101 protein-coding genes and 1 pseudogene (2 of these 102 cut by a window edge) are annotated in these 115,343 nt (G+C 67.9%); 68 read left to right on the top strand and 34 right to left on the bottom strand.

Going from position 1 to position 115,343, the window contains the following annotated elements; genetic code table 11:
- Together FNH13_RS01315 and FNH13_RS01310 are read right to left on the bottom strand one after the other, a co-directional pair.
- Positions 1–1,429: the 5' portion of a DUF6049 family protein gene (locus FNH13_RS01315; RefSeq protein ID WP_143781788.1), read on the bottom strand. Its footprint begins 1,400 nt before the window's first position; 1,429 of the gene's 2,829 nt are visible here — the first part of the coding sequence; it begins with the start codon at positions 1,427–1,429; its stop codon lies beyond the left edge, outside the window.
- Positions 1,426–1,908, bottom strand: a complete 483-nt coding sequence (locus FNH13_RS01310; RefSeq protein WP_143781787.1) for an NUDIX domain-containing protein — start codon at positions 1,906–1,908, stop codon at positions 1,426–1,428. The genes FNH13_RS01315 and FNH13_RS01310 overlap by 4 nt, the downstream gene beginning before the upstream one ends.
- 63 nt (positions 1,909–1,971) lie before the next feature.
- Between FNH13_RS01310 and FNH13_RS01305 the strand changes: the two genes are divergently transcribed.
- The 4 genes from FNH13_RS01305 (at position 1,972) to FNH13_RS01290 (ending at position 7,377) form a co-directional block, all read left to right on the top strand.
- Positions 1,972–3,441, top strand: a complete 1,470-nt coding sequence (locus FNH13_RS01305; protein ID WP_228266522.1) for a CCA tRNA nucleotidyltransferase — start codon at positions 1,972–1,974, stop codon at positions 3,439–3,441.
- Between the two features lie 98 nt (positions 3,442–3,539).
- The gene (locus FNH13_RS01300; protein WP_143781785.1) at positions 3,540–4,211 is read left to right on the top strand and encodes a YdeI/OmpD-associated family protein; all 672 of its coding nucleotides are present in this window, start codon (positions 3,540–3,542) and stop codon (positions 4,209–4,211) included.
- 171 nt (positions 4,212–4,382) lie between these two features.
- Entirely contained in the window at positions 4,383–5,441 is a 1,059-nt protein-coding gene (locus FNH13_RS01295) for a quinone oxidoreductase family protein (protein ID WP_456093880.1), read from the top strand.
- 268 nt (positions 5,442–5,709) lie between these two features.
- A complete protein-coding gene (locus FNH13_RS01290; protein ID WP_143781784.1) occupies positions 5,710–7,377 on the top strand; it encodes a S1C family serine protease in 1,668 nt (555 codons plus the stop codon).
- Positions 7,378–7,389: 12 nt separating this feature from the next.
- On the opposite strand, the gene FNH13_RS01285 is transcribed toward FNH13_RS01290, so the two are convergent.
- Complete coding sequence (locus tag FNH13_RS01285; protein WP_143781783.1) at positions 7,390–8,721, bottom strand: glycosyltransferase 87 family protein; 1,332 nt, start codon at positions 8,719–8,721, stop codon at positions 7,390–7,392.
- Positions 8,722–8,731: 10 nt separating this feature from the next.
- Entirely contained in the window at positions 8,732–11,044 is a 2,313-nt protein-coding gene (locus FNH13_RS01280) for a transglycosylase domain-containing protein (RefSeq protein WP_143781782.1), read from the bottom strand.
- Positions 11,045–11,218: 174 nt separating this feature from the next.
- On the opposite strand from FNH13_RS01280, the gene FNH13_RS01275 reads away from it, so the two are divergent.
- The 3 genes from FNH13_RS01275 to FNH13_RS01265 all read left to right on the top strand — a co-directional run bounded on the left by FNH13_RS01275 (position 11,219) and on the right by FNH13_RS01265 (position 15,421).
- Positions 11,219–11,782, top strand: a complete 564-nt coding sequence (locus tag FNH13_RS01275) for a PadR family transcriptional regulator (RefSeq protein WP_228266521.1) — start codon at positions 11,219–11,221, stop codon at positions 11,780–11,782.
- A gap of 2 nt (positions 11,783–11,784) precedes the next feature.
- Complete coding sequence (locus tag FNH13_RS01270; RefSeq protein WP_143781781.1) at positions 11,785–12,864, top strand: inositol-3-phosphate synthase; 1,080 nt, start codon at positions 11,785–11,787, stop codon at positions 12,862–12,864.
- Between the two features lie 412 nt (positions 12,865–13,276).
- The gene (locus FNH13_RS01265; RefSeq protein ID WP_143781780.1) at positions 13,277–15,421 is read left to right on the top strand and encodes a cell wall-binding repeat-containing protein; all 2,145 of its coding nucleotides are present in this window, start codon (positions 13,277–13,279) and stop codon (positions 15,419–15,421) included.
- A 13-nt stretch (positions 15,422–15,434) separates the two neighbouring features.
- On the opposite strand, the gene FNH13_RS01260 is transcribed toward FNH13_RS01265, so the two are convergent.
- The 7 genes from FNH13_RS01260 to FNH13_RS01230 form a co-directional block, all read right to left on the bottom strand.
- A complete protein-coding gene (locus FNH13_RS01260) occupies positions 15,435–15,893 on the bottom strand; it encodes a hypothetical protein (protein WP_143781779.1) in 459 nt (152 codons plus the stop codon).
- 123 nt (positions 15,894–16,016) lie between these two features.
- Complete coding sequence (locus tag FNH13_RS01255) at positions 16,017–16,244, bottom strand: hypothetical protein (RefSeq protein WP_143781778.1); 228 nt, start codon at positions 16,242–16,244, stop codon at positions 16,017–16,019.
- Positions 16,232–16,771 (bottom strand): twin-arginine translocation signal domain-containing protein, encoded by a 540-nt coding sequence (locus FNH13_RS01250; RefSeq protein WP_143781777.1) that lies wholly within the window; start codon positions 16,769–16,771, stop codon positions 16,232–16,234. The genes FNH13_RS01255 and FNH13_RS01250 overlap by 13 nt, the downstream gene beginning before the upstream one ends.
- Positions 16,768–17,337, bottom strand: a complete 570-nt coding sequence (locus tag FNH13_RS01245) for a hypothetical protein (RefSeq protein ID WP_143781776.1) — start codon at positions 17,335–17,337, stop codon at positions 16,768–16,770. Before FNH13_RS01245 ends, FNH13_RS01250 begins: the two co-directional genes overlap by 4 nt.
- Positions 17,334–17,981: a MauE/DoxX family redox-associated membrane protein gene (locus tag FNH13_RS01240; protein ID WP_143781775.1), complete on the bottom strand. Its 648-nt coding sequence runs from the start codon at positions 17,979–17,981 to the stop codon at positions 17,334–17,336. Before FNH13_RS01240 ends, FNH13_RS01245 begins: the two co-directional genes overlap by 4 nt.
- Positions 17,978–18,661: a hypothetical protein gene (locus FNH13_RS01235; RefSeq protein ID WP_143781774.1), complete on the bottom strand. Its 684-nt coding sequence runs from the start codon at positions 18,659–18,661 to the stop codon at positions 17,978–17,980. The genes FNH13_RS01240 and FNH13_RS01235 overlap by 4 nt, the downstream gene beginning before the upstream one ends.
- Positions 18,662–18,675: 14 nt before the next feature.
- Entirely contained in the window at positions 18,676–20,199 is a 1,524-nt protein-coding gene (locus FNH13_RS01230) for a cell wall-binding repeat-containing protein (RefSeq protein ID WP_143781773.1), read from the bottom strand.
- Between the two features lie 267 nt (positions 20,200–20,466).
- Between FNH13_RS01230 and FNH13_RS01225 the strand changes: the two genes are divergently transcribed.
- Both FNH13_RS01225 and FNH13_RS01220 read left to right on the top strand, forming a co-directional pair.
- Positions 20,467–22,728 carry an acyltransferase family protein gene (locus tag FNH13_RS01225; protein WP_143781772.1) on the top strand — a complete coding sequence of 754 codons (2,262 nt, stop codon included), beginning with the start codon at positions 20,467–20,469 and terminating at the stop codon, positions 22,726–22,728.
- A complete protein-coding gene (locus tag FNH13_RS01220; protein WP_143781771.1) occupies positions 22,725–24,983 on the top strand; it encodes an acyltransferase family protein in 2,259 nt (752 codons plus the stop codon). Before FNH13_RS01225 ends, FNH13_RS01220 begins: the two co-directional genes overlap by 4 nt.
- A gap of 247 nt (positions 24,984–25,230) precedes the next feature.
- On the opposite strand, the gene FNH13_RS01215 is transcribed toward FNH13_RS01220, so the two are convergent.
- Positions 25,231–27,189 carry a glycosyltransferase family A protein gene (locus FNH13_RS01215; RefSeq protein ID WP_143781770.1) on the bottom strand — a complete coding sequence of 653 codons (1,959 nt, stop codon included), beginning with the start codon at positions 27,187–27,189 and terminating at the stop codon, positions 25,231–25,233.
- 92 nt (positions 27,190–27,281) lie between these two features.
- Here FNH13_RS01215 and FNH13_RS01210 point away from each other — a divergent pair, with 92 nt between their 5' ends.
- Both FNH13_RS01210 and FNH13_RS01205 read left to right on the top strand, forming a co-directional pair.
- Positions 27,282–27,671 carry a hypothetical protein gene (locus FNH13_RS01210; protein WP_143781769.1) on the top strand — a complete coding sequence of 130 codons (390 nt, stop codon included), beginning with the start codon at positions 27,282–27,284 and terminating at the stop codon, positions 27,669–27,671.
- Positions 27,668–30,586, top strand: coding sequence for a glycosyltransferase (locus tag FNH13_RS01205; protein ID WP_143781768.1), 2,919 nt, complete (start codon positions 27,668–27,670; stop codon positions 30,584–30,586). The genes FNH13_RS01210 and FNH13_RS01205 overlap by 4 nt, the downstream gene beginning before the upstream one ends.
- Before the next feature lie 48 nt (positions 30,587–30,634).
- Here FNH13_RS01205 and FNH13_RS01200 read toward each other — a convergent pair whose 3' ends face one another.
- Positions 30,635–31,969, bottom strand: coding sequence for a hypothetical protein (locus tag FNH13_RS01200; protein WP_143781767.1), 1,335 nt, complete (start codon positions 31,967–31,969; stop codon positions 30,635–30,637).
- Entirely contained in the window at positions 31,966–33,648 is a 1,683-nt protein-coding gene (locus FNH13_RS18900) for a hypothetical protein (protein WP_165699970.1), read from the bottom strand. Before FNH13_RS18900 ends, FNH13_RS01200 begins: the two co-directional genes overlap by 4 nt.
- A gap of 120 nt (positions 33,649–33,768) precedes the next feature.
- Here FNH13_RS18900 and FNH13_RS18895 point away from each other — a divergent pair, with 120 nt between their 5' ends.
- A complete protein-coding gene (locus FNH13_RS18895; RefSeq protein ID WP_165699969.1) occupies positions 33,769–34,959 on the top strand; it encodes an ATP-grasp fold amidoligase family protein in 1,191 nt (396 codons plus the stop codon).
- Between the two features lie 33 nt (positions 34,960–34,992).
- Complete coding sequence (locus FNH13_RS01185) at positions 34,993–36,138, top strand: ATP-grasp fold amidoligase family protein (protein ID WP_143781764.1); 1,146 nt, start codon at positions 34,993–34,995, stop codon at positions 36,136–36,138.
- 68 nt (positions 36,139–36,206) lie between these two features.
- Here FNH13_RS01185 and FNH13_RS01180 read toward each other — a convergent pair whose 3' ends face one another.
- Together FNH13_RS01180 and FNH13_RS19400 are read right to left on the bottom strand one after the other, a co-directional pair.
- Positions 36,207–36,803, bottom strand: coding sequence for a hypothetical protein (locus FNH13_RS01180; protein ID WP_143781763.1), 597 nt, complete (start codon positions 36,801–36,803; stop codon positions 36,207–36,209).
- Positions 36,803–39,040, bottom strand: coding sequence for a glycosyltransferase (locus tag FNH13_RS19400; RefSeq protein WP_228266520.1), 2,238 nt, complete (start codon positions 39,038–39,040; stop codon positions 36,803–36,805). The genes FNH13_RS01180 and FNH13_RS19400 overlap by 1 nt, the downstream gene beginning before the upstream one ends.
- 240 nt (positions 39,041–39,280) lie before the next feature.
- On the opposite strand from FNH13_RS19400, the gene FNH13_RS01170 reads away from it, so the two are divergent.
- Genes FNH13_RS01170 through FNH13_RS01155 form a run of 4 tightly spaced genes read left to right on the top strand, consistent with a single transcriptional unit; the run spans position 39,281 to position 43,503 of the window.
- Complete coding sequence (locus tag FNH13_RS01170) at positions 39,281–40,543, top strand: nucleotide sugar dehydrogenase (RefSeq protein ID WP_143781762.1); 1,263 nt, start codon at positions 39,281–39,283, stop codon at positions 40,541–40,543.
- Complete coding sequence (locus FNH13_RS01165) at positions 40,540–41,454, top strand: ABC transporter permease (protein ID WP_143781761.1); 915 nt, start codon at positions 40,540–40,542, stop codon at positions 41,452–41,454. The genes FNH13_RS01170 and FNH13_RS01165 overlap by 4 nt, the downstream gene beginning before the upstream one ends.
- Complete coding sequence (locus tag FNH13_RS01160) at positions 41,441–42,376, top strand: ABC transporter ATP-binding protein (RefSeq protein ID WP_143781760.1); 936 nt, start codon at positions 41,441–41,443, stop codon at positions 42,374–42,376. The genes FNH13_RS01165 and FNH13_RS01160 overlap by 14 nt, the downstream gene beginning before the upstream one ends.
- Positions 42,373–43,503, top strand: a complete 1,131-nt coding sequence (locus FNH13_RS01155; RefSeq protein ID WP_143781759.1) for a glycosyltransferase — start codon at positions 42,373–42,375, stop codon at positions 43,501–43,503. The genes FNH13_RS01160 and FNH13_RS01155 overlap by 4 nt, the downstream gene beginning before the upstream one ends.
- A gap of 35 nt (positions 43,504–43,538) precedes the next feature.
- Here the strand turns inward: FNH13_RS01155 and FNH13_RS01150 are convergent, their stop codons facing one another.
- On the bottom strand, positions 43,539–44,843 hold the full coding sequence (locus FNH13_RS01150) for a UDP-glucose dehydrogenase family protein (protein WP_143781758.1): 1,305 nt from the start codon (positions 44,841–44,843) through the stop codon (positions 43,539–43,541).
- Positions 44,844–44,987: 144 nt separating this feature from the next.
- Here FNH13_RS01150 and FNH13_RS01145 point away from each other — a divergent pair, with 144 nt between their 5' ends.
- The 11 genes from FNH13_RS01145 to mnhG all read left to right on the top strand — a co-directional run bounded on the left by FNH13_RS01145 (position 44,988) and on the right by mnhG (position 54,275).
- Complete coding sequence (locus FNH13_RS01145) at positions 44,988–45,890, top strand: alpha/beta fold hydrolase (RefSeq protein WP_143781757.1); 903 nt, start codon at positions 44,988–44,990, stop codon at positions 45,888–45,890.
- A gap of 193 nt (positions 45,891–46,083) precedes the next feature.
- Positions 46,084–46,371: a 30S ribosomal protein S6 gene (gene rpsF, locus FNH13_RS01140; protein WP_143781756.1), complete on the top strand. Its 288-nt coding sequence runs from the start codon at positions 46,084–46,086 to the stop codon at positions 46,369–46,371.
- 28 nt (positions 46,372–46,399) lie between these two features.
- Positions 46,400–47,017, top strand: a complete 618-nt coding sequence (locus tag FNH13_RS01135) for a single-stranded DNA-binding protein (RefSeq protein ID WP_143781755.1) — start codon at positions 46,400–46,402, stop codon at positions 47,015–47,017.
- Positions 47,018–47,123: 106 nt separating this feature from the next.
- The gene (rpsR, locus tag FNH13_RS01130; protein ID WP_109472877.1) at positions 47,124–47,360 is read left to right on the top strand and encodes a 30S ribosomal protein S18; all 237 of its coding nucleotides are present in this window, start codon (positions 47,124–47,126) and stop codon (positions 47,358–47,360) included.
- Positions 47,361–47,383: 23 nt separating this feature from the next.
- Positions 47,384–47,830 carry a 50S ribosomal protein L9 gene (gene rplI / locus FNH13_RS01125; RefSeq protein ID WP_143781754.1) on the top strand — a complete coding sequence of 149 codons (447 nt, stop codon included), beginning with the start codon at positions 47,384–47,386 and terminating at the stop codon, positions 47,828–47,830.
- 309 nt (positions 47,831–48,139) lie between these two features.
- The gene (locus FNH13_RS01120; RefSeq protein ID WP_143781753.1) at positions 48,140–51,016 is read left to right on the top strand and encodes a Na+/H+ antiporter subunit A; all 2,877 of its coding nucleotides are present in this window, start codon (positions 48,140–48,142) and stop codon (positions 51,014–51,016) included.
- Positions 51,013–51,462 (top strand): Na(+)/H(+) antiporter subunit C, encoded by a 450-nt coding sequence (locus FNH13_RS01115; RefSeq protein WP_143781752.1) that lies wholly within the window; start codon positions 51,013–51,015, stop codon positions 51,460–51,462. Before FNH13_RS01120 ends, FNH13_RS01115 begins: the two co-directional genes overlap by 4 nt.
- On the top strand, positions 51,459–53,012 hold the full coding sequence (locus FNH13_RS01110; protein ID WP_143781751.1) for a Na+/H+ antiporter subunit D: 1,554 nt from the start codon (positions 51,459–51,461) through the stop codon (positions 53,010–53,012). The genes FNH13_RS01115 and FNH13_RS01110 overlap by 4 nt, the downstream gene beginning before the upstream one ends.
- Positions 53,009–53,557: a Na+/H+ antiporter subunit E gene (locus FNH13_RS01105; RefSeq protein WP_143781750.1), complete on the top strand. Its 549-nt coding sequence runs from the start codon at positions 53,009–53,011 to the stop codon at positions 53,555–53,557. Before FNH13_RS01110 ends, FNH13_RS01105 begins: the two co-directional genes overlap by 4 nt.
- On the top strand, positions 53,557–53,874 hold the full coding sequence (locus FNH13_RS01100) for a monovalent cation/H+ antiporter complex subunit F (RefSeq protein ID WP_143781749.1): 318 nt from the start codon (positions 53,557–53,559) through the stop codon (positions 53,872–53,874). Before FNH13_RS01105 ends, FNH13_RS01100 begins: the two co-directional genes overlap by 1 nt.
- Positions 53,871–54,275: a monovalent cation/H(+) antiporter subunit G gene (gene mnhG / locus FNH13_RS01095; protein ID WP_143781748.1), complete on the top strand. Its 405-nt coding sequence runs from the start codon at positions 53,871–53,873 to the stop codon at positions 54,273–54,275. The genes FNH13_RS01100 and mnhG overlap by 4 nt, the downstream gene beginning before the upstream one ends.
- Here mnhG and FNH13_RS01090 read toward each other — a convergent pair.
- Positions 54,272–55,591 (bottom strand): MATE family efflux transporter, encoded by a 1,320-nt coding sequence (locus FNH13_RS01090; protein WP_228266519.1) that lies wholly within the window; start codon positions 55,589–55,591, stop codon positions 54,272–54,274. The two genes, mnhG and FNH13_RS01090, sit on opposite strands and share 4 nt — an antisense overlap.
- A gap of 334 nt (positions 55,592–55,925) precedes the next feature.
- Between FNH13_RS01090 and dnaB the strand changes: the two genes are divergently transcribed.
- From dnaB to FNH13_RS01010, 17 genes are all read left to right on the top strand, one after another.
- A complete protein-coding gene (gene dnaB / locus FNH13_RS01085) occupies positions 55,926–57,302 on the top strand; it encodes a replicative DNA helicase (RefSeq protein ID WP_143781747.1) in 1,377 nt (458 codons plus the stop codon).
- 158 nt (positions 57,303–57,460) lie between these two features.
- Positions 57,461–58,270 carry a GIY-YIG nuclease family protein gene (locus FNH13_RS01080; protein WP_143781746.1) on the top strand — a complete coding sequence of 270 codons (810 nt, stop codon included), beginning with the start codon at positions 57,461–57,463 and terminating at the stop codon, positions 58,268–58,270.
- A 148-nt stretch (positions 58,271–58,418) separates the two neighbouring features.
- Entirely contained in the window at positions 58,419–60,398 is a 1,980-nt protein-coding gene (locus FNH13_RS01075) for a type I restriction-modification system subunit M (RefSeq protein ID WP_228266518.1), read from the top strand.
- Complete coding sequence (locus tag FNH13_RS01070; RefSeq protein WP_143781744.1) at positions 60,395–61,642, top strand: restriction endonuclease subunit S; 1,248 nt, start codon at positions 60,395–60,397, stop codon at positions 61,640–61,642. Before FNH13_RS01075 ends, FNH13_RS01070 begins: the two co-directional genes overlap by 4 nt.
- Positions 61,643–61,645: 3 nt before the next feature.
- On the top strand, positions 61,646–64,744 hold the full coding sequence (locus FNH13_RS01065; RefSeq protein ID WP_143781743.1) for a type I restriction endonuclease subunit R: 3,099 nt from the start codon (positions 61,646–61,648) through the stop codon (positions 64,742–64,744).
- Between the two features lie 781 nt (positions 64,745–65,525).
- Positions 65,526–66,275, top strand: coding sequence for a TnsA-like heteromeric transposase endonuclease subunit (locus FNH13_RS01060; protein WP_143781742.1), 750 nt, complete (start codon positions 65,526–65,528; stop codon positions 66,273–66,275).
- Between the two features lie 122 nt (positions 66,276–66,397).
- Positions 66,398–68,464 carry a transposase family protein gene (locus FNH13_RS01055; RefSeq protein WP_143781741.1) on the top strand — a complete coding sequence of 689 codons (2,067 nt, stop codon included), beginning with the start codon at positions 66,398–66,400 and terminating at the stop codon, positions 68,462–68,464.
- Positions 68,464–69,540, top strand: coding sequence for a TniB family NTP-binding protein (locus FNH13_RS01050; protein ID WP_143781740.1), 1,077 nt, complete (start codon positions 68,464–68,466; stop codon positions 69,538–69,540). Before FNH13_RS01055 ends, FNH13_RS01050 begins: the two co-directional genes overlap by 1 nt.
- Positions 69,530–70,996, top strand: a complete 1,467-nt coding sequence (locus tag FNH13_RS01045; RefSeq protein ID WP_143781739.1) for a TniQ family protein — start codon at positions 69,530–69,532, stop codon at positions 70,994–70,996. The genes FNH13_RS01050 and FNH13_RS01045 overlap by 11 nt, the downstream gene beginning before the upstream one ends.
- Positions 70,993–71,202, top strand: a complete 210-nt coding sequence (locus FNH13_RS18890; RefSeq protein WP_165699967.1) for a hypothetical protein — start codon at positions 70,993–70,995, stop codon at positions 71,200–71,202. The genes FNH13_RS01045 and FNH13_RS18890 overlap by 4 nt, the downstream gene beginning before the upstream one ends.
- Positions 71,199–72,836 (top strand): TniQ family protein, encoded by a 1,638-nt coding sequence (locus tag FNH13_RS01040; RefSeq protein WP_165699966.1) that lies wholly within the window; start codon positions 71,199–71,201, stop codon positions 72,834–72,836. Before FNH13_RS18890 ends, FNH13_RS01040 begins: the two co-directional genes overlap by 4 nt.
- Positions 72,837–73,287: 451 nt before the next feature.
- Positions 73,288–75,387, top strand: coding sequence for a DUF262 and DUF1524 domain-containing protein (locus FNH13_RS01035; RefSeq protein WP_143781737.1), 2,100 nt, complete (start codon positions 73,288–73,290; stop codon positions 75,385–75,387).
- 62 nt (positions 75,388–75,449) lie between these two features.
- Positions 75,450–75,827, top strand: coding sequence for a TIR domain-containing protein (locus FNH13_RS01030; protein ID WP_143781736.1), 378 nt, complete (start codon positions 75,450–75,452; stop codon positions 75,825–75,827).
- A gap of 2 nt (positions 75,828–75,829) precedes the next feature.
- A complete protein-coding gene (locus tag FNH13_RS01025) occupies positions 75,830–76,813 on the top strand; it encodes a caspase family protein (RefSeq protein ID WP_143781735.1) in 984 nt (327 codons plus the stop codon).
- Positions 76,810–77,280 carry a DNA-processing protein DprA gene (locus tag FNH13_RS01020; RefSeq protein WP_143781734.1) on the top strand — a complete coding sequence of 157 codons (471 nt, stop codon included), beginning with the start codon at positions 76,810–76,812 and terminating at the stop codon, positions 77,278–77,280. Before FNH13_RS01025 ends, FNH13_RS01020 begins: the two co-directional genes overlap by 4 nt.
- Positions 77,281–77,806: 526 nt before the next feature.
- Positions 77,807–78,496: a hypothetical protein gene (locus FNH13_RS01015; protein WP_143781733.1), complete on the top strand. Its 690-nt coding sequence runs from the start codon at positions 77,807–77,809 to the stop codon at positions 78,494–78,496.
- Positions 78,497–78,604: 108 nt separating this feature from the next.
- Positions 78,605–79,117 carry a DinB family protein gene (locus FNH13_RS01010; protein ID WP_143781732.1) on the top strand — a complete coding sequence of 171 codons (513 nt, stop codon included), beginning with the start codon at positions 78,605–78,607 and terminating at the stop codon, positions 79,115–79,117.
- 237 nt (positions 79,118–79,354) lie between these two features.
- Here the strand turns inward: FNH13_RS01010 and FNH13_RS01005 are convergent, their stop codons facing one another.
- Positions 79,355–80,125, bottom strand: coding sequence for an N-acetyltransferase (locus tag FNH13_RS01005; protein ID WP_143781731.1), 771 nt, complete (start codon positions 80,123–80,125; stop codon positions 79,355–79,357).
- Between the two features lie 118 nt (positions 80,126–80,243).
- On the opposite strand from FNH13_RS01005, the gene FNH13_RS01000 reads away from it, so the two are divergent.
- Entirely contained in the window at positions 80,244–81,239 is a 996-nt protein-coding gene (locus FNH13_RS01000; RefSeq protein WP_143781730.1) for a hypothetical protein, read from the top strand.
- A 409-nt stretch (positions 81,240–81,648) separates the two neighbouring features.
- Here FNH13_RS01000 and FNH13_RS00995 read toward each other — a convergent pair whose 3' ends face one another.
- A complete protein-coding gene (locus tag FNH13_RS00995; protein ID WP_143781729.1) occupies positions 81,649–83,136 on the bottom strand; it encodes a LuxR family transcriptional regulator in 1,488 nt (495 codons plus the stop codon).
- 52 nt (positions 83,137–83,188) lie between these two features.
- Here FNH13_RS00995 and FNH13_RS00990 point away from each other — a divergent pair, with 52 nt between their 5' ends.
- From FNH13_RS00990 to FNH13_RS00980, 3 genes are read left to right on the top strand one after another with little or no spacing between them, the layout of a single operon-like run.
- Positions 83,189–84,160 (top strand): ABC transporter ATP-binding protein, encoded by a 972-nt coding sequence (locus tag FNH13_RS00990; protein WP_228266517.1) that lies wholly within the window; start codon positions 83,189–83,191, stop codon positions 84,158–84,160.
- The gene (locus FNH13_RS00985) at positions 84,160–84,933 is read left to right on the top strand and encodes an ABC transporter permease (RefSeq protein ID WP_143781728.1); all 774 of its coding nucleotides are present in this window, start codon (positions 84,160–84,162) and stop codon (positions 84,931–84,933) included. Before FNH13_RS00990 ends, FNH13_RS00985 begins: the two co-directional genes overlap by 1 nt.
- Complete coding sequence (locus FNH13_RS00980; RefSeq protein ID WP_143781727.1) at positions 84,926–85,768, top strand: ABC transporter permease; 843 nt, start codon at positions 84,926–84,928, stop codon at positions 85,766–85,768. Before FNH13_RS00985 ends, FNH13_RS00980 begins: the two co-directional genes overlap by 8 nt.
- A 201-nt stretch (positions 85,769–85,969) precedes the next feature.
- Here FNH13_RS00980 and FNH13_RS00975 read toward each other — a convergent pair whose 3' ends face one another.
- Together FNH13_RS00975 and FNH13_RS00970 are read right to left on the bottom strand one after the other, a co-directional pair.
- Positions 85,970–87,175 carry an MFS transporter gene (locus tag FNH13_RS00975; RefSeq protein ID WP_143781726.1) on the bottom strand — a complete coding sequence of 402 codons (1,206 nt, stop codon included), beginning with the start codon at positions 87,173–87,175 and terminating at the stop codon, positions 85,970–85,972.
- 62 nt (positions 87,176–87,237) lie between these two features.
- Positions 87,238–87,567 (bottom strand): hypothetical protein, encoded by a 330-nt coding sequence (locus tag FNH13_RS00970; RefSeq protein WP_143781725.1) that lies wholly within the window; start codon positions 87,565–87,567, stop codon positions 87,238–87,240.
- Between the two features lie 1,202 nt (positions 87,568–88,769).
- On the opposite strand from FNH13_RS00970, the gene FNH13_RS00965 reads away from it, so the two are divergent.
- Positions 88,770–89,723: an alpha/beta fold hydrolase gene (locus FNH13_RS00965; RefSeq protein ID WP_143784877.1), complete on the top strand. Its 954-nt coding sequence runs from the start codon at positions 88,770–88,772 to the stop codon at positions 89,721–89,723.
- Positions 89,724–90,154: 431 nt separating this feature from the next.
- On the opposite strand, the gene FNH13_RS00960 is transcribed toward FNH13_RS00965, so the two are convergent.
- Positions 90,155–91,437 (bottom strand): IS3 family transposase gene (locus FNH13_RS00960; RefSeq protein WP_143781724.1). Its coding sequence is split into 2 segments (ribosomal slippage): positions 90,155–91,164 and positions 91,164–91,437, totalling 1,284 coding nucleotides; the frame shifts between segments, so codons are not numbered across the junction.
- A gap of 491 nt (positions 91,438–91,928) precedes the next feature.
- Here FNH13_RS00960 and FNH13_RS00955 point away from each other — a divergent pair.
- Complete coding sequence (locus FNH13_RS00955) at positions 91,929–92,270, top strand: histone-like nucleoid-structuring protein Lsr2 (RefSeq protein WP_143781723.1); 342 nt, start codon at positions 91,929–91,931, stop codon at positions 92,268–92,270.
- A 236-nt stretch (positions 92,271–92,506) separates the two neighbouring features.
- On the opposite strand, the gene pyrE is transcribed toward FNH13_RS00955, so the two are convergent.
- Together pyrE and FNH13_RS00945 are read right to left on the bottom strand one after the other, a co-directional pair.
- A complete protein-coding gene (gene pyrE, locus FNH13_RS00950) occupies positions 92,507–93,043 on the bottom strand; it encodes an orotate phosphoribosyltransferase (RefSeq protein ID WP_143781722.1) in 537 nt (178 codons plus the stop codon).
- A gap of 66 nt (positions 93,044–93,109) precedes the next feature.
- A complete protein-coding gene (locus tag FNH13_RS00945) occupies positions 93,110–93,658 on the bottom strand; it encodes a GNAT family N-acetyltransferase (protein ID WP_122263788.1) in 549 nt (182 codons plus the stop codon).
- Between the two features lie 176 nt (positions 93,659–93,834).
- On the opposite strand from FNH13_RS00945, the gene FNH13_RS00940 reads away from it, so the two are divergent.
- The gene (locus FNH13_RS00940; protein WP_122263789.1) at positions 93,835–94,227 is read left to right on the top strand and encodes a VOC family protein; all 393 of its coding nucleotides are present in this window, start codon (positions 93,835–93,837) and stop codon (positions 94,225–94,227) included.
- Between the two features lie 410 nt (positions 94,228–94,637).
- Positions 94,638–95,084 carry a DinB family protein gene (locus FNH13_RS00935; RefSeq protein WP_143781721.1) on the top strand — a complete coding sequence of 149 codons (447 nt, stop codon included), beginning with the start codon at positions 94,638–94,640 and terminating at the stop codon, positions 95,082–95,084.
- Between the two features lie 96 nt (positions 95,085–95,180).
- Here FNH13_RS00935 and FNH13_RS00930 read toward each other — a convergent pair whose 3' ends face one another.
- A complete protein-coding gene (locus FNH13_RS00930) occupies positions 95,181–95,663 on the bottom strand; it encodes an AAA family ATPase (protein WP_143781720.1) in 483 nt (160 codons plus the stop codon).
- A gap of 145 nt (positions 95,664–95,808) precedes the next feature.
- Here FNH13_RS00930 and FNH13_RS00925 point away from each other — a divergent pair, with 145 nt between their 5' ends.
- Entirely contained in the window at positions 95,809–96,642 is an 834-nt protein-coding gene (locus FNH13_RS00925; RefSeq protein WP_143781719.1) for a nucleotidyltransferase domain-containing protein, read from the top strand.
- A 102-nt stretch (positions 96,643–96,744) separates the two neighbouring features.
- On the top strand, positions 96,745–97,395 hold the full coding sequence (locus FNH13_RS00920; protein ID WP_143781718.1) for a GNAT family N-acetyltransferase: 651 nt from the start codon (positions 96,745–96,747) through the stop codon (positions 97,393–97,395).
- Between the two features lie 189 nt (positions 97,396–97,584).
- On the opposite strand, the gene FNH13_RS00915 is transcribed toward FNH13_RS00920, so the two are convergent.
- The 3 genes from FNH13_RS00915 to FNH13_RS00905 all read right to left on the bottom strand — a co-directional run bounded on the left by FNH13_RS00915 (position 97,585) and on the right by FNH13_RS00905 (position 100,063).
- Positions 97,585–98,148 carry a hypothetical protein gene (locus FNH13_RS00915; RefSeq protein ID WP_143781717.1) on the bottom strand — a complete coding sequence of 188 codons (564 nt, stop codon included), beginning with the start codon at positions 98,146–98,148 and terminating at the stop codon, positions 97,585–97,587.
- Positions 98,149–98,662: 514 nt separating this feature from the next.
- The gene (locus tag FNH13_RS00910) at positions 98,663–99,352 is read right to left on the bottom strand and encodes a GNAT family N-acetyltransferase (protein ID WP_058890679.1); all 690 of its coding nucleotides are present in this window, start codon (positions 99,350–99,352) and stop codon (positions 98,663–98,665) included.
- 192 nt (positions 99,353–99,544) lie between these two features.
- Positions 99,545–100,063 carry a GNAT family N-acetyltransferase gene (locus tag FNH13_RS00905; protein ID WP_143781716.1) on the bottom strand — a complete coding sequence of 173 codons (519 nt, stop codon included), beginning with the start codon at positions 100,061–100,063 and terminating at the stop codon, positions 99,545–99,547.
- 114 nt (positions 100,064–100,177) lie between these two features.
- On the opposite strand from FNH13_RS00905, the gene FNH13_RS00900 reads away from it, so the two are divergent.
- The 4 genes from FNH13_RS00900 (at position 100,178) to FNH13_RS00885 (ending at position 102,227) form a co-directional block, all read left to right on the top strand.
- Complete coding sequence (locus FNH13_RS00900; protein WP_165699965.1) at positions 100,178–100,663, top strand: GNAT family N-acetyltransferase; 486 nt, start codon at positions 100,178–100,180, stop codon at positions 100,661–100,663.
- Between the two features lie 87 nt (positions 100,664–100,750).
- Positions 100,751–101,293: an SET domain-containing protein gene (locus FNH13_RS00895; protein WP_143781714.1), complete on the top strand. Its 543-nt coding sequence runs from the start codon at positions 100,751–100,753 to the stop codon at positions 101,291–101,293.
- Between the two features lie 160 nt (positions 101,294–101,453).
- Positions 101,454–101,663: a hypothetical protein gene (locus FNH13_RS00890; protein WP_143781713.1), complete on the top strand. Its 210-nt coding sequence runs from the start codon at positions 101,454–101,456 to the stop codon at positions 101,661–101,663.
- A gap of 153 nt (positions 101,664–101,816) precedes the next feature.
- Positions 101,817–102,227, top strand: a complete 411-nt coding sequence (locus tag FNH13_RS00885) for a GNAT family N-acetyltransferase (protein ID WP_202878840.1) — start codon at positions 101,817–101,819, stop codon at positions 102,225–102,227.
- Positions 102,228–102,372: 145 nt separating this feature from the next.
- Here the strand turns inward: FNH13_RS00885 and FNH13_RS00880 are convergent, their stop codons facing one another.
- Both FNH13_RS00880 and FNH13_RS00875 read right to left on the bottom strand, forming a co-directional pair.
- Positions 102,373–102,747 (bottom strand): hypothetical protein, encoded by a 375-nt coding sequence (locus tag FNH13_RS00880; protein WP_143781712.1) that lies wholly within the window; start codon positions 102,745–102,747, stop codon positions 102,373–102,375.
- A gap of 655 nt (positions 102,748–103,402) precedes the next feature.
- Complete coding sequence (locus FNH13_RS00875; protein ID WP_143781711.1) at positions 103,403–104,473, bottom strand: GNAT family N-acetyltransferase; 1,071 nt, start codon at positions 104,471–104,473, stop codon at positions 103,403–103,405.
- 498 nt (positions 104,474–104,971) lie between these two features.
- Here FNH13_RS00875 and FNH13_RS00870 point away from each other — a divergent pair, with 498 nt between their 5' ends.
- Positions 104,972–105,409, top strand: coding sequence for an NUDIX hydrolase (locus FNH13_RS00870; RefSeq protein ID WP_143781710.1), 438 nt, complete (start codon positions 104,972–104,974; stop codon positions 105,407–105,409).
- A 75-nt stretch (positions 105,410–105,484) separates the two neighbouring features.
- Here FNH13_RS00870 and FNH13_RS19900 read toward each other — a convergent pair.
- A pseudogene (locus FNH13_RS19900) lies at positions 105,485–105,568 on the bottom strand (mycothiol transferase); the annotation flags it as partial.
- A gap of 58 nt (positions 105,569–105,626) precedes the next feature.
- On the opposite strand from FNH13_RS19900, the gene FNH13_RS00865 reads away from it, so the two are divergent.
- The 3 genes from FNH13_RS00865 (at position 105,627) to FNH13_RS00855 (ending at position 108,038) form a co-directional block, all read left to right on the top strand.
- Positions 105,627–106,373: a class I SAM-dependent methyltransferase gene (locus tag FNH13_RS00865; RefSeq protein ID WP_321169208.1), complete on the top strand. Its 747-nt coding sequence runs from the start codon at positions 105,627–105,629 to the stop codon at positions 106,371–106,373.
- The gene (locus FNH13_RS00860) at positions 106,348–107,235 is read left to right on the top strand and encodes a phosphotransferase enzyme family protein (RefSeq protein ID WP_143781708.1); all 888 of its coding nucleotides are present in this window, start codon (positions 106,348–106,350) and stop codon (positions 107,233–107,235) included. The genes FNH13_RS00865 and FNH13_RS00860 overlap by 26 nt, the downstream gene beginning before the upstream one ends.
- 401 nt (positions 107,236–107,636) lie before the next feature.
- Positions 107,637–108,038 (top strand): hypothetical protein, encoded by a 402-nt coding sequence (locus FNH13_RS00855; RefSeq protein WP_143781707.1) that lies wholly within the window; start codon positions 107,637–107,639, stop codon positions 108,036–108,038.
- A 256-nt stretch (positions 108,039–108,294) separates the two neighbouring features.
- Here FNH13_RS00855 and FNH13_RS00850 read toward each other — a convergent pair whose 3' ends face one another.
- Together FNH13_RS00850 and FNH13_RS18880 are read right to left on the bottom strand one after the other, a co-directional pair.
- Positions 108,295–109,431, bottom strand: coding sequence for an amidohydrolase family protein (locus FNH13_RS00850; RefSeq protein ID WP_165699962.1), 1,137 nt, complete (start codon positions 109,429–109,431; stop codon positions 108,295–108,297).
- Positions 109,432–109,636: 205 nt separating this feature from the next.
- Positions 109,637–110,275, bottom strand: coding sequence for a hypothetical protein (locus FNH13_RS18880; protein ID WP_165699961.1), 639 nt, complete (start codon positions 110,273–110,275; stop codon positions 109,637–109,639).
- Between the two features lie 344 nt (positions 110,276–110,619).
- Here FNH13_RS18880 and FNH13_RS00845 point away from each other — a divergent pair, with 344 nt between their 5' ends.
- The 5 genes from FNH13_RS00845 to FNH13_RS00820 form a co-directional block, all read left to right on the top strand.
- Positions 110,620–111,567, top strand: coding sequence for a phosphotransferase family protein (locus FNH13_RS00845; protein ID WP_143781705.1), 948 nt, complete (start codon positions 110,620–110,622; stop codon positions 111,565–111,567).
- Positions 111,568–111,707: 140 nt separating this feature from the next.
- Positions 111,708–112,268: a nucleotidyltransferase domain-containing protein gene (locus FNH13_RS00840; RefSeq protein ID WP_202878839.1), complete on the top strand. Its 561-nt coding sequence runs from the start codon at positions 111,708–111,710 to the stop codon at positions 112,266–112,268.
- Positions 112,269–112,814: 546 nt separating this feature from the next.
- Positions 112,815–113,183 carry a hypothetical protein gene (locus tag FNH13_RS00835; protein ID WP_114905512.1) on the top strand — a complete coding sequence of 123 codons (369 nt, stop codon included), beginning with the start codon at positions 112,815–112,817 and terminating at the stop codon, positions 113,181–113,183.
- A 472-nt stretch (positions 113,184–113,655) separates the two neighbouring features.
- The gene (locus FNH13_RS00830) at positions 113,656–114,405 is read left to right on the top strand and encodes a class I SAM-dependent methyltransferase (RefSeq protein WP_165699959.1); all 750 of its coding nucleotides are present in this window, start codon (positions 113,656–113,658) and stop codon (positions 114,403–114,405) included.
- A gap of 379 nt (positions 114,406–114,784) precedes the next feature.
- Positions 114,785–115,343, top strand: partial view of a serine hydrolase domain-containing protein gene (locus tag FNH13_RS00820; RefSeq protein WP_143781703.1) — the start only. Its footprint extends 863 nt past the window's final position; the window shows 559 of its 1,422 coding nt (coding positions 1–559); it begins with the start codon at positions 114,785–114,787; its stop codon lies off the right edge, out of view.

Genomic DNA, 115,343 nt, shown 5'->3' with positions numbered 1-115,343 from the left:
GCTCCGGGACCTGGGCGATGAGGGCACTCAGGGCCAGGACGGCGGCCTCGGTCGTCGGGGGTGTCGGCGGCTCCACCGGCTCAGGGTCGCCGGTCGGTTCCCCACCCGAGGGATCCGCACCGCCGGTCGACGTGGCTGCGGCGTCGTCGGGTCCTGACGTGACTGCACCGGTCGGTTGTGCGGGGTCCTGCTCACCGGCGGGGTCTCCGGTTGTCCCCTCGCCCGCACCCTCGCCACCGCTCTCGAGGGCGTCCCCCTCGCTGTCGGTTGACTCAGGGTCGGTTGATGCAGGGTCGGTTGACTCAGGGTCGGTCGATGCAGAGTCGCTTAAGGCAGGGTCGGTTGATGTGCTGTCGGTTGATCCGGTGCCCGGCGCGGCCGGCGTGGGCTCAGAGCCGGTGCTTTCCGGTGGGTCCCCGGTCGCCTGGCCGGCAGGGGGGCTCACCGTGGCCGAGTCCTCCGACGGCTCGGACGTGGGGTCGGTGGGTGTGTCCTCCGGCTCGGTGGGTTCCTCCGTCTCCTCGCCCGGCAGTTGGACGGCTTCGGTGAGCGAGGCCACCGGGTCCAACGGTGTGAACACGGCAGGGTCGACGATGAAGGTGGCTGCCGTGTCGGATAGTCCGGCCAGCATCGCGACATTGGCAGAGTCGGGGCCGATGGCGGCCGACCACGCCTGGGCCCGCACCGTGTCGTCGGGGTCGACCAGGGCGGCCCCACCGGGCAGGGTCAACGGAGCGACCCAGGCGATGTCGATCGGGTTGAACTGGTCCGCGCCCACCGCCTGCCACGGCAGATAGGTGCGCAGTTCGGTGCCGGGCAGCACCTCACCGACCACCTCTGCGTCGTCCCCCGCGGCCTCGTCCCCGTCCCCCGCGGCCTCGTCCCCGTCACCCGCCGCGGAGCCCTCGGCCCCGACGGATCCCAGGACGGGCTCGGTCACCTCGATCCGCAGCGGCAGGGTGGCGAAGTCGAAACCCGGGTCGGCGGCACCGGCCGGCACCCGGGCGAAGAAGCGCACGACGGCTCCCGGCTCCAAGGCCGCGGAGATGCGGTCTTCGGCGAGCAGCACCGGGGTGTCCAGGCTGCCCTGTGTCGACCACTGACTGACGGCCTCGCGGGTGTCCAGACCACGCAGCGCCGTGCTGACCCGCACGCTGTGCACCCGTGCGGGGTCGGTGCCCACATTGCTCAGGGTTCCGGACACCACCACGTCGGTGCCGGGGCCGGCGATGGAGGGCGTCACCGCGTCCAGCCGGACCCGCAGCAGGGCCTCGTCCGTCGGCGCCGTCCGGGTCGAGGCTGCCCTCTCGTCGACCGACGCGTGGGTCGGACCAGCCGGGACAAAACACAGGGCGAGCACCACGGCATACGCCTGGATGAGAGACAGGAGCCCGCGCCTGGCAGGTGGCGCGGGATGAGCGAGCCTCACGCCGTCCCGGCCAGCCTGGCCCAGGCGACCTCGGCGATGCGGCGCTCGTTGGGGAAGGTCAGCACCCGGTGCGCCTCGGTCAGGGGGCACCAGATGGCGTCGAAGGCCTCCTGATCGGGGTCGCCCTCCACGGACAGCTCGCCGCCGGTGGCCTCGAGCAGATAGTGGTGCACCCGCTTGTGGATCCGGTGCTGCGGGGTGGAGAACCAGTAGTCCACCGTCCCCAGGGTCACCAGCACCCGACCCACGATGCCCGTCTCCTCAGCCACCTCCCGCTCGGCGGCCTCCTCGAGGGTCTCCCCGGGCTCCATGTGCCCCTTGGGCAGGCACCACTCGACCCGCCCGGCCCGGTTGCGGCGGGCGATGATGGCGATCCGCGCGGCACCCTCGTGGATGTCGATGATGACCCCGCCCGCCGACGTCTCCTGCACCGACGGCAGATGGTGCTGCCATCGTCGAGGAGGGGGGGCGGTGGTCATCTTGCTCACTCTAACGAGCCGGAGTCCGGTTGCGTGGTCTCACGGGCCGTAGGCTTGTCCCTCGTGTCCCCCACTGTCACCGAAGCCGAGCTGCTGGCCCAAGCGCTGCGCCAGCTGGAGCCCGTGCTGCCCCTGCTGACCGAGCTCGGTGGACGCTTCCAGGACGCCGGGCACGAGCTGGCTCTGGTGGGAGGTCCGGTCCGCGATGCCTTCCTGGGCCGTTCCTCGCCCGACCTGGACTTCACCACCTCTGCCGCCCCGGAGCAGATCGAGGCGGTCCTGGCCGGCTGGGCCGAGCAGACCTGGGACATCGGGCGGGAGTTCGGCACCATCGGTGCCCGCCACGGGGGCTGGACGGTGGAGATCACCACCTACCGCGCCGACGCCTACGACCCTGACTCCCGCAAGCCGGTCGTCGCGTTCGGCGACAACCTGCGCGATGACCTGGTGCGTCGGGACTTCACGGTCAACGCGATGGCCCTGCGCCTGCCCGAGCTGGTCTTCTTCGACCCGCACGAGGGTCTGGCAGACCTGGCCGCGGGGACCCTGACCACGCCGCACACGGCCGAGATCTCCTTCTCCGACGACCCGCTGCGGATGATGCGCGCGGCGCGGTTCAGCTCCCAGCTGGGGCTGCGGGTCACCGATGAGGTGCGCACCGCCATGACCGGTATGGCGGACCGCCTGTCGATCGTCTCCGCCGAGCGGGTGCGTGATGAGCTGAGCCGGTTGCTGCTCGGGGCGGACCCCCGGGCGGGACTGGAGCTGATGGTGCAGACCGGCCTCGCGGACAAGGTGGTGCCCGAGCTGCCGGCGCTCCAGCTGGAGATCGACGAGCACCACCGGCACAAGGACGTCTATCAGCACTCCCTCACCGTGCTGGAGCAGGCCATCGCGCTGGAGGACGAGCCGGGCGCCGAGGGTCCCGACACCGTCGTCGGCCCCGACCTGGTGCTGCGTCTGGCGGCGCTGCTGCACGACATCGGCAAGCCCGCCACCCGCCGGTTTGAGAAGGGCGGGGGCGTCAGTTTCCACCACCACGAGGTGGTCGGCGCCAAGCTCACGCGCGCCCGGCTGCGGTCGCTGCGCTATGACAAGGACACCGTCAAGGCGGTCACCCGGCTGGTCGAGCTGCACCTGCGCTTCCACGGCTATGGCACCGGCGAGTGGACCGACTCGGCCGTGCGGCGCTATGTCACCGACGCCGGTCCGCTCCTGGGGCACCTGCACAAGCTGACTCGGTCGGACTCGACGACCCGCAACCGGCGCAAGGCCGAGCGGCTCGCGCGCACCTATGACGATCTGGAGGATCGGATCGCTCGGCTGCGGGCCGAGGAGGAGCTGTCCGCCGTGCGTCCCGAGCTCAACGGCAACGAGATCGCCGAGGTACTGGGGATCTCCCCGGGGCCGGTGCTGGGCCGCGCCTACAAGCACCTGCTCGCGGTGCGCCTGGACCAGGGCCCGATCGGCCGCGAGGCCGCCGAAGCCGAGTTGCGGAGCTGGTGGGCGGAGCAACCCGAGGCCCAGGGCTGACTGGCGGTGCGGGCTGGACCGTCGGCGGTGATCGGCATACTGATGTCGACGGCGACTGGTGAGGTGGTGGCCACGACGCGGCGGTGGAAGGGACAGCGATGGTCGAGCACGGACGGATGGGCGGCACACCGGAGCGACCGGCACGCTTCTTCACCTCTGCCGCGGAGTTTGGCGCCTGGCTCGCCGAGCATCACGACTCCGAGACCGAGCTCTGGATGGGGCTGCACAAGAAGCACGTGCCCGACCAGGGTCTGACCTGGAAGGACGCGGTCCCAGAAGCGCTGTGCTGGGGCTGGATCGACTCCCTCGCCCAACGCATCGACGACGACTCCCGTCGGCAGCGATGGACGCCCCGCAAGCCCGGCAGCAACTGGAGTGCCGTCAACATCGCCCTGGTCGAGGAGCTGACCGCGCAGGGCCGGATGCAGCCGCCAGGCCTGGCGGTCTTCGAGGCCCGGCGCGAGGACTGCTCCGCCGTCTACTCCTACGAGAACCCGGACCGGGAGTTGCCCCCGGACTACGCCGCCCAGCTCGCCGCGTCCCCGGCCGCGACTGCCTTCTGGGAGCTGGCGACGGCGACCTACCGCAGGCTGGCCGTCACCTGGGTGCTCACCGCCAAGCAGGAGGTCACTCGGGATCGGCGGATGGGCCAACTCGTCAGCGACTGCGCCGACGGGCGACTCGTGCCCCCGCAGCGCTACGGCACAACCCCGAAGTGGGTCGAGCGGGCCGCGGCTGCTGCCGCGGCTGCCGCTGCTGCGCGACACTGATCCACAGCTGGCGCCGCTCACGGCTCTTCGAACCCTGCTCACCCGATCATTGGGGTGCAGAAGCGGTCACGGGTGACCGTTCGTGCACCCCAATCCGTGCGGAGGGCGAGCGGCGAGCGGAGGGCGGCGAGCGGGGTCCGTGGGCGATGCAGGCGGGAGGGGGTGCTGACGATGAGACCCGACCCCTCGGCATACTGGACGGCAGCCCATGACCCGCAGCGGGTTGACGGGCTACCCGACTACACGCAGGAGGCAGACGTGCGCGCAATGGTGGTCACGGAGCAGGGCGGTCCCGAGGTCTTGCAGGTCCAGGAGCGGGAGACGCCCGAGCCGGGCGATGGACAGGTCCGGGTCGACGTCGCGGCCGCCGGGGTGAACTTCGTCGACATCTATCAGCGGTCGGGCACCTACCCGATGGACACCCCGTTCGTCGCCGGGTCGGAGGGGGCCGGCACCGTCAGCGCGGTGGGTCCGGGTGTCACGGACGTCGCGGTGGGTGACCTGGTGGCCTGGGCGATGGTGCCCGGCACCGGCTATATGGAGCAGGCCGTCCTGGCCGCCGACCGGGTGATCCCGGTGCCGGACGGGGTGGGCGCCGAGCAGGCCGCGGCCGTGATGCTGCAGGGCATGACCGCGCACTACCTCGTCGAGTCGACCTTCCCTGCACAGGAGGGGCAGACCGCGCTGGTGCACGCGGCCGCGGGCGGCGTGGGTCTGCTGCTGTGCCAGATGCTGTCGGCCAAGGGAGTGCGGGTCATCGGCACCACGTCGACCCCCGAGAAGGCCGAGCTCGCGCGGGGGGCCGGCGCCGACGAGATCATCTTCTATCGCGAGCAGGACGTGGTGACCGAGGTGCGCCGGCTCACCGACGGGGCTGGCGTCGACGTCGTATATGACGGGGTGGGCAAGTCCACCTTCGACGCCGGGCTGGACGTGCTCAAGCCCCGCGGCATGATGGTGCTCTTCGGCGGATCCAGCGGGCCGGTGCCGCCGTTGGACCCGCAGGTGCTCAACGCCAAGGGGTCCCTCTTCCTGACTCGTCCGTCCCTGGCGCACTATGTCGCCGATCCTGCCGAGCTGCGGGAGCGGGCCGGTGCCGTCCTCGGGCAGGTCGCTGCCGGGACGCTGGACGTGCGGATCGGTGGGCGCTATCCGCTCGAGGATGCCGCCGCGGCCCAGACCGATCTCGAGTCCGGCACGACGACGGGCAAGTTGGTCCTGCTGCCCTGACCCGACAGCACGACCTGCCCTGACCCGCAGCTCGGCCGTGCTGACCCGACAGCACGACCTGCCCTGACCCGCAGCTCGGCCGTGCCGACGCGACAGTTCGGCCGTGCCGACCCGCCGCTCCTGTGGCCCGGTGCTCGACAGCCGTGGTCCCTGTCACGCACACTAGTCACGCAGACCGGGGGAACCGGTTGCGGACCCTCGGCGTCACACCGCAGCCATCAGGCGGGAGCCACAGGGGGCGCCGGCCCAGGACAGCAGGAGCATCATCGTGACGATCCGCCCGCGCACCGCCAGCCTCGCGCTCGCCCTGCCGCTTGCCCTCATCGTGTCCGCCTGCGGGGGAGGAGCCCCGGACACGTCACAGATCGTGCTGCAGCAGGGGCAGGAGCTTTCGAGCACCGCCGGCCCCGGTGACGACCAGGCAGACGTGACGGCTGACCCGACTGACTCCGGCGACTCCACGGCAGAGGCCGCGGAGGGCGTGGTGACCAGCTTCAGCGACGCCAAGCCCGCGGTCGTGCAGATCATGGCGCAGGGCACGCTGCGCGACCCCGAGGTGGGACTGACCACGACGGTCGGCTCCGGCAGCGGCTTCCTGATCTCTCCCGACGGGCTGGCGGTGACCAACAACCACGTGGTGACCGGGGCCAGCACCCTGGAGGTCTTTATCGGCGGCGACACCAGCGAGAAGCACACTGCCACCGTCCTCGGTGCCTCCGAGTGCAGCGACCTGGCGCTCATCCAGGTCGACGTGGATGAGCCGGGCGCCTACCTGGCCTGGGCCGACGAGCCGCCCGAGCCGGGCCTCGATGTCTACGCGGCCGGCTTTCCCCTCGGGGACCCGGAGTACACCCTGACCAAGGGCATCGTCTCCAAGGCGCAGGCCAATGGCGACGTCACGGGCTCCTCGTCGATCGACCACACTATCGAGCACGACGCCACGATCCAGCCCGGCAACTCCGGCGGTCCGCTGATCACCCTGGACGGGGAGGTGCTGGCGGTGAACTACGCCGGTGGTGCGCTGCAGGAGGGCGCGTCCAAGCAGTTCTGGGCCATCGCTGCGAGCCTGGCCGAGCCGATGGTGGCCGAGCTGGCCGAGGGGGACGCCGAGTCGCTGGGCATCAACGGCCGCCCGATCTTTGACGACAAGCTCGCGCTGAGCGGGATCTGGGTCAGCGGTGTCAAGCCCGGCAGCCCCGCCTCCGCGGCTGGTCTGCTGCCCGGCGACATCGTGCTCAGCCTCAACGCCATCCCCATGGCCACCGACGGCACCTACCGCGACTACTGCGACGTGTTGCGCACCAGCGGAGACAACGCGATGACGGTGGAGGTCCTGCGCTGGGACACGGCGGAGGTGCTGCGCGGCGAGATCAACGGATCGCAGGGACTGGAGCCGATCCTCTCCCTCGCCGAGGAGGCCGGTGGTGACGTCCCGCAGGGTGACGCCCCCGGTGACGGCGGTATGCCGGTCCCCACCTACTACGACTACGTCACCGTCACCGACGACACCGGCAGCCTGTCGATCGACGTGCCGACGGAGTGGAACGACGTGCAGACCGACCCGATGTATGCCCCGGAGGGCCTCGCCTTCATCGGTGCCTCCGACGACATGCAGGCCTTCCGGGACGGCTGGACCCACCCCGGCCTGGTCTTCTACCTGCGGCCCTACCAGGGCGATGAGTGGGACACGCTGCACTACTACACCTATGAGGATGTCTGCGCAGCACAGGAGACCGGGGAGTTCTCCGACGTGATGTACTCCGGCGTCTACCAGATCTGGAGCCAGTGTGAGGGCACGGACGGGCTGGTGATCAATCTGGTGCTGTCCAACAACGACCAGACCTACACCGCGGTGATGACCACCTATGTGGCCACCGAGGCCGACCTCGAGGCCTTCGACCGGGCCTTCGCCAGCTTCACCGTCTATAACAACTGAGCGCGATGACCCTCAGCTCGCACCAGCGGGCACCGGGTCCGCGCTGGTTGAGGTCGCACGTTCTTCAGCGGTGCGGTGCCGGGCGGGGCTCGACCAGATCTGCCACACGAGCCAGGCCCAGCCGGCGACGCGCAGCAGGATAAACAGGGAGTAGGTCGAGCCCGGCAGCCCCTTGCCCGGGTCCGAGCCGAAGCCGATGTGCAGCCAGGTCATCTCGAAGTGGAGGATCTCGGTCGCGGCCCAGATGAGGTGGTCCCGCCACCGGACGGCGGACAGCGCCAGCAGCGGCAGCAGCCACAGCCCGGACTGGACCGAGACGGACTTGGCGGTGATCACGACGATCAGCAGCATCACGGCCGCGACCTGCACAGCGTCCGGGCGGCTGACCGCGCGGAAGGCCAACCAGGCACCGACGCCCACCGCCAGGACCCAGCCGGCCACGGCGATGGCAGTGGCCACGGGTGCCGAGATCCCCATCCCGTGCAGCTGCGGGATGAGCGCCGGTGCGCCATAGCCCGGACCGACGGTCCACCAGTTGCGGGCGGCCTCCAGGACGCCGTCACCGATCAGCAACAGCGCAGGGACGAACAGCGCCAGTGCGGCCAGGGGCGCCGCGACCAACGCGGTGGCTGCTTGCCGCTCCCGTCCCTGCCGCCATCCCACGAGCACCAGGGCCACCAGGATCAGCAGCGGATAGGGACGCACCAGAAAGGCCAGTCCCAGCAGCGCCCCGGCCGCTGCCGGATGATGACGGCTCCACGCCCACAGGGCCCACATGACCAGGACGATCCCCACCAGGTCGGTCGAGATCAGCGCCAGCACCACCAGCACCGGTGAGGCCGCCAGGTGGGCGATGTGCCACGGGTCCTGCTGCAGCAGCGCGATGCCCGCCAGGACCGCGGTGGCCAGCAGCACCAGGGCCAGCGCGGCCCAGGTGGCAAAGACCCACTGCTGTGCACCGACGCCGGTGCCAGCCTCCGGGGAGATGCGCGCGATGAGCCACATCACCAGACCGGACAGCAACGGTTGGTCGCTGCCAGCCACGGAGGCATAGGGCAACTCCCGGTCGGCCAGGGCCGTCGTGACGTGCATGACCGGCAGGTCCGAGTAGCAGGCCCGCCAGAACTGGTCGGGGTTGGCCCACCCCTTGGCCAGGCAGTGCCCCTTCTGGAAGACACCGAGCGCCAGGGCCACGCCGGCCAGGGCGATCAGTGCGGCCGCGACGGCGGCGAGACCCCGGGCACCGACTCGGGCGTAGCGTCCGACGGGCCCGCCGATCACGCTGGCCGCGGTGGCGACCACGGGGTCGTGGCGCGAGGGCACGACATACGGCGGTCTGCGCATGGTCGGCAGGTTAGCCGCTCGCCCCCGGGTCCTCGGTGTCGCCGGGTGGGTCCGGCTGCCCGGGGGGCTCCGTGGGCGGCTCTGGCTCCGTGGGGCGCGTCGGGGGGTCGGTGGGTTCCGGCGGCTGCGTGGGCTCCGGAGGCTCGGTCGTCGTGGGCGCCTCCGTCGTCGTCGGTTCCTCCGTGGTGGTGGGCTCCTCGGTGGTCGTCGTCGGCTCCTCGGTGGTCGTGGTGGGCTCCTCCGTCGTCGTGGTGGGGTCCTCGGTGGTCGTCGGAGCCTCCGTCGTCGGCTGCTGGTCGTCGGTGGTCGGGGCGATCGTCTGCTCCACCTCGTCACCCAGACCCACCCGCTCGGGGAACTCCTCGACCGGCTCACCCTCCAGGGCGCCGCGCATGAAGTCACCCCAGATCAGGGCCGGGTAGGTGCCGCCGGTGACCTGGTCATAGTCACCGATGTCCTGCATCGCCAGGGTCCCGTCGCCGCGATACATCCCGACGGTGCCGGTCAGCTGCGGGACGAACCCGTTGAACCAGGCGGACTTGTTGTTCTCGCTGGTGCCGGACTTGGCGGCGGCCGGGCGGCCGAGGTCGCCCGCGGTGCGCCCCGATCCCTCCGTGATCACGTGGGTCATCGCCTCCGTGACGTCGGCGGTCACGTCCGGGTCCAGGACGTCCTGGGTGTCGATGTCCCGCTCGTAGTCGTAGACGCCGTTGGCGCTGGTCACGGCGGTCACCAGATAGGGCTCGGCCGCCGTGCCCTCGGCGGCGATGGTGGCGTAGGCGCTCGACATCTCCAGCACCGTGGGTGCGGCGGGACCCAGCACGTTGGACAGCTCGTTGTCCAGGCCCGGGGTGTCCTCGGGCAGGCCGAGGTCCACGGCCACCTCGCGGGTTCGCTCGGGGCCGATCTCCTGGTTGAGCTGGACATAGATGGTGTTCACCGAGTTGGCGGTCGCCTGGCGCAGGTCGATCATCCCGAACTGGGCGTCGCGGAAGTTGTTGACCTCGTAGGGCTCGTCCTGGCCCTCGATCTCAAACTCCATCGGGCTGGGGCCGGCAAACTCGGACTCGGTGCTGATCCCGTCCTGGACAGCGGCGATCAGGGTGAAGACCTTGAACAGCGAGCCGGCCTGCAGGTGGGCGTCGGTGACCGTGTTGAGCTGCTGCTGGCTGTAGTCGGCCCCGCCATACATCGCGGTGATGGCTCCGTCACCGGGACGCACCGCCACCAGCCCGACGTGCAGGTCGTCCGGCTCCTGGGGCAGGTTGTCCGCCACCGCCGCCTCCGCGGCGTCCTGGTGCTTCTCCTCAATCGTGGTGATGATGCGCAGACCGCCACGGTCGAGGTCCTCCTCGGCGATGCCGACATCATGAATCAGCTCGGCGCGCACCTCGGTGGCGATATAGCCCTCGGTGCCGGTCGTCGCGCTCGTCGGTTGGGGGTCGTTGACCTCGGGGAACTCGACGTCGGCGGCCTCCTCCGCAGAGAGCCAGCCCTCCTCGACCATCCCGTTGATGATGTAGTCGACGCGGGCCTCGGCGCGCTCCTGGTTGCCCTCCTGGTATGCCGGGTCGAACAGTGAGGGCGCATTCGTCACCCCGGTGAGGAAGGCCCCCTCGGCGACGGTCAACTCGCTGACGTCCTTGCCGAAGTAGGCCTGCGAGGCGGTCTGGATGCCGTAGGCGCCGCGGCCGAAGTAGATGGTGTTGAGGTAGTTCTCCAGGATCTGGTCCTTGGAGAGCTCGCGGTCGATCTTGACGGCAATCAGCACCTCGTTGAACTTGCGCGTCAGGGTCTGCTCGTGGGACAGGAAGTAGTTCTTCACGTACTGCTGGGTGATCGTCGAGCCGCCCTCGGTGCTGTCGGAGGTCAGGTTGCGCCACAGGGCACGACCGGTGCCGGTGATCGAGACACCCTGGTTCTCATAGAACGAGCGGTCCTCCGCGGCCAGCATCGCCTTCTGCACGTGGTCCGGGACCTCGCTGAGGGGCACGGACTCCCGGTCGTAGCCGCCGGTGAACCTGGCCAGCTCGGTCTCGCCGTCGGCGTAGTAGAGGATGGAGCTCTCGGACGTCGCGAACTCGTTGGGCTCGGGGATGTCGGTTTGGCTGTAGGCGATCATCAGCGCGGCGCCGGCCAGCAGGATGCCCGCGACGCCGAGACCGAGGAGCCACAGGAGCACTTTCTTCAGTCGTGGTCGGCGCCGGGTGGAGGAGCGGCGGGCACCGGTGCGCTGCGCGGTGCGGTGCTCGGCCCGGGTCCGTGGCGTGCCGCGGTTGTTCGCGGGCCGGTTGTTCGCGGGCCGGTTGTTTGCGTTGGCCACAGCTGGCCTCCTCCTGTGTGGTCGATCCCATAGTGCTCTGTCTGGCGGGGCGATGCGGCGTGGCACGCGCAGGAGCACCCTGAATCGTGCCGTACGATATATCGGGTCGATATATCGACGGTCATCGCGATCGCTGCACGCAGGTGCGGCGCTGTGGAGCAGAGGAGGGGTGGCATGACTCGGCGTTCAGAGATGTTGGAGCTTGCCATCCTGGGGCTGTTGCACGACTCCCCGATGCACGGTTACGAGCTGCGCAAGCAGGTCCACCGTGTGCTGGGCACAGTCCGCGCCATGTCCTATGGCACGTTGTATCCGCGGCTGCGGCTGCTGGTGGAGCGAGGCCTCATCGTCGAGGCAGACACTCCGGCACTGGGCCGCAGGGCCCGCATCACGTATGCCGTAACGTCTGCTGGTCAAGAACGGTTCCAGTCATTGTTGACCGGGGCCGGACCCAACGCGTGGGAGGACGACGCCTTCGACGTGCACTTCGCCTTCTTCGGACGCGCGGACCGCGCCGTCCGACTGCGAACCCTGGAGGGCCGCCGGGCCCGCCTGGAGGAGCGACTGGCGATGTATCGCGCCAACGGGCCTGCCGACGGCGCCTCCCTGGACGGCTATGCCGCCGAGCTTCACCGCCACAGCCTGGAATCGGCCGAACGCGATGTGCGTTGGCTGACGGGGCTGATCGAAACCGAGCGCAGCGCGGGTCGCCGCGGTGTCGCGCAACACGAGGAGTAACTATGGGATCAGTTCGAGTCGCCATCGTGGGCGTTGGCAACTGCGCCAGTTCGCTGGTGCAGGGTGTCGAGTACTACCGCGGTGCTGACGCGTCGGCCAGCGTGCCAGGCCTGATGCACGTGCAGTTCGGGCCTTACCACGTCAGCGACGTGGAGTTTGTCGCCGCGTTTGACGTCGACGCCAAGAAGGTCGGCTTCGACCTGGCCGAGGCGATCGGTGCCAGCGAGAACAACACCATCAAGATCGCCGACGTGCCGCCGACCGGCGTCCTGGTCCAGCGCGGCCCGACCCTGGACGGCATCGGTCGCTACTACAGCGAGACCATCGAGCAGTCCGACGCCGAGCCGGTCAACGTGGTGCAGGCCCTCAAGGACGCCGAGGTCGACGTCCTGGTGTCCTACCTGCCGGTGGGCTCGGAGGAGGCGGACAAGTTCTACGCTCAGTGCGCGATCGACGCCGGCGTCGCCTTCGTCAACGCGCTGCCCGTCTTCATCGCCTCCGACCCTGAGTGGGCTGCCAAGTTCGAGGACGCGGGTGTGCCGATCATCGGCGACGACATCAAGTCGCAGGTCGGTGCCACCATCACCCACCGGGTGATGGCTCGTCTCTTCGAGGAGCGCGGCGTGGTGCTGGACCGCACCTACCAGCTCAACGTCGGCGGCAACATGGACTTCAAGAACATGCTTGAGCGCGACCGTCTCGAGTCCAAGAAGGTCTCCAAGACGCAGGCCGTCACCTCTAACGTGAGCCACGACATGGGCTCGCGCAATGTGCACATCGGTCCGTCCGACTATGTGCAGTGGCTTGATGACCGCAAGTGGGCCTATGTGCGCCTGGAGGGCCGTGCCTTTGGTGACGTCCCCCTCAACCTGGAGTACAAGCTGGAGGTCTGGGACTCGCCCAACTCCGCAGGCATCATCATTGACGCCGTCCGTGCCGCCAAGATCGCCAAGGACCGGGGCGTCGGGGGTCCGATCATCTCCGCCTCGGCCTACCTGATGAAGTCCCCGCCGCAGCAGATGCCCGACGACCAGGGCCGCGCCCAGGTTGAGGCCTTCATCCGCGGCGAGGTCGAGCGCTGACCTTGTAGTTCTCTTCGCAGCAGAGCCCGTCCCACACAGAGCCCGTCCCACACAGAGTGGGGCGGGCTCTGTCGCGTCTACGAGCAGCACCTCTCCCCTCGAGAATGACACACTTGTCATTCCCTGGGAAAGACACGCTTGTCATTCTCGTGAACAACACCCATGTCATTTCTCGACCGATGAGAATAACAGCGTTGTTGTTTAAGAAATCGTTATGCGATTGGCTTTCCCCCACCGAAAGTTCTGTGTAGTCTCCTAACGCCCCTTGAGTCACACCGTCACCATTGATCACAGTCTGCCGAGGCCCCGAGGCACTGTGTGAAGGGATCAGAGAATGCGCAATTGCCCTCAGCGCCACACCCTCGCGGCCGGCGTCAGCACGCTGGCCCTCCTCGTGTCTGCGCCTGTCGCCATGGCTGATCCCGTCACGGACCCCGGCGTGGACCCCGCAGTGGACCTGCATGAGGAGGACCACGGCCACGCGGCTGGGGAGCGCCTCACGCTGCAGGGCCTGGGTGACCCCTTCGCTGAGGGCCTGGTGGTGCCGGCCGACCCCTACGTGGTTCCTGAGGAGGAGAGCGGCGGCAACAGCGTCGAGACCTTCCCGGAGTCCCCGATGGACTGGATCGGTGCCCCGCCGGACCCCGCTGACCTGCCCGTGGAGTGGCTCACCGAGCAGCCCGCGGTCGAGATTGAGCCCTCGAGCACCGAGCAGCTGATGGACGCCGAGGACGGCTACCTCGGTGGCGGGTTTGCTGCCGACAGTGACGGGGCAGTGCTCACCGACGCCGACCTGATGTCCGTGCCGGCACCGCCGAGCAAGGACCTGCCGGGCACCCTCGACGCGGCGCCGCCGTGGCAGTACTCCTACTCCTGCGACCCCAACGACAAGCCGGGCATGGTCGCCTTCGCCAACCTCGTCTCCAACCACTACAACAAGCCCACCTGGTATGGCTCGCGCCCCTGCAAGCACGGTGACAACAGCCAGCACTACGAGGGCCGTGCGATGGACTGGCGGATGAACGCCTACAGCGCGGGCGACAAGGCGATCGGCGACAGTGTTGCGCAGTGGATCACGGCCAACAACGGGGAGATCGCCCGACGCTTCGGCGTCCAGTCGGTCATCTGGAACCGCAAGGCCTGGTACCTCTACAAGCCGGGCTCCTGGGAGAACTACTACGGTGCCTCACCGCACACCGACCACCTGCACATCAGTTTCAGCTGGGACGGGGCGATGGGTCGCACCTCGTGGTGGGACGGCACCCCGGTGACCACGCACGACTACGGCACCTGCCGGGTCTACGCCCACCAGTACGCCCCGCGCTACCAGGGCTTCAACGGCACCCCCTGCTCCACGAGCCTGCCGACAGCCCCCTACGCGCCCTACCCGGTGACCCTGCCCGGGGCCAACAACAGCAACGTCAGGCAGGCTCAGCGCTATCTGGGCTTCACCGGCAGCGATGTCGACGGTTCGTTCGGGCCTCTGACCCTGCAGGTGCTGCTCAACTATCAGGCTGCCCACGCCCTGCCGTGGACCGGCGTGCTGGACAAGGCCAGCTGGGCCTACATGATCGAGGCTGGCATCCCCAGCGACCCGGTGCCGCCGCCCACCCCACCGGCGCCGGATCCCGACCCGATCCCTGAGCCGTCGCCGGGCGAGGTGACCCGCATCTCTGGCGTCAACCGCTATGAGACCGCGGCCGAGATCTCCATGACCTTCCCGACCGGCAGCCCCCTCTTCCTCACCGTGGGAGAGGACTACCCCGACGCCCTGGCGGCAGCCGCCCGGGCCGGCTCCCAGGGTGGCCCGGTGCTGCTCGCCAAGTCTGACTCGCTGCCACTGCAGACCCGGGACGCGATCCTGCGACTCAAGCCGTCCTCGGTGACCATCGTCGGTGGCAAGGGCGCGATCAGCAGCGCCGTCTACAACGAGGTGGACGCACTCACATCGGCGCCGGTGAAACGGCTCGGCGGAGCCAACCGTTACGAGACCGCGGGCCACGTGGCCGGGCAGTTCCCCAGCGGCCTCGACGTGGTCTACGTCGCCACCGGGACGAACTATCCCGACGCGCTCGCGGCAGCAGCCCGCGCCGGCTACAACAACGGGCCGGTCCTGTTGGTGCAGCCCAACCAGGTGCCGTCCGTGACCCGCTCGGCGATGACCAGGCTCAAGCCCTACCGGGTCGTGGTGCTCGGTGGCGAGACGGCGGTCAGCCCCGCGGTGGCCAGTGAGCTCAGGTCGCTGACCCGCTCAGGCACCCTGCAGCGCGTGTTCGGACCCGACCGGTATGCGACGGCGGCCGAGCTGGCCTCGTACTACCCCAACGGGGTCGACACGGTGGTCGTCGCAACGGGTCAGGAGTTCCCGGACGCGCTGTCCGGTGCGGCGCACGCCGGAGATGCCCACGGACCCGTGCTGCTCGTCACCAAGAATGGCGTCTTCCAGAACACCCGCGACGTGCTGGAGGCGCTGGGCGCCAAGAACATCCTGGTCGTCGGTGGCACCTCCGTGATCTCGACCAAGGTCGAGGGCATCCTGGAGGACTACCTGGGCTGAGTGGCGGGGCCCCTCAGCCCAGCAGGGAGACCGTGGCCCAGGCCAGGAGCGCGGTGGTGACCACGCTGCCGACGCGCTCCAACGACCGGGTGTGACTGGACAGGAAAGCCTGCCAGCCGGGGCGGCCCCACAGGATGTACTGCAGGACCGGCAGCGCCCGCGAGGCACCGAAGGCGGCGCCGAGCGCAACGGCCCAGGTCAGCGGCAGCCCGGACAGCAGCACGAAGGCGGCGGCGATAGAGGACGCGGCCGAGGGCACCAGGGTGCGGAAGCCGCAGCCATACTCGACCCCGAAGCGGAAGCCACCGCGCATCATGCCGCGGGCGAAGACCTCCTGGGGGATGAGCTGGCTGCGCTGCGGCAGCTGCAGGACGATCTGTCGCAGGTCCATCACGAGGAGCAGCACCGCGACGACCCCGAAGACCACCGCCCGCGCCGCCAGCGGGATGGGTGACAGGAGTCCAGAGAACACTCCGAGAGCCGTCCCGGTGAAGGCACCACCAAGGGCGCAGCCCACCAGGAAGCCGGCCCAGAGCCTGAGTTGGATCGATCGACCTCGGACCGAGGCCACCAGCGCCCACGCGCTGTTGAGGCCTCAGGTGGAGCCGGACAGGGCGAGACCGGCACCGACCACCGCCAGCAGCGCGGGGACCTGCCACGGGACCGCCGTGCCGACCAGGTGCAGGATCCCCAGCAGCACACCGGCGACGCCCACCAGCCCGAGCAACGGCAGCGGGTCGGCGACCCAGCGGCGCGCACGGCTGACCGCGGCGGGACTGTTCCCGGAAGGGGTGCTCGGGTCGGTGCTGCTCAGACCGCCCATGGGCAGATCGACTTGCTGCAGGCACCGGAGGCGCTGCAGGTCCAGCCGTCGGAGCACCGGTAGGTGTTGCCGTCGCTGAACTTCCACTGCCATGAGTCATAGGTGCCCTGCCAGCAGTCATCCGGCCGGTGCGTGTAGTAGCCGGTCGAGCCGGGAGCGTTCTTGTGCCAGCCGACCAGGTTGCCGGCACCGTTGCGATACTTCCAGCAGCACGAGCGCGAGGTGCACATCGGCGACGGGCCGCACATGATGCCGTTCTCGGTGTGGTTGCGGGCATAGCCGGTCACCGGGTCGCACGGACCGGTGTTGGTGCTCGTCCAGTCCTGCCAGTACGCCGCCTGCGCGGTGTCGGCGGCCTTGTTGACCAGGAACAGCGAGCCGAGTCCGACGGCGGCGCCGGCACCGAGCACGGACCCCATGAAGCGGCGGCGCGAGGGCCGGGGGCGGAGCCGCTTGCGGATGTGGCCGGTGTCGGTGACCGGCAGGTCCGCGAAGCTGACGGTGGTCTGTGAGCTGGTGTCGGTCATGCCTGCTCCTCGGTGATGCTGATCGAGCCACGGGTCTGACGGACCCAGGCGGTGAGGTCGGTGTCCTGGTGCGGCAGCGCGGCGGCGATGATCGTCCCGGCGCCGTCGACGGCCATGAGATAGGGGGTGGCGGGCACGTGCAGCTGCTCCAGCAGGGAGCGGCCCTGCGCGATGCACCGGCCGGTGCCGGCCAGGTTCTCCAGCGCGGGATCGCACGATCCGGTGGAGACAGCCACCAGGGCGACCGAGCCGCCCTGCACGTCGGGCACGGCGGTCAGCCCGGAGAGCGTGACGGCACACGAGCTGCACCCGGGGGAGACAAAGGCCACCACGGTCCGGTGGGCGCCGGGCTCGACCAGGGAAGGCAGGTCACCGTGGGCGGGCAGCCGGAAGCCGACCAGGTCGCGGGTGCTGCGGGGCGCTCCGGCCGTGGCCGACGCCCCGGTCGACTGACCGGCCTGGCCGCGGGTCAGCACGGTCACCTGCCGCAGCAGCCCGGCCAGGCCGAGCGCGAGGAGGACGAGGGCGACCCACGCCAACAGGACGGCAGACTCCATGAAGGTCACCGCGTCTCCCCCCCAAAAAAGAGAGGGGTTTCGTTGGTCGTTCCCGCATTTTTGTCGTGGTTTTGCTGACGCGTCCCGGGGTGCGAGATGGCCGCCTCGGGCACCGCGCGGGCGGCGGGCAGGAGGGCGATGGCCAGGGCCAGGACGAGCATCGCGGCGAGCGCCACCCCGATCTCCGGGGCGGGTGCGGCAGCCAGGCTCCAGCCGCTGCCGGCGATCCCGCCGCTGCCGGCGATCCCGCCGCTGATGGCCGCGACCGCGAGTATGCCGCCACGCAGGACCGCGGACTGGCTCACCGGGGTGGCCCCCAGGCCGCAGGCGCAGGGCACGACCTGCCCCTCGGTGGTGCGCAGCACCTGCCACAGATAGCCGGTGAAGGCCAGGAAGAGTCCGGCGATCGGCATACTCACCGCCAGGGCGGCCCCGGGCGGGACCGCGACCACGGCGACGACGAGGGCGGCAACCCCCAGCACCGCCTCGAGGGGACCCAGCACGGCAGCCACGGTGTGCTGCGCCCCCTGCGGCAGGACGTCATGGGCCCGCAGACCGGAGCGCAGCTCGGCCGGGGAGCGCAGGTGCCCGATCGCCGCCGCGATCAGCACCAGGCTGACCGCGCCAAGCAGGGCGGGGGACAGAATGCTCACGACAGCTCCGCCGTGACCTGGCCCAGTGTGGTGGCGACCTCGTCCAGGTCGCCCTCGGTGCCCGGAATGCCATAGACGACGAAGGCCGCGGTCTCCAGCACCGCGTAGTGGGCGCGGTCCTCCTCCGAGGAGCGGCTCAGCCGGCCACCACGCACGTCCAGGCCGGGCCCGGAGGGACGAGTGACGCCATTGCGGGTGCGGCGCACGTCCAGCAGCGTGCGCTGGCCAGAGTCCAGGAGCGCCACCTGGGCGATGTCATGGGTGCGGAAGGGCGACCAGTCCACCGAGCCGCCAGGCGTGAGCACGGGACCGGCGGGATCAGCGGTGAACTCCACCTGGGACAGCAGGGCCGACAGCCCCTCGAGGTCGAGGCTGGGGACGGTGAACCCGAAGACGTCGTGGTCGCCGACCTGGACGGAGAACGCCAGACCCGAGGCCGGGTCCCCGCCGTAGCGGCCATAGCGCAGGGTCGTGCCCTGCCGCAGCTGCACCTGCTCGGTGAGCGTGCTGCCGCTGACCGACAGGTAGTGCTCGAGGTGGCCCGGCCCGCCGCTGTTGAGCTCCAGCTCCAGACCGTCCTGGGCCAGCACGCTGATGCTGGCCGACGGCGGCAGCTCCTGCGCCGACGGGACGTCAAGGACAAGGGTCTCGCCGTTGAGCAGGCGACGTGTGGTGCGCATGGTGATCTCCTGGCTCAGCCGACGTGGCGGCCGAGCTGGTCGAGGACGATGGAGTTGAGCGAGGTGTAGCCGCCCAGCACGACGCCGGAGTCGGGGTTGAGCCCGTCGATGGCGTCACCGACCGAGTTGGGCAGGCGGGTCGGGGTGGCCAGCAGGACCGGGTTGGCCTCCTTGGCGGCCAGCGCGGAGCCGGACAGGGCGTCCGGGAAGTCCGCGCCGGTGGCCACGAAGACGCGGCTGCGGTTGCCCGGGAAGGTGTCGGCGATCAGCGCCGAGGTGTCATAACGGTTGGCGCCGGCGATCCGGGTCACGTCGCCGTCGGTGTGGTCCTGCAGCTGGTTGCGGACCGAGTTGGACACCGCGACGGTGCCGCCGAGGATGACGATCCGACCGGGGTCGAGCCGGTCCAGGGCCTCGCGGGTCGCGCTCGGCAGATGGTCAGGGCCGGTCAGCAGCATCGGGCGGCCGTTGCGACCGGCCGAGGCGCTGCCGGACAGGGCGTCGGGATAATCGGTGCCGCTGGCGACATAGACGGTGCTGATGCCGGTCGGATAGGTGTCGGCGATGGCCGCCGAGGTCTCATAACGGTTGGCCCCGGCCAGCCGGGTGACGTCCCCGCTGGTGTAGTCCGCCGCGGCGTCCCGCACGGTGTTGGAGACCGCTCCGGTGCCGCCGAGGATGACGATCTCGCTGGGGTTGAGCCGGTTGAGCTGAGCGGCCACGGGGGCGGGGATGGAGTCCTCGCGCACTAGCAGCACCGGTGCGTCCTGCTTGCCCGCGAGGGCTGCTCCGGCGAGCGCGTCCGGGAAGTCCGTGCCGCTGGCCAGATAGACGACGTCCTGGCCGACGGGATAGGTCGCGGCGACGGCTGCCGAGGTGGCGAACCGGTCGGCGCCGCGAATACGGCTGACCGCTGCGTCCCGGCAGGTATAGATCTGGACGTTGTCGACATCCCACCACTGGCTCGCGCCCTGCCGGGAGCGGTGCTGGAACCAGGTGCCGAGCCGGCCGCCCTCGTCCTGGGTCGCGGCCGTGATGTCAAAGACCTTGCCCCGCCAGCTGCTGGTGTTGCCCGCGGCCTGGAAGCTCAGCGAGTTCACGTCAGCGCGGGAGTAGCCGGAGGAGGAGACATTGCCCCGGGAGGTGAAGGCGAGCATGGTCTGGGCACCGACGGGGGCGGTGGCCCACCGCATGAACATCCAGTCCTCGCCATCGCCGGAGCTGACCTCGGAGCGGGCGGCCCGGGTGCTGCCGATGCCGCTGGAGACGGTGCGCCAACCGTTGTTGAAGTTGCTCTGGGGGATGCCGCCGGTGAAGTTCTCGGTCATCAGCGTCGCGCTGCGGCTGCGCCCCTCGGGACAGGGAGCCTGGGCGTCCAGCCCGCCGGTCCACTGCACAGCCTGGGTGCTCTCCGCGGGGGAGGTCTCGCTGGCCGGCAACGGCGCAGTGCTGGCCGAGCCGGTCGCCAGAGTGGCCGCCATCACCAGCCCCGCGAGCGCGGCGACCCCTCGTCGTGCAGTGCGCGTGGTCAGCGCCATCGTCTCTCCCCGTGTGTGCGTCTGAGTAGTGTGCATCTGACGTCTCTGATGCACCAGACGCTACCGGGTGCTCCAAAGGTTGCACCGTCCCCAGAATTGGTCTGTGCAGCGTTGTGGGGGCTGTGGGTCGGCTCATGAGACGATACTCGCTGGCTGAACCACCTCCCAGAGCCCTTTTCTTCCGTGCCTGCAACCGTTTCCGAGCTGCCTCCAGAGGCCCGCCGTCCGCGCCACCGGCGCCGCGGCGGGTCGACTCTGCGACCCGGGATGCGGGGAGACATCGAGGGTCTGCGCGCGGTCGCCGTGCTCCTGGTGATGCTCTATCACGCTGGCGTCTCCCAGGTCCCGGGCGGTTTCATCGGCGTCGACGTCTTCTTTGTCGTCTCCGGGTTTGTCATCACCGCCGGTCTGCTCCGTGAACTGGAGTCGACGGGGCGGGTGCGCCTGCTCGCCTTCTACGGCCGGCGTGCCAAACGTCTGTTGCCGGCGGCGGGGTTGGTCCTGCTGGTCACCGCCATCGCGAGCTGGCTGATGGTGAGCAGGGTCCAGTGGCAGCACATCGGCGAAGACATCGTGGGAGCCGCGGTGTATGTCGTGAACTGGGTTTTCGCGGGCCGTTCCGTTGACTACCTGGCCGAGGACATCATGCCCTCGCCCGTCCTGCACTACTGGTCCCTCGCGGTCGAGGAGCAGTTCTACCTGATCTGGCCGGTCGTCCTGCTGGGGCTGTTCGCCTACCTGCGTCGGGCTGCGACCCGGCGGGCGGGGCCGGATGCCTCGCCCGTGCTTCCCCGGCGTCAGGACCTGGCGATCGCCCTGGTTCTGGTGCTCATCGGACCGTCCCTGCTGTTTTCGGTCATCTACTCGCTCAGCAACCCTGAGGCGGCCTTCTTCATCACCCCCACGCGGCTGTGGGAGCTGGGGGTGGGCGGTCTGATCGCGCTCGCACCCCGGGTGTTCGCGGCGTGGCAGCACCGCCAGGGCGCGTGGGTGGCCTGGGCGGGAATCCTGCTCATCCTGGCGAGCGCCTACCTGGCCGATCGCGTCCCCCACTGGCCGGGCATCGCCGCGGCGGTCCCGGTGGTCGGGACCGCCCTGGTCATCGCTGGCGGGTTCAGCGGCTCCTCGATGGGCCCGGCCCGGATCCTCGAGCTGCGGCCCCTGGTGTGGGTCGGTGGCCTGTCCTACTCCCTCTATCTGTGGCACTGGCCGCTGTTGCGGTTCTGGGAGTGGCGCTTCGGTGAGTTCACGCTCGTCCAAGGCGTGGCGATCGTGGCCTTCTCGTTCGTGCCCGCCTGGTTGTCCTACCGGTTCGTGGAATCACCGGTGCGCTTTGCCAAGGTCCTGCACACCACGCCGCGCTACGCCCTGTCGGTGGGGTTCAACTGCACCCTGGTGGCGCTCGTCGCCGGCCTGCTGCTGACCCAGGCCGCTGGCGTGACCTCCGGCGACGGGCAGGCGACCGGCGCCGGCTGGTCGGACGGCAGTGGTGTCCAAGCGTCGGACCCGGACGCCGGATCCGACGGCCCGGCGTCGACCGTTGTGGGGCAGATCAGCTCGGCGAGCGCCGGCGGCGGCGTCCAGGTCGGGGTGTCCGTGGACGACTCCCGCCAGGACGACTCCGGCCTCGCAGGTGGCGACGCTGCTGAGCAGACCGGCTCGCCGCCACCGCCTGGTCTGCCGGTCCCGGAGGCCGAACAACCCGGGGACGAGCCGTTCTTCGAGACGCTGACGCCGGACCCTGTCAGGGCCACGGGCGACGTGCCCGAGCTCTATGACCGGGGCTGCCAGGTCGACCCGGAGGACGCTGACTTCGAGCCGTGCGTGTTTGGTGATCCTGAGGGTGAGGTCGTGGTGGCCGTTGTCGGCGACTCCAAGATCGCACAGTGGATGCCGGCGCTGGACGCTATCGCCCAGGAGCAGGGGTGGCTGATCCGGAGCTACACCAAGTCCTCCTGCGCCTTCGCCGGCGCGCTGACCGTGGTGGACGGTGCGGCATACCACTCATGTCAGGCTTGGGGGCAGGATGTGCTGGCCAGGCTCACCGGCGCGGAGAAGCCGGTCGCCGTGATCACGTCGGGGGGCCGACTCAGTGCGCTGCCAGCCGGCAATGAGGAGGGGGAGCCCGTGCCGGAGGCGCTCGTGGCCGGTTATGTGGACTACTGGACTGCTCTGGAGGAGGAAGGCATCGGGGTGATCGCGATCTCCGACACGCAGTCGCCGGTCGGCACCGGCCCTGTCTATGAGTGTGTCGAGGAGCACCGCGACGACCCGTCGGCGTGCAGCTGGAGCAGCGCGGCCTCGCCGGCCACGACGATCTTGCAGCAGGCCGCCTCGCAGGTCCCGCAGGCCCACTTCATCGACATGGATCCCTGGGTCTGCCCCGGTCAGACGTGCGTCGGCGTCTACCGCAATGTGCTGACCTATCGTCAGGGCTCCCACATCACAGCCACCTTTGTCGGGGTGCTGACCGAGCCGCTGGCCGCCCACCTGGTCCCCCTGATCGACGACCTGGAGGCGGGGCGGTGAGCGTCGCCACACCCCCGAGCCGACCAACGCGTCCACTGGCTCAAGGGGAGCCACGGCGCGCTCGGTTCCGGACCGACGTCGAGGGACTGCGCGCGATCGCCGTGCTCCTGGTGATGATCTATCACGCGGGGGTCTCGGAGTTGTCCGGCGGCTTCATCGGTGTCGACGTCTTCTTCGTGGTGTCCGGGTTTGTGATCACCACCCAGCTGCTGCGCGAGATCGAGTCCACCGGCCGGGTCAACCTGATCGACTTCTATGGCCGCCGCGCCAAGCGGCTGCTGCCCGCAGCCGGGCTGGTGCTCGTGGTGACGACCGTCGCGGCCTGGCTGCTGACCTCGCGGGTCCAGTGGCAGGTCATCGGCCAGGACATCCTCGCTGCGGCGGCGTATGTCGTGAACTGGCAGTTCGCGGCACGGTCCGTCGACTACCTGGCTGAGGATGTCGGACCCTCCCCGGTGCTGCACTTCTGGTCGCTGGCCGTGGAGGAGCAGTTCTACATCATCTGGCCCCTGGTGATCATCGGGCTGCTCTGGTTCCTGGGGCGTGGTGCGCGTCGGGCTGACCCGGCGGGTGCCTCCGCTGCGCCGGTCCCGCAGCGGCGTCACCTGGCGGCCGGCCTGCTCGCTGTGATCGTCGTGCCGAGCCTGGTCTTTGCGATCACCTACACGTGGTGGCGACCCAGCGAGGCCTTCTTCATCACTCCGACCCGCCTGTGGGAGCTGGGCGCCGGTGCGTTGGTGGCTCTGGCGGCCGGCGTGCTCTCCTCCTGGCGCCGTCGAACGGGCGCCCTGCTGGCGTGGGCGGGCCTGCTCCTCGTGCTGGGCAGCGCCTTCCTGGTCACGTCCAGCACACCCTGGCCGGGGATCGCTGCCATGGTGCCTGTGGCCGGGACGGCACTGGTGATCGTCGGTGGGTTCTCGAGCCCGGACGCCGGACCCGCTCGGCTGCTGGGGCTGCGGCCCCTGGTGTGGGTCGGTGGGCTGTCCTACTCGCTCTATCTGTGGCACTGGCCGTTGCTGCGGTTCTGGGAGTGGCGCTTTGGTGAACTGTCGCTGACCGAGGGACTGATCATCGTCGCGGCCTCGTTCCTGCCCGCCTGGTTGTCCTATCGGTTTGTGGAGTCCCCGATCCGGCACGCCAGGTCACTGCGGGAGTCCTCGCGCTATGCCCTGTCGGTGGGGCTGAACTTCACGGCCGTGTCGCTGATCGCCGGTCTGGTGCTGATGCAGGTCGGCAGCATCGCCACGGCCGGTGGCCAGCCCACCGGGGTCAACTGGTCGACGAGCGGCAACCCGAGCTCAGGCTCGGATGAGGACCTGCGCACGGGCGAGGACCCTGACGACCCAGACAGCCCTGACGGCCCTGACGGCCCCGACAGCCCTGACGGCCCCGGCGGCCCCGACGAGGAGACGCCGCAACCCCTGGAGCCACCCACGCTGGCCAGTGCCCAGGACGAGCCGTTCTTTGATGCGGTGACGCCGGACCCGCTCCTGGCGACCGAGGACGTGCCCGCCTACTACGACCTGGAGTGTGACACCACCGTGGCCGGGCCCGAGGTGCGGATGTGTGAGTTCGGCGATCCTGACGGCGAGCTGGTGGTGGCGGTCGTCGGCGATTCCAAGGTGGGTCAGTGGATGCCCGCGCTGGAGAGCATTGCGGCTGACCGGGGGTGGTTGATCCGCTTCTACAGCAAGAGTGCCTGCCCTTTCAGCTCGGCGACCACGCTGATCGATGACGAGCCCAACACCTCGTGTGTCAACTGGTCACAGCAGGTGTTGGAGCGCCTGACCGGGCCCGAGGTGCCGGATGTCGTCATCACCTCCGCCCTCCGGAACAAGGCGCAGGACCCTGCGGGTGGGACCACACAGGCGGCGTTGGTCGAGGGCTTCGTGGACTACTGGAGCCAGCTGGCAGAGCAGGGGACCTCGGTCGTGGCACTGTCGGACACGCCGCAGCCGATGGAGGACCCGACGCCCTACGAGTGCGCCGCCGACCGACCCGACGAGGTGGCTCAGGCCTGCACCTGGCCCTCGGACGACGGCATCGGTTCAGAGCCGCTGGCTGCTGCCGCCGAGCAGGTGGAGACGGCGAGCTACATCGATATGAACCGCTGGGTCTGTCCCGAGGGCACCTGCGTCGCGGTCTATCGCAATGTGCTCACCTATCGCCAGGGGTCCCACATCACGGCGACCTTCGCCGAGGTCTTGGCCGAGCCGCTGGCCGTCGAACTCGTCCCGCTGGTCGAGCAGGACTAGAGCTCCGAGCCCGAGCCCGAGCCCGAGCCCGAGGCCTCGCCGCCCGGACCGACCATGTGCACTTGCACGCATCCTTCACGTCGACTCCGAGCGCGACCGACCATGTGCACTTGCACGCATCCTTCACGTCGGTTCCGGACATCCGCGTGAACGATGCGTTCACCTGGACCCGGTGGTGTCGAGGATGCGTTCACCTGGACCCTGGCGGTGTCAAGGATGCGTTCACGTGCACGCCGGGGCAATTGGGCTATGGGTGTGGTGTCGGCTCAGCCTCGGCAGGGTCGGTCAGGAGTCCGGGGACCAGCTCGTCGAGCTCGGCGCGGTCCGTGCCGTCGAGGTGTGGGGCAGCCACCCAGCGGGGACTCAGTCCCCACCACGACCGGGACACGTCGGCCACGCCGAGCAGGTCGACCGGCAGGCCGGAGTCATCGGGCCGACACACCTGCGGCGTCAGCTCCACGTCGACCCGGTCCACCTGGAGGCGGCACTCCTGCGCACCGGCCAGGAGCAGCACGCGGGGATCGAGCACGACGAGGCGCTGCACCCGGATGTCCTCCAACCGGGTGAGCGGTGTCAGCTGCCCGGCAGAGTCCAGGATGGCCGCCCACCAGTCGGGGTGCATCTCACTGCGCGCACCGTGGAGTGGCGTGGTCAGCGCCTCCGCGTGCCAGAGCCCGGTGCGGCCTGGGAGGGGCTGGTCCCGGGAGGAATGCTGGGCGGTCCGCGCCATCAGCTCCGGCGTGGGCGCGGCCGAGAAGTCACCGAGATAGGCCACCGAGACCTGGGCCCAGTCCGGGGCGGAGTCCAGCGCTCGCACGAAGCTGCGGGGGACCGGAAAGGACAGGTCCGACCCTGGGCTGCGGTCGTGGGTGGTGTCCTGGTCAGCGACCAGACGAGCATGCCAGGCGCGATAACTGCCCTTGAACAGCAGCCGCTCGGGTGAGGCCCACTGATAGGTGAAGTCCCCTCTCGACAGGCTGCCGGTCCGCAGCCGGGTGATCGCCAGCGGGGTGCCGGTGTCGGCGAGGGGACCGGCCAGGGTGGTGAGACGCTCGGCATACTCCGAGTCGGCCCCCTTGCGGATCGGCACGAACGGGCCGATCCGCTCCAGGACCTCGCGGCGGACCATCAGGCTGGAGGCGTTGTCGCGCACCGCGCGATAACCGAACCACTGACGGGTCAGGTCGTCTCGGGCCCGCACGGCCTGGCTGCGGCTGGCCGGGGCGTCCGGGGCGGAATGCAGCGCCGCGACCTGGTGCTCGAGACGGCGCGGGTGTGACCAGTCGTCGGCGTCCTGGAAGGTGACGAACTCCCCCTTCGCCTCGGGCAGCGCGGCATTGCGGGCCAGATAGCTCCCACCGTTGCGCTGCAGACGGATGAGGCGTGCCCGGTCATCCAGGGCGACAGCGCGCGCAAAGAGCTCCTCATGGTCGAGGCCAGAGGCGTCGTCGACGACCAGGATCTCCAGGTTGGCCCAGCTCTGGTCGCGGATCGAGGCGATCGAGGTGAGCAGGCCCTCGTCGGGGCGGTAGCACGGCATGATCACCGTCAGCAGGGGTCCGTCGGAGACGGTGCCGGCGACCTGGCCTGCGGTGAGCCGGTCGAACAGATGCGTTGCGCCGGGTGCCTGCCCCGGCCCGACGGGCACCAACACCGGCACCAGGCCGGCCTCGACGAAACTGGCCCCCAGCAGGTCCTGCCACCGGGCGTGCGCGGCCGGGTCGGGGTCCAGCCCGTCCAGGTGCGGGTTGGCCAGGTCGACCTCCAGGTCGTGACGCACCTGCGGGTGCAGCCGGGTCAGGTCGGGCAGGGCACGACGCAGCTCCTCGTGACGTCCCGCCAGGAAGAGGGCCTGACCCAGTCCCTGGTGATGGATTGGCGCCAGCGCGGCCACGTCCCCCCGGGACCAGAGCTGCAGATAGATCGCAGCGGCCGCGGCCAGCTCGGCCTGGCTGCGACCCAGTCCGGCCAGGGCCAGCGCCAGGGCCGCGGCATCCTCTGCGGACCCCACTGGCGCGGAGGGGTCGTCCACGACGTCGGTGGCCCCGCGCCGCCCCAGAGTGGCTCGCCGTGCCACGGCGTCCAGGGCGATGTCGGACGTGGTGCGCAGGGCGAGGTGAGCCAGGGTCAGCGGGTCGCCTCCATTGCCACGCAGTTGCCAGGTCGTCCAGGCGCCGGGACGCTGCAACGGCATCTGGTGTCTCACCACTGAAACGTTACGCGGTAGGTTTTCGGGTGCAGGCTCGGGATCGTCGCGAGCACCTGCGTGACAGCTCACTCGCTGACTCAGGAGGACATGTGCGGAGGGAACTGCTGGTCGCGGTGGCGCTGGCCGCTGGTCTGACGGTGGTCGCGGTCATCGGTGCGGCGCTGCAGTGGTGGTGGCTCGTGGTGGCGGCGGTGATGGTCCTGCTGAGCGCGACCTTCCTCGCTGCCGTGGACGCTGACCGGCGGGTGCGGGCTCTGCGCCCCTTCGTGAAGCAGGCCGTCCACCAGGCTGCGGGAGAGACCGTGCAGGAGCAGGCGCCCGGCCTCACGGCCACGGACGTCATCGGTGCCGTGCAGGTGCTGCAGGCGCAGTACACCGGTCGGATGGACCGCATGCAGGCGTCCCTGGAGCACGCCGTCGCGCAGCTGCGTGCGGAGGGAGAGACCGGACAGTCCATCGCCCCGGACGATCAGGCGTGAGCGCGGTCGTCGCGACCCGGGCCCAGGTGGCCCGCGACCACGCCGGCTTCGCCCAGCGGGACCCTGACGCGCTGGTGGCCACCGCGCTGCGCACCAAGTCCGTCCATGCCCGGGAGATCCTGGCCGAGCTGGCCTGGCCAGGACACACCCCCGCGGACGTGGAGGCCTGGGCAGGGCTCAGCCGCGGACGACCCACGCTGGAGCCAGACATGGATGCGGGCTGGACCGCCCGCTACGGGCAGGTGCTCGCCGTCCAGACCGGGCGCCCCGAGGAGCGTGCCGCCGCACGCCAGATGCTCGAGGCCGTCCTGGCCTCCGAGGACGCCGATGCCCTGCCCGACCGGGCCGTCGAGCTGCTCCTGCAGCTGCGGGTCGCCGACCGGGATCCCACGGCAGCCGACCTCACCCGACACGCCGCAGTGCGGGCTCCCGTCGCCCGGGCCGCCGTCGCGGACCTGGCCAACCCAGCCCTGTTCCCCGGCGGTGACGAGGCGTCCTGGCTGGCGGTCCTCAACGAGGCGGTGGGCAGCCCCGGTGTGGCGCCGCTGGTGCTCCGCCCGACCTCCGACTCGCCCCCCGACTCGCCCCCCGACTCGCCCTCCGACTCGCCCTCCGACTCGCCCTTCGACCGACTCGCCGTGGACGTGGCCCCGGTCCCCGCGCCATACCTGGTCACCGTCCTGATGAGCTCCTGGCGGCCCGGCGCACCCCTGCTCACCGCCCTGCGCTCGCTGCTCGCGCAGACCTGGACCAATCTGGAGATCATGGTCGTCGACGACGCCTCCGGCGAGGAGTATGCCGAGCTCCTCACCCGCGCGGAGGGTCTCGACCCCCGCATCCGGGTGATCCGCAAGGGACTCAACGGCGGCACCTACCGGGCCCGCAACACCGCCCTCCGACAGGCGAGCGGCGAGTTCGTCACGGTGCTGGACTCCGATGACTGGCTGCACCCGCAGGCGATCCAGATCGCAGTTGGCACGATGGACGAGCGGCCCGGGGTGCTGGCCACCATCGGGCAGGGTGTGCGGATCAGTGAGGACCTCGAGCTCAACCGTCCCGGCTATCAGCCCCGGGTCACCTCGGCGCCGTCGATGATGGTCCGGGTCCACCCGGTGATCGACCGGATCGGTTACTTCGACCCCACGCGCAAGGGCGCCGACACGGAGTATGCGGCACGGATCGCCGCGGCCTTCGGGCCCCACGCGGTGCAGAACCTGCCGGTCGTGATGACCTTCCTGCGCGGCGGGGACACACTGTCCTCCGCGGAGTTCTCCCGCGGCTGGCGGCACGGCGCCCGACACGAGTACAAGTGCGCCTACCGGCCCTGGCACGAGCGGATCAGCACGGGGCAGGAGCCTCCTTTCCTGGACCCGTCGGCGCCGCGGCGCTTCCCCGAGCCGCGCCGCTGGGTGACCCCGATCACCCCCGACCTCGGCCGACCCCGTCACATCGACCTGTGCGTCGCGGGCGACTGGCGGCGGTGGGGCGGGCCGCAGCGCTCGATGCTCGAGGAGATCCGCGCGGCGCGCGAGGCCGGTCTGCGGGTGGCGGTCATGCACCTGGAGGCCTTCCGCTTCATGACGGTGCGCGACGACCCGTTGTGCGCGGCGGTCACCGATCTGATCGGGTCCGGGGCCGTGGAGTGGATCCACCCGGACGACAACGTCGACATCGGGGTGCTGCTGATCCGCTACCCGCCGATCCTGCAGTACCCCCCGTCGCCGGGGAGGCGCACCGTGCGGGCGCGGCACGTGCTGATCATGGCCAACCAGGCACCGTTGGAGCCCGACGGCACCGACCAGAGGTATGTCGTGGCGGACGTCACCGAGCGCACTCGCGAGCTCTTTGGCACCGACCCGGTGTGGGTGCCGCAGTCGCCGGGCATCCGCGCGCTGCTGCAGGCCCAGGACCCGGGCATCTCCTTGACGCCGTGGGACAGCCCCGGCCTCATCGACGTCGATGAGTGGACCGTGCGTCAGCACGCCGTGCCCAGCGTCGGTCAGGGTCCGGTCGTGGTGGGGCGCTACTCCCGCGACACCGCCATGAAGTTCCCCCCGGACCTGGCGACGATCCGCCGCGCCTATGAGTTTGGCCCCCGCTATGAGGTGCGGATGATGGGTGCCCGCAACACGATCGGGCGGCTGCTGGCCGAGCAGGAGCCACCGCAGCAGCGCCCTGACAACTGGGTGCTGCTCAAGCACAAGGAGGTCGAGGTCATCGACTTTCTCGGCGGCCTGGACTTCTTCCTCTATCTCGATCACCCTGACCGGTTCGAGGCCTTTGGTCGCACCATCCTGGAAGGGGCTGCCAGCGGTGTCCTGACCATTGCGCACCCCAAGCACGAGTCGACGTTCCGGGACACCATCGACTATGCCACCCCGGGTGAGGCGCAGGCTCTGATCGCTGACTATGTCGCCCACCCAGAGCGGTATGCCGAGCGCGTCGCCAGATCTCGAGCCCTGGTCCAGGAGCGCTTTGGGCACGAGCAGTTTGTGACCCGGCTGTTGAGTCTTGGTGGTGTCGTTGACGGTGGTGTTCCTGTCGCCGACGGAAACAGTGGGCCGGAATGGCGGGTGCGCACGGAACAGATCCGGTCCGCGGCTGACGCCACGCGCACCGATCAGGTCACTGTCGTCCACCGGAGCGGTGCGGAGGACGAGGTGGCGCGGTGGTGGGGCGCGCAGCTGCAGGCACACCCGGGGGAGGGTCTGCCGCAGGCGATGCTCGACACGGCACCCTCCTCGGTGGGTGCACTGCTCACCCGGCGTGACGGACTGGTGCACCTGGCGGTACGCGCGGGCGCGGAGGGAGCGCGGGAGGCCCTGGGTGGCGCGGTCCGGCCACCCGCCGCTGGCCTGGATCGGCTCAGCGGGGTCACGGTGCCGGCCGGATGGTCTGACGAGGCCTGGTGGTAACTCGCTGGGTTGTTAAGGCTGCCACCACCGCAGTAGGTTTGGCAGCCGTCACTCCCCGGGGGGTAGCTCCTCGGCGAGCCTGGCGACGAAGGACTGACCCGACGGCTGGCTGCACAGCATGTCCAGCAGCCGTCGGTCGTTGAAGGGCAGGGCAACCCGGTGGCTGAGGTCACCGTCCCGGACCTCGTCCGGCACCGCCTGCCAGGACGCCACGTCGTGAGTCTGCGCACCGGCCGAGTGCAGCTCGACGGTGTCCGGGGGCAACTGGTGCCGAGCGTAGGCCGTCGCGATCGAGTCCCCGTTGGGCCAGGTGGACTGGTAGGCCGCCTCGAAGACCGAGCCTGCGGGGGGATCGACAGCGCGGACCACCCGATGGGCGATGCCGAGCCGGTGGGCCAGGGCGCTGGCGCCGAACAGGTCCATCGCCGGGCCGCGACCCTCCCGGGCCGAGTCGGTCGCGAAATTCGTGAACGCGAAGTCGTCCTGCGTGTGGTGCGGCAGGTGGGCCGCGAGCACCGCGTGACTGGCGGGACCGGCCGTGAGGGCGACTCCCGCCAGTCCGGTCTCGGTCAGCAGGTGGGTGTGCGCCACGAGGCGCTCCCGGAACTGCTCGTAGGTGGCCCCTGCGGACTCGGAACCGGTGCCGTCGTCCAGGTGCAGGTCCCGGACTCGGACATCGTGACCAGAGGTGACCTCCAGCACCGAGTTCACCGGCAGCACAGCGCCCTTCGTCACCAAGGCCTCGTGTGAGCCGATCACCGCCCCGTCGGGGCTGTGCCACACCGGCTGGCTCGCCAGGGCGTCGGGAAGCACCATGAGGCCGCCGTCAGCGTCCTGCAGGAAGAGTGTCCAGCGGCCTCCGAGATAGGCCGCGGCTCGTTGCACCGCGTCGTGCGGGTCGCCAGTGCCAGCATGGGCGGTGTCAGCATGGACGGTGCCAGCATGGGCGGTGCGGCCGTCGGCAACCTCCGCCAGCCGATCGGCGATGGCCTGGGCGTCTGAGAGCCCGGCGTCGACGTCCACGGGATACCCGAGCAGCACGACGGCCTGGCCGGCCGAGGTCATGCTGTAGGTCATCGGGGTTCGCGCGTGATAGGCGCGGTCACCAAGGGTGCGGGTGGGCCATCCCGCGACCACCGGGGGCGGTGGCACGGCCAGGGAGCGGACCAGATAGCCGCCCCCGAACGCGAGCGCCGCGACCCGTGGGTCTGCGGTCGGCGGCACGGGGGACTGCCCACTCGCGGCAGCCTCCTGCCGTGCGGCGCGCTCCCGGACGGTGCGGACCCGGCGGCGCAGTGCTCCGGTCAGCCGTCCACCGACCGTGTCCGCCAGGCCGGCGGCCTGGCTCACCGCTTCGGCGACACGGTCGCGGACCGGGCTCACGGCATACCTCCCGCTCTCCTGCGCAGTCTGGCTGCGGCACGTCGCACCCGTGGTCGCAGGTGCGGTCGGGCCGCCACCACGTCGCGCCAGGTGATCGGCGACTCGTCGACGTCCGCAGGGCGCAGCGGCTCGTCGGCCACGTGCCCACGCAGCCGCTCCGGGTCCAGGGCAGGGACCGTGGCCAGCACCGCCTCCAGCAGAACCTTCTGCTCGCGCAGGGGATAGGGCAGGGACTGCATGAGCTCGATCAGGCCGCGGTCGTTGAACGGCATGAGCATGCGGTGCGCGAAATCGCCGTCCTGATATTTCTGATAGCCCCACTTGCCCATCCGCTGCTCCCAGTAGAAGACGTCGTGGTAGTTGTAGCCCCCGATGTGCTCGGGCGCGAACTGCGCGTAGTCCAGGTAGTCCCCGAAGGCGGCCTCGGCCAGCGCGGGGTCCAGGCCGGTGCGGTTGGTCACGATCTCCAGCAGCCGCCCCGGGGTGATCGGGGCGTCCGTGCGCTGGGTGTAGAAGGTCGTGCCGAGCTCGGCCCCGATGGACTGCAGGTGGATGATGTCATGCGGCAGGTCCGCCCACATGGCGTGGGCCGCGCCGGTCGAGCCGCGGCGCACCGGATAGGTCCGGTCGTAGATCTCCTCAAAGACGCTGCCCTTGGCCGGTTGGCGCCAGTGCAGTACCCGGTGCTGGACCCCGATCGATGTCGCGAGGGCGTTGGCGGTGAAGACGTCCAGCGGCGCCCCCTCACCGACCAGCCCGTCCCGCGGGTTGTAGTAGGTGAACGTGAAGGAGTCCTCGCGCAGGTGCGGCAGGGCTGCGGCGAGGGTGGTCCGGCTGTCCTTGCCACCGGTGAGGCTGACGACCGGGCGGCCGAGAGTGCACAGCAGGGCAGTGTGCTCGCGGAAGTAGTCGATGAACTCGCTGGTCACCCGCGCCGTGTCGGTCCGCTCGACGCGGTCCTCGAACGGCCAGAACCGCTCGTGCCGCACGCTGGCGACCGGCCCGTCGAGGTGGATGCCCAGCAGGTGGTTGGGCACCAGCGGGAGCACGTCCTCGTGTGTCGTCATGGTGCCGGGCAGGAAGACCACGCCCTTGGCGCGGGCCGCCCGCAGCGTGCGCCACATCTGCTCGGCGGCCTCGTCGGGCCCGGCGCCCACGGTCGCAGCGACCAGCGCTGGCTGCGAGCCGAACGCCACCCCCGCAGCGCTCGACCAAAAGACCGCCTGGGTGGCTTGGGCGTCCGGCACGACCATGATCTGGCCGCTCCCCACAATTTTTGGAGGGGTTTCGTCGGTCCATCCCGCATTTTTGGAGGGGTTTTGCAGGTCCAGCACGGCGATCCACCGGCCGCCCAGGTAGGCCAGATAGCGCACCGCAGCGTCGCGGCCCCCGCTGGCCCACGCGGCCAGGGTGCGCTCGCAGATCGCCTGCCCGTCCGCCATACCGCCTGGGACGTCGACGGGGGTGCCGAGGATGACGACCCGTCCCGGTCCACCGTCGCCACCGGCGGTGTGCAGCAGGGTGCGGGGGTGCAGGTGATAGGTCAGCTGCCCGAGCCGGTGGCTGGGCCACCCGTCCACCAGGGCCGGGGCGGTGTTGGCGCCCCCACGGATCAGATAGCCACCGCCGAAGGCACCGTCGACGACCAGGTCGTTGCGGAGCTCGTCGTGCTCGGTCACGGGTGCGCCTTCCCTCTCGGTGAGTCGCTCAAGAGTATGGTGCGGACGCCGGGATATGACGACCTGCCCGGGCCACAGGGGAGTGAGGTAGCGGTGTTCTCGAGGGCGCGGACCACTCTGGTGCAAAGGCTGCCCGGAGTTGGGTGGCGCACCGAGTTGTTGGCCACCCGCGCTGACCAGGTCACCGACCTCCGCGCCAAGGTGGCCGACCTGAGGACGCGCCTGACCGAGGAGAAGTCGCAGGTCACAGCCCTGCAGGGACAGTTGGCCCGCGAGCGGGACCGGTCCGCTTCCGCGCAGACGCGACTCACGGAGGCGGGCCTGTCGAGCAAGGACACCGCGCTCCCGCCCTCCTTCCGCCGTCACCTCCTGGAGCTGCGTCGTGGGGCTGCGCCGTTGCGGGCGCTGGACCCGGACGTCTATCACCCGGCCGCGCAGATCCCGCGCAAGCTGCGCAACTATCGGCTCGCGGCCAGCCACGGCATTGCCACCCCCACCGTGCTCGGGTCGTGGATCCACCCCGAGGAGATCGACCTCACGGGTCTGCCGGAGCAGTTCGTGCTCAAGTGCGAGATCGGATCGAGCGGCAACGCGGTCTTCCCGCTGCGTCGGCTGGATGAGGGCCGGTATGTCGTCAGCGGCAGTGACGAGGTGCACACCCGGGAGAGCCTGGTGCGGGCACTGCGCTCCCACACGAGCGCGTGGGGGCCCTACTTCGTGGAGGAGTTCCTGACGCAGCGGGTTGCGGGTGAGGAGATCCTCGACGACATCAAGGTCTATGCCTGTTATGGCCGGGTCGTGATGGTGCTGCTGCGACAGATGCCGCGGCACGCCGACCTGAGGTCGGCGCGTTATCGCTATCTCGACGCCGACGGGGAGGACCTGGGGGTGGACATCGCTCCCGACCGGGCCATCCACGCCTCGATCCCCAGACCGGAGCCGTGGGGCGAGTTCATGGCGCTGGCGGCCCACCTGTCACGGGCGGTCGCGCTGCCGTTCATCCGGGTCGACATCTATGACACCGACCGGGGGCCGGTGCTCGGCGAGCTGACCCGCAGTCCCGGAGGGAGCCAGCGCTATCGCCTCGACCAGGACCAGGCGATGGGACGCGCCTGGGACGAGGCGCAGTGGCGCCTGGAGCTTGACGTGATCCACGGCCGACCGCTGCGCAACCTGCACGGGCTGCACCCGGTGCCGGACGTCTATCCGGCGGGCCATGCCTCGCACCGCCCTGACCCGAAGGGCTGGGAGATGGTCCGGCTCGACTGTGCCCAGTGGTGCTTTGGAGGTCACCTGCCGGTCGACGCCTAGACTCGCCGCTCCACCCGCAACGGAAGAGGTGTCATGGGCAGCGGACTACGTCGGCGCATCACCGCGCGGCTGCCGGGCATCGGCTGGCGCTCGGAGCTGCTGGCCCGTCGTGCGGAGCAGGTCGAGCAGCTGCGCGGCCAGGTGGGGGAGCTGCGTGACCGGGCCTCCCGGCTCCAGGGAGAGGCCCGGGCGCTCCGCGAGGCCCACGGCACCTACGGCTCCCACACCGTGCCGCCGTCGTTCCGCCGCAACCTGCTCAACCTGCGACGCAATGTCGACGCGCTGCGCACCCTCGACGGCAGCGCCGACCACCCGCTCCTGCAGACGGCGCGCAAGCTGCGCAACTATCGCCTGGCCGCCAGCCACGGGGTGGCCGTGCCGCAGGTGCTGGCGGTCTGGGCCACCGCCGAGGAGATCGACCTGTCGGTGATGCCCCAGGAGTTTGTGCTGAAGTCCGACGGGGGTGCGGGCGGGCACGGGGTCTTCCCGCTGCGGCGGGTCGACGAGGAGCGGTTCCAGGTCGTGGGGGAGGACGGAGCGCTGCTGACTGCGAGCGACCTGCGACAGCACTTCCGGGAGCACAGCGCCTCACGCCCGCCGTTTTTCGCCGAGCAGTTCCTCACGCAGGTCGACGGTGTCGAGGAGATCCCGGACGACATCAAGGTCTATGCGATGTATGGCGAGGTGGGCGCCGTCATGCTGCGCCGGATGCCCCGGCACGCGGACCTCTCGGCGGCCCGCTACCGCTACCTGGACGCGGACGGCACCGACCTCGGCGCCGACATCGTCCGGGGCCAGCGGATCGACGCCTCGATCCGGCTGCCCGACTCCTTCGACGAGCTGGTCAGGGCTGCCCGACATCTGTCCAGCGCCGTGGCGCTGCCCTTCATCCGGGTCGACATCTATGACACGGTCAACGGTCCCGTCCTGGGGGAGCTGACCCGGTCACCGGGTGGGCGGCAGGAGCTGCGCGGCGACCAGGACCGGCGTCTCGGCACGCTGTGGGACCTCGCGCAGTATCGACTCGACCTGGACATCCTGGCCGGCCGCCCGCCGCGTCACCTGCATGGCGAGCACCCCGCCCCCGACCTCTATCCAGCGCAGTTCCCCGGTGGGCCGGTCTCTGCGGAGGTCGTCACGGCGCCGTGCAACGCCTGGTGCTGGCCGCGGGAGGCGTGAGCCGGCTCGACCGGCCGTCGCGCACACTGTGTTGCCTCCTGGACGCGCTGTTTCACGGACGCGCTGTTTCACGGACGCGGCGCCGGACCCAGGCTGCGCAGATAGGTCAGCGTCATCGGGTGCTCTGGCCCGAAGTCCAGCAGGGCAGCGGCCCGATAGTTGCGCCGCATCTGCTGCAGCCGGCGCTCGACGTAGGCCTCCCACCCGCCCTCGTCCTGCAGGTGGGGGCTGTCGCCCCACTGCTCGCGCGACAGCACCAGCTCGACCGGCCAGCCGTAGGCTCGCACGGGCGCGAAGTGGTCCTCGCTGATCAGCAGGACCGGTCGGAAGCCGGCCGTCAGCAGCTGCTCACGCGCGATCTCCTCGAGGCGCTGCGGGATGTCCTCGCCCGGGGTCCCCACCAGCGACAGGATGACCACCGGCACGTTGTCCAGCCCCTGACCGGCCAGCAGGTTGCCTCCGGCGAGGAAGACGGTGCCACCCACGCCGCCGAGGTCCATGTCAAAGGTGCGCGAGACGATCGTGCGGGCCAGCTGGCTCTCGCGCAGCGAGGTCGCGACCTTCACGGCTGTCTTCTCGGCCGCCGGAATCCTTCGGCCGCGCCGGACCACCGCCTGGGCGATGCGCTCGGGCGCGCTCTTCTTCCGACCCGGTATGCCGGCCATCAGGCTCCTCCTGCCACGTCCGTGAGGAACGTCGCGGCCTCGCGGGCCCCGTTGCCGGGGTCGGCCGCGGTGGCGAGTTCCGCCATACCTCTGCCGTTGGTCAGCAGGTCCTCCAGGAGCGGCGTCGCCGTGATGACGCTGAGTTGCGGTTGCAGGTGGGCCCAGCCCTGCTCCGCGGCAAAGCGGGCCCGGGCCTCCTGGTCGTCGAGCGAGGTGGAGGTGTTGGGAACAAACAGGGTCGGCACACCCATCCGCAGCAGTTCGTGGAAGGAGTTGTAGCCGGACGCGCTGATGACCACGTCGAAAGCGGCATAGCGCTGGGACAGCGGATAGTCACGCACCAGGTGGATGTCCTCGCCCGCGGCGGCACCGGCGCTGGCGATGTCGGGCACGGTGACGCACACACCCACCCCGAGCTCGCTCAGGGCGTGGATGGCAGCGCCGACATCGCTGGTGGTGTCGTTGATATTGCCCGCGCCCAGCGAGACCAGCGCGAGCGGCCCGTCGGCCGGCAGCCCCAGGGCCGCGCGTGCCTCGTCCCGGGGCTGCAGGTCGGCGCGATCGAGCAGCGTGACGGGCCCGACCCGGTGGGCCGGGGCGTCCGTGGTCGCGCCGCGGTCATAGGCGGCGGCGAGGTCGCCGGGCTCCAGGACGGCGTCGAACCAGGCGGTCTTGGCGAGTTGCTCGGCGTTGCGCCCCTCGCGCCACATGCCGCGCCGGGACCAGACCCAGCGGGCCTGTGGGTGCTCGGTGCGGATCTCGTCGATGCCGCCATAGGGCCAGGTGCCGTCGAAGACCACGACGTCCGGGGCGAACCGGTCGATGGCGTCGCCGACGCGGTGCCGGAACAGCGGTCGCCACGGGGTGGGCGGCATCGACAGGGCCTTGGCGCTGGGCACGTACTCATAGCTCAGCCCGAGCCGACCGGCCAGCGGTGCGGCCTGGCTCAGCGACACGATGTGCGCCGTGGCGCCCTCCTCCAGCCGCGTCGCATAGGAGAACAGTCGGGTCAGGTGTCCCATCCCGGCGCCGTTGCTGGAGATCAGCATGATCCGGGGGCCGTCGGTGGTGCGACGCCCTGAGGTATGCCGTGGGGCAGGGCCCGCGGTCGGCGCCGGCAAAACCCCTCCAAAATTGGTTTCTGGGCCTACGAAACCTCTCTCAAAATGGGTGGGCCCGCCGATCAGCGCAGCGACGCGGTCGACGTGGGCGGGGAGGCTGAAGCGCTCGCGGACGATCGCGCTCGCCCGGTCCCGCTGGGCGACATAGGCCTCCCGGTCGCCGCGCAGTCCCTCGACGACCGAGCGGACCCGGGCCGGCTCGGCATAGACCGCGGCCTCCCCGAAGAGCACCTCGAAGTGGGGCGGCAGGACGGCGACCACCCCGGCGGCGAGCGCCTCGAGGACGGTGCGGCCGAAGGCCTCCACCCAGCGCGGGTCGTGGTAGTAGACGAAGAAGTCCAACCCGTGCAGGAAGGTCCGGGGGCTGAGCTCTCCGAACTCGATGACCTGCCAGGACGGGGGGATGCGCGCCAGGATCCGCTCGACCGGGTCGGCGCCGCCGAGCACCCGCACCTCCCACGAGCCGTCGACCGGATAGACCTGCTTGAGGGTGGCAGCGTCGCGGGGCCACTTCTGCGGGTTGGGCCGGCTGTGTCGCCCGATCACCGGGCGGTCCGAGGCCCAGGTGCTGGCCGGGGTCGGCGGTGCCCAGGCGTCCACGTCGATGACGTTGACCCAGTCCTGGTCCATGATCCGCCCGTCGGGGACGAGCTCCGCGATCTCCTGGCGCACCAGCGGCCCGATCGGCGCCCACTGCGGCGCGACCCCCAGGTGCTCCCGGGCGGCCCGGTCGGCCAGCCCCACGTCATACACGCTGTTGCCGTGGGTGTCCCGGGGGCCGGCGTTGGCCAGGATGACGACCTGCGAGGTCTCGATCGGTGGCAGCTGCTCGGCCGCCGTCTGCAGGACGCCGGGGTGGCGAAAGACGACCAGCCGGGCCCGGATCGGGGCGCTGCCGACCAGCAGGTCGCAGGCGCCGGAGCGCACCAGCGCCGCCAGGGCCGGGTTGACCGGGGTGACGCGCGCGACCAGCGGCCCGTTGAGGTGCAGCAGGGCCGTGCGATAGCCCGCCGCGTGCAGCGCCCGGACCTCCGTGGCCATGCTGTGCGAGGTGCCGCCGGGGAAACGCAGGTCAGAGACGAGCAGGACGTCCACGTCGCGGCTGGAGAGGGTCATGGTGCCCTAATCCTGCCACGCAGGCCGCGCGGTTCCGGGGACGTGAGATGGAATACATCCACCACACCCAGGTGTTGGATAGTGGCCATCAACACCCGGTCAGGGGTCGGTGCTGCGATATGCTGCCGACCACCTCCGGCCGTGGGCCGGGCGCCGCAACGAGTCGAGCACCCGCCACCGGGGTGGGGCGAGGACGCCCCAACCGTCCGGACGAAGACCACAACACCGAGGAGCACACACGTGGCCGCAGACGCCGTCATCATCGGCCTTGGATACGTTGGTTTGCCGCTGGCCCAGGAGGCCACGCGCGCAGGCCTGACGATCCTGGGTTATGACATCAACCAGGGTGTGGTCGACGCACTGAACTCCGGCACGTCCCACGTCGACGACCTGACCGACGCCGACATCGTGCAGATGCAGGAGGGCGGCTTCCGGGCCACGACCGACGAGTCCGAGATCGCCTCCGCCAAGGTCGTCGTGATCTGTGTGCCGACCCCGCTGTCCGACGAGGGTGGTCCCGACCTGCGCCCCGTCGAGGGCGCCGTCGACGCCGTGGCCCGCAACCTGCAGCCGGGCATGCTCGTCATCCTGGAGTCCACGACCTACCCGGGCACCACCGATGAGGTCGTGCGCCCCAAGCTCGAGGCCGGCGGCCTCGTCGCGGGCACTGACTTCCACCTGGCCTTCTCCCCGGAGCGCATCGACCCGGGCAACGAGAAGTTCGGCGCCAAGAACACCCCCAAGGTCGTCGGCGGCCAGACACCCGCCTGCACCGACGCCGCCGCCGAGTTCTACGGCCGGTTCATCGACACCATCGTGCGCGCCAAGGGCACCCGCGAGGCCGAGACCGCCAAGCTGCTGGAGAACACCTACCGGCACATCAACATCGCCCTGGTCAACGAGATGGCCCGGTTCTGCCACGAGCTGGGCATCGACCTGTGGGACGTCATCGACGCGGCCTCGTCCAAGCCGTTCGGGTTCCAGGCGTTCTACCCCGGCCCCGGCGTGGGTGGGCACTGCATCCCGATCGACCCCAACTACCTGTCCCACAACGTGCGCGCGCGGCTGGGCTATCCCTTCCGGTTCGTCGAGCTCGCCCAGGAGATCAACTCGGGCATGCCGGCATACGTCGTCTCCCGCATCCAGGACCAGCTCAACGAGGACGGCAAGGCGCTGCGCGGCTCGACCGTGCTGCTGCTCGGCGTGACCTACAAGCCCAACATCGCCGACCAGCGCGAGTCCCCGGCGGTGCCGCTGGCCAAGGCCCTGGTCGCCAAGGGCGCCACGGTGCTCTTCCACGACCCGCACGTGAGCAGTTGGGGCGCTATGGGTGACTCCGTCACCCGGGTGGAGGACCCGGCCAAGGCCGTCGTGGAGGCAGACCTGTCGGTGCTGGTGCAGAACCACCGGGAGTATGACGTGGACGCGCTCGCCGGGTCGGCGAACCGCTTCTTCGACACCCGGGGCAAGGCCACCGACAGCGAGCGGGTCAGCCGGCTGTGACCGACGTCGGGCCCGACCCGCAGTATTCGCCCCCGGTCCTGCCGGATGAGGATGCGGCGGCGTTGGCGGCTCGACACGGGCTGAGGCAGACCGGGGTCCGGCCCGACTTCGTCGACTATCTGCGTGACCTCTGGAGCTTTCGCCACCTGATGTGGGCGATGGCCAAGGGCGAGTTCGTCGCCGACTACCAGGACAACCACCTGGGATGGCTCTGGTCGATCATCAACCCGATCCTGCTGGGCATCTCCTACTACCTGATCTTTGGGCTGCTCATCGGCACCCGGGGTGGCATTGACAACTTCGTCACCTTCTTAACGATCGGGCTGTTCGTCTTCATCCCGATCAGCCTGGTGCTGGCCTCCGGAAGCAAGTCCCTGCTGAGCCGGATGAAGATGATCCGCTCGCTCAGCTTCCCCAAGGTGCTGCTGCCGTTGACGGTGACCTTCGCCCACTTCGTCTCGGCGATCCCGGCCTTCGTGGTGCTGGTGGTCATCGCCCTGATCACTGAGGAGGAGGGCCCGACGCTGGAGTGGTTGCTCTTCCCGGTGGCCCTGCTCGTCGTGCTGGTGATGTGTCTGGGCCTGGCGCTGATCGGCTCTCGGCTCGTCCACGCCTTCCGTGACCTCGCCAACCTGATGTCGCTGATCACCCGGCTGCTGCGCTATGTGTCCGGGGTGTTCTTCAGCGTCGAGGCCTCGATCGCCCGGTTCGACGGTGCCCCGGCCTGGGTCGGGCACGTCCTGGAGTATCAGCCGGTGGCGATCGCCCTCACCCTGTGCCGCGAGCCGCTGATGGCCGAGTATCCCGTGCTCTGGCAGACCTGGGCGGTCGCGCTGGCCTGGTCCTTCGGGCTGCTGATCGTGGGCTTCGTCTACTTCTGGCGCGGGGAGGGGACCTATGGCCGCGCCTGACCGGGACGGCGGCGCGCCGGGTGGACTGGACACACCGGGCGCAGCGCAGGACCGGGCCCCGTCGGTCATCGCCTCCCACCTGTCCATCACCTACCGGGTGTTCAGTCCCGGACGGCAGCGCGACGACGAGGACGAGGAGACCAGCGCCCTCAAGCGGCTGCTCAGCCGCAGCTCCCAAGGAGTCGGCGTCCGCGAGGTGGAGGCCGTCAAGGACGTCTCCTTCGTGGCCTATCCCGGGGAGTCCATCGCCGTCCTGGGCCGCAACGGGTCGGGCAAGTCCACCCTGCTGCGCACCATCGCCGGGCTGGTGCCACCCACCTCCGGTCGGCTCTGGCTCAACGGCCGGGCCGCGCTGCTGGGCGTCAACGGCGTGCTCATCGCCAAGCTCAGCGGGCGACGCAACATCTGGATCGGGTGCCTGGCGATGGGCATGACCCCGGAGGAGATCGAGGCGAAGTTTGACGACATCGCCGCCTTCGCCGACATCGGGGAGTTCATCGAGATGCCGATGAACTCCTACTCCTCAGGCATGGCCGCGCGGTTGCGCTTCGCCATCTCCACCGCCGTCGTGCCCGACATCCTCGTGGTCGACGAGGCGCTGTCCACCGGTGACACCCAGTTCCGGGACCGCGCCACCGCGCGCATCAAGGAGATCCGGCAGCAGGCCGGCACCGTCTTCATGGTCAGCCACAATCCCTCCACCATCCAGTCCATGTGCGACCGGGCACTGTGGATCGACGGCGGCCGGTTGCTGGCGGACGGTCTGCCTGGTCCGGTCGCTGGCCTCTACACCCGCAAGTACGGCGAGCACCGCCACGTCTGGCGCGAGCGGTATGCCGACGTGCACCGAGTGATCGAGGAGCAGGGCCTGGAAGCCGCGCGCGACCTGCTCCGCAAGTATGAGCCGGAGGGTGGCTGGTGAGCACGCCACGGCGCGTCCTGGTCGTCACCGTCGTCCACCACCCCGACGACGCCCGGATCCGGCACCGCCAGATCCAGTCGCTGCTCGACGCCGGGTGGCAGGTCACCTACGCCGCGCCGTTCGCCGACTACGGGCTGACCCGGCCGGTCGGCATACCCGGTCTGATCCCGGTCGAGGTGCCCCGGGCCTCGGGGCGTCGCCGGGTCCACGCGCTCAAGGCCGCCCGGGCCCTGCTGCGCGAGCGGGCCCCCGGCCACGACGTGGTCCTGCTGCACGACCCCGAGCTGCTGCTGGCGATGCGGCCCCTGCGCCACCTGCCGCCGGTCGTGTGGGACGTGCACGAGGACACCGCTGCGGCACTGCAGGTGCGGCCGTGGGTGCCGGACCTGCTGCGTGCGCCCGCCGCCTGGGGGGTGCACCGGCTCGAGCGCTGGGCCGAGGACCGGATGCCGCTGCTCCTGGCCGAGCACGAGTATCAGGGCCGTTTCCGCTCCCCCCACGCGGTCGTGCCCAACACCACGTGGGTGTCGGCAGAGCTGGTCGCTCCTGGTCAGCTCGACGAGGACGGGCACCAGCGGGTGGTCTATCTGGGCAGCCTGACCGTGGAGCGGGGCGCCCGGGAGCTGATCGAGGTCGGTCGCCACGTCCAGGCAGCCACCAACGGGCAGGTCCAGGTCCACGTGGTCGGACCGGCGCACGGGGAGACTGAGGAGGCGCTGCGGGCGGCGGCCAAGGAGGGGGCCGTGACCTGGCACGGGTTCGTGCCAAGTGACCGGGCGCTGCCGATGCTCGACGGTGCGCTGGCCGGGCTGTCGCTGCTGCACGACGAGGCCAACTTCCGGCACTCCATGCCGACCAAGGTCATCGAGTACCTCGCGCACGGCGTCCCGGCGATCAGCACCCCCCTGCCGGTCCCGTCAGCGTTGCTGGACCGCACTGGTGCTGGGATTCTGGTGCCCTTCCGGGACGTCTCCGCCACGGTCGACGCGGTGCTCGACCTGCACCGCGACCCCGCCCGTACGGCGGAGCTCGGCCGGGCCGGCCACCGCGCCGCGGCCGACGGTTATGACTGGGAGAAGGTCGCCCCGACCTTCATCGAGGCCCTCGAGGCCGCGGCCCGCTCCTGACCGAGGGGGTGTCCTTCCACCCGCCCACCTCGGCTTCAGGGACGGCCGAGACCGACATATGTCCAACCCGCCGCGCGGTAGGCGTCGCGGTCCAGCAGGTTGCGGCCGTCGATGACCAGCCTGGTGGCCACCAGCTCGCCGGCGGTGACCGGGTCGAGCTCGCGGAACTCGGGCCACTCGGTCAGGTGCAGCACCGCCTCGGCGCCGGTGATGGCGGCACTGGCCGACTCGGCATACCGCAGCGTGGGGAAGATCGCGGCCGCGTTGGCCATGGCCTTGGGGTCATAGACGCTGACCTGGGCCCCCGCCAGGTGCAGCTGCCCCGCGATGGACAGCGCCGGTGAGTCGCGCACATCGTCCGAGTTGGGCTTGAAGGCCGCGCCGAGCACGGCAACCCGACGTCCGTGCAGCGCGCCGAGGTGCTCACGCACCAGGTTGACCACGTGCTCGCGACGCCGCAGGTTGATGGCGTCCATCTCATGGAGGAAGGCGACCGACTGCCCGGCGCCCAGCTCGGCCGCCCGCGCGCTGAAGGCACGCAGGTCCTTGGGCAGGCAGCCACCCCCGAAGCCGACGCCGGCGTTGAGGAACTTGCGACCGATGCGCTCGTCATGGCCGATGGCGTCCGCGAGGGCGGTGACGTCGGCGCCGGTGACGTCGCAGATCTCGGCCATCGCGTTGATGAAGGAGATCTTGGTGGCCAGGAAGGAGTTGGCCGCGACCTTGACCAGCTCGGCGGTGGGCAGGTCGGTGACCACCACGGGCGTCTGGTCGGCAATGGCCCGGGCATAGACCTCACGCAGGACGCTCTCGGCGTTGTCGCCGTTGACCCCGAGGACCAGGCGGTCCGGGTGGAGCGTGTCCTCCACCGCAAAACCCTCGCGCAGGAACTCCGGGTTCCACGCCAGCTCGACCGACACGCTCTCCGGCGTGGCGACCTCGATGCGCTCTGCCAGCCGCTCCGCGGTGCCCACCGGGACGGTGGACTTGCCGACGACCAGCGACCCGTCCTTGAGGAACGGGATCATCGCGTCCACGGCAGAGTCGACATGCGTCAGGTCGGCGGCGAGGCTGTTCTTGCGCTGCGGAGTGCCCACGCAGATGAAGTGCACGTCGGCGTCGGCGATCTCGGCCATGTCCGTGGTGAAGCGCAGTCTGCTGCCGACGTGCTTCTCCAGCAGCGGCTCGAAGTCCGGCTCGTAGAACGGCATCTTCGCGCGGTTCAGCGAGTCGACCTTGGTGGCGTCGAGATCGACGCCGACCACCTCGAAGCCGAGCTCGGCCATTCCCGCGGCATGCACCGCCCCGAGATAGCCCGTGCCGATGACCGAGATGCGCATGCCCTGCCCCCCTAGATAGTCACAAAGAACACGGCCGAGGCTACCGGCCACCCCCGTCCCGCCGAGCCTGCTCACCGTGTGGGATTGGACACCCGCGGCGTGCGCCCGAGCCTGGCCCGGGGCCGGGCTGGCAGGATCACCACCATGAGTCTGCTCCGCATCCGCGGCTCCCAGGGGTCGACCAACCTGATCTCGTATGCCGTGTCCGGCCCCCGCGCGGCCCGCACCCGAGACCTGGTGCTGGTGCACGGCTGGGGATGTGACCGGGAGTCGATGACTCCGCTGCGGGAGCGTCTGGAGCAGACTCACCGCGTCCTGACGATGGACCTGCGCGGCCACGGGCAGAGTCAGGAGTCGGGCGAGGACGGCTCGGTCGGGGCCGGTCTGCGGCGGGCCGACCACGAGGTGGACCCGCCGGCGGGCGCGGTCGTCACCAGCATCGAGGAGTTTGCCGCCGATGTGCACGCGGTGTGTGAGGCTGCCGGGCTGGTTGCTCCGGTGGTGGTGGGCCACAGCATGGGCGGGCTCGTGGCACTGGCGGCCCTGAGCAGGGCGGACAGTCCGATCCGACGCTCCCCGCTGCCGACCTGGCACCCGGCCGGGGCGGTCCTGCTGGACCCGGCACTGATCGCCCACGAAAGGGGCAAGGCCTACTGGGCGACCCAGGTCGAGCCCGTGGCCCGCGACTACACCGGGGACCTGCGGCGTCGGTTCGCCCGCTCGTTGGTGCTGCCGACCGACCGGGGCGACTATGACCGGATCGTCGAGGTGATGGCCGCGGTGCACCCACGGGTGGCAGCGGGCGGCGCCCAGGCCATGGCCACCTTCGACGGTGCTGGGGCGCTGGGTCAGCTCGCGGCCCCGGCGCTGGTGATCCATGCCGCGACGGCTGAGCGTGGCCTGGAGCAGCTGGTGCCGGACCCGAGTCTGCTGACGTTGGGCCGCACGGTCGGGGCGGGCCACTTCCATCAGCTCGAGGTGCCGGAGCAGCTGCTGCCGATGATCCAGCGATGGCTGAGCGTCACCTACGGGCCGGATGACGATTAGGCCAGGTGCCGCTCGGCTCGGTATCGTGGCCTGGTTCACCGTTGACGGCTGGGCTCTGCCTGCCCTGTGGACCGCGCCTGCGGGTGTCGGTCTGCTCTGGCAGGCTGGAGTCAGCACGAAGCGGTGGGACGAATGCAACCCTCCTGTCACGGAGAGACCGTGACCGCTAAGACCGAAGGAGGTGGGTTCACGCATGCGTCAGTACGAACTCATGATCATCCTCGATCCGGAGTCCGACGAGCGGAACCTCCAGCCGACGCTGGAGAAGCTGCTTGCCGTTGTCACCAAGGAAGGTGGCACCGTCGACACCCTCGACATCTGGGGACGTCGCCGTCTGGCCTACGAGATCAAGAAGCAGTCTGAGGGCATCTACGCCGTGGTCAACCTGACCGCTGCGTCTGCCACCGCACAGGAGCTGGACCGTCAGCTGGGCCTGAACGAGACCGTTCTGCGCACCAAGCTGATGCGCGTCGGCGCCTGACCGACTCCCCACAGCAAAGGACTCAGACATGGCTGGCGATACTCAGATCACCGTTGTTGGCAACCTCACCGCCGACCCCGAGCTGCGCTTCACCCCTTCCGGGGCTGCCGTCGCGAACTTCACCGTGGCCTCCACGCCGCGCACGTTCGACCGGCAGACCAACGAGTGGAAGGACCAGGAGACGCTGTTCATGCGCTGCTCCATCTGGCGCGAGGCGGCGGAGAATGTTGCCGAGTCACTGACCCGAGGCACCCGCGTCGTCGTGACCGGCCGTCTCGTCGCCCGTTCCTGGGACACCCCAGAGGGCGACAAGCGCACCGTCATGGAGATGCAGGCCGATGAGGTTGGCCCGTCCCTGAAGTATGCGACCGCCAAGGTCACCAAGGCCCAGCGTGGCTCCGGTGGCGGCGGGAACTGGGCCGGCGGCCAGCAGGGTGGTGGCCAGCAGGGTGGTGGCCAGGGCGGCCAGCAGTTTGCTGCCCCGCAGGGTGGCCAGCCAGCTGGCGGTGCCCCGGCTGCTCCCCAGAGCGGCCAGCAGGGTGGCGCCAGCCAGTCCGAGACCGACCCGTGGGCCACCGGTGGCAACGCCGGTGGTCAGCAGGGTGGCGGTTGGAACAGCCCGTCCTACGACGAGCCCCCGTTCTGATCACTGCCTGACCAGAAGCACCGCGTCCGGGACGACTCCTGGGAGCGGAAGAAACACCCCATCCCGAGGTGATCCCTCGGGCTCTCACAGAATGGAGAGCACCACGATGGCCAAGCCCGTTGTGCGCAAGCCCAAGAAGAAGGCGAACCCTCTCAAGGCCGCCAAGATCGAGTCCATCGACTACAAGGACACCGCGCTGCTGCGCAAGTTCATCTCCGACCGCGGCAAGATCCGCGCTCGTCGGGTGACCGGTGTCTCCGTGCAGGAGCAGCGGCGCATCGCCACCGCGGTCAAGAACGCCCGCGAGATGGCTCTGCTGCCCTACTCCAGCTCGGCGCGCTGAGCACCAGGACAAGGAGAAGTCTGATGAAGCTCATTCTGACCCAGCCGGTCACCGGCCTCGGCGTCGCCGGTGACGTCGTGGACGTCAAGGACGGCTACGCCCGCAACTACCTGCTGCCCCGCAAGCTGGGCACCGCCTGGACCAAGGGCGGCCAGAAGCAGGTCGACGCGATCATCGCCGGCCGCGATGCCCGGTCCCACAAGTCCGAGGACGAGGCCAAGGTCGCGAAGGCGACCCTGGAGGGCTCCTCGATCACCGTGTCCGCTCGCGCGGGCCAGGGCGGCCGCCTCTTCGGTGCCGTCACCGCTGCAGACATCGCCGACGCGATCGCTGCTGCCGGAGGCCCGCAGGTCGACAAGCGCCGCATCGAGGTTCCCACCCCGATCCGCAACGTCGGCGAGCACAAGGCCCACATCCGCCTGCACGACGACGTCGCGGCTGACGTGAACGTCGTGGTCCAGGAGGCCTGAGCCACCAGCACCACCTGCGGGTTGAGTCAGCTCACCCCGCAACGGCAGGGCCGGTCGGGGCTCCCGACCGGCCCTGCTGCGTCCCCCGTGGGCACCTCTGCCCAACTCGTGGGTCAACCGGGTGCTCGATAGCGAACACCTCGCTCCGCCACGCGCGGCGCTTTCGGGCCAGCCCAGCGCAGTTGTCAACGCCCTCACCCGCTAAAGTGTCCCGAGACTCCAACCCCCTTCCGCCCTGCGGATCGTGGGTCGAGGGCACCCCTGACCCGGGCCTCGGCTGCGCCGCCCGAAACCCTTGAGGAGGCCCCGTTGCTCGTCCTGGTCATCGCGCACGCAGTCGCGGCCGTCCTCGCCCCGACGCTTGTTCGGCTCCTGGGCACACGGGCCTTCATCCCCCTCGCGGCCGTCCCCGCGGTCACGGCGGCCTACGCGGCCTGGCAGTTCCCGCAGGTCGACTCGGACAGCCCGCCGGTGGAGTCCTACCTGTGGGTGCCGCCGCTGGACCTGACCCTGACCTTCCGGATGGACACCCTGGCGTGGCTGATGACGCTGATCGTCTCGGCCGTCGGGGCACTGGTGCTGCTCTACTGCGCGCACTACTTCGAGGACAAGGAGCGCAGCAAAGGGCTGGGCCTGTTCGCCGGCTCCCTGACCGCCTTCGCCGGAGCCATGCTCGGCCTGGTGACCACCGACGACATGCTCCTGCTCTATGTGTTCTGGGAGCTCACCACGATCCTGTCCTACCTGCTCATCGGCTATGTGATGACCAGCAAGGCCAGCGTCGCCGCCGCCAAGCAGGCGCTGCTGGTCACCACCTTCGGCGGGCTGGCGATGCTCGTCGGGATGGTCATGATCGGGGAGACGCAGGGCACCTACCTGATCAGCGGCATCCTCGCGGCCCCCGGCACCGGCCCCTGGATCACCGCCGGCGTGGTCCTGCTGCTGGTGGGGGCGATCACCAAGTCCGCGCTCGTCCCGTTCCACTTCTGGCTCCCGGGGGCGATGGCCGCCCCGACCCCGGTCAGCGCCTACCTGCACGCCGCGGCGATGGTCAAGGCCGGCATCTATCTCGTGGCCCGCTTCGCGCCGGCCTACGCAGAGCTCGAGGTCTGGCGCTACACCGTCGTCATCCTCGGCACCGCCACGCTGCTGGTCGGCGGCTACCGCTCGTTGCGCCAGCACGACCTCAAGCTGCTCCTGGCCTACGGCACGATCAGCCAGCTCGGATTCATCACTCTCCTGGTCGGCTATGGCCGGCACGGCACCACGATCGCCGGCCTGGGGATGCTCGTGGCGCACTCCCTGTTCAAGTCCTGCCTGTTCCTCACCGTGGGCACCGTCGAGCACGCGACCGGCACCCGAGACATCCGCCGGCTCTCCGGCATCGCCAAACGTATGCCGTGGCTCGCCGGGGCCGCCGCCCTCGCCACCTTGTCGATGGCAGGTCTGCCACCCGTGCTGGGCTTTGCCGGCAAGGAAGCGGCCCTGCACTCGCTGATGCACCCCGAGGGAGGCTGGCTCTCCTTCGACGGGGTCGTGCTGGCGGCCGTCGCGGTCGGCTCGGTGATCACCTTCGCCTACTCCACCCGCTTCATGTGGGGTGCCTTTGCCGTCAAGGACCCCAAGCTGGCGGGCGACGCCGGCCAGGTCACCACGGTCGCCCACCGACCCGAGTGGCTGCTGGTGGGGGTGCCCGGCCTCCTGGCCCTGACCGGTCTGGCCCTCGGCCCGGCGGCGCCCTTCCTCGAGGACCTGCTGGCCCGGCATACCGACCTCTATCCCGCCGGTGACGACCCGGCCCACCTGGTCCTGTGGAGCGGGTCGATCACCCCCGCGCTGGTGCTGTCTGTCCTGATCTGGATCCTCGGTGCCCTGCTCTTCCTGGCCAGCGGACCCGTCTCGAGCTTCCAGCGCAAGGTGCAGTTCCCGCTCGACGCCGGCCGCACCTATCAGCACTTCGTCCGCGGCGTGGACCGGCTGGCGCTGGAGGTCACCGGTGGGTTCCAGCGCGGCTCGCTGCCCTCCCTGCTCGCGATCATCCTGCTGGTCACCGTGGCGCTGCCGGTCGTCGCCCTGGCCCACGGGGCGGTGTGGCCGGAGGAGGTGCGCTGGTTTGACCACCCCGGACAGGTCGGCGTCGCCGTCATCGTCGTGGCCGCAGCGATCGCCACCACCCGCGCCCGTCGCCGGTTCCGTGCCGTCTTCCTGGTCAGCGTCACCGGTTATGGCACCGCGATGCTCTTCCTGCTGCACGGGGCGCCGGACCTGGCCCTGACCCAGGCCCTGGTGGAGACGGTGACGCTGGTCGTCTTCATCCTGGTGCTGCGACGGCTGTCCGGCCGGTTCCCCGACGACCCGTCGGTGCTGACCCGACGGCTGCGCGCGGTGCTCGGCATCGCCGTCGGCTCGGTCGTGGGGCTGGTGGCCCTGGCCGCGACCGCCGCACGCATCGACGAGCCGTCGGCCAAGGGACTGGTCGCGACCGCCAAGGACTACGGTGGCGGCAACAACATCGTCAACGTGATCCTCGTCGACGTGCGTGCCTGGGACACCATGGGCGAGCTGTCGGTGGTGCTGGCGGCGGCCACCGGCGTGACCAGCCTGATCTTCCTCAAGCAGGACGCGGTCATCCGCGCGCGGCGGGCCCTGCGCCAGTCCTGGCGCAACCGGACCACCACCTCGGCCGACACGGGGGAGTCGCAGCGGTGGATCTCGGCCGCCCAGCAACTGGACCCCTTGCGCCGCTCGACGATCTTCGAGGTGGTCACCCGCCTGATCTTCCACACCATCATGCTGTGGTCGGTCTATCTGCTGTTCAGCGGGCACAACGCCCCCGGTGGCGGCTTCGCCGCCGGGCTGGTCGCCGGGTTGGCCCTGGCGCTGCGTTACCTCGCCGGTCGTGGCTACGAACTGCGAGTGGCCCTGCCCGTCATGCCCGGTCTGCTGCTCGGCGGGGGACTGTTCATCGCGGCGGCCGCGGCCATCCTGCCGATGTTCTTTGCCTCGCCTCCGCTGCGCACCTGGATCGTGGACGTCCCGCTGCCGCTGATCGGGGACGTGCACCTGGTCACCTCCCTGCTCTTCGACGTCGGCGTCTATCTCGTGGTCGTCGGACTCATGCTGGACATCCTGCGCAGCCTCGGCTCGGCGCTGGATGACCAGATGGCAGAGGAGGAGGCCCGATGATCCCCAACATCACCCTGATCGTGGTCGCCTCCTCCCTCATCGGCACCGGCGTCTATCTGCTGCTGGCCCGCTCGATCGTCCGCGCCCTGGTGGGCTTCCTGCTGATGGGCAATGGCATCAACATCCTGTTCCTGGTGGCCTCCGGGCCAGCCGGGGAGGTGCCGATCATCGGACAGGGGGAGGGCGGGCCGATGAGCGACCCGATCCCGCAGGCACTGGTGCTGACGGCCATCGTGATCACCCTGGCCATGACGGCTTTCGTGCTGTCCCTGGCGCACCGCGCCTGGCAGTTGGGCCGCGACGACCTGCTCGAGGACGATGAGGAGTCGGCCCGCATCCACCGCCGTGCCGAGGAGAACGACATGTCCGGTGAGTCAGCCGACGACGCGGACATCATCGCTGCGGAGTTCGCCGAAGAGGACTCCGGGGACGAGGACCGCCGATGAACGACTTCTCCTGGATGGTCCCGCTGCCGGTGGTCCTGCCACTGGTCGGTGCCGGCATCAACCTGGCGGCCGTGGGCCGCACCCGCATCCAGCGTCAGGTGAGCATGACCGTGCTCACTGCGGTCCTGGCGATCAGCGTGGTGATGCTGTTCGCAGCAGACCAGCGTGGTCCCCAGGTCGTGCAGGTCGGCGGCTGGGCTCCCACGGACGGCATCGTGCTGATCGTCGACCGCCTCTCGGCGCTGATGGTGATCGTCTCGGTCGTGGTCACCATGGGAGTGCTCCGCTACTCGATCGGGCAGGGTCGCTCCTCGTTCGACAACGAGAGTGATGGGCACGCCCCGCTGCCGGTCTTCCACCCCACGATGCTGGTCCTGTCCGCGGGAGTGTCGACCACCTTCATCTCCGGCGACCTGTTCCACATGTATGTCGGTTTCGAGATGTTGCTGGCCGCCAGCTTCGTGCTGCTGACCCTGGGTGGCACGGAGGCGCGGGTGCGCGCCGGCGTGACCTATGTCTTCGTCAGCCTGCTGTCCTCGATGCTCTTCCTCATCGCCATCGCGATGATCTATGCCGCGACCGGCACGGTGAACCTGGCGATCCTGGCGAACCGCCTCGAGATGATCCCCACAGATCAGGCGCTGGTGCTGCACGTGCTGCTCATCCTCGGGTTCTGCGTCAAGGCGGCCGTCTTCCCGATGTCGGGCTGGCTGCCGGACTCCTATCCCACAGCCCCGGCGCCGGTCACCGCGGTCTTCGCCGGTCTGCTCACCAAGGTCGGCATCTATGCGCTGATCCGCACCCAGACACTGCTGTTCCCCTCGGGCATGCTCGACGACGTGCTGATGTGGGCGGCCCTGCTGACGATGCTCGTCGGGATCCTCGGTGCGGTCGCCCAGGACGACATCAAGCGGATGCTTTCCTTCACCCTGGTCAGCCACATCGGTTATCTGTTGTTCGGCATCGCGGTGGGCAACGCGGCGGGCATGTCCGCGGCCATCTTCTATGTGCTGCACCACATCACCATCCAGACCACCCTGTTCCTGGTGACCGGACTGGTCGAGCGGGTGGGCGGCACCACTGCCTCCTCCCACCTGGGCGGCCTGGCCAGGATCAGTCCGCTGCTGGGTGTGCTGTTCTTCGTCCCGGCCATGAACCTGGCCGGCATCCCACCCTTCTCCGGCTTCCTGGGCAAGGTTGGTCTGATGCAGGCTGGCGTCATGGAGGGCACCTGGCTGAGCATGACCTTGGTGGTCGGCTCCGTGGTCACCAGCCTGCTCACGCTGTATGCCGTGACGCGGATCTGGGGGCGTGCCTTCTGGGGGTCACCGCCCCGGGTCGAGGAGGGTATGACGTACACCCCCGCACGCACCGGGGACAGTCGGGCGATGGGTCGCGGGGTGGTCATGCCGACGATGGCGCTGGTCGCCTTCGGGCTCGCGCTGACGCTGGTGGCCGGGCCGTTGTATGAGATCACCAACCGGGCCTCCATCGACCTCCTGCTGCGGGAGCCTTATCTGATCGCTGTGCTGGGGGGTGTGGGGCGATGAAGCGGCAACTGCACGGCATCCACTGGATGTCCACCCTGCTGCTGACCGTGGTCTGGGTGACCCTGATGGGCGAGGTCACGCTCGGCAACGTGGTTGCGGGCCTGCTCGTCGGGCTCTTCGTCCAGCTCGTCTTTCCGCTGCCCTCGGTGACCGTGGGGTTGCGCTTCCGGCCGATCGCCTTCCTGATCCTCACCGTCCGGTTCCTGTGGGACATGACCGCGGCGTCGGTCCAGGTCGCCTGGCTCGCCGTGCGGCCAGGACCTACGGTCGGCGGGGTGGTTGTGGACCTGCGGCTGCGCTCCGACAACGACCTCTTCCAGACCATGACGGCCGAGATGGTCGCCCTGGTGCCCGGCACCGTGGTCATCGACCTTGACAGCGAGCGGCGCATCCTGACCCTGCACCTGCTCGATGTGACGACCCGTCAGCAGGCCGAGGTCATCAGGCACCGGGTGCTGGCCCAGGAGGCCCGGGTGTTGCGTGCCCTCGACCCGGACCCAGAGTCCGTCCTCAACCCGCGCCGGCGTCGGGAGGTGACCGACTGATGGGGTTCACCGAGATCATGACCTGGGCGATCGGCATACTGCTGGTTGCCTCGGCCCTGCTGACCATGGGACGGATCATCACGGGTCCGAGCGTGCTGGACCGCGTGGTGGGCAGCGACGTCCTCGTCTCCATCGTGATCTGCGCTCTCGGCGCGCAGACGGCGCTGGTCGAGGGCTCGAGCACCCTCCCGATCCTGATCACCTTGTCGTTGGTCGGTTTCATGGGATCGGTCGCCGTGGCGCGCTTCGTGGCGCGGGACCGCGACTACCCGCCGGAGTTCGACGGACCTGACGCCCTCGAGGAGGAGCCGTCATGAGCTGGGACTGGGAGACCATCACCGACAGCCTCGGGCTCATCTTCATCTTCGCCGGGGCGCTGCTGTGCCTCACGGCGGCTATCGGGCTGCTGCGCTTCAACGACCTGCTGACCCGCATGCACGCGGCGACCAAGCCACAGGTCCTCGGTGTCCTGCTGGTGCTGGGGGGCGTGATGTTGAGCAAAGAGGGCGGCCTGCACATCGGCATGCTGATCCTGATCGGCATCTTCCAGATGCTCACCATCCCTGTCGGGGCCCACATGGTCGGTCGCGCCGGGTTCCGGACGGGTCAGGTGGCGCCATCTGACATCCACCTGGGACCCTCGGCTGATCACGTGGACAGTGCCCTCCTGGAGCCCGGCGAGCCGGTGGTCGAGGACAGCGACCCCGAGGAGCGCTAGCGGGTGGCGCCGGTGACCAGCCAGTCGTCTCCCCGCGCCCGCCAGTGCAGTCCCGCCGCCCGGATGGCCATGAACAGCCCGAAGGCGACCCACAGCCACACCAGTCCTGTGGTCCCGGTGACTCCAGAGGCCTGCAGGAGCCAGATCATGGGCAGATAGGCCAGCAGGAAGCCGATCTGGGCCAGAGCCAGCCAGCGGGCGTCCCCGGCACCGATCAGGACACCGTCCAGGACAAACGCGACCCCGGCGACGGGTTGTCCGGCGGCGACGATGAGCAGGGCCGCGGCCAGGGCTGCCTGGACCTGAGGGTCGCTGCTGAAGCCGAGGGGGATCACCCTGTGCAGTGCGACGATCAGCACTGTCAGGATCACTCCGAACCAGACACCCCAGCGCACCATGGTGGCGGTGGCGAGCCGCACGCCCCTGACGTCGCCGGCGCCCAGTGCCTTGCCGGTGATGGCTTGTCCTGCGATGGCGAGGGCATCCAGGGCGAAAGCGAGCGCGGTCCACACCGTCATCGCGACCTGATGGGCGGCGAGCTGGGGCTCTCCCAGGCCAGCAGCCACCCAGGTGGTCACCAGCAGGACGGCGCGCAGGGCGAGGGTGCGGATCAGCAGGGGGATGCCGTCACCGGCGGCGCTGAGGACCCCTCGCCCGTGCAGCGTGAGCGAGACCCCGAGCCGGCGGGCACCCCGGACGACGACGCCGCCCAGGGCGAGCGCCATACCCAGTTGGGCGATGACCGTCCCCCAGGCGGCTCCGGCGATGCCCAGACCCACCGGGTGGACCAGGACGAAGGAGAGCACGCCGTTGGCGGCAAAGCCCGCGATCGCGGCCACCATCGGCGTGCGGGTGTCCTGCAGACCCCGCAGCACCCCCATGGCGGCCAGGACGAGGAGCATGGCCGGGATGCCAAAAGCGCTGATCCGCAGATAGATCACGGCCTCGGTGACCGCGGCGTCCGAGGCACCAAAGAGCTCGATGAGCGGCTGGGCAAAGGCGACCAGGACCGCGGTCGCGACCAGGCCGAGCAGGAGTGCCAGCCACATGCCGTCGATGCCTGCTGCGAGAGCGCCCTTCTCGTCGTGCGCCCCGGTGCGGCGCGCCACGACGGCCGTGGTGCCATAGGCCAGGAAAACGAAAATGTTTGCGGCAGTGAGGAGCACCGCGCTAGCGACGCCGAGCCCGGCGAGTGAGGCCGTGCCGAGGTGGCCCACGATGGCACTGTCGGCCAGCAGGAAGAGCGGCTCGGCCACCAGCGCCAGAAATGCCGGCACGGCGAGGCGCAGGATCTCTCTGCGGTGGTCGGTCGGCACCCAGCGAGTCTAGGTCTGGTGGGGGCAACCAATATTGCTCCACACGGCAAGGACGGCATCGATGCAGGTCAATAGCGGTGTCGAGGCCAAAGTTTTTAGTTGTCCACAGGCCTGTGCACAGCCTGTGAACGACGGATCCAGAGGGTGTCCACAGCCTGCCCTCAGGGTTGTCCACAGGCGCTCTTGGGCGTTGGTCGCTGACGGCTTAACGTGAGTCGATCACCCATCACGGCGGACGCTTTGGCGTGGCCACGCGACGACCCCTCTGTCAGTGGTGACTGGTTGAGTGCTGTGACAGATGGTGCAGGTGTGGTGACACGGGAGAGAGAGGCGCATGTCGCTCAGTGAGCTGGAGGCGAGTTACTCCGAGGCACCCGACGGGCTGCCGGAGGACCGACTCCCTCCACAGGACGTCGCTGCGGAGCAGAGCGCGCTCGGCAGCATGCTGCTCTCCAAGGACGCGATCGCCGACTGTGTCGAGTCGCTCAAGGCCAATGACTTCTATCGGCCGGCCCACGAGTCGATCTATGACGCGGTGCTCGACCTTTATGGGCGCGGCGAGCCGGTTGACGCCGTCACGGTCTCGGACGAGCTGAGCAAGCGCGGCGACCTCGCCCGCATCGGCGGGACGACCTACCTCTATCAACTGATCAACCAGGTCCCCACGGCCGCCAACGCGGGCTACTACGCCCAGATCGTCGCCGAGCGAGCGGTGCTGCGGCGCTTGGTCGAGGCTGGCACGCGCATCGTGCAGATGGGCTATGCGCAGGGTGGTGGGGACGTCGACGACATCGTCAACCTGGCGCAGGCCGAGGTCTATGGGGTGGCGGACAAGCGTGGGGGAGAGGACTACCACGCGCTGGCATCGTTGCTCGAGCCGACGATGGATGAGATCGAGCACGCCGCAGGGACATCGGGCGAGATGTTGGGCGTGCCCACGGGCTTCACTGATCTCGATGAGCTGACCAACGGCCTGCACCCGGGCCAGATGATCATCGTGGCCGCCCGTCCCGCAGTCGGCAAGTCCACGCTCGCCCTGGACATTGCCCGTGCTGCCGCGATCAAGGCCGAGCTGGCGACCGTCGTCTTCAGCCTGGAGATGAGTCGCACCGAGATCACGATGCGCCTGCTGTCGGCAGAGTCGGAGATTCCCCTGCAAAACATGCGCAAGGGCACCATGCGCGATCAGGACTGGGCGCGCATCGCAGAGACGCAGGGGCGGATCCACGGCGCACCGCTGTTCATCGACGACAGCCCCAACATGTCCCTGATGGAGATCCGCGCCAAGTGCCGCCGCCTTAAGCAGCGGCACAATCTCAAACTGGTCGTGGTGGACTACCTGCAGCTCATGAGCTCGGGCAAGCGCGTCGAGTCACGCCAGCAGGAGGTCGCTGAGTTCTCCCGTGCCCTCAAACTGCTCGCCAAGGAACTCGAGGTGCCGGTCATCGCGCTGTCCCAGCTCAACCGTGGTCCGGAGCAGCGGACGGACAAGAAGCCACAGATGTCCGATCTGCGTGAAAGTGGATCGATCGAGCAGGACGCTGACGTGGTGATCCTGCTGCACCGTGAATCGATGTATGAAGCCGAATCCGACCGGGCAGGCGAGGCAGACGTCATCGTTGCCAAGCACCGAAATGGTCCGACCGGAACGATCGCCGTCGCTTTCCAGGGACATTATTCACGGTTCACCAATATGACGAACAGTTTCTGATGAGATGTGTCGAGATGCAGCCAATCTTGCACAGTTGCCCTACCTATGTAACATTCCTCCTGCTTATCGATAGGTCAGGAATCGATCACTCCTCGTTATAGGTTTTGTCCTCGGCAGTACGCTTGCTGATCGGTCTAACCGACACAGGAGGTCGAGCTGTGACGCTCACGTTCGCGCACATCTTGGACAGCGCTGGGATCGACCCGGCCGGAGCGTTGGTGATCCGGCACGCGTACGTGCGTGAGCACGGGGACGGGTCAGCGGGGATCCACGGGGACTCCTCCGACGAGGACATCATGGGTTACACCAGGAGTCAGTCGGCCAACACCCGCGCCTTCCCGGCCGAACCGCCCGGTGTCTGGGTGGTGTTCCTGCCCGAGGGCGGAGACCGCGCTCGCCTGTGGTTGGTGGTCCGGAACCGTGGTGAGATTTCCAACGACGGAGCCAGGCGTACGTTCGACCTGGAGCGGACCGACCTGCTGAGCGACCTGCGGTCACGTCTGGTGATCGGGTGGAGGTCACCGCGCACCTGGGCGCTCAAGGCCACGACGGCAGGGCGCTACCCGGTCATGGAGATCGCCGACGCCGAGCCCGTGAGGTTCCCCGGGTTCGACGCGCTCACGTTGGACTACCCACAGCTGCAGGCGGTGGTCCGTGAGCACCGGTACGCTACCTGGCGAACCGCACTCTCATCGGTCACGGGCATCTACCTCATCACCGACACCCGGGACGGTCGACAGTACGTTGGCAAGGCCGACGGTACCGAGAGTGTGCTGCAGCGCTGGGCTGCCTACGCGGCCAACGGCCACGGAGGCAACGTGGAGCTCAAAGGACGAGACCCAGTCACCTTTCGCTTCTCGGTGCTGCGCGTGTTCGACCCTGCCACGCCGACTCGGGAGATCAACGCCGCGGAGAGCTACTACAAACGTGCCCTCGACTCCCGCAGGCACGGGCTCAATCGCAACTGACCTATCCATCGCACTCAGGGCCGCGCATCGGACTAACCGGCTGGAGCCTGGATCGGGCGACTGCCGCGGTGTGGGGCAAGGCCGCTCCGCAGAGGCTCTCCGGTGATGGGCAAGGATGGGGGCACCCACCACGAGAGGACGCCCTACCTTGCCGTCGAAACCGGACGCCAACTTCATCTGGTCGATCGCCAACCTGCTCCGTGGGCCGTACAAGCCCAAGGAGTACGGCGACGTCGTCCTGCCGATGACGATCCTGCGCCGGCTGGACTGCGTCCTGGCGGCGACGAAGGACGCCGTGCTGGCCGAGCAGAAGCGCTCCGGTGACCGCACGGCCAAGGACCTCTTGGACGTCAAGCTGCGCAAGGCCGCGAAGTACTCCTTCTACAACACCTCGCCATACACACTGCCGTCGCTAACCGGGGACAGCGCCAACATCAAGGCCAACCTGCTCTCCTACGTCGACGGCTTCAGCGACAACGTCCGCGACGTCTTCACCCGGTTCGGGTTTGAGGAGCAGGTCCAGCGGCTCGAGGAGGCCAACGCCCTCTACCTGGTTGTCCAAGAGTTCGCCAAACTCGACCTGCGGCCCCAGCACGTCAGCAACACCGAGATGGGCTCGGTCTTCGAGGAGCTCATCCGCAAGTTCGCCGAGGCCAGCAACGAGACCGCTGGTGAGCACTTCACCCCCCGCGAGGTCATCGCCCTCATGGTCGACCTGCTGCTGGTCGGCGACGAAGATGCGACCAGCCCGGGCAAGGCCGTGAACCGCCGTGTCTACGACCCTGCCGCTGGCACGGGCGGCATGCTCTCGACGATGGACGAGCACCTGCGCGAGCAGAATCCGGCAGCACGGCTGCTCATGGCCGGTCAGGAGATCAACCCCAGTTCGTATGCCGTGTGCAAGGCGGACATGATCATCAAGGGTCAGCCGGTGGACGCCATCGCCCTGGGCAACACCCTCACCGACGACGCCCACGCGGGCAAGGACTTCCACTACTGCTTGTCCAACCCGCCATTCGGGGTGGAGTGGAAGACCTCCCAGCGCGACGTCGTCAGGGAGCACAAGCAGCTGGGCTTCAACGGCCGCTTCGGCCCCGGCCTGCCCGCCGTTTCTGACGGGTCCATGCTCTTCCTGCTCCACCTGATCGACAAGATGCGGACCGTCGACCCGGACAACGAGAACGTGCGCGGCCGGGCCGCGATCGTCCTTAACGGGTCGCCACTGTTCACCGGACGTGCCGGGTCGGGCGAGTCCGAGATCCGCCGCTGGGTCATCGAGTCCGACCTGCTCGACGCGATCATCGCCCTGCCGACCGACATGTTCTACAACACCGGCATCGCCACGTACGTCTGGGTCCTGGACCGGAAGAAGCCGGTCGAGCGGCGCGGCTCCGTCCAGCTCATCGACGGCTCACAAATGTTCACCAAGATGCGCAAGTCCCTGGGGTCCAAGCGCAAGGAGCTGTCAGCGGCCGACATCGAGACACTCGTCAAGCTGTACGCCGAGTTCGACGGTGCCGACGACAAGCGCTCCAAGGTCTTCCCTAGTGAAGCATTCGGTTTCCACACCATCACCGTCGAACGACCCCTTCGGCTGGCCTACCAGGCGACGGTCGAGCGGATTGACGAAGCGATCACGGCCAAGGCGGTCCAGAAGCTCGACGAGACCACGCAGGAACAGCTCCGCCGAGCCCTGCATACCCTCGACCGCGAGACCGTTTGGAGAGACCGACCGGCGTTCGACCAAGTCCTGGGCAAGGCACTCGGCCAAGCCGGCCTTCAGCTCGGATCTCCGGTACGCAAGGCCATCCACGCAGCCTTGAGCGAACGTGACGAGACCTCTGAGATCTGCAGGGACGCCAAGGGCAACCCCGAGCCGGACCCCAAGCTCCGCGACACCGAGAACGTCCCTCTCGGCCAGGACATTGACAAGTATGTCGCTCGCGAGGTCCTCCCGTACGTCCCCGACGCGTGGGTCGAACACGCCAAGACAAAGGTCGGCTACGAGATCCCCTTCACCCGACACTTCTACGAGTACGTCCCACCCCGCCCACTCGAGGAGATCGACGCTGACGTCAAGCGACTGATCACCGAGATCCAGAACCTGTTCGCGGAGCTCGACTCGTGACGACCACCTCACCCTGGCTAGCCGACGTCCCCGCTCAGTGGAAGGTCGTGCCGCTCCGCCACTTGGCCGACGTCGAAACAGGCAGTGCGGATACTCAAGACGCGACGCCTGACGGGGAGTATCCCTTCGTTGTCCGATCCCCACTGGTGCAGGCCATCAACTACTTCACACACGACGGCGAAGCGATCCTGACGCCGGGTGACGGCGACGTCGGACGAGTCTTCCACCATCTCGACGGGAAGTTCACGGCGCACCAGCGAGTCTACGTATTGAGTAACTTTCGGGCGATCACCGGACGCTTCGCCTACTACGCCTTCAGCGCTACATTCCATTACGCAACCGAGTCTGGAACTGCGAAGTCCACGGTCGACTCCCTCCGACGTCCGATGCTCACCTCGTTTCCGCTGCCGGTGCCGCCGATGGAAACACAACGGGTAATAGCGTCATTCTTGGACCGCGAGACGGCGAAGATCGACGCACTCATCGCGAAGCAGGATGCCTTGGTGGCAGCCCTTCGTGATCGTCGAGAGAGCGCCGTGATGGCTGCGGTGACCGGAAAGGGGAGTACGGGCCCAAGGCGTGACAGTGGGATCCGATGGATCGCTGAGATCCCCGAACACTGGCAGGTGGGTAACATTCGCCGCTACGCGACGATGCACTCGGGTCACACACCCAGCCGCCAGGTTCCCGAGTTCTGGGAGGATTGCACGATCCCGTGGTTCACGTTGGCGGACGTCTGGCAGTTGCGGGATGACACCCAAATCCACCTCGGTGAGACTAGCGAGAGCATCAGCGAACTGGGCCTTCGCCACTCGTCGGCGGAGCTGTTGCCAGCCGGTACGGTCGCGCTGTCAAGGACGGCTTCGGTCGGTTTCAGCGGCATCATGCCCGTGCCGATGGCGACGAGTCAGGACTTCTGGAACTGGGTCTGCGGGCCAGAGCTTCTTCCTGAGTTCCTCCTTCGCGTGTTCAGGGCGATGCGCCGCGAGATGCGCTCACTCATGGCAGGCTCCACGCACCAGACCATCTACAAGACCGACGCTGCCAGTTTCATCATCCCGGTCCCGCCACTGGACGAGCAGCGGGACATCGTGGAGCACCTTCAACAGGACCTTGGCCGGATGGATGCGCTCGTCGATCGGGCGATCGCACTTGTCGCCATGCTCCGAGAGCGGCGTGCGGCCTTGATCACGGCGGCGGTGACGGGCAGGTTGGATGTCACCACGTATGGGAAGGCGGGCTGAGGCGTGGCGGTGGAGCACGAGCGGCAGCTCGAGGACGAGCTGTGCGACTACCTGGGGAGGCATGGCTGGACCTATGCGCCGGGTGCCACCGGCTACGACAAAAAGCGGGCTCTGTGGCCCGATGACCTATTCGCCTGGCTGGAGGCCACCCAGCCGGAAACGCTCGCCGTGGTCGTGAAGAACGATAAGGACCGGGAGCGGCTGCTGGACCGGCTGGCCGAGTCGCTGGACCGCCCCCTTGATGCGGGCGGAGGAACCCTGGCGGCGCTGCGATACGGGTTCAAGTTCACCAAGCAGTTGGACCTGTGCCAGTTCCGGCCGGCCGAGTCGATGAACCCGACCACGACCGCGCGGTACGCCCAGAACCGGTTGCGGGTCGCGCGTCAGGTGTACTACTCCGAGAACAAGACCGACTCGATCGACCTGGTCTTCTTCGTCAACGGGTTGCCGGTGGCGACGGCCGAGCTGAAGAGCGAGTTCCAGCAGGATGTCCACGAGGCGATCCGCCAGTACCGTCACGATCGCCCGCCGGTGGACCGCAAGACGCGTCGCAGGGAACCGCTGCTGGCCCCGGGTCACCGGGCCCTGGTCCACTTCGCGGTGGACAACGCCGAGGTCTACATGACCACCCGACTGGCTGGTCCGGAGACCCGCTTCCTGCCGTTCAACCGCGGCAACGCCGGCCATGCAGGGAACCCGCCGAACCCGTACGGGGCGGCCACGGCATACCTGTGGGAAGAGGTGCTAGCCAGGGACACTTGGCTGAACATCCTGGGCAAGTTCATGCACGTCCAGGTGACCAAGCGCAAGGACCCGGCGACCGGCAGGGTCAGCCGGTCTTCCTCGGTGATCTTCCCGCGCTACCACCAGCACGACGCCGTCACGAAGCTCCTGGCAGACGCGAAGGGGAACGGGCCCGGGCAGCGGTATCTGGTCCAGCACTCGGCCGGGTCGGGCAAGACCAACTCCATCGCGTGGCTGTCGCACCAGCTCTCGACGCTGCACGACGTGCAGTCGGGCAAGGTCTTCGACTCCGTGCTGGTGATCACCGACCGGACGGTGCTGGACGATCAGTTGCAGGACGCGATCTACCAGATCGATCACAAGCGGGGGGTGGTGCTGCCGATCGGGCAGGGCACCGACAGCGACTTCGCCAAGCGGTTCGCCTCCAAGTCGCAGGCACTGACCGAGGCGCTGACCACCGGCGGGGCGATCATCGTCGTGACGATCCAGACGGTGCCCTTCGCGCTGGAGGCGATCCGGGAGTCGAAGGCGCTGGCGGGCAAACGGTTCGCGGTGATCATCGACGAGGCCCACTCCTCCCAGACAGGGGAGTCGGCCAACAAGCTGCGCCAGACCCTCTCGGGCAAGGTGCTCGACGACGTTGCTGACGAGGACGGCACGGTCGGCGTGGACGACCTGGTGCGGCTGGAACTGGAGGGGAGGGGCGCGCTGCCGAACGTCTCGTTCTTCGCCTTCACGGCGACGCCGAAGGGTAAGACCCTGCAGATGTTCGGAACCTCCGACACCGGGGAGGAGGTCGACAAGCGGCCGTTCCACCTGTACTCGATGCAGCAGGCGATCGAGGAGGGGTTCATCCTCGACGTGCTGCAGAACTACACGACCTACCGGACGGCCTTCCGCCTGGTCCACGGTGGTCAGGACTATGACTCCGAGACCGTGGACAAGTCCAAGGCGATGAAGTCGGTGATGCAGTGGGTCAAGCTGCACCCCTACAACATCAGCCAGAAGGTCGCGATCATCGTCGAGCACTTCCGGGCCAACGTCGCGCCTCTGCTCGACGGCAACGCCAAGGCGATGGTCGTCACAGACTCCCGCAAGTCCGCGGTCCGCTACAAGCTCGCGATGGACAAGTACATCGCTGAGCACCACCTCACCGACGTCGCGACCCTCGTCGCGTTCTCCGGCTCCGTCGACGACCCCGAGTCCGGGCCGAAGGAGTTCACCGAGCACTCCATGAACACCGACCTCCGCGGGCGCACAATCCCGGAGGCGCTGGGGACCGCTGAGTACCAGGTGCTAATCGTCGCGAACAAGTACCAGACCGGCTTCGACCAGCCGCTGCTCTGCGCGATGTATGTCGACAAACGCCTCGACGGGGTGCAGTGCGTCCAGACACTGTCCCGGCTTAACCGGACCTACCCGGGCAAGACCACCTACGTGCTGGATTTCGTCAACCGGGCCGAGGATGTGCTGGCCGCGTTCAAGGTCTACTACGAGGGTGCCTACCTCACCGAGGCCAGCGACCCCAACATCGTCTTCGACCAGTGGGACAAGCTCGCCGGCGTCGGCCTCTTCGACGACGTGGACGTCGACGCGTGCGCCAAGGCCTACTGGGGTGACGGCAGCACCAAGCCGACCCAGGGGAGGCTCTCCGCTGCCCTGGCGCCGGTCAAAGAGCAGTTCAACACGGCGTACCGGCGGGCGCTGCATACCCGGGACGACGACGAGACAGACCGGCTCGACACCTTCCGCCGGGACCTGCGCACCTTCGTCAGCACCTACGACTTCCTCGCCGCGATCGTCGACTACGACGACGTCGAGCTGGAGAAGCGTGCGACGTTCGCGCGGTTGCTCGCCGAGGCACTCAAGGACTCCAACCGGCACGAGGAGACCATCGACCTGTCCGACGTCACCCTGACCCACCACGCCCTGCACAAGCAGCCCGAGCAGGAGCTCGATCTCGGTACCGGCCAGGCCGAAGGGTTGGCGTCCGTCCTCGCGGCCGGTTCACGCGGTCGCCACGAGTCCGACCTGGTGCCGTGGTCGGAGGTGCTGGCCCACATCAACACCCTCTTCGACGGCGACGGGCTCTCCGACGGTGACCAGGTTTCCGCCGTCGAGACGGTGCTGCGCAAGATGCTCGAGAACGAGGACCTGCGTGCACAAGCCGTGGCCAACAACAAGCCGGACTTCTTCTCCGGACCGGACCTGTGGCACACCATCCAGGAGGTTATCGTCGAGGCCACCGACAGCCAGCAGCGAGGGCTGGAGCGCCTTGCGGCCGACCGGTCGCGTGAGGAGATCCTCACGATCATGGGGATGATGAAGCTCTGGGAGACCTTGCGCGAGTCAGCCTGACGCCGCTCCAAGTCACGAAGTGGTCCGGTCGCCTGCCGCTTCTGGTGACCTGGGGTACCGCTCCAGAGCCCACCGGCGCTGGCCAGCCGCCCGCTGGAGGGCTACCCGATCCTTGGCCAGCAGATCATCGTGCCCCAGCCAGTCCTCAAGCGTCTCGAGCTCCCAGGACAGACGTGCTCGCACCCCGTCGAACATCTGACGGCACCTGCGCGAGCAGAACCTGGTCGGTCTGCCGGCTGCGTAGCCGGAGGGCCAGGCGCACATCTGGTCGCACACGGGATTCAGGCAACGGTACTCGGTTCCGGGCTGCACCGTCTCGGTCAAGCCGCGTACGACGTCGGTCGGCGACGGGTCCACGATCGACTCCAGGTAGGTCTGCAAGGTTCGCTTCAAGACGCCACCTCGGCGCTCGGGATGCTGGTCAGGCATCGTGGTTGGTAGGCGTCCCATGCTAGCTCCTCTAGTCGTTAATCCTGACTCTAGGCTGCGCTGCCCGCGCCATTTATGACTAGTCGATCTGACCTGCTGCGATACTTGTAGTGGACGGATCGCAGCAAGTACGCCCCGCAGTCACCCAGTAGGCCGGCAACCCGGGACTGTTCGATCCCAGGTCCAACGACGGCCGCTCATCTAGGCAGAAATAGTTGCAGGGGCGGCGTCGCTGCGGTAGTTTCCCTTTAGGTCCTCGCCCCGCTCCAGACGGAGTGAGGGCGCACCGGCTGGCACCGGTACGCCCTCAGCGACAGGACCCGAGTGAACGCTGCGAAAGCGAGGATCCGTCATGGGTCAGTCTAGAGATGCCGCATGCCCGCGGCCAGCCCGTGCGGTCTCCTGGACATTTCGGCTCGAGGTCGGCCCTCAGATGTGGGACTGGACGATGGGCCCGCCCGACCTGCAAGGGTTGCGCTCGATCCGCACACCTCGGTCTACGGAGAAGAGTCGCCATATCCCGGTCCAGGCGCACTCCGTCACGCTTGACGGCCCTATCCACCTGGAGTCCGGGCTTGAGCACGACTTGGTGCGCGAACTCGACCGGGACCCGGACGTGGAGTGGATTGTGTCGCAACCTGTCCGGCTTGGGCTGAGGACCTCAGGCGGCCGCCCCAGAACGCACACACCCGACCTCTTGGTACTCCGTCGGGAGGGTGCCGTGACCATCTGGGACGTTCGGCCCCTCGAAAAGCAGGACGAGAAGTTTGCGGAAATCCGGGGTCTCACTGCGTCAGCCTGCGCAGAGGTTGGGTGGCAGTACCGGGTCTACGGGGGCGGGTCGCCAGTGCGACGGGACAACCTTCGCTGGTTGACGGCATACCGGCGGCAGATGCCGTGGTACCCGAACGCCAAGGACGAGCTCCTCGAGATCTGCCGGGAGCCCAGGGCGACCGTCGGGGCGGTCCTCGACGCGGACCACGGGGCAGGGCATCTGGTGAGCGCGATGTGGCATTACGCCTGGACTGGTGCCGTGGTCATGGACCTGGACTCTCCGATAGGTCGGTCGACACCTATCCGTGAGCACCGGGACGCACTGTGACGGCCGCGTCTGTCCCAATCAACGTCGGGGCCCGAATCCTGACCGCGGATGGCTACGCGGTGGTCACGGACCTGGAACGTCACGGGGTTCGTCTGCGCTTCTCTACCGGCGAAGACCGGTCCGTGACCTTCACACAGCTCCAGGCGCGGGCGGTAGGTGAGGGCGGAGCCCAGGCCCTCCACTCTTCCCTCTTCCCGTGGTGGACCCAACTCGAGGAATCGGTGCGCCTGGAGGCTCTCTTCAAGCAGGAGTGCGTCCTGGAGGCACGGACCGGGTTCCGGTATGGACTGCGCGAGCTCGCCCAACGCGGTGAGCCCTTTCACCCGTTTGGTGATGACTTTGGTCTGAGCTTGTCGGCGCGCTACCGCGCGATGAGCAAGGTCGTCACCTTCGAACGCTCTGTCGACCGGGCGGTGATGCGGCGGGTCTACGACGGGGAGCTGGCAGACCACCGGGTCGCTGCTCGCACGCTGCAACGTTGGGACAACCTCTGGGTGAGCAGCGGTCTGCGGGGGCTCGTCGACGGCCGCGCCGTCAAAGGTAGGCAGGCTTTCGACGTCATCGACGCCGACTTCCGACGGGTTGCCCTCGACAAGTTCGCTGAGTACGACGGGTCCAAGAGTCGACCCAACCTGCAGGAGATCGAGCGTCAGGTGCGAGTGGCCCTCAAGAACGAAGGCATCACCGACCCGCACCTTCCGGACCGGATCACCCAGGAGTTCCTCAGCTACCACTGGCGCGCGACCGGATCCTCGGTGCGCGCCCAACGCTCCAAGTCCCTCCGCCGAGTCGCCGGTCACCAGAGCTACCCCGCCCAGCACCCCTCCGAACTCGCCACCGACCTGACCATCGCCAACAACTTCGTCCTCGACCCCCTTCAAGAGCGCGCCATCAACGTCGAGGTCGGGGTCATCCATTCCATCGCCACCCGGGTCATCCACGGCATACGTGTCTTCCCTCGTGGAGCGCGCGGCATCGACGTCGGGCTCCTGGTCTACGACGCCATGCGGCAGTTCGCCATGGTCGTCGACGGCACCACCATCGACGACTTTCGCTGGTGCGGCATACCCGAGTCCCTCGACCTCAGCGGCAACCCTGTACACATCGGGAGACGCCCCGCCGTCAAGCGCGACCTGGCGATCCAAGGTGTGCACTACCTGCCCGGTGTGGCCCCCACCTCACTGCGGAGCGACCACGGCAGCATCTTCGTCGGCGAGCATTTCCGAGCACTTCTCGACCAGTTCGGCATCGAGCTCCGCCTGTCGCGCGGCAAGAAGCCGACGGACAACCCGCACTCGGAGCGGAAGATGGAGGACCTGGAGCGGGCCTACCAGCAGGTGCCCGGGTACAAGGGCCGCTCCATCCACCAGCGTGGCCGATTCATCGGCATTGAGGCGGACGAGCCCCTGCTCACCGCCGAGGAACTCGAGCGGCACTTCCGGCGATGGGTCGCCGTCGACTACCACCGGATGCCCCACGACGGCCTCGCTCTCCCCGGAGCGCCCGGCATCCGGCTGACCCCATTGGAGATGCACGACGCGCTGGCGGACGCCACGGGCCGGATCCTCGTCCCCCAGCACCCCGACCTGCTCTACCAGTTCTTGCCAACCATCTGGCTGACACGCGGCCATGCCGGCGTCGAGCACAAGAATCTGACCTACGACGCGCCTGTCCTCGGAGACTTCCGTTCGGTCAGGGTGGGCACGTTCCGCGAACGGGACGCAGCGATCCCCTTCCACATCGACCCACGAGACCTGACGCGCCTCTGGTTCCGTCACCCGGCGACCGACCGGATCCACGAGATCCCGTGGAAGGCACGACACCTCATCCACGCACCCCTGGGTGACGTTGTCCGCGACCGCGCTCTGGCCCGGATCAAGGAACGGGGCGGGAACAGGATCCTGAACAAGACCGTCGTCATGCGCCAGATCATCGACGAGATCGGAGAACTCACCACGGCCCCGACCACCGACGAGTGGCGCAACAAGCTCGCAGCAGCGCAACTGCGCTGGGAGCAGTCACAACGCGACCATGCCGAGGTCGCCGAGGCGCACAGGGTCCTCGCACAGAACGCAGCACAGGGCCTGCCATGCATCCCTCGTCCTGAAGAGCCCTTGCTGGACGGGTCCGCGGATGGTCCGGTGCTCGACTTCGAGGAGCCGTGGCCGGACTACGAGGAGCTTGGGTAGTGGACGCCCGCATGTGGCACCGCCAAGCACTGGGCACCGGGCCAGAGCTCCCCCAGCCGGCGCCGACGGCCGTCTTCGACTCCTTGCCCACCACGGAGCAGGACGACTACTGGGCCGAGCTGTCGCACACGCTGCCGGCACTGGTCGTCCCATCCGTCCTGGCGCAACGGGCCGAGCAACGTCTCAGCCGGCTGCTGGCGATCAACGACCGGCGTCCGCCCGGAGCAAAGTCCGTGATCGGGATCGATGCCCCCTTCGCCGTTGGCAAGTCCACCTTCGTCAAGTCCTGGGCGCACCGTGCCTACCGAGACCGGGTAAGTCCAGGAACGAGCTACGTTCTCCCGACGTGGACACCCGAGCCGGAGGTGACCGCCGACTGGGTACCGCAGGTGTACATCACCCTGCGGGCAGCCTCGAGGATCAAGGACATCAACGCCTCCATCCTGGCGTTCCTGGGCTACCCCTCCGAAGGTCTCGTCCGGGTCACCACCACCCGGGTGGTCAAGGTCCTGGCCACGCACGGAGTGCGGTTGCTCATCGTCGATGACGTCCACATGCTCAAGACCACCCACGCCGAGGGTCGGGACGTCCTGGACTACCTCAAGTTCCTCAACACCGAGTTGGGCGAACTCGGCGGCACCATGATCCTTGTCGGCGCCCATCTCGAGGGTGGACCGCTCTACCAGGACCCTCAGATCACGGGGCGTCTGGACAAGATCACCCTGGCCGCCTACGAGATCACGACCTTGGGCGGCCGGCGGGACTGGCAGCGTTTCCTGGCCCGGCTGGAGGAGGTGCTGCTGCCCTACTTCGACACCGTGCCGGTGGGCGTGTTCTCCCAGGAACTCGCGGGATACGTGTGGCGGCGCACCCAGGGATACGTCGGTGACACAGTGCGCCTGCTCGCCCAGGCCCTGCTTGCCCGGTTCGACAACGCCGAGGACGCGATGACCAGGGAGTCGCTGCAGGCCGTGCCGCTGTCGGCTCGGGCAGCGACCGCCGAGGCGGATCTTGTCGCCGCCGCAGCCGCCCCGTCCAACCGCCGCAACCGCCAGACCAAGACTGATGCGTCCTGACCAGCCGCTGCCGGTCCGCCCCGCCGTCATCGACGGAGAGGCCCTGTCGGGGTATGCCGTACGGCTGGCCGACGCCAACGGTCTGCACCTCTCGTCGCTGCTGCCTCGCGGGTTCGTCGACTCCGTCGCCCCTGCAGGCGTGGTGACCCGGTTGGCCACCGCAGCCGGCCTGCCCCCGGCCCAGGTGGAGAGCATGACGTTGGCGACGATGCCGGTCGCGGTCCGAGGCAGGGGCAAGAGACTGCGGCACGGGTGGCGGCTGCACCAGGACATCGCCTGGGTATGCCCGGTCTGCACCGACCAGACGGGGTACCGGGCACTTTTGTGGCGCCTGGCCCTGATGCCGGTCTGCACCCGCTGCGGCGTCTTGCTCGTCCAGGACTTCGAGATCCCCTCCGCCCGACCCGCACCCACCCAGCTCCTGGACCTGGCGGCTGGTCTGGCCGAGCTGGTCCGGACCAGCGTCGTGAAGCCCAGGTCTCGGGGAGCCCTCTACCGGTTGCGGCGCCGGTGTCAGTCGTTGGCCGCCTCCATCGAGCCATGTGATGGGCCGGCCGCTGCCGGCCTTCCGCCGGTGAACATCGCTGATGCCCGCAACTGGGGGCCCCACCCCGCGCCGGACCCTGCGACGATGGCCGCGCTCCTGCTCACCGCTGGCGGTTCACTCATCCCGCGAGGAAAGCGCAGCGCGACGGGGAGCCGGACGAGTGAGTTCACCACCGCCGACCGTGACCGCCTCGAGTGGTTCCTCACCCAGCTCCGTCAGCACGTCGTCCGGCACGATCTGGCGCCTGGCCATGTCCCCACCACGCTGCCGCAGGTCATCGACGGTCAGCGACAGGCTCGTCGACCCGGACAGTGGTTGTCGCTGACGCGGGCTGCGGCCGCGCTCTACATGATGATCGCCCGCGCCCACGGTCAGGACGACACCCCGATCACCGCGTTGCTGGCGCTCGGTGTGCCCGATCTCCCCACCTGCCTACTCATCGACGCCATCGACGCAGGGAGAGGTTTGCGTGCGTACGACGCGGACCGTCTGAACGCCGCGCTCCAGGTCCTGATCGCGGATGGGTTGGTCGACTACCAGCACCGACGCGACACGTTGCGTGCTGTCACCCGGTTGCCGCGCAGCACCACCCACCGGTTGCGCGCCCCCCTTCCGGGCACGATCGAGCACCCCGCGGTGCCTCTCGGGCTCGGGTGGATCTGGACCCGGTTCACCCAAGGGCCGATGCGTTCCAGCCGTTGGCCACAGATCCCGGACCGGGACGTCCACGCGTTCGACACGGCACTGGACCCCGAGACCCGACTGCTGCTGCACGAGACCGGCCAAGAGCTGCTGGCCGACGCCCACCTGCACCCCACCCACGGCACCCCGGCCACCGTGGAGGCTCTCCTCCTCACCGGACCCACGCTGCGTGCTGGCCGCCGCGTCAGGAAGGAGACCATCGGATGAGCACCACTGACACGTGGCAGGTCTGGGACTGCGGAGACCTCATCGGCACCTTCACCGACCCTCACGCCGCTGCGGAGTGCCGCAGGGAGCTGCTGGACCAGGAGTGCCACGACTGGCCCCACCTGGTCGACCTGACCACCCGGTGCATCTGCGTCGTCCACATCACCGACGACGGTGCCCCCGTCCACCTGCCGGGACTGGCGTGAGCGTCCTGCCGGTCCGGATCACACCCCGCCCCGGGCAGGCCCTCGACTCCTACCTGGAACACCTGGCGTCTGCCAACCAGCTCACCACCGCCCAGCTGATGGCGCTGGTGTCCACCGTCAGCGGCGCACCCACCCGCTACCTCGCCCTGGCGCCCGACCCGGCCCTCCTCGCGACCGTTGCCCACCTGGCCCACCTGAACCCGGTCGACCTGGCACGGACCGTCCTGACATCCCTTCCCGGCGTCGGCGATCTGGACCCCGGCACCCGGTACGGCCACCGCGACCTGGCCGCCAAAGGGTGGGTCCAGCTGCACGGCACCCAGGCCTGCCCGGCCTGCCTGGCCGACCACGGGGCCTGGTCCACCACCTGGCGGCTACCGGTCATGACCACCTGCACCACCCACCGCCGACACCTCGCGGTGACCTGCCCGGGGTGCCGGCGACCGTTCCGCGACGGCCGCTCCACCCAGCTCCGACCGGTCGGTGCGGACACCACCTGCGGCAACCCCCTCGGTGCTGGACCACGCCAGCAGTGCACCCGCGACCTCACCACCATCCCGACCGCGGTAGCCAGCCCCGCCCAGCTGCACCGGCAGGCCCGCACCGACACCGCCCTGACCGGACGACCCGTCACCGTCCTCGGGCAGCAGTCTGAACCAGCCGCCTACCTGGCCGACCTGCGTCACCTGACCGTCCTGCTGCTGCACCTGGCCACCCAGGACACCACCGGCCACCTCGCTGACTGGACGCCCAGCCTGCAGACCGAAACGGCCGCCCGCACAAGCCGGCGAGGACCCCGCTGGGGCATCCGCCCACCCACCGACCCCGGCCTACGCGCCCAGGCCCTGACCACCGCAGACCAGATCCTCAACCGCCCCGACCGTGAGTCCGGTGCTGACCAGCTCTCGCCCTGGCTGGCCGCCATCCCCACCGGTACAGATAGCCGGCTCGGGTGGTTGGCCGACCGCACGGTCATGACACCGACCCTCACCGGCCTGCTCACCGCAGCCCTGGCCCCCTACCGACGCATCTCCCACAGCCTCACCGCCCAGACCGGAGGGCCCATGACCAACCCGCGCTACATCCCCCAAGTCCTGCCCCTGGCGACCTACCAAGAACACCTCGCCGCCGACCTGACCGTCACCCCGCTGCTGGGCCGCACCTACATCACCCTCTGCCTGGCCCGCACCACCCCAGGCGTCACCACCTGGGCCCACGCCGCGCAGACACTGCACCTGACCGGTGAGATGGGCACCCGCACCGCCCGGACCTGCTCGGCCCGCCTGACGGTCGACAACCCCACCTTCATCGACCACCTCCTGCAGCTGGGCGCCACCCTGGACACCGACGTCGACTACCGCACACTCGAGGACCACGTCCGACAGTGCTGGGCGAATAGGGACTGGCCCAGCGACTGGCCAGGAGCGGACGCTACCGGCACCAAGCAAGCGAACCTCATCACCTGGGCCTGGACCCACCTCGCGCACGCCCACCCCGACACCTCCCCAGCGTGGGGACGCCAAGGCAGGACCCGCCCCGGATGGCAGGCCTACACCCGCTTCGAGAAGACCCTCACCCGGCAGCAACAGCAGACGCTGACCGAGGAGTTCGCCAAGGCAGCGGCAGCCCGATGAACGACCTGACCCACCTCGACGCCCTCACCACCCGCGACAGTAACCGCGCCGCCCTCGCCCGCGACCTACGGCGGCGCATCAGCAACCCACCCTGCGCCAAACCCGAGGTGGGCTGGCTCCAACTCGAGACGGAGTACGAGCAGGCGACGAGTAGGCGAGACCGGGCAGGAGTGTTACAGCGAACCTGGGCAATCTGCTGCACCTGCGCTCATGTGGAGCCCTGCGCCCTCCTAGCCATCGTGGACCAGCACACCGGCCTCTCAGCAGGCGACGCCTACCGCAACGGTCATCAGCTTGATGAGCGCGGTCGAAGGCTGCCGGGGTAGCGGTAGACCAAGTGCTGGGGGTCACCGTCTACGCTGCTTTTGACCGTGGCTGGCTTTGAGGCCGGGCACCTCGGCATCGTTGCGCAGGCCTTTGCTGGCCTGGGCGGAGGACAGGGGATCCAGCCATGAAGGCTGTCGACTCGCACCTGCTGACGCTGCTCAAGGCGAGCAGTCAATTCATCGTGCCGATCTACCAACGGCTTTACTCCTGGCAGGTGCCAGAGTGCTCCCAGCTGTGGTCCGACATCGTGCGGGCGGGCTCTGACGAGCGGCTGGGCTCGCACTTCACAGGCTCGATCGTCTATGTGGCGCGGGACCAGGCAACCAACACCTCGGCCGAACCAGACCTGATCATCGACGGTCAGCAACGCATCACAACCGTGACTTTGATCCTGGCGGCACTGGTCGAACGGCTCTCCCAGCTCCCCCTGGGTGAGCAGGAGCCCTATGACGGGTTCTCCCCGCGCAAGATCCGCAACAGGTACTTGTTGAACGACGATGAAGAGGGAGAGCGTCAGCACAAGCTGGTTCTGTCCCAAAGTGACCGAGACGCCCTGTTCGCGATCGTGCAGGGGACCAAACCCGCCGATGGTCTGACCACGCGCGTGATCGACAACTACAGGTACTTCCAGAGCAAGTTTGCCGATCCCAAGCTCGACCTCGTCCAGGTGTGTCGTGGCCTGGACAAGCTGATCGTGGTCGACGTCAAACTGGAGCGCGGGGTGGACAATCCCCAGTTGGTGTTCGAGGCGATGAACTCCACAGGTCGCAAGCTCTCCCAGGCCGACCTGATCCGCAACTACGTGTTGATGGACCTGCCCACCAAGGAGCAGACCCAGATCTACACATCCCACTGGCGGCCCATGGAGCTGGAGTTCGTCGGTGCCAGCGACAGCAAGTTCGACGAGTTCGTCCGGCACTACCTGACGGTCAAGACCGGCGACATTCCCCGCCTGGACGACATCTACGAGGCCTTCAAGGACTATGCGACCACCCATGTCCAGTCCGATGAACCGATCGAGTCCCTCGTGGTCGACCTGCGCGAGTACGCCCACCGGTTCTGCGCCATGGCCCTTGGCAAGGAGAAGGACCCCAAGCTCAGACCAGCCTTCCGCGACCTGGACCAGATCCGGGCCGACGTCGTCTACCCGTTCCTGCTGGAGGCCTACACCGACTACGAGCTGGGCACCCTGGGCACGGACGATCTGCACGAAATCGTGCAGATGGTTACCTCCTACGTCTTCCGTCGGGCCGTATGCCGCATCCCCACCAACTCGCTCAACAAGACGTTCGCCGGGTTCGCATCGGCCGTGCGCAAGGATCGCTACGTCGACAGCGTCAAGTCCCACTTCCTGAGCATGCGCAGTTACCGAGCCTTCCCCACCGACGAAGAGTTCCGAGCGTCGCTGACCACCACGGACCTGTACAACTTCCGCCGACGCTCCTACCTGCTCCGCCAATTGGAGAACCACGGTCGTAAAGAACGGGTCGCCGTGGAGGAGTACACGATCGAGCACATCCTGCCGCAGAACGAGAACCTCTCTCCGCACTGGCGCCAGGCGTTGGGCGAGGACTGGCGGGACCTGCAGCGCAAGTACCTGCACACCTTGGGCAACCTCACCCTGACCGGGTACAACTCCGAGTACTCCGACCACCCCTTCATCACCAAACGAGACATGCTAGGGGGCTTCAAGGACAGTCCGCTGCGTCTCAACGCCGGACTGGGCCAGCTGGACGCCTGGACCGTCGAGGAGATCGAGAAGCGAGCAGACCGGCTGGCCAGCGACGCCATCGCCATCTGGTCACGACCACATCTCGACGCGGCCGCCATCGACGAGTCACCACTGACCCGCAGCGACTCCCGGTTCACCATCGAGGACCACCCCTACCTGCTGCCCCCATGCCGGCGGGAACTGTTCGAGAAGCTGAGCACCGAGACGATGGCTCTCGATCCGGGCGTCACCCGACACTTCCTCAAGCTGTACGTCGCATTCAAGGCCGAAACGAACTTCGTCGACGTCGTCCCGCAGAAGGCACGCCTGCGGTTGAGCCTGAACATCCCCATCGAGGTCCTGAACGACGAACGAGGACTGGCCAAGGACGTCAGCGGGAAGGGTCGCTGGGGCAACGGACCCACGGAAGTCAGCCTGTACGAGGACTCAGACTTCGCCTACGTGATGGGCCTGGTCCGACAGGCCTACGAGTACCAGATGGGTGGCGACTGAGCTCAGGTCTGTCGGCGAGGTGCGGTAGAGATGGGACATCACAGCAACGGAAGGAGCCATCCATGGCAAACAAGATCGTCTTCATCGCCTTCGCCAAGGAGGATGAGAGAGTGCGCGACCTGTTCGTAGGTCAGCGAAAGCTGGGAAGCACGCCCTACGACTGGACCGATATGAGTGTCAAGAACCCCTATGACAGCGACTGGAAGGAGCGAGTTCGGAGCCGCATCCGCCGCTCTGATGGCGTGATCGCTCTGATCAGCAGCAGCACCCCGAAGGCCACGGGCCAGTTGTGGGAGATCGAGTGCGCTCGTGAGGAGGGCAAGCCACTCCTCGGCATCTGGATCGAGGACGGCTACCGGACCAAGCCTGCACAGATGGGCTCTGCGCCCTGTAAGGACTGGACGTGGAAGAACGTCGGTGACTTCATCGACCAGCTGTGACCATGACACCAGCACGTCGCGCTCTCGTGGTCGGAATCGACAACTACATCTCGTACAACAACCTCGCTGGCTGCGTTAATGATGCCCGGGCTCTCGCCCCAGTCTTGGCCCGGAACGAGGATGACTCCCCCAATTTTGAGGTGCGTACGCTGACAGCACCCGCGACCACCGGCCGTGTCACCCGCGATGAGCTGCTGGAAGCGCTGGACCAACTTTTTGCTCCAGGGGCGGACATGTCCCTGCTGTACTTCGCGGGCCACGGAGCGCAGGTGGGAGATGGAGGTGATGTGGTTCTCGTCACAACTGACGCGACGCGGCAGACTCCGGGCGTCAGGTTCACCGAGATCATGGAGCGGGTAAACGACTGCACTCACGAAGTGGCGGTGATCCTCGACTGCTGCTTTTCCGGAGGGGCTGGAGGCGTTCCTGCAGCGATGTCCCAGGGGGCGATCCTGAGGCAGGGAGTGTCCATGCTCACCGCCAGCAGGGCTGATCAGACGTCCGCCGAGACGCTTGACGGACGTGGACAGTTCTCCGCGTACCTCGAAGGTGCCCTGGAGGGAGGAGCCGCCGACGTTCTCGGTCACCTGACGTTGGCGGGACTGTATGCCTATCTGTCTGAGGCGTTTGGAACTTGGGACCAACGACCCATGTTCAAGGCGAACGTCGACAGGTTGCAGGACATCCGTCGCTGTGACCCCTCCGTCCCCCTGGAGACCCTCCGGCAATTGCCGGTGTGGTTCCCCGAAGCTGATGCGTTGTTCGCACTCGACCCGACCTACGAACCGGACAAGAGGGAGTCCAACCTCCCTCCCAATCCTGAGCACGAGGGGATCTTCAAGCAACTTCAGAAGTGTCAGTCGGCAAAGCTGGTCGAGCCGGCAGGCGCAGAGCACATGTACTTCGCTGCCATGCAAAGCCAGGCTTGCCGCCTCACGCCTCTGGGCAGGCACTACCACCACCTCGCGTCAGCGGGCCGGATATGAGGACTGTCGGCATCACAGGGCATCAGAAAGCTCCTGAAGTCGTATGGCAGACTCTGGCTGACCAACTGCCCAGTATTTTGGGGCCACCTCCGTTCGTGGGCGTGTCGAGCCTTGCCGTAGGAGCCGACCAAGAGTTCGCGCGGACCGTACTGCGACTGGGTGGTGACCTCATCGCGATCATCCCAAGCAGTCACTACGGAACATCCTTCGAGACGGCCGAGCAGCGGGAGCAGTATCAGTTTCTACTGAAGAGTGCGAAACACCACGAGCAGTTGCCCTTCGATCGGCCTAACGAGGATGCGTATCTTGAAGCGGGGCGCCGGGTTGTCGCGCTATCGGACTCTCTTGTCGCAGTTTGGGATGGACAACCCGCAAAAGGTAAGGGAGGGACCGCCGACATCGTTGACTACGCGCGTCATCTCGGGAAGCGAGTGATGGTTATCTGGCCGCATGGTGTCACCCGCTGAATCCCCAGCGTTCCGAGGACAGGCCGGCACTGACCAGCTAGGTCTCGGCCTCGATCTTGCACGGCGGTCCTCTGCATTCACGGATCATGCGGGGTTCACCTGAGCGGGTCGCGAGAGTTCGGTGTCTCGACACCTGTCCCGGTCGTCGCCACCGTCGGCGGCGGCGTGCTGTGCCGGGGCACTCCTGGGTCTATGACACTGCAACTGCGTGACAAGGGCGGGACGACGACAGACGCCGACTTCGTCAGCGTCGTCCTTGTCATCCTCGGCATTGACAACTGGGAATAGATCAGTGAGTGAGGCATGGGAGTAACCGTGGGAGCCCTCTTGTTGGCGCTGCTGGCTCCCGCGTAATCGTGCTGTGGTCGTCCTGACCAACAGCGTCGCCGGACCGGCGCAAACGACGCCGCGGAAAAGGGCAATCGCCGCGGAGGTGACGGCCAGGAGGCCGCGCATCGACCAAGCCGTCGGCCACCCGGGCAAGAGTCCTGACGGGTCTGTCGGTGATGGCCGACAGTATGCAAGCGTGACCACCAAGAACGAAGAGGCGGTGCTGAGAGCTATCTCGGCGGGGGCGAGGACCTGGCGTGAAGTCGCCGCCGCCGCCGGGCTCTCCCATGAAGGCGCCCGGCAGATCGCCAAACGAATCAACGTGGAGAAGCCCGCTGCTGTGCCCGCCGCCAAGAAGAAGAAGAAGTCGTCGGCACGGGGGCGGACGAGACGAATGCGCGCGTCGATCTGGGACGATCGAGTGATCGAACGGTTCTGGCTTTACGTCGATCGCGAGGGACCACAGGTTCCCGGGTTCCCCGAACTCGGCCCTTGTTGGGTCTGGCTGGGGCCAACCGATGGCGCTGGATATGGCAGCCACACTGCGTTCGGTTCCCGTCGAAGGAGCGCTCACCGTTACGCCTGGATCCTGTCGCGCGGGCAACCCTCCCTGCCGGTGTTGGATCACCTCTGCCACTCCCTGAGCCGGACCTGCCCAGGGGGCACCTCGTGCCGGCACCGTCGCTGCGTCAATCCCGATCACCTAGAACCGGTCTCGTCACGGGAAAACACCGCTAGGTCTGGGGCGCGACGACGCAGGGACCGGGTTGTTACGTGCAAGCGCGGTCACATCTGGACCGAGGACACCATCCTCTACGATGTTCACGGCCACCGACTTTGCCGGGCCTGCCTCGAACGTTGGGAAGACGTCGAAATATCTACGTAGCCCACTCAGGATCGTAGGCCACCAGGCGTTCCTCGGGATACTGCTCGACCCACGTCACGAGACGACCATAAGGCCGGAGCCACTCGCCGCCGGTGTGAGGATGAGGGGATGGAGCCTGCGGCAACCGAGTACCCAGACCTGCGACCCGCCGACGAGCGCATCGCGCTCGTCCAGCGACTCGACCAGTACCGCTCAGTCACCGCTGGCTCGCTGGCCGGTCTGTCGTGGGACCTGGCGTCGGCACGCCTGCTCCCCGCGACGGATCTGACCATCGCCGGGATCGTACGACACCTGTCGTGGGCCGAGGACCGCTGGTTCCAGGGCCGGCTGCTCGGTCGGGCCATGCCCGCACCTTGGGACACGCCGGGCGCGGACGACCCGGACCGCGCGATGCGGCTTGAGCCGACCGACACCGTGGAGGGAATCCTCGGACTGTACGCGGCGGCGTGCGAGCGCAGCCGGGCAGTGCTCGCCGGGTGCACCTCGCTCGATCAGGCCGCGCTCGTTCCCTCGTTCGGCCATGGCCCGGTGAACGCCCGCTGGATCCTGGTGCACATGATCGAGGAAACGGCGCGCCACGCAGGCCACCTCGACCTGCTCCACGACGCGCTGCAGGCCTGAACCGAGACCGGCACGAACGGCCTCGCCCACTTTGCACAGCACTCCACCAAAGGTCCCGATCGTGCAAGGTTCACCGAACCGATCGTGCATCCTTGGCTGCATCTCGACAGCAGCTGTCGAGATGCAGCGAAGTTCGCACAAACGCCCTGTGTATGCGGCAATAGTCTGACGTGATGAGTAACATCACTCAGTGTTATGTAGTGCCACACGGGCGCAGTGTCCGAAGTCGCACGCCAGTCATCGGTCCGGGCCCGCTGGATGGGAGACATTCGGTCTCTCCCATTCGATGGCAGTTGCTACGGCTGTCCCGCCGTGGTTGAGAGCCATCAGGTGTGAGGCCCGGTTGGTGTCGTCGGTTTCGGCCGTGATGTGCGTGGTGCCCCTAGCCTGCAAGGTCCGCCCGACGGCTTGCAGCAGAGCTAGAGCCAGGCTGGTGCGGCGCCACGAGGAAGTTACTCCGATGCATCCAAGGCGTGGTTCGGGGTGGCGGTTCCAGACACGGACCAGCCCATCGAGACGGCCAGTGCGAGGATGCTGGGCCACCAGGTACAAGGCCCGGTCGAAGTCTGGGTCGTCCAGGGAGTCCGTGAGCTGGGCGCCGGTGCCGACCCAGTCTTGGGTTCCGGGAATGTCGGCCCTGATCGCGTTGTCGAGGTCGGCCACGATCTCGGGATCGAGTTCGGCTACAGACACGATCCGGTGTTCGGCGCGGGCCGGTGTGGTCGGGATGGCTGCTAATGGGAGCCGCCACGTCGTCTCGGTCCGCGCGGGAGTGAACCCGGCGCGGCGCAAGGCACGCTCGTGATCCTCGCCCTGGTCGGCCGGGCGGGAGATGAGCAGCGTGCCGCATCCGTCCCGGGTCGCGGCGTCGACCAGGGCAGGCCAGGCACCCGGCTGCTCTTCCGGCAGCCGTATCCACCAGGCACCGTCTGGACGTCGTACAGCCCGAAGGGTTGCGCCGTCAGCCGTCCAGCACCCGGTTTCGTCGCTGTAGGTCATGCCCAGCATCGTCCCTGCTTCACTGCCCATCCCTCCAGCCGTTTTCCGCACCGGATCTCGGATCGCAGAGTCGGACGCCCCGGGAAACCGGTGGCCTGCTGCCTCCACTCATGGCACGGTCACAACCGTGCGCGATACGACCTGGCAGAGCGAAGTCCACCAGTGGGCGTGCACGGCGACAGGGACATCGCTGGCCCCGATGGAGCAGGTCCGCACCGAAGCGTGGTCCTCGGTGTGGCGAACTCGTGGCCGGGGAGTCACCTACTGGTTCAAGGAGAACACCCCGCCCCTGACGCCCGAGGGCCCCGTCCATGCCGCACTGGCCGACCTTGCCCCGGACCAGGTGACAGCGCCAGTTGCCTGGGATGTGGAACGGGGCTGGCTGCTGACGCTGGATGGCGGTCAGGTGCTTCAGGATCTCTACCCCGAACGTCGAGGCATGGACACCGCGGCGATCAGGACCATGCTGCGGAGCTATGCCCAACTCCAGCGCGCGACCATCGGCCACGGGGAGCGTCTGAGGGCCGCTGGGCTGCCTGATCGGTCGCCAGCCACGGCAGGGCAGACGCTGTTGCAGGTGGCAACGGCGATGGCGGCCGCGGCCCCGGATGATCCACGGCACATCACCGAGCACGAGCTTGCCCGGCTCGTGGCCGGGGTGGAGGCCGTCGAGGAGGCCGCGCGCTGCCTGCAGCAGGGCCCGGTGCCGCTGGCGTTCGACCACAACGACCTGTTCCCGCGCAACGTGTTCGTGCCACGTGCACACTGGAGCTACCGATTCTTCGACTTCGGGGAGTCGTTGTGGTCCCACCCGTTCGAGTCGCTCGTGATGCTGGCGTGGGAGGTGGTCCACCAGCACAAGCTGCCGGCAGGGGACATCGGGCTCCTAGACTTGGACCACCCCGGCATCCATGACGTCTTCGACGCCTACCTGGAGCAGTGGCGGGACTTCGCCGACCTGCCCACCCTCCGACGCCTCACCGGGGCCGCACTTCAGCTCGCCCCGGTGTACCGAGCAGAGAGATGGATGGAGATTCTCGCCCGTCGCCCCCACGCGCTCGACCGCCACGGAGGCACTCCCCGCGCATGGATCTTCGACATCGAACGCCCCGTTCGCCTATGAAGGCACACGTCCTCTGTGTCATCACCGCCAGCGACTCAATTCGGGCATAGTCGATCGCCCACGGCAGCCGTGATGAGCGGCTACCTCGGCCGTCGGGTGAGTCTCGACAATCGGCGGAGCCCTCGGCGGCTCCCGACCCGCCATTGGCTGAGGATTCCGACAAGTTAGTGAGACTGCCGGCGTCTCACCAACTTGTCGGTCCGCAGGTCACGCGCCTGCTCCCCCGACAGATCGGCCGAGAACCTACACCGCCGCCGCTGCTGCGCCAGGAACTAGCCCCTAGTGTCGAGATGCACTCAAGGTTGTAAGAACGGCGCATGATTCCAAGAATCATCCAACGTTATGCGGGTCGTTCCAGCAACCCGTCGTCACATCCGGTGGATCGTCCAGTCTCGGGGTTCAGCGACAGTCACGACCCGGATCGGGTTGCCAGGTCCGCTTGGCTTGGGTGGGCGGCCGCGCGCAGGTGGCGGGCGGCCAGGGCTGTCCTGGAGGCGAGTCCGTTGGCTCTGAGCATGGCGGCGATGTGGACGGCCACGGTCCTCTCGCTGAGGTCGAGCGCGTCAGCGATCTCGAGGTTGCTGTGTCCTTCGGCGGTGAGTGCGAGCACACGGTGCTGAGCCGGCGTAGCGAGGACTGGTTGCTGCACGAGCGCTGCTTCGTGCTCCACCTGATCGTGCAGCCAGCCTGGCCAGGTGTCCAGCAAGGCCCGGGCGCGTTCGAGCTTCGACGCCGAAGCTGTCGGGCGGCCCTGACGGCGGTAGGTTCGAGCCAGCGCTAGATGGACCCGTGCTCGGTCGGGACCACTGCGCGATGGCTGCAGGAGGTCGAGGGCCGCCGCCGGTTCCACGTCCTGGCGACGGGCGTCGGCGATCAGGACCCGGACGTGCTGCTCGAGGTCGCCCAGCCCGTCGGGCAGGGTGGCCGCGAGGAACTCCTCTACGTCGTCGGGTGAGTGTCCGCTCTCGAGCGCGATCTGGGCGGCCTGCCAGGCGCGGTGGGGCCGTGTCGCGTGTCCTGCCCGACTGGTGCATCTGGCGTAGGCCTGGAGCGCGGCTTCGAGGCTCCCGGCCCCAGCTGCCGCCGCGGCGACGTGGCCGAGGTAGGCGTAGGTACGCACCCAGGGGTGGTCCACGGCGACCGACAGTGACCGGGCGCGCTCTCCCAGCCCCCTTGCCTCCTCGCGCCGGTTCGCGTGCCAGGCGAGGACGGCGGCCTTGGACAGGACCGCGATCAGTTCATTGCGCTGCGTGGTGTCCGCGATCTGCTCCTGGGCGTTGCTCCACGCCCGTTCCCATTGCCCGCAGGTCATGCCGACGTCGACCGCCTGCCGCAGGACGGTTCCCTGGTCCGGCCAGCCGTGCAGCAGGGTGCGTGCCTCGCTGATCCGGACCCAAGCCTCCACCCGGCCCTCGATGGTGTGCAGGCGATGCTGCAATGCGTGGATGCGGAGGTTCAGCGCGTTGTTGACGGCGCGGGCGGCCGTCGTGGTGCGGGTCAGCGAAGGATCGTAGGCGACCTGGTCCAACACAACGAGCGCGTCGATCAACCTCATCGAGCTGGCCGGGTGCGACCCGTCGACGGTCATGCTGGCCACAGTGACCCGGGCATCGGCCAACGCCTCCGCGGTGGCGTGGTCAAGGCCGGTCCCACCGTCCAGGAGCTGGTGCCCGAGCATGCTCGCCTGCTCGGCGCAGCGCAGAGCCTGGGGGAGTTGTTCGGCGAGGAGATGTAGGCCGGCCCGCATCGAGAGCACCTCGAGCTGAAGGCCATCGTCGCCGACGACGTACTGCCCAGCCTCATCAAGTGCGGCCCACGCCTGGTCCCCGTGCCCCGCGACCCAGGCCGGACGGCAGGTCGCGAGCAGTGCGCGGCACTCGACACGACGATCGACCATCTAGACATTATTGACTAGTCCCTCTCGAGTACGCAGTGTCAGGGTGGTGACCGTGACTGACCTCGCACTGCATGCCGATGGCGTGACCCGCACTTTCCAGGTCCGCGGCGGACCCGACCGCACGGCCCTGGATCGCGTCGACCTCGAGCTGCCGGTCGGCGGGGTCCACGGGTTGCTCGGGCCCAACGGCGCCGGCAAGACGACTCTGTGCCGGATCGCGAGCACCGTCCTGACGCCGACGTCCGGCTCGATCACCGTCCATGGGTATGACGTGCTCGACGACGCGGAGCAGGTCCGGCGACTGATCGGGATCGTCTTCGGCGGTGACCGGGGCCTCTACGGCCGGCTCACCGCTCGGGAGAACCTGCAGTTCTGGTGCGCCATGAACGGAGTCCCGCGGCGGGACACCCCTGGACGGGTGGACGCCCTCCTCGACCGGTTGGGCTTGGGTTCTCGTGCTGCCGAGCTCGTCGAGACCTTCTCCCGCGGGATGAAACAACGTCTTCACCTCGCGCGTGGCCTGGTCGCCGACCCGCCGGTCCTGCTGCTCGACGAACCGACCGTCGGGATGGACCCGGTCTCGGCGCACGAGTTCCGCGCCCTGGTGGGCGAGTTGCGCAGCGAGGGTCGGACGGTCCTCCTGACTACCCACGACATGGCCGAGGCGCAGTCCCTGTGCGACACCGTCACCTTCATCGACGACGGCCGGATCGTCGGCAGCGGCACCCCTGCCACGCTCCGGGCACTGCGTGTAGAGGGCGGGGTGCGGGTCCGGGTGCACGACCTGGCGGAGGACGCGCACGAGGACCTGATGACCGCACTGCCGGAAGAGGTGAGCGGCGAGCACGACGCGCGGGCGCGGCATACTGACCTGGTGGTGGCGCCGGGCAGCGTGGCCGAGGTGGTCGATGCGGTCGTGCGGCAGGGTCACGTCTCGGTGACGACCGGGCCGCCGAGTCTCGAGGACGTCTATCTCGGGCTGCTCGGACGGCGCGAGGGCACGGACCGTGGGATGGCTGTCTGATGGGGCTCGACGTCTTTGTCGCCGGCTGGCGGATGCAGCTGCAGAGCATGCGGAACAACCCGGACTGGTTCCTCGCCCTGATCCTTGCGCCGTTGCAGACCGTCGTCTTCGTGACGATCTTCCAGCATGCTGGTCGGGGTGACCTGACTTCCTACGGTGTGCTGGCCCCAGCGCTGATCGCGCTGTGGGGCATGTCGTTGCAGACCTCCGGTGAGCTGATCACCCGGGAGCGGGAGAACGGCTCCCTCGAAGGTCTGCTGGCCGCGCCGGGCCGTTTCGACCTGCTCATGCTCGGCCGGACCAGCGTCGTGACCGGCCTATCGCTGATGGCTTTCGTGGAGTGCTGGCTGGTCGGGTGGCTCCTCACCGGTGACCTGCTCGTGATCGCCCATCCCGCGCTGTTCACGGCCGCGGTGGTGGTGACCGCCGTGGCCATGACCGGCTGGGCGGGTGTGATGGCCTCGGTCTTCGTCCTCGCCCGCTCCGCCCGCACCTTCCAGAACTCGCTGAGCTACCCCTTCTACGTGCTCGGCGGCGTGCTGGTCCCGGTGGCGCTGCTTCCCGAGTGGCTCCAGCCTCTGACCCGGCTGGTCTTCCTGTCCTGGTCCTCCGACCTCTTCCGCGACAGCCTGGCGGCGCAGCCGGTCGAAGATCCGCTGCTGCGCCTGGCCGCGATCGTCGTGCTGGGCGCCGCCGGGTACGTCCTGAGCCACCGGCTCCTTCACCGAGCCCTGCGCAGGGCCCGCACCACGGGGAGCCTGGCACATGCCTGAGGTCACGACATACCCCGGATCACGCCGTACGAGCCCTGGGCGGGTCAACCACGCCCGTGTGGTCGCGGCGGCCGCCCGCGGCGCCCTGGCCGACATGCGCACGATCTACACACCGTTCACCTGGACTGTGGGCTGGCTTGGCCGGATCATCATGCAGGTCATCTTCTTCGCGCTCATCGGCACGCTGCTCGGCAGCCGGGAGGCGGTGGTCTACCTCTTCATCGGTCAAGCAGTGATGGCGACCGTCACCGAATGCTTCATGGCGATCCCGTCCACCACGTGGGAGCGCCGCGCCGGCACCCTCGCACTGCTGATCGCGGCGCCGGGCCCGTTGTGGCCGGTCTTCGTCGGACGGTCGTTGCAGTGGCTGCCCAGCGGCGTGGCGACCGGGACGATCGTGCTGCTGGCCGTCGGCCCGTTCTTCGGCGTGACCTGGTCGCCGTGGGCAGCGCTCTTGCTCGTGCCGGCCCTAGCCGTGGTCGCGGCCTCGATGTATGCCGTGGCGCTCACCCTCTCCGCGGTGGTCCTGCGAGGGCCGCGCTGGCGCAACGTGGTGTCGAACGTCTCGAGCCTGGTCGTGATGTTGCTCAGCGGCGCCACCGTCCCGGTCACGATGTGGCCGTCCTGGCTCCAGGCCGTCGGTCAGGTGCTTCCCGTCACGCACGCGCTCGAGGCGATCAGACTCCTCCAAGAGCAGGGTGTCGTCGGTGCGGCCTGGCCGCTGCTGGGGCTCGCACTGCTGCTCGGATTGGGTTGGTTCGTGCTCGCAGCCGCAGCATTCACCCTCTTCGGGAAGGCCGGACGCCGAGCCGGGACGATTGACTTCGACGAGTGACGGAACGGGACGCCAAGTCTCGTCTCAGAACTCTCGGCTGCGTCGTCCCAGACTGGGGAGCTGGTCAGCAGCTACCGCCAGCCCTGACCCGTGGACACACGAATCTGACGCTCGGCGCGGTACTTGCACAGCCCGCGCCGGCATGCCCAGATCGTGCAAGATTGACCGGGCTAGGCGTGCAACCTTCGCTGCACCTCGACACTAGCCCAGCCTGCTGTTGCGGACTTTGACCCCCGAGACGATGACGGCGGCGACCGCAAAGACCACGACGCAGGTGATGAGAGTGCCGCGGTCCCCGGCCACGCCAATGAGAACACCGCCAGCGACGGCACCGACAGCTGCCAACGTGCGGTTGATGGAGCGTCGCGCGCCGTTGACCCGACCCAGGAGTTCGTCGGGGGTGAGGGTTTGCCACAGGCCCATCTCGTTGGAGTTCTCCAGGCCTGCTGACAGACCCAGCACGGCCAGGCCTGCGAACATCAGGATGCGTCCCAGGTCGTCGGGGCCGGCGAAGGCAGGTAGGAGCCAGGCCAGGGGGTATGCCGCTCTGGCCAGCAGCACCACCCGTCCAGAACCCAGCCGGCTGCCCGCGACTGGGGCTAGCAGGGCCCCGACCAGCATCGCCACCCCGAACAAGGTGAACAGCAGTCCGTAGGCCGCTGCCGAGAAGTCCAGGCTGCGCAGCGCGAGCAGCGAGAGTGCGGTCATCGCGGCACCATTGGCCAGGAACCACACATGGGTCGAGACGGCGAGCCGCCCAAGCACCGCGTGTTGGTAGGTCCACCTCAACCCCTCCACGACCTCCGCCCGCAGGTTGCGGCCCACCCGAGACCGTCGGGGCTCATCGAGTTTGATCGAGGCCACGAGCAGGGCCTCGAGCAGGAACCCGACGGCCTGGACCGCGATCGTCAGCGGGGCACCCACCACCCCTATCAGTGCACCTCCGAGGGCCGGGCCGGCCGTCTGAGCAGTCGCGTCGGTCTGGTCGATCCGCGCGTTGGCTATCACCAGCCTGTTCCGGGGAACCAACCGCGGCAGCAAGGACTGCGTCGCCGCGAAACCAAAGACCGAGAAGGAGCCGAACGCCAGCAGGACCAGGACCAGCACCCAAGGCTGCAGCAGTCCGAGCAGGCCCAGGACGGGCACGAGCCCGAGCGTCACGGCTCGGCCCACACTGGACCACACCAGCACCGGCTTGCGTCGCCAGCGATCCACGTACGCGCCGGCGAGCAGTCCCAGCACCGCGTACGGGATCAGCTGTGCTGCGTTGACCAGCCCGACCTCGACCGCCGACGCATTCAAGTACTGAATCACCAGGACCGGCATCGCCACCGCTGTGACAGCACCACCAAACGAACTGATCGCCGCGCCCGTCCAGTACCGGCCGAACCCGGCCCCCTTCGGCATCAACGCCTGATCTCGGCGAACACCCGGACGAGGGGGCGTCATACAGGCATCCGCTGCAAGTCCTACCGCGCGAGGGTCACTGCAGCGTCGACGACGGGCGCGTAGCGGTTCGAACGAGCCGTGTCCCAGAGCCCCAGCAGGTGGAATGTTGCGATGCGGAAGGTGAGGGCACGCACCACCAGCTGCGACCACTCAGGCACGCCCGCACCGAGCTCGGCGACAGCCTCAACCGGGGTGCCGTGCCAGCACAGGGCGTCCACCACAGCAATAGCGCTGCCGAGGCCGGCTGGGCGCCAGTAGGGAGCCCAGTCGATGATGGTGGGGGGATGGCCCTCAGCGAAGAGGACGTTGCCGAGCAGGTCGCCGTGGATGACTTGGGAAGGGGACTCCACCGGACGAAACTGGGCAGCCAGGCGATCGAGCACCGGGTCCGTGGGCAAGGGTCGTTCCTCCCAGGACATGCGATCCGCCAGAGCCCACGGGTCGTCCGAGGTGTCGAGGAAGCGCGGCCGGGGGAGCTCAGCAACCGCACCGTGGAACGCTGCACCAGCTCGCAGGACGTCTGAGATTCGGGTCTCATCGGCGGCACCAGGAACCCATTGCAGGGCCTCCCAACCGTCCACCACCCAGGCTCCGGAGACTGCCCTGATCGGCCGAGGGGTACGAAACTCCAGGGTGTGCTCGAGATCGTGAAGGACCTCCGCACGCCAGTCCGCTTCGCTGCCACCTGCGGTAGGCCGCAGGACGACGTCCCCCGCCCTCCACGTCCGGCCCCGGCCCCCCTCCAGCCTCTCGCAGCTCGCAAAGTCGGCGCCGAAAGCCTGGAACACCTGGCTCGAAGGTTCCCCTGGCGACATCACAGCCCGATCGTATCCACGTAGCGATCGACCTCATCGGGCGCGCCCTCACCCAACCCGACGTGACCAACCGAGCTTCGACGACCTCGCTGCACTTAGGGGCAAGCAGCGGTGGTCCACTTCCGAGGACGCGGTAGGCGATCCGGGCGCCGGCCATCTCGAGGAACTCCACCCCCAGGACCTCCCTCTTGCTCTGTGGTCTAGCTGTTCCGTCGGTAGTACACGCCACGGCCGATGACAGCGAGACCCTTCGCGGTTTCCTCCGTGCTCGTCACTGTGGTTGACGCTCTCACCGCAGTGCCGCTGTCAAGGTGTGACTGCATCATTTGTTGGATTGCGTCGCGGGCCTTGATGACCGCACCCGCTTCATCGTGGATGCTTGCGATGGGCTCGATCCATACCTCGGTGGAGGCAGCCAAAGTGTCGTGCAAGAACACAGGGAGGAACTCGTGGTGCTGGGCGAGAATTAGCGCTGCAACGTCGTCGGGAAGACGGTGGTAGGTGCCGGGGAGGCATTACGGAACCGTTCCCACTTTCCGTGATGACACCGGATGCCACGGCCGCCGAATCGTACTGGGCCTCCGCGTCTGACAGCGGGTTTTGGCCGGGCTGGTTGGTGGGCCAGATAAGGATCACGGACTCCATATCGAGTAAGTGTAGGTGCGACCCCAACCGCTGTGGTTCCGCAGGCCAGGCGGCTCCTGACTGTGCCGTGTTCTACTCGTCTGGTGGACCCGATGCCGGTGGAACCATACGATTCGGGACAGCTGACCCTTCGTGACGGTGCGCAGATCTACTGGGAGGTCTCGGGCAACCCCGAGGGTGTGCCGTTGCTCTGGCTGCACGGGGGGCCCGGAACTGGCCTGGGGTCCGGGGGGTACAAGCGTCAGCCGGATCCCGACAAATGGCTCATCGTGGGCCTGGACCAGCGAGCCTGTGGCCGGAGCAGTCCTTTGGCCACCGAGGATGGCTTCGACCTGGAGACCCTGCGCGTGCCGAACCTGGTCGCCGACCTGGAGGAGCTCCGCGAGCACCTGGCTATCGACCGTTGGCTCATCGTCGGTGGCTCGTTCGGAAGCACCCTGGCCCTCGCCTACGGGCAGGCCCATCCCGACCGCGTCATCGCATTCGTCCTGATGGCAGTCGCCGACGGCAGCCGCGACTACGTCGAGTGGATCAGCGAGGACGTCAGACGGATCTTTCCAGAGGCATGGGCCGACTTCGAGCGCGGTGCGCAGTGTCGCGGCGGCGAGCGGTTGCTGGATGCCTACGTTCGGCAGCTCACCGACCCGGACCCGGCAGTGCGCCAGAGTGCGGCGCTGAACTGGTGCACGTGGGAGGACGCCCACATGCAGCTGCCGGGAGGCCTCGAACCGGGACTGGTGCTCAAGAACGCTCAGTGGCGCGAGGTGTACGCGCTGCAGGTTGCCTGGGCGTGGTCCACCCAGTTCACCCTTCCGGAGGGCGGTGTGCAGGCAGGATTGAGTCGCATCGCACACCTACCGGCGGTATTGGTGCACGGTCGTCTCGACGTCTCCGGGCCGGTCGCAGGTGCTTGGAGGCTGAACCAGGACTGGCCATCGAGCCGACTCGTGGTGATCGAAGACGAAGGCCACGGTGGCCCACAGATGACTGCCACCTGGCGAGCCGCACTCGAAGAGCTCTACCCTCTGGCAACCCAGACCCGATAAGTCCAGGCCGGCGGGTTCGTCCCGCGCGCAGCACATGCCGGTGCGGCGCGCTACTTTGCACAGAACGTGCCGGCAGGCCCCGATCGTGCAGGATTCGCCGGGCCGGCCGGGCAAAGTTGACTGCATCTCGACAGCCGTCTTTGTCGAGATGCTGTCGAGATGCAGCGAATCGTTCACAAACGACCTTCGTATGAATCAATAGGCACATGTAATGCCCAGCATCACGTCTAGTGATGTGGGTTGCTGGCCCGTGCTGCCAAAGCGCATGAGTGGACGGAAGCGCTGAGCGGACACCCCACGGCTGACATTCCAACTGGGGGCGAGCGGCGCGGTGCACGCAAGGCGAGTCATCACACCGCGAGCTCGACCAGAGCCAACCTTGCCCGATTCCGGGTTAGCACCCTTGAAGCGCCCCAGGTTCTCTGCCGCTCTCATGCGGGCTGCGGCTCGGGGTTGAGGGCAGCATAGTGGGCTTGCTCGTACTCGATGGGTGGGACGTTGCCCAGCGTCGAGTGGAGCCTGCGGTTGTTGTACCAGTCGACCCAGCCAGCGGTGGCGTACTCGACGTCAGCGAGGGTCTTGTAGGGGCCTTCGTGAAATACGGTGGTGCGGATGCACTCGGCCTTGTAGAGGCCGTTGATCGTCTCCATCAGTGCGTTGTCGTACGCGTCGCCGACGGTCCCGATCGAGGGCCGGATCTCCTCCAACGCGAGGTGCTCGGTGAGGCGGATCGAGGTGTACTGGCTGCCCGCATCACTGTGATGGATCAGCTCTCCTGGGACGGCGGGGTGGCCGTCGCGGTCGCGTTGCCACAGGGCCATCCGCAGCGGGATCATGACCAGGTCGGTGGCCTTGGAGGTCGAGGCGTGCCAGGCCACGATCCGCTGGGAGAACACGTCCAGGATGAACGCGACGTAGACGAACCCGGCCCAGGTCCTGGCGTAGGTAAAGTCCGTCACCCAGACCAGGTTGGGCGCGTCCGCGGTGAAGTCACGATTGAGCAGGTCACCGGCCCGGGTACCGTCCTTGGCCGGGATCGTGGTCCTGATGCCCTTGTCACGTCGTACCCCGACCAGCCCCAGGGTGGTCATGGCCCGGTCCACGGCCCCAGCAGAGACTTCGGGCATCACGGCGCGGCGCAGGTAGGCGGTCATCTTCCGACGCCCGTACAAGCCCTCTGGGGTCAGCTTGCGTCGGCCGTGCTGGTCGGTGGTCCAGGCGGTGTCGCGCACCGCGTTCACGACTTGGGCGTCGGTGAGGGTCCGGGAGGCCACGACCCGACCAGTCTGCTTCCAGGACCGGTAGGTCCGCGCGGCGACCTGGCAGCCCTGCTCACGCAGCACTGCACAGACCGACTCGACCGCGTGGTCCTGGGCTCTCATGGTGTCGATGAATCCCATGATCAGCGGTTGCGGGGGTCGAGTTCCCCGGCAAAGAAAACCGTCGCGGCCTTCAAGATCGCGTTGTCCTCTTCCAGCCGGCGGACCTTGGCTCGCAGCGTCTTGATCTGCTCCAGCTCCTCGGTCGTGGTTCCCTGGCGCTGGCCGTCATCGACCTGGGCCTGGACCACCCAGCGGCGCACGGACTCCTTCCCGACGCCGAGCTGCTTGGCCACCACGGCCGAGGCTGCGGTCACCGAGGGGTACTCGCCGAGGTGGTCGTTGACCAGACGCACAGCGCGGGCCTTCAACTCTGGATCGATTCTCTTGGGCATGGTGCTCATCCTCCTGGACTCATACAGGAGCGGCATCAAACCTGGGGCGCTTCACCCTTGCCCGCGCAACTTGGCCCCACCTGCCCGTCGGGCCTTCAGTAAGAGCGTCAAGCAAGACGTCCCCGCTCCACCCCTCGAGCCCCAGCAAATGCTGACGACTCGCGGCCCGCCCTCGTGCGCTACAAGGGCAGCTGAAAGAGGGGGCGGCGTGGTCAGGGTGTGGACGTGGCTCACAGTGACGATCAGAGCCCTGTCGATGACGCCGAGCAGGCTGCGTGACGTGGTCGGCGTCCAAGCCGGGCTGGCTGGCGGCAGCAAACGACGGGGCGCGAGCACCGCAGGTGACTTCCCGGGACGCGCCCGACCAGGCGGGCTGGTTCTTCAACGAGTTCAAGCCCTCAGTCCTCCCTGGGCGGAGACAATCGTGCACCGAGGCAGCGGATGACCGCATAGGGTGAACGTCGATCTAGCCCAACCCCGGTAGGAGCCTCATGGCGCAGAAGGTGCAGACCATCCTTGTCTCGGACCTGTCCGGGACCGAACTCGGCGCGGACGGCCAGACCGTCACGTTCGGCTTCCTCGGAGTGGACTACGAGATCGACCTCTCCCAGACAGAAGCAGACGAGTTCGCCGACACGATCCAGAAGTACGTGAACGCCGCCCGCCGCATCGGTGGTCGCCGCCGGGCCGGCAGCGGCGGCAGCACCCCCCGTGACCCCTCCCAGACCAAAGCCATCAAGTCATGGCTGGACGACCAGGGCATCGACTACCCCAAGCGTGGTCGACTGCCCCAAGACCTGATCGACCAGTGGGAAACCGCCCACAAGGCCTGAGCACACGACGTCACAGCCCCGAACCCCCGGCCGTTGGGGGCTCACTCCCAGAGCTGAGCGCCACCTCACCTCCGACATCCTCGGATCGGGCCGAGCCCGCGTCCATTCTATGGCCGCACCCACCACGGATAACGCCAGTGACCAGCGCCCCCGCCTGCCCAGGGTCGGTACATCGCTGTACCGCCGATGTGCGGATGTTGACCGCAGCCACTTCGAACCGCCGAATCCTCGAATACTTAGCGGGCTCTAGCGTCGTCGAGATCTGCCTTGGTCAGGACCGAGATGGTCCTCAGGCCGATCTCATGGAGGGCGTTCTTGCCTGGCTCGGAGCGGTCGATCGCGCAGACCACATCGTTGACCGTTGCGCCGAGCTCGCGCAGCGACTCAGCAGCTTGGCGGACTGCTCCGCCGGTGGTGATGATGTCTTCGATCAGGGTCACCCTCCGGCCTGCGAAGTCGCCGCCCTCGGCGATCTTGCAGGTGCCGTAGGTCTTGGCTTCCTTGCGAACGAAGATGACTGGGAGCCCGGTCAGAGCGCTGAGCCGGGTAGCGATCGGGATACCACCCAGCTCGAGCCCCCCGAGCGCTTCCGTGTCGCCAGGCAGGAAAGGCGCCATGGCTTCGGTCACTCTACCCAGCAGCACGGGGTCGGACTCGAAACGGTACTTGTCGAAGTACTCGGACGAGGTGAGTCCGCTGCGCAGCGTGAATTCTCCCTGGATGCGGCAAACGGCGTCGATGGCAACGGCCAGCCCACGGGCATCGGTCCTCATGAACCCTGATCCTGCCATCGCACCAATCCACACCACTGGCCCAGGTGCGCAGCGCGCCCGAGGGATCTACGTTGATGGGTCATCGGATGCAAGCCGGCTGAAGACGACCAGGTCGACAGGCCCTGCGTGCGTCACCCCCGCCTGCCGCAAGACCCCTTCCTCGGTAAACCCGGCCGCCCGTGCGGTGCGCAGAGAGGCGTCGTTGCCAGCGGCGGCCCGTAGCTCGATCCGGCTCATGCCCTGGGCCAGCGCCCACGTCGACAAGAGCTGGGTGGCCCGGACGGCCAGACCCTGACCGCGCCCCCAGGGGGCGACCATGTAACTGATCTCCACCGACGGCACTCTCCAGTCGGCCTTGCGGAGGTCGATCGTTCCATGGAAGCGGCCCCGAACGGTGATGGCACGGACGAGCCCGGCTCCCGACTCCTGCTGCGCAGGCGCCCACTCCTCGACGAACCAGCGTGCATGGGCGTCCAGGTACGGGCTGGGCAACGGCAGCCAGCGCCGAACATCAGGGTCGTTGCAGGTCTGGACGAGGTCACCGACATCGTCAGCCACTAGACCGCGAAGAACAAAACCCGCGCCCGGCACCTCCGCGTCGTCAAATCCGCCCATGGACGTAGCCTCCCAGGAGCGCGCACATCTGGTTCCCCTCGATCGTATCCATGAGCTGTTGCTCGCTCCACGGACCAGCGCAAGATCTACCAAGGCCTCCCACCGCGAGGTGCGACACCGCGGCCACCGGTGCGTGACCCCTGGACGACTGCCCAGCGCCTTGGTTCACTACGCAGATGAACGTGGCACAGATCAACCTTCTCTGCGCAGACCCCGGAGCGAGCCGTCGCTTCTACGAGGCGCTGGACCTCACCTTCCGGTCTATCAGTCCTCCGGGCCGAGACGAGGCCGCGTACCTGTCGGACTCCGGAGGGACCACGCTCGCTCTGCACTCCCTCGGCTTCGCCCGGTGGTGGGACCCCTCGACGCCCGGGCTCGCTCCCGGAGCCGCCGTACTCGACTTCGACGTGCCGAAAGGGCGCACGGTCGATGAGGTGCTTCACCATCTCGCGACGGTCGGCGGCACGGTGGCAAAGAAGCCCGAAGATATGGAGTTCGGGGAACGGTACGCCATCGTCACCGACCCCGACGGCCACCGCCTGGGACTTCGCCAGCCGATCCGAACCTGACCCGCCCGAACCCGCGGATGCCTCCGGGCCCGACCGTCATCTGCGGCCCACACCGGCATATCGCGCATGCGCCGCGGTGAGCCTTCTGCGCTAACTGCTGGCTGGATGACGGACCCGCGCTGGCTAGGCGAGGGGCTGGCGTCCGGCTTCTCCTCCGTCAACCGACAGGGAGCATTCAAGCCGGACCGGGAGGGCCAAAGCCACGGCGCGCATCTGCCGCCCAGGGGTCCTTAACCCGGGTGAGACTCACCTACGACTGGAGCACACCGCCCGAGAACGTCGAGGGGTATGGCGTGCACGCCACCGTCGAACGCGGTTTGGCCGCCTCGCTTGCCTGTTTCACGCACTTGCGGGACTCGCCCGAGCCGCCTGGCGTTGTCACTGCTGGCCTCTCCTGCAAAGGTTGGGTCATGGCCGAAGGTAACCAGTTGCTCCTCTGGCGCGCACTCCACGAACGTGCCCGAGATGCCTACGACGCCGCGGCAGCCAGCTGCTCCAAGCCCCAGAACGAGACACCTGCGGGAGTGTGGACCGCTGCCGAGGTGATGGAACATGTGCAGTCTGAGCACAGCACGGAGGAGGGTAGGAGCACCGACGATCTCGTCCAGCTGCAGATGCTGACCCTCGACCTGTCCGTTCACAGTTGGGACCTCACCCGATCTCAGGGAGCAGACGCCCCGCTGGATGACGAACTTTGCCGCCAGTTGCACGACGCCTTCGCCCTGTACACGGACCTCATGGCCCGCGACGGAGCGTTTGCTCCTCCTGTCCCCGTCGGGGCTCACGCGTCACCAGTCGCGCGCCTGGTCGCTCTCTGCGGGCGCGACCCTGAGTGGGGCCCCTCGGCCGACGCGTAACGCGTCCCTTGCCGCACGACCGTCAGGCGCTGCCGGCCAAACTTCAGTCGGCGCTGCGATCCGTCGTCTGAACTCATCATTCTGCTCCTGACGCGCTCAGTAACGGTGGATCTCCATACCCTCCGAGTTGGACGGTTCTTCCATCAACGAGGCGAGGTGCTGGTTGCCTTCCGTAGTCACTGGGTGAGCGAATCGCGCGCCACTTGCCGTGCGGTCTTGGACGCGATTGGAGGCCACCTCGAGGGAAGCGGTCAACGTGTGCAGAAGGACGGGCGCTCCGATCGCTGATGCGCGTTCGACGACCCAGCTGCGACGAGCCACTGACCAACTGTTCCAGTCCAGGATGACGTCAACACCGGCCACGAGGATCTGCTCGGCGATCGTCCAGATCACCTCACGTACCTCAGCTGCCTTCTCGCCATAATCGACGGACTCAAAATTGAGGTCGGGATGCAGACGCAGCATCAACTCGTCGAGGGTGAAGCGAACGCCGCAGCCGCCGCTGCTGAGCTCGCGAGCCAGAGTGGTCTTGCCCGAGCCCGCGAGCCCATAGAAGAGATGCACGCTTCCAACAGCCATGCCGAGAACCCTAGGATGCTGGGCACCAGACGCACTACTTTGCCGCGTGGAGGACGGCTACGCTCGTCCGACTTTGCCGCGTGGTGCCGAGGTCGTGGAGTCGAATTGCGTTGCGGGTCCGGGTCTGGCCGCCCAGACTCTTCGCGTGCTTTCTGATGAGCGTCTTCACGACATGGCTCAGGCCCTGGTCACGGTGCGCGGCGTCCAGGCCGTCGTGCTCGGCGGCAGCCGTGCCCGAGGAACGCATCATCGAGGCTCCGACGTCGACCTAGGCCTCTACTACGACCACGAGCGATTGGACCTTCACGCGCTCTCCCGGGTTGCCGAACGCTTCTCCGACACCGGGGCCGTACAGGTCAGCGGCCCGGGCGACTGGGGGCCCTGGGTCGACGGTGGCGGGTGGCTCACCGTGGACGACACGGCAGTCGACTGGATCCTGCGCGACATCTCCCGGGTTCGGCAACAGTGCGACCGTGCCGTCCAAGGTGCCTACGCGTTCCACGCCCAGCCCGGCCACCCGCTGGGCTTCCTCGACGTCAGCTACGCCGGCGAGGTAGCCACCTGCCGTCCGCTGGCCGACCCGACTGGCGTCGTCAAGGAACTTCGTGCACGTGTCCAGCCATATCCCTCGGCCCTGCGGGAGTCGCTGGTGGGAAACCTGTGGCAGGCCGGCTTCCTCGTCGACGCCGCAGGGAAGGGAACCGCCAAGCAAGACATCGCCTACGTCCTGCTGTGCTGCTCGACGGCCCTGATGCTGTGCGCCCACGCCTGGCACGCCGCAGCTGGAAGTTGGCCGACAAACGAGAAGGGCTTGGTCGTCGACGTGGGCCTCCTCGACGTCGACAGCCACGACTTCGCCGCACGCGCCGCACAGTCTCTCGTCGCCGCAGGCACCACCCAGGAAGCGCTAGTGCTCCTCGTGGGCGGTGTGAAAGAAGTTGTCAACGACACCGTGACCCGGCTCCGGGAACAGACCTGACCAAACGAACTGATTTGCCGCTCCCGGTTGAGGCGCACGCAGAAGGGGTACGTGTTGAAACCAGTGGCACTTCTGGTGCCTTGATCACGCACAATGAACCCCATGCCCCGCCTGAGACTGGAAGAGATCTGGCCCCCGTTCGCCCTTCGTGTGGAGACGGAGGACTTGGTCCTGACAGCGGTGCGCGAGGCGGACATCCCCGAGCTGGTCGACCTCGTCCTCGACGGGATACACGACCCGGCGCACATGCCCTTCCTCTTCCCGTGGACCGATGCGCCGGAAAATGAGCTGCCGGCGAACTACGTCCGCTACGTCAGCCGTGTGTTGGCTACCCAGTCGGCGCAGTCTCTGAGCCTGCAACTCGTCGTCCGTCAGGCCGGGCACGTCGTAGGCATCCAGGCGCTGGAGGGCGAGGACTTCCACGTGACGCGCACCCTCGAGACCGGATCATGGCTAGCGCGCCGCTTCCACGGTCAAGGCATCGGCACCCGAATGCGGCAGGCCGTCTGCGCCCTAGCCTTCGACCACCTCGGGGCGCACCGCATCACCTCCTCCGCCTTCCTCGACAACCCCTCCTCACTAGCTGTGAGCCGCAAGGTCGGTTACCGACCCAACGGCCGTCAGTGGGTAGTCCGGCGAGGTACGGCAGCCGAGCAAGAGCGGCTCCTACTCTCCCCAGAAACCTTCGTGCGCGGGGCTCCCATCGATGTCGCTGGCGCACCCCAACTAAAGGCGTTCCTCGGCGTGACCTGACCCAGCGACTTCACGCTCATGCCGCGCTGAGGACGCTAGCCTGCGGCGCGTCCGATCATGCCGCGAGGCGCACCAAGTTGACGAACTTCGGTTCCTGCAGAAGAACTTTGATGGTGCACGGTTTGCCTGGACGGCGCCGTGCTGTCTCCTCTGCATCTCGTCACCAGGCGGGCCGCCAGGTCAGCACCGTCAGGAAATGTAGACCGGCTCGTCAGACACGGACACGTTAAACGAGGGGCCGGGTTCTTGCTCCCCTCCCCAGGACTCCCCCTCAGTGTCAGGGTCGAAGTACCAGTAGTCGACCACGAGCCATCGCTGCTCGCCTACCGGCAGGTCGAAGGCCTGCTCGACTACAGCTCCACTGTCGGAGACCACGGTGAGCGTGTGCGACCCCGGTGCCACGTCGACGCCGAACAAGGTGACCGCATGCTGACCCTCGACCGCGAATACCTCATCGAACAGGGCCACACCGTCAAGAGTCGCGCTCAGATTCACGTCCGGGTCGTCGAAAGACTGATTGCTGACCCTCACGATCAGCGGTTGCACTGCCTTCTCCCACGACTCTCCAGGAGAGACTTTCTGGACCGCGAAGGCGCCCGCAGGGCTACCGGTGGCCGTCGGGACGTTCTCGTCCGCGACGGTCTGCACTACCGGGTCGGAGATGTTCGCGGACTGCGGGGCGTCGCACCCGACCACGAAGATGAGGATGCCAGCAACACCCAGGACGCAAGGAACGCGCACGTTCGCCGTCACGCAGCTCCCCTCCTATCGCTGTGGGGGTTCGCGAACTCAGACGCCCATCCGGCTGCAATGGTTCCCCAGGAAGCTGAAGGACGCACGTAGCCTGCGCCACGATCAAGAGAACGCCCGCGGGCGACGTGCGCATCAGTTGTGCGCGCTCATGCCGCACTGAGCGTGGCCGCACGCTACTGCCGCACTGAGCGTGGCCGCACGCTACTGCCGCACTGAGCGTGGCCGCACGCTACTGCCGCACTGAGCGTGGCCGCACGCTACTGCCGCACTGAGCGTGGCCGCACGCTACTGCCGCACTGAGCGTGGCCGCACGCTACTGCCGCACTGAGCGTGGCCGCACGCTACTGCCGCACTGAGCGTGGCCGCACGCTACTGCCGCACCTCGGGAGTCTCACCTTGTCGCGAAATACTCATCGGCCGGGGGTGGGCAGCCTGCTGACCGTCTCCCACTCGCCATCAACGAAGGAGACCAGGAGCGGCGTGATCGCCGAGGGCGCACGTCATCCCAGGCCGGTCACCGGGTTTGGAGCTTCTTGCGCTGGCGTCCTTGCGTGTCGAAGTTGGCAGGGTTGAGCCACGTCTCGAAAGCAGCGCGAACGGCAGGCCACTCCTTCTCAGTAAGGGCGAACCACGCCGTGTCGCGATTGCGGCCCTTGTACACAAGCGCCTGGCGAAAGGTCCCTTCGTATGTGAACCCTAATCGTTCGGCAGCCTTCCGTGACGGTTCGTTGAGGCTGTCGCATTTCCACTCGTAGCGCCGGTATCCCAGGTCCTCGAAGACGTAGCGCATGAGGAGAAACTGCGCCTCGGTCGCCGCCGCTGTGCGTTGCAGGACATGAGACAAGACAATAGAGCCGACTTCGATGACTCCATTAGCCGGGTCATGGCGCATGAGCGCGAGGGTGCCGAGTGCCCTACCAGTTGCTGCGTCGGTGAGGGCGTAGTGCCGAGGATCGGGGCTATCGGCGGCAGCGACCGACCACTGGTAGTAGCTTTCAAACGATAGAAACGGTCCGAAAGCCATGTAGGTCCAAGCACGGTCATCGCTAGCCGACGCGTATGCGGCATACAAATCCACCGCGTGTCGGTCTGGGTCGAGACGTTCGAGTGCGCAGAACCTCCCGCTCAGCACATCCGCCGATGGGAGGGGGGCCGATGCCCAGCCAGGCACAGGGTCGCCGACGGGCTGATCGAACTCGTTCATCCTGGGCAAGGAAGATCCTTCCGGTGCGAGGGTATGCCAGGAGCGCCTGGCTGCCGATTCTAGGCTCGAGGGTGCACGCTCCTGCCGCACTGAGCGTGGCCGCACGCTACTGCCGCACTGAGGGCGGCTACGCTCGCCCGGATCTGCCGCGATCTGCAAGTCGGACAGTCCGTCCGAGAGGGTTGGACCGTTCTACGTCGAGGCGTTCGGCGCAGTCCTATGCCAGCAGGTTTCCTCGTCGTTGGACCAGAGGACGCTGAAGCCCGCCTTGGCGGCAACCGTCTCGGAGGCGCGATTGCCCGGCTCGATCCGCGCAAGTACCTGCAGAAAGCCGGCCGCCAGAGCAGCCTCAGTGAGTCCGATCAGCGCGGCGGTTGCCAGTCCTCGTCCGCGATGATTGGGGTGGATCAGGTACGAGACATGGGCCGCGGCCTCGCTGGGGGCGCAGTCGTGCAGGTATGCCGACCCCACTACCGTGTCGGCCACGGGCAGGGTCACCGCGTAGTGGAACGTGGTCCCTGCAGCGCGAGATCTAATGGCTCGCCGCACGAACTTGGTCGCCTGCGCCGCGTCGTACGGTTGCGGAACTTCGACGTATTGGGCCGACAGCGGATCACCGTAGATCGCGGTCAGAGCTTCAACGTCACCTGCGCACCACGGCCGCAGCACCACCGTGCCGGTGGCGATCACAGACTCCGGCTCGATCCGCACGACTACATGCTAGGAGCAACCACCAGGCATCTTGTGCGGCGACCGCGCTGATCTGCCGCGCTGCGCGTCCTGACGAAGTTGCTCGCGAAGGTCGCCATCCAGTGTGATGGGGGCGTGACCAACGTCGAGCAGGTGGCATCGGTATCGCGGCTCACGCCCGACGAGGTGGCCTGCCACGTTCATGACCTGGTACGGCTGCAGCGAAGCGCGTACGCGGTGGAGGCGGAGTTGATCGGTGACGACCGCATTCCTCCTCTGACTGAGACCGCCGAGGAGTTGCTGTCCTCCGGTCTCACTTGGCACGTCCTCCGCATGGACGGTGAGATCGTGGCCGCGTTGGCCCTCATCGAAGAGGACGGACTCATCGACATTGATCGGCTCATGGTCTCGCCGCAGCGGCATCGACATGGGTTGGCCAAAACACTCATCGGATCACTGCCCGCCGGCCCCGCAGTGGTGTCGACCGGTCGGGACAACACGCCGGCACGGCGGCTGTACGAGGCGCTGGGCTTCACCCATGCTGAGGACCAGGAAGTCATCCCCGGCTTGTGGGTCAGCTCCTATCGCCGTCGCTCGAGCGGGCTAGCACCAACGCACTGAACATGCAACTGCCGCCGGTCGTGTTTGATGAGCACGAGTTCATTTGCGTCCCCGGCCCCAGCCGGCGCCTGCCCGTAGGCTTGTCACGTGAAGCCCGGACCGACGTGCTGGCTCTCGCCTAGCGTCGCTGTGCGGGAGTCTCAGATCGAGGGCACTGGCTTGTTCGCAGTACGACCCATACCCGCCGGTGCGTTGGTCTCCCGGCTAGGAGGGCGCTTGGTCTCCACCGAGCAGTTGCACCGACTGTTCGATGAGAGCGAGGAGTACGTCGACACGATCACGGTCGCAGACGATCAGCACCTCGTACTGCCGTCTGGAGTTCTGAACCATCACGGCAATCACTCATGCAACCCGAACCTATGGTGGGTCGGCCCCTTCGACCTGGTGGCCCGTCGCGACATCCCAGCTGGTGAGGAAGTCACCAGCGACTATGCGGCCTCGACGACGGACCCCGACTTTCAAATGCAGTGCCGTTGCGGTGACGCGACCTGCCGAGGCACAGTGCGAGCGTCAGATGCATGGGCGCACCGCTTGGACGAGGTGTACCGGGGGCACATCGTGCCGGCCGTCGTGGCTATCGTGCGCCACAAGCGGACCACGTCCGACCACCAGCTCTCGGATGGATCCTGACCCCGGCGACGACGCATAGCGCATCGCCGGCATCCGCCCACGCCGCTGCCCGAGCATGACGCCTAGGCGTGGCGGAACTCGCGCGACGGGTCTGTCGGACCTTCCTGAGAGAGTGATCAGCGTCTCGGGCACGGGGCCCGAGTGGGGTAACGGAGGGACAATGGCGAACTTCAAGTTCGATAAGAATGGCATGGCTGACCTGGAGAGGGCGATAAGTCAAGACCTGAAGAGGGCAGAAGCGGAGGCGAACAAGGCGGCGGACAAGGAGTCGACGCCGGCTGGCAAGGCACGAGCGTTCGCCCGTGTACTGCGGAGGTACGGCGTCCAAGACGTGAACGAGAGGGAGCTCCGCCGCAAGTTCGGTGGGTGATCGTCCTCAACTAGGTTCATCGCGTCTTACCCACCTTGAACCGCCGCGTCAATGGAACAGTTCTAGGGCGAGCACCCCACTTTGCCTGGGCGCAGCGGGCCCTGTGCACATCCGCTACTGCCGCTGTCGGCGCGCCGCACCTACGCTTCTGCTGTGGAGCACTCCGACCTGTCTTTCGCCGTGAGCCCTCCAATCGATGACAGCGAACTGGACGCCTTGCATGCGGCCGCGTTCGGTGGTTCGCCGGTCGGGGCACCATGGCGTGCACGATTGGAGCGCCACAGCCTCTTCTGGGTGACGGCGCATCATGGAGACATCCTCGTGGGGTTCGTCAACGTCGTCGGCGACGGTGGAGCTCACGCCATCCTGCTGGACACGTGCGTTGCTCCAAGCCTCCAGGGTCGCGGCATTGGCGCACAGCTTGTCGCGCACGCGGCGCATGAAGCCCGTGACCGCGGCTGCCAATGGCTACACGCTGACTACGAGCCCCAACTGACCGACTTCTACGAGGCACGATGTGGCCTCCGCTCGACCGCCGCAGGGCTGCTCCGCCTCAAGCGATAACGCCCTGTTTTGCCGCGTGGAGGACGGCTACGCTCGTCCGACTTTGCCGCACTGAGGACGGCTACGCTCGTCCGAATCTGCCGCACTGAGGACGGCTACGCTCGTCCGAATCTGCCGCAGGGCGAACGTGGTGTCCTGTGAGTACTTAGCGGCCACCACGTCCTTCCACGCGGGCGAAGACCTCCTCGGTGAACTCGACATGGTGCGGGAGGCCGGCCAACTGTTCCGCACTGATAGCTACGTTCCGGTCCCGAGCCTCACGCTCCAACTGCTGCCAGTAGCCGCGTGCCATCTCCTCCTCGGTCAGTTCCCCGAACGGAGCATCAGGACCGACCACAGTCAGCGCCATGACTTCCATCTCCTCCATGCTGGTCCCGCTCCAAGGCCCGCTGCTACCCCACCCTCGATCGGTGAGCAAAGGAACACGCTCACCGTCGTCCAACTCGATGGACAGCAAACACTTGGCGTTCTCCTTGCTGCTCTGCCGGTCCTCGACGTCAACCCGTGTCACGAGAATCACCAGTTCTCCCATCTCCCGTAGGATTTACCCTACGGGGAGGCACACCAACCCGGGTAGGAGTTAGAGCTCCTTTCCCACTATCATCCCTCACTGGCAGCAGATGGCTCGCATGGTCAATGTCCACATGACGCCAGCGTCACCGCCTGTTGCGGCTCGTGCGGTCACCGCTCCCGCCATGACGACCGGCACGGCGAACCCGAGACATCCTGTTCTGCCGCGTGGAGGACGGCTACGCTCGTCCGACTTTGCCGCCGACAGTGAACCGCTACTTTGCACGACCAGCCGCGGCGGACTCGAGCGTGCAAGGTCCGCCGCTCAGGGTTGTGCAACCTTCGCTGCATCTCAACAGATGCACCCAATCGTGTAAGAACGACAGTCGATTCCAAGAATCACCTGACGTTATGCGTCACACTGTCGAGATGCAGCGAAGATGTCACAAACGCGGTTCGTATGTGTCATAAACCAAGAGTTATGGATTACTGCGACTCTCCGTTCGGCTCCTTTGTCGAGATGCAGCGAAGATGTCACAGACTGCTGCTGGGGGCTGCGGGGGGAGTTGTCGAGGTGCAGCGAACTTCGCACAATCGACCGCGGTGTGCAGCGATAGGCGAATGTGATCCAAGCATCACATCGCAGGCGGCCAGAAGGTTGCAGGCTACCCTCGGCGCAGCTGCCAGGCCCCGGTCACTCCGAGTGGCACGAAGCCGAGGCGACGGTTTATCGCGAGCATGTGAGTATTCTCTGCGGCATTCCAGGTGTGGATCCGCCGCAGGGCTGGGACGTTGCGGGTCAGCTCGGTCAAGGCCGCGGCCTTGACCAGAAGACCCAGGCCGTGGCCGCGATGGTCGCCGTGCACCAGGGTGTCGTCCTGGATCGCGACCTGTGGCCGGTCCCGCGGGTGGGCGAGCTCGGAATAGGCGACCGGCTGACCATCGGGCCCGAGCGCGACCGCGGTCGCATAGTCGCGACCCCACTCGTCGCGTACACGGTCGACGCGCACCACCTCGGCCTCGTCCCAGTGCTCATCCTCTTGCTCCATGCCTGCGCTGGGTGCGTCGATGCTCATCCGTGCCCTAAGCCTCGCCATTTCGCCCCGCAGCTCCGGTGGCGTCGGGCCGAGCCACGACCTGACTTTGTATGCCGTGCCGTCAGCGGCGGCGATCACCTCACCTGCGGAGGTGATCAGGTCGGCCGTGACCGTCAGGGTCGAGGCGATCTCGACCTGCTCCAGGACGAAGCCCTGAGATTCCAGCCAGTCCGCCCGGTCGTCCCGGCCCAGCCGGCCCACGCCGCTCTGCGGCTCGACCCAGCCATGACCGACGTCAACGGCGGGGTGCATGGTCCAGCTATGCACGACCGAGCGGCCACCCGTCTCGATGAGCGGCAGGCACTCGGTCCAGAGCGCGTCATACACCTGCTTCTCGGGTGCGCTGCCCGGCAGCCAGCTCGGGAAGACGTGAGCGACCGACAGGTTGTCCTTCAGCGGCATCCGCACCGAGGCGTAGCCGACGGCCTGTCCCTCGGTGTCGCGTGCCAAGAGATAGTGCTTGCGGGTCGTCTCCTGTGATCGGTAGCCGACTGCGTAGACCTCAGGTGCCTCGGCGAGGTCGGCGTGCCCGAGCACATGCTCGACATGCGCGGCCTCGACAGCAGCCACCTGCTTGAGCCCCTCGCCCGGGGGAGCGTCGGCGGCGGGGACAGGCAGGAGCACGGCGTGAATCGACATACCGAGGAGCGTCGTCCAGCAGGGCGTCCGGCCGCAAGCTGTTTAGCGTAACCGGACCGGCATCCGCGCTGCCGCGCGCCAGCCCTCCCCTGACCCCCGCGGCGCATGGTCCGCGAGTATGCCCGTCACGACGATACGTAGCGCCCGACTTTGCCGCGCGGCGCGCTACTTTGCACAACTCCGACGACAGAGCCGGATCGTGCAAGGTTGGTCGGGTTGGGCGTGCAGTCTTCGCTGCATCTCGACAAGATGTCGAGATGCAGTTGTCGAGATGCAGCGAACTTTTCGTAACTGGTACTTCTATGTCGCATAACACAATCTAATCGAATGTGTTAGTAATGCTTTGGTATTGAGACGCAGCGAAGTGGGCACTGAGGTGCCGATCAGCTCTGGGATGCGCGACGTGCGGCATCGCCCTGTACTTCCTGAGGCAGGACCTTTGGGCTTGTCACGCTGATTTCAGTGCCAGCCGCGGAGCGAGAACCGTAGGCTCGGGACGTGGCGGAGGCACGCACCAACAAGGTCGTCTGCTACATCGTGCGGGACGGTTGGATCCTGACGTTCCGCCACCTTGACCACCCCTTGTCCGAGGTGGGCATCCAGGTACCCGCGGGCACCATGAAGCCGGGCGAAACGCCGGAGCATGCAGCGTTGCGCGAGGCACGTGAAGAGACCGGACTCACAACTCTTCAGATCGTGCGGAAGTTGGGCGAAGCCGACTACGACATCAGCCCCTACCGACATGAAGTCATGCGACGCCACTTCTTCGAGATCACAACAGACGATGCCCCGGCCGCTCCTTGGATCGCCGGAGAGCCAGACCCGGACGACGGCGGAACCGGGTCGAGCTGGGAGTGCCGGTGGGTGCCCTTGGAGCAGGCGCACGTCCTTGCAGGCGGGCTAAGCAACATGATCGGCGCCCTCGTCGATGAGTGAGGGCAACGGCGTGTCCATGCGTTGCGGGGCAGGGCAACTACCGCAGTGTGGGGCATCGCGAGATGGTCAGCACGCTCAGTAGCTGCCAACTCCGTCGAGTTGCTCCCGCAGCAGGTCCAGATGCGCCAGGTGTCGGGCGGTCTCATCGATAAAGTGCGCGCGTCGGTGCTGCCTGGGAAAGGATGGTGTTCATGAAGGACGGCGGCATTTCGAGTCAGTGGCAGCCTCGTACGGGACCGCCCGGCCTCCGTACCCGACTGTGCTTTACGAGACCCTTGCGCAGCAGGGAGTGATCGGGCCTGATCTTAGGGTCCTGGAGATCGGGCCTGGCAGTGGTGAGGCCACTGGTGAACTTGTCCGTCGCGGAAGCAAGGTGGTCGCAGTCGAACCAGGTCCGGAACTGGCCGACCGCCTCCGGCGAGAGTGCCCGGATGCGACCGTTGTCGTGTCCCGGCTTGAGGATATGGATATGGCTGCGCGCCAGTTCGACTCGGTGGTGGCGGCCACGTCAATGCACTGGGTCGACCTGCCGACGATGCTCCCCAAGCTCGGCCAGGCACTGGAGCCGCGTGGGATGCTGGCCGTGTGGCGGACGGTCTTTGGGGATCCTCGGGTGCGGACGCCGTTCCGGCAGGCCGTGGACAAGATCGTCGCTGGTCGTGGCACGAGCGTCCCACGCAGTGACCCGCTGGATCCGCGCCCGACCGTGGAGGAGTTGGAAGCTGGGGGAAGATTCCGCCACATCCGAAGTTGGCAGTGGCCGTGGCAGATCGACCTGGACGCACTCCAAGTCCGTGCTCTATTCACTACCTTCAGTGACTGGCGGGACCCGGGAGAACTCGATGCAGTCCAGGCCGCTGCCGCAGCACAACCAGGTTCGGTGACCGAGCACTACGTCACGATCCTGCACCTGCTCCGCGGCACGACCGGAGAGAAAGATGCCGTTCGTGAGGGACCCTACTGAGAGCCTGAGGCGGTTCTGGGGTCTTGAGTCGGCCCTCGTGAGTCCGCTGGGTGGCGGCATGAATTCGCGGACGTGGTCGGTTGTTCATCAGGGATCCGCGTACGTCGCAAAGTCCGTTTCGTCTGCTGGGGTTGCGGATCTGCTCGCTGGGTGTCAAGTGGCCACGACTCTCGCCGAGGCCGGACTCGTTACGGGCCGACCAGTTCCCACTCGGGACGGCCGGCTCGTCGTGACGGATCCCGCTTTGGCTCTACTTGAGCATGTGCCGGGCCGCGAACTGGATGGCGACGCTCATGACGAGCAGGAATGGATAGCCAACACTCTGGCTCGTGTTCACGCTGCTAACAGCCCGACTAGCGGACCGGGAGTCGCCACGTTTGCACCGGACTGGCTCTCACCGCTGATGCCGGGGGTTGCGGCTCACCCTTGGCTCCCTGTAGCCATCGAGACGGTGCGAGCCGAGACCGACCCGTTGATCGTCACCTGGTCTGTGCTGCACACCGATCCTGCCCCAGAAGCGTTCATCCACGACGACCGAACCGGGGTGACCGGCCTGGTCGACTGGGCGGGGGCAAGGCGAGGTCCCGTTCTCTACGACATTGCATCCGCTGTGATGTACCTGGGCGGGACACAGCACGCAGCGGCGTTCCTCGCCAGGTACCAGTCCCAAGGGCTGCTGGGAGTTGAGGAGTGGCTACACATCGACGTGTTCCGGCGGTTCAGGGAAGTCGTTCAAGGTGTGTACTTTGCCGGGCGATTGGCCGCCCCGGAGCTCACAGGAGTGATTGATCAGGCAGAGAACGAAAAGGGCTTATTCGATGCCAGGAGACGGCTTGCCGAGCTTGGCATCGACTCGGGCTGAGACTCTGGCATCGACCAGACATGCCGCTGCGGGCGCAAGCTCCAACCATGCAGTGTCCGCGCTACCGCGTGCAGCTCCAGCAACTCGGCCCTGCCACCGCAACCAGGCCAAGAAGGGCAAGGCCTATGGCGCACGTAAGATCGGCGATCCATAGACACCCTTGAAGCGTCAGGCTTCGTCTCGCGAGGGGTACCGCTCCAAGGCCCATCGACGATGAGCTAGCGCCGTCGCGAGCGTGAGCCGCTGCTCGTAGGACGGACGCTCTGGCTGGTTCAGGACCGTGGCTAGCACCTCCACCTCCCACGTGAGGCGCGCGCGGACCGGCTCCAAGGCAATCGTCGTTCGCGACACTCGTCCTAGTCACGCCGCCGGACGACCTGTGACGACTAAGAAGGGCCAACATGAACAAGCAGCAGAAGCTCAAGAACACAGCAGAAGGACTGCTCGCGGCCCTCGCGGCCGTAGGCTTTGACGGCCCCTGGCACTGGGCTCACCACGAGTGGGAGGGCGCCTTTTACCGCGCATGGGCGAAGTGGCCGCCCGCGAGAGACACCAAGGTCTTCCGCACGGTTCGGGTCGGTGGTGCCGCCGACGGCCGCAGCTCCCAGGCGCGGGACATCCTCTTCGCCGTGAAGAGCACGTCACCGTTCGACGGCTACGACCGCAGCCCGCTCAACACCGCGCCCAGAGGGATGACTCCAGAGGAGTACCTCGAGATCTGGGTTGAGGGCGCTACTCCTCAGGAGTGGATGGATCTCGCTCGGTCATTCCTGTCCGAGATCGGCGAACCGATTCCGCAGTAGGGCTCGGGTCGGATCGCTTCAAAACCTGTGGCAAGGCCGCCCTGCGCTCTGAGCCCAGCGTGCAGCGAGACCCTGGTCGGGCAAGGTTGGCAGGTCTGTCGTGCAGTTTTCGCTGCATCCCCTACACCAATCTTGCGCAGCCGCGCCTGCTATGAAACATCCCTTCACGTGATGAACGGAGACGTACTGCGTTACATATGTGACGGGCTGGCTTCACGCGTGCTTGGTCGACAATCACACCGTGCTGCGGCTTCCGCTAAGTGGTGAGTGGTTCTACCGCGTGCCCGAGTCGAAATGTCCGGACAACTCGCCGCAGGGCAGTGATGTCCTCGGTGGGGTTCCCTTCGACGAGCACGAGGTCGGCCCGGAGCCCGGGATGGATGCGACCGCGGTCGTGGAGTCCCCACGAGGTCGCTGGTGCGGAGGTCGCCGACCGCAGAGCCTCAACGGGTGACAAGCCGGCCAAGACCAGCAAGTCCAGTTCCACGAGTAAGCCGACGCCCGGCAGAGTTCCGAGGTTGGGAGCGTCGGTGCCGGCAAGCACCGGCACCCCTGCCTGGAATGCCTGCTGCACGCTTTGCCGCAACTCTTGGGGGTCGAAAAGGTCGGTGTAGCCACGCAGGCCCCGGCCTAGATGCGCTCTGGCTGAGGCTGAGAGGGCCTCCATCAGGGGGTCCCTGAGGATCTCGCGGTCAGCGGAGTCGTGGATGATGCCCATCGTGGTGGTGACGAACACCTGTTGGTCGACCATCCGCGTGAGCAGTTCGTCGGGATAGGCAGGGGCGGCCAAGGCGTGGGCCAGACCGTCAATGCCCGCCTCGACTGCCACCGTGACGTCGTCCAGGAAGTTGGCGTGCGCCACGACGATCAGGCCCCGGTTATGGGCCGCTTGGACCAGCGCTGACACTGTCTCAGGACGCAGCGTCGGCATGTCCGTACTCTCCACGACCACCTTGATGAACTCGGACCCTTCCTCGACCCTGGCATCCACCCAGGACTCGGTCTCCTCCGGATGCTCCAGCCGCGGGAGGTCACTGTTGCGGGGCGGGTGCCCGCCGGGCGCCGTGGCCAGGAATCCGGCGGTGATCAGATCAGACTCCTCCAGCATCCCCGTGCGCTTCAGTTCAGCAGTCCGTTTCGGGTCCGGGGCACTGTAGAGGTCCAGCTGGGTGGTCACGCCGAAGCGGACGGCGCTGGGAATGAGGGCGGTCGGCGGATCGTAGTGGACGTGGGAGTCGATCAGCCCTGGTAGCACGGTGTTGCCGCCGCCATTCACCACCTCAGCGCCAGAGGGAACTGGTCCCTCTCCCACTCTACTGATCAAGCCGTCCTGCAAGAACAGGTCAGTGGGCCCCCTCAGCACCTCTCCGTCAAAGATGAGGACATCGGTCATCAGCGTCGGCCTGGGCGAGCTGAACTGCGTAGGGAGCACGACGTCAGGGCGCAACGGTCGCGGATGCGCTGGAGGTGACCACGACGGAACCGGACCGCTGGTCAGCTTTGGGCTATCGCCAGGATCCGCCGAACTGCAGCCGGCCAGGACCACCCCGAGCAGACCTGCGCCGAACGAGCGGCGGCTGAGCTGCACGTTGTCGATCTCAGCGACGTCCGCCCGCATGAGTCCCCAGGAAGGCAGGTGGCTGGGGTACTGGCCGCCCCTGAGCCACGCCGTCCCCGACGTCGGGGACCCCGGCCTCCGCCGCTTCCGGGGATGACAAGAAGCCCTCGTAGGCCTGGCTGACCGCGCCAGATCTGCGAACTGATTCAACCAAGGCTGCGGTGTGCGAGTCAGCCAGACAGGTCCGGCCTTCGGCACCGCGTTCTGACACCCGGCTCAGAACCTCCCTGGTGAGTGCGTCGGCGTCCGTGTTCGCGATCCGCAGCACGAGGTGGTGTTGAGCCAGCGCCTCTACCCAGTCCACTCGTTCGGCCTCGGTGAGTCTCGCAAGACCCTCGCCCAGGATCTTACTGAGGAGCTCCTCGTCCGCGGTGCGCATCACGTAACGGAACCGCGCCACCGCCACTACTTGCGGGTCTGGTTCCTGACGTCGTCGTCTTCCGAAAATCATGCCCACACCCCAATCGGTCTGGTCGAACGTGCCAAGAATCCTAACTGACCCGCGCCTACCCTGCTCGACGAAGCTCACCGCCTTCGATCGCGCAAGGTTCCGTGCTGACAGGCCCGCAATCTTCGCTGCATCTCGACAGATGCTGTCGAGATGCAGCCAATCGTTCACAAACGTCCCTCGTTTGAATCAATAGGGTGACGTTATGTGAAAGGTAACTCAGTGTTGGGTGGGCCTTGGTCGGTTTGCTACCTATTGTCGAGATGCAGCGAAGATGTCACAAACCGGGTTCGTATGTGTCATAAACCGCGTGTTACGGACTCCTGCGATTCCGCGTTGCCATCTTCGCTGGCACGGTCCCTGATGCCTCTGGGCACGGCGGCTCGCCCGAGCGGGCGGCCGTCCTGGCCCGCGGGCCTTCGGGCAAGGCAGCCTGGTAGCAGGCAAGGGTCGGAATCTCGCCCTCATGCCGAGGGTGCGGAGCTGATGCTCGTTGAGCGGTAGCGTGAACGGTCATGCCGGATGCTGATTGGAGGGCTGGGTCGTTCTCGCGGAGTCGACCGTCGGCGGAGACGCTTGAGTGGGTGGCTGCTTCCATCGGCACGGGAGGGGGTCGTGTCACCGGCTGTCGGCGGATGACGGGTGGTGTCTCGTCTGTTGTCCACCGGATCACGGTCGAGCGGGGCGGTGTCCGCAGTTCGTATGTGCTTCGTCAGTACCCAGGCGCGTTGGGTCTCAATGAGGCGGTGCGCCAAGAGGTGGAGAACCTCGCGGTGGTGGCCGACAGCGGCTTGCCGGTTCCGCGGGTCATCGCCGCAGACATCGACGGGGATCGGACCGGTGGGGCACCATCGGTGCTGATGACCCACCTTCCTGGCCATGTCGATCTCACCCCCGCCGACCCCGGGTCCTGGCTGCGCGCGATCGCAGAACTTGCGGCCAGGGTGCACGCGCTGGATCTTCCCGCGCCGATGCTGCGCCCTTGGCAGGACTCGTGGATTGCCCCGCGACACGAGTTGCGGGTGCCGGCCGGGGCTCACCAGCACGGGGTGTGGACCGCGGCGTTCGCAGTAATTCGCGAAACACCAGCGTCTGTCCCGGCCGTCTTTCTGCACGGCGACTTCTTGCCGGTCAACGTGCTGTGGTCCAGGGGCAAGGTCACCGGCCTGGTTGACTGGAACGGGATCCACCGCGGCCCGCGCGCGGTCGATATCGGGCACTGCCGTCGCTACTTAGCTGCGCTGCACTCTCCCGAGTGGGCACAACAACTCCGGTCGCAGTACGAGCTCATCATCGGACAGAGCCTGGACCCCTGGTGGGACATCTACGCGCTGCTGCACCACGACGACCAACAACCCGCATGGATCCGCCGCCAGGTCGCCGGCCGCCGCACCTTCGACGAGACGGGCGCGACCCAGCGCGTCGAAACCACACTGAAGGACGCACTCCGACGTCTCGGCTAACGTCGGCGTTACCACCCAGCGCACCCTCATGCCGCCAGGGGCGAGGACCGCCGGACCCTCGGTCAGTCACGCGGTGCGACCATGTTCCGGTGGACGCATCCGTGGACGTCGCTGCACGTTGGGTGCCCCTGACCCCATCTGTGGTCGCCGAGTTGTTCACCGGCGCAGACTGCATGTGGTTCATTGCAGGTGGATGGGCCATCGACCTGTTCATCGGACGACAGACCCGACCGCATGGCGACACTGACGTCCTCGTGCTGCGACGCGACCAGCACGCCGTGCAAGAGCATCTGGCCGGCTGGGAGTTCTTCGCAGCTGACCCTCCCGGCACCCTGCGCCCATGGCAGGCAGGCGAAACGCTGTACCAGGGCGTGCACGACATCTGGTGCCGCCGGCGCGGATCCTCCTCCTGGCAGCTGCAGCTCATGTTCGACGAGTCCGACGGGGAGGACCTCATCTCCCGTCGCGACCACCGAGTGCGGATGCCGCTCGCGCACGCAAGGAGAACGTCCCCAGCGGGTATCCCGTACCTGGCCCCCGAGATTCAGCTTTTCTACAAGGCCTCGGCGCCACGGGAGAAGGACCAGCAAGACTTCCAGACGGCACTCCCGCTGCTCGCTGCGGACCAACGTGCTTGGCTTGCCCAAGCCCTATCCCTGGTCTGCCCTGACCACGACTGGATACTTCCACTGACGTCCTGATCTGCCACGTTCCGCGCGATGTTTGCGCGACCGCTGGCCAGGGACGGTGTTCGTGCAAGATGCCACGCGTGCCGGTGTGCAGTCTTCGCTGCATCTCGACAATGCAGCCAACGCCCACTTCTATGTGGCATAGGCGTTCGTCGATGCGATGTCGTCGCGCGTGGCGGTCCGATCGAAGCGAGGGCAGACCCTCACCGACGCGCCGCGCAAGGCTCGTTGTTTCACCCTCATGCCGAGAGTCGGACGGTATTCGGAGGGACCGCCCATAGTGTGGGAGTCAGTGCTGGGCACTGCTCGCCCAGAATTGGCGCTCGGGCGCGATGGGTGGGTCTCGAGCCCTGACCAAGGAGGATATCTATGTGGTCCAGATCGCTCCGTGTTGGCGCGCTAGCAGTGGTGCTGGTCGTGAGTGGTTGCTCGAGTGATGCCTCAGAAGAATCTGTTGGCACAGGTGAGACTGAGCCGCGGTCGGCAGAGATCGAACGTGCGAATGATTTCCAGACCAGCGTGATGTCGTGCCTGACTGAGCGAGGTTGGCCAGTTAAGTTGACTGATGATGGCGGAGGCATCACCTACGACGGTGTGGATCCCGGACCCGAGGTTGGCGAACGTTACAACCAGGATCTCGACGCATGCACGCTGGAAGCGGGGCCGCTGCCGACTTATCAGCCACTCAGCGATGCCGAGATCCGGGCATACTTCGCGCTCAACCTGGAGGTCGCAGCCTGTCTAGAAGCCGAAGGGATAACGGTCCCTGAGCCTCCCTCCGAGGACGTGTTCGTGGAGGCACACCGTGCCGCGGCTGTGGGGACAAACGTCGAGACCTGGAACCCTCACGCCGCGGTACCACCAGACCAAGGCCCCCGCATGCTCGAGAAGTGCCCTGAGCCGACACTTGAGGACCTCGTCGGCTGACCTTCGGGGCGCAGCCAGCTGCGCTCATCGCAGGCTGGACGAGTAAGTATCCGCACATGCCGCCGACAGAGAACGCCTACTTTGCGCGACCAGCCGCGACGGACTCGATTGTGCAAGGTTCGCCGCTCAGGGTTGTGCAACCTCCGCTGCATCTCGACAGCAGCCAATCTTGCACAGCCGCCCAACCTATGTAACATTCCTCCTGCTTATCGATAGGGCAGGAGTCGATCACGCCTTGCGCAGCAACCGTGCGTATGTAACATTCCGGTCCCTTATCGATCTGTCCTGTTGTGATCACCTCTAGTTAGAGGTGTTTGCCCTGCCAGTCACATCGCAGTGGAGGCGCTGCGTCGAGGTGACCGTCTCTGTGTAGGCCGTAACCCTCAGCACTCCGGGCAGACGGCACCCCCAACTGCTCGGTGGTCGGATGTCCGGTGACCGTGCGGAGGCTCGGCGCGGCAAGAATGTGGGCATGAGGGACCCCGGGCTTTTCGAGTCGATCGCTGCGTCGTACCGGGCGGCGCGGCCTGACTATCCCAGCGAGCTCTACGACACACTGGTCCAGCAGGGAGTGATTGGACCAGGACGTCGGGTCCTGGAGATCGGAGCCGGCACCGGTGAGGCCACCGGTGAGCTCGTCCGTCGCGGAGGCGCGGTCTTCGCGGTCGAACCCGGCCCCGAGCTGGCCGCCCGTCTCCGGCAGGCGTGCCCAGAAGCGAGCGTGCTGGTCTCGCAGATCGAAGACGTGGACCTGGCTGCGCACCGATTCGATTCGGTTGTGGCGGCCACGTCCATGCACTGGGTCGACTTGCCAACGGTGCTGCCCAGGCTCGGCCAGGCGTTGGAGCAAGGTGGGCTTCTTGCGGTCTGGCGGACGGTGTTCGGGGACCCGCGAGTGCAGACGCCATTCCGTCGAGCCGTGGATGAGATCGTCGCTGGTCGGGACGAGACCATCCCACGCACCGACCCGCTGGAGCCGCGACCAACGGTGGCGGAGCTGGAAGCGGGGAGTAGGTTCCGACTGGTCCGTACCTGGGAATGGCCATGGCAGACCGACCTGGACGCGACCCAGATCCGTGCCCTCTTCGCAACCTTCAGCGACTGGCAGGACCAAGCAGAACTCGACGCGGTCCAAGCCGCTGCTGCGGCACAACCGGGGCCGGTGACCGAGCACTACGTCACGATCCTGCACCTGCTCCGCAGCACGACTGGAGAGACATAGCTCATGTACGCCGGGCTACCCCGACGGTGACTGGCCACCGCTCAGCGGGATGTCGCTCGAGGCCAATCTCTCCGACCTTCCGCCGACGTGCCGCCGAGACCGGGTTCGCGTTCACCGTGCTCGACCCAGGGGAGAGCGACGTGATTGGCTGCGTGTACCTCTACCCCACGAGGTCTGCGGGCCACGACGTGATCGTCCAGTCGTGGGTCCGTGCAGACCGGGCCGATCTGACGTGCCGCTCGCCGGCGCCGTCGCCGCCTGGCTCGCCGAGGCATGGCCCTGGGAACGGGTGAACTCCATCGGTCGCTGAGGGTCGCCCGCTTCCCCGTATTCAGTTCGGGCGACGCCGGGAGAGCTCACCCAGGAGTAGCCTCGATCCGTGAGTTACGGTGCGAACACCGGGCACCGCATCGAGGCGTTGCTGTGGCCGTTCGTCGAGCGTGTCGTCGAGACCTGGGCGCTGCCCGGGGTGGCCCTCTGCGTGGTGCACGACGGCGACAGGGTCGCGGCCCGCGGCTTCGGCACCCGGGACCGCTCCAAGGGGGAGCCGGTCACCGCTGACACGCTGTTCCACCTGGCCTCGATCTCCAAGTCGTTTGTGGCCACGGCCGTGCTGCAGCTGGTCGAGGACGGCGAGCTGGACCTCGACGCCAGCATCACAACATACCTGCCTGCCCTGCAGTGGGCCGACCCGCCAGCGAGCGGGATCACGCTCCGGCAGCTGCTGTCCCACCGGTCCGGGATCGGTGACGTGAGCGACTACGGATGGCACGAGCCGGAGCTCGACGGCGGGGCGCTGGCCCGCTTCGCGACCCGTGTCGCAGGCTGGCCGCTGGAGCAGGACCCGGGTGCGGGCTTCGCCTACTCCAACTCGGCATACGAACTGCTCGGCCACCTCGTCGCGACCATCGGCGGGCAGTCGTTCGAGGCTCATCTCA

This window comes from Ornithinimicrobium ciconiae (assembly GCF_007197575.1).
In the GTDB taxonomy this organism is placed as follows: Bacteria; Actinomycetota; Actinomycetes; order Actinomycetales; family Dermatophilaceae; genus Ornithinicoccus; species Ornithinicoccus ciconiae.
The sequence above is the reverse complement of the archived record's forward strand: the minus strand, read 5'-3'. Positions and strand labels throughout refer to the sequence as shown.

What these genes read in the sequence shown, in the direction of transcription:
- FNH13_RS01310 (WP_143781787.1), bottom strand. Translation starts at nt 1,908, where the DNA reads ATGACCACCGCCCCCCCTCCTCGACGATGGCAGCACCATCTGCCGTCG.
- FNH13_RS01300 (WP_143781785.1), top strand. Translation starts at nt 3,540, where the DNA reads ATGGTCGAGCACGGACGGATGGGCGGCACACCGGAGCGACCGGCACGC.
- FNH13_RS01295 (WP_456093880.1), top strand. Translation starts at nt 4,383, where the DNA reads ATGAGACCCGACCCCTCGGCATACTGGACGGCAGCCCATGACCCGCAG.
- FNH13_RS01285 (WP_143781783.1), bottom strand. Translation starts at nt 8,721, where the DNA reads ATGCGCAGACCGCCGTATGTCGTGCCCTCGCGCCACGACCCCGTGGTC.
- FNH13_RS01275 (WP_228266521.1), top strand. Translation starts at nt 11,219, where the DNA reads ATGACTCGGCGTTCAGAGATGTTGGAGCTTGCCATCCTGGGGCTGTTG.
- FNH13_RS01270 (WP_143781781.1), top strand. Translation starts at nt 11,785, where the DNA reads ATGGGATCAGTTCGAGTCGCCATCGTGGGCGTTGGCAACTGCGCCAGT.
- FNH13_RS01265 (WP_143781780.1), top strand. Translation starts at nt 13,277, where the DNA reads ATGGCTGATCCCGTCACGGACCCCGGCGTGGACCCCGCAGTGGACCTG.
- FNH13_RS01255 (WP_143781778.1), bottom strand. Translation starts at nt 16,244, where the DNA reads ATGGGCGGTCTGAGCAGCACCGACCCGAGCACCCCTTCCGGGAACAGT.
- FNH13_RS01250 (WP_143781777.1), bottom strand. Translation starts at nt 16,771, where the DNA reads ATGACCGACACCAGCTCACAGACCACCGTCAGCTTCGCGGACCTGCCG.
- FNH13_RS01235 (WP_143781774.1), bottom strand. Translation starts at nt 18,661, where the DNA reads ATGCGCACCACACGTCGCCTGCTCAACGGCGAGACCCTTGTCCTTGAC.
- FNH13_RS01230 (WP_143781773.1), bottom strand. Translation starts at nt 20,199, where the DNA reads ATGGCGCTGACCACGCGCACTGCACGACGAGGGGTCGCCGCGCTCGCG.
- FNH13_RS01225 (WP_143781772.1), top strand. Translation starts at nt 20,467, where the DNA reads ATGCGGGGAGACATCGAGGGTCTGCGCGCGGTCGCCGTGCTCCTGGTG.
- FNH13_RS01185 (WP_143781764.1), top strand. Translation starts at nt 34,993, where the DNA reads ATGGGCAGCGGACTACGTCGGCGCATCACCGCGCGGCTGCCGGGCATC.
- FNH13_RS01180 (WP_143781763.1), bottom strand. Translation starts at nt 36,803, where the DNA reads ATGGCCGGCATACCGGGTCGGAAGAAGAGCGCGCCCGAGCGCATCGCC.
- FNH13_RS19400 (WP_228266520.1), bottom strand. Translation starts at nt 39,040, where the DNA reads ATGACCCTCTCCAGCCGCGACGTGGACGTCCTGCTCGTCTCTGACCTG.
- FNH13_RS01160 (WP_143781760.1), top strand. Translation starts at nt 41,441, where the DNA reads ATGGCCGCGCCTGACCGGGACGGCGGCGCGCCGGGTGGACTGGACACA.
- FNH13_RS01150 (WP_143781758.1), bottom strand. Translation starts at nt 44,843, where the DNA reads ATGCGCATCTCGGTCATCGGCACGGGCTATCTCGGGGCGGTGCATGCC.
- FNH13_RS01145 (WP_143781757.1), top strand. Translation starts at nt 44,988, where the DNA reads ATGAGTCTGCTCCGCATCCGCGGCTCCCAGGGGTCGACCAACCTGATC.
- rpsF (WP_143781756.1), top strand. Translation starts at nt 46,084, where the DNA reads ATGCGTCAGTACGAACTCATGATCATCCTCGATCCGGAGTCCGACGAG.
- FNH13_RS01135 (WP_143781755.1), top strand. Translation starts at nt 46,400, where the DNA reads ATGGCTGGCGATACTCAGATCACCGTTGTTGGCAACCTCACCGCCGAC.
- rpsR (WP_109472877.1), top strand. Translation starts at nt 47,124, where the DNA reads ATGGCCAAGCCCGTTGTGCGCAAGCCCAAGAAGAAGGCGAACCCTCTC.
- rplI (WP_143781754.1), top strand. Translation starts at nt 47,384, where the DNA reads ATGAAGCTCATTCTGACCCAGCCGGTCACCGGCCTCGGCGTCGCCGGT.
- FNH13_RS01115 (WP_143781752.1), top strand. Translation starts at nt 51,013, where the DNA reads ATGATCCCCAACATCACCCTGATCGTGGTCGCCTCCTCCCTCATCGGC.
- FNH13_RS01110 (WP_143781751.1), top strand. Translation starts at nt 51,459, where the DNA reads ATGAACGACTTCTCCTGGATGGTCCCGCTGCCGGTGGTCCTGCCACTG.
- FNH13_RS01105 (WP_143781750.1), top strand. Translation starts at nt 53,009, where the DNA reads ATGAAGCGGCAACTGCACGGCATCCACTGGATGTCCACCCTGCTGCTG.
- FNH13_RS01100 (WP_143781749.1), top strand. Translation starts at nt 53,557, where the DNA reads ATGGGGTTCACCGAGATCATGACCTGGGCGATCGGCATACTGCTGGTT.
- mnhG (WP_143781748.1), top strand. Translation starts at nt 53,871, where the DNA reads ATGAGCTGGGACTGGGAGACCATCACCGACAGCCTCGGGCTCATCTTC.
- dnaB (WP_143781747.1), top strand. Translation starts at nt 55,926, where the DNA reads ATGTCGCTCAGTGAGCTGGAGGCGAGTTACTCCGAGGCACCCGACGGG.
- FNH13_RS01060 (WP_143781742.1), top strand. Translation starts at nt 65,526, where the DNA reads ATGGGTCAGTCTAGAGATGCCGCATGCCCGCGGCCAGCCCGTGCGGTC.
- FNH13_RS01045 (WP_143781739.1), top strand. Translation starts at nt 69,530, where the DNA reads ATGCGTCCTGACCAGCCGCTGCCGGTCCGCCCCGCCGTCATCGACGGA.
- FNH13_RS18890 (WP_165699967.1), top strand. Translation starts at nt 70,993, where the DNA reads ATGAGCACCACTGACACGTGGCAGGTCTGGGACTGCGGAGACCTCATC.
- FNH13_RS01035 (WP_143781737.1), top strand. Translation starts at nt 73,288, where the DNA reads ATGAAGGCTGTCGACTCGCACCTGCTGACGCTGCTCAAGGCGAGCAGT.
- FNH13_RS01030 (WP_143781736.1), top strand. Translation starts at nt 75,450, where the DNA reads ATGGCAAACAAGATCGTCTTCATCGCCTTCGCCAAGGAGGATGAGAGA.
- FNH13_RS01025 (WP_143781735.1), top strand. Translation starts at nt 75,830, where the DNA reads ATGACACCAGCACGTCGCGCTCTCGTGGTCGGAATCGACAACTACATC.
- FNH13_RS01020 (WP_143781734.1), top strand. Translation starts at nt 76,810, where the DNA reads ATGAGGACTGTCGGCATCACAGGGCATCAGAAAGCTCCTGAAGTCGTA.
- FNH13_RS01010 (WP_143781732.1), top strand. Translation starts at nt 78,605, where the DNA reads ATGGAGCCTGCGGCAACCGAGTACCCAGACCTGCGACCCGCCGACGAG.
- FNH13_RS01005 (WP_143781731.1), bottom strand. Translation starts at nt 80,125, where the DNA reads ATGCTGGGCATGACCTACAGCGACGAAACCGGGTGCTGGACGGCTGAC.
- FNH13_RS00995 (WP_143781729.1), bottom strand. Translation starts at nt 83,136, where the DNA reads ATGGTCGATCGTCGTGTCGAGTGCCGCGCACTGCTCGCGACCTGCCGT.
- FNH13_RS00985 (WP_143781728.1), top strand. Translation starts at nt 84,160, where the DNA reads ATGGGGCTCGACGTCTTTGTCGCCGGCTGGCGGATGCAGCTGCAGAGC.
- FNH13_RS00980 (WP_143781727.1), top strand. Translation starts at nt 84,926, where the DNA reads ATGCCTGAGGTCACGACATACCCCGGATCACGCCGTACGAGCCCTGGG.
- FNH13_RS00975 (WP_143781726.1), bottom strand. Translation starts at nt 87,175, where the DNA reads ATGCCGAAGGGGGCCGGGTTCGGCCGGTACTGGACGGGCGCGGCGATC.
- FNH13_RS00965 (WP_143784877.1), top strand. Translation starts at nt 88,770, where the DNA reads ATGCCGGTGGAACCATACGATTCGGGACAGCTGACCCTTCGTGACGGT.
- FNH13_RS00955 (WP_143781723.1), top strand. Translation starts at nt 91,929, where the DNA reads ATGGCGCAGAAGGTGCAGACCATCCTTGTCTCGGACCTGTCCGGGACC.
- pyrE (WP_143781722.1), bottom strand. Translation starts at nt 93,043, where the DNA reads ATGAGGACCGATGCCCGTGGGCTGGCCGTTGCCATCGACGCCGTTTGC.
- FNH13_RS00945 (WP_122263788.1), bottom strand. Translation starts at nt 93,658, where the DNA reads ATGGGCGGATTTGACGACGCGGAGGTGCCGGGCGCGGGTTTTGTTCTT.
- FNH13_RS00940 (WP_122263789.1), top strand. Translation starts at nt 93,835, where the DNA reads ATGAACGTGGCACAGATCAACCTTCTCTGCGCAGACCCCGGAGCGAGC.
- FNH13_RS00935 (WP_143781721.1), top strand. Translation starts at nt 94,638, where the DNA reads ATGGCCGAAGGTAACCAGTTGCTCCTCTGGCGCGCACTCCACGAACGT.
- FNH13_RS00930 (WP_143781720.1), bottom strand. Translation starts at nt 95,663, where the DNA reads ATGGCTGTTGGAAGCGTGCATCTCTTCTATGGGCTCGCGGGCTCGGGC.
- FNH13_RS00920 (WP_143781718.1), top strand. Translation starts at nt 96,745, where the DNA reads ATGCCCCGCCTGAGACTGGAAGAGATCTGGCCCCCGTTCGCCCTTCGT.
- FNH13_RS00910 (WP_058890679.1), bottom strand. Translation starts at nt 99,352, where the DNA reads ATGAACGAGTTCGATCAGCCCGTCGGCGACCCTGTGCCTGGCTGGGCA.
- FNH13_RS00890 (WP_143781713.1), top strand. Translation starts at nt 101,454, where the DNA reads ATGGCGAACTTCAAGTTCGATAAGAATGGCATGGCTGACCTGGAGAGG.
- FNH13_RS00875 (WP_143781711.1), bottom strand. Translation starts at nt 104,473, where the DNA reads ATGTCGATTCACGCCGTGCTCCTGCCTGTCCCCGCCGCCGACGCTCCC.
- FNH13_RS00860 (WP_143781708.1), top strand. Translation starts at nt 106,348, where the DNA reads ATGCCGTTCGTGAGGGACCCTACTGAGAGCCTGAGGCGGTTCTGGGGT.
- FNH13_RS00855 (WP_143781707.1), top strand. Translation starts at nt 107,637, where the DNA reads ATGAACAAGCAGCAGAAGCTCAAGAACACAGCAGAAGGACTGCTCGCG.
- FNH13_RS00850 (WP_165699962.1), bottom strand. Translation starts at nt 109,431, where the DNA reads ATGACCGATGTCCTCATCTTTGACGGAGAGGTGCTGAGGGGGCCCACT.
- FNH13_RS00845 (WP_143781705.1), top strand. Translation starts at nt 110,620, where the DNA reads ATGCCGGATGCTGATTGGAGGGCTGGGTCGTTCTCGCGGAGTCGACCG.
- FNH13_RS00830 (WP_165699959.1), top strand. Translation starts at nt 113,656, where the DNA reads ATGAGGGACCCCGGGCTTTTCGAGTCGATCGCTGCGTCGTACCGGGCG.